The organism is Micromonospora sp. NBRC 110037 (assembly GCF_001652995.1).
In the GTDB taxonomy this organism is placed as follows: domain Bacteria; phylum Actinomycetota; class Actinomycetes; order Mycobacteriales; family Micromonosporaceae; genus Micromonospora; species Micromonospora chalcea.
The window spans coordinates 2,338,173-2,438,518 of the sequence record NZ_BBVA01000002.1; the positions used below are offsets into that span (position 1 = coordinate 2,338,173).

Below are 100,346 nucleotides of genomic sequence, written 5' to 3' on the forward strand. Positions count from 1 at the left end.
ACGCGAATGCTCCGCGCAACGTTGACGGCCGTCGGCGGCTCGTCGACGATGTCGAACTCGACCGATCGCTCACGTCGCGGCCGACAAACTCGCCGACTTGGACCGGACGGCGTGTCCATGGGCGTGACAATGACCAAGCCTTGGCGTCAGCCCTGACGGAGGGGGCGCAGGTGGCGGTCGGCCCACTCAGCGAACGGGGTCAGGGGGATGCCGAGGGCGCGCGCGAACTCCGGCCGGGCCGGCTGCCCGGCGACGTTCAAGAACTCGTGGGAGGTGGTGGCCCACGGCGGCATGCCGGCGGCAAGCGCTTCCGCCTCGGTCATGTCGGGAGCGGTGCCGTCGATGCCGAGCGACTCACCGATGATCTTCGCGATTTCCGTCATCGGCAGGTGGTCGCCGGCCAGTTCGAGTTCGACGCGGTGGAAGCGGTCGGGGTCGGCGACGGCAGCTGCGACCGCGCGACCAATGTCGTCGACGGCGACCAGCGACAGGTGGGTCTGCGGCCGGAGGACCGTCGCGAGCCCGCCCGCGATGCCCCGCGGCAGCAGGTAGGCCAGGTCGGGCAGGAAGTTCTCCATGAAGAAGCCCGGCTTGATCAGCGTCCACCGGTCGAAGCCGGCGGCCCGGACGCGTTCCTGCATGCCGGCCTTGGGCAGGAAGACGCGCTCCATCGCGGCCCAGCGCCCGTCGGTCCAGCCGGGGGCGTCCTCGTGCCGCCCGGCGCCGGACACCGAGGTGTGCACGAACTGCGGGACCTCCGCGGCCAGCGCGGCCTCGATCAGGTTGACGCCCTGGGCGAGTTCGCTCTCGAAGTCCCAGGTGTCGCCGCGCAGCTCCGGCATCTGTACGGAGAAGACGGCGCGGGCTCCCCGGGCGGCCGGGACCAGCGATGCGGGGTCGCGGAGATCGCCGGTGACCAGCTCGGCGCCGAGGGCGGCGACTTCGGCGGCCGTGGCGGCAGCAGGGTTACGGACCAGGGCGCGCACCGGGACGCCGGCGGCGAGCAGGGCGCGGGCGGTCGCCCCGCCCTGCTGGCCGGTAGCACCGGTGACCAGTACTGGTGCTCGATCAGACATGGACACTCCTCGACCCAAGAAACGGCGGGGCCCGCCGTTTATGCTTGCTAAGATACGGCGGACCCCGCCGCTTAGCAACGCCGAGGTGAGACATGCGAGCAGACGCACGCCGCAACTACGAACTTCTGCTCGCGGTGGCAGCGGAGGCGGTTGCCGAGCACGGGGCCGACGCGTCGCTGGAACAGATCGCCCGGACCGCCGGGGTGGGCTCCGGCACGGTCCGCCGCCACTTCCCGACCCGCCACGCCCTGCTCGAAGCCGTCTTCCGGGAGCGCATCGACGCCCTCTGCGCCCGCGCGGGCGAACTAGTGGGCAACCCGGACCCCGGGGCCGCGCTCGTCGAATTCCTGATCGAGATGACGCGGGCCGCCGCGACGATCCGGGGCCTGGCCGAGGCGCTGAACCGCGGCCGCGTCGAAAGCGTCCACTGCGCGTCCGACCAACTGTCCGAGGCGGGTGAGCCGCTGGTACGCCGGGCCGCCGAGGCCGGAGTGCTGGCGCCCGACGTCACCTTCGGCGACCTGTCGACACTGGTCACCGGGATCGCCCTGGCGACCGAGAACGACCGCGACCCCGGTACCACAGCGACCCGCCTGCTCTCGCTGGCCATGACCGGGTTCACGGTGACACCGCAGGAACCCGCACAGCACAGCCCGCTTCCGAATTCAGGTGCCTGACCACGCCCCCCGGGCCACGGCCTGATCGCAAGCCGTAGCTCGGGCCGGCTTCGCCGGACCAGATAGCGGTCCGAGCCACGGCTCGCGGGCCTACCCTGCGCCGTCGTGGCCGGCGAACCCCACCGCGCCTTCTACGGCAACCAGTTCAGTCTCACTGTGCCGACCCAGCCGACAAGGCCGAGGTCTACCGACAACTCGGTTTCCAGCCTGAAACGCAAACGGTGCGCGGTGCGCTCCCCGGCGTGCACAGCGTCGAAACCGAGATCGTCGCGCAGAGGATCAAGCGGGCGGGACCACTCGTCGCCTCCGGAGCCTGAGCGCGGCTTGCTTTCAAGCGCGCTCGAAGCTCTAGTGTCGGGGCCGTGACCACGACAGCCGAGACGAGAACATGGATCATCACGGGCGCGAGTTCCGGCCTCGGTCTGGGGCTCGCCGAGGCGGCACTCCAGGCTGGCGAGCATGTGATCGGGACCGCGCGACGGGCCGACCGCTTCGACGGGCTCAAGGCGCGGTACGGGGATGGGCTCCTCGCCGTCGCGCACGATGTGCGCGACACGGCCGGAGCGGCCGGTGTCGTGCAGCGGGCGCTGGAGGTGTTCGGGCGCGTCGACGTGCTCGTCAACAATGCAGGCGCCGGACAGGTCGGCGCCGCCGAAGAGATCACGGACGCTGCGCTGCGGGCCATGCTCGAGCAGCACCTGTTCGGCCCGGCCGCCTACGTGCGTGCCGTACTGCCCCACATGAGGGAACGTCGCTCTGGTGCGGTCGTGCAGATGAGCAGCCAGGGCGGGCGGATGTCGTTTCCCGCCGTCGGCAGCTACTCAGCCGGCAAGTTCGCGCTCGAGGGCTGGTCGGAGGCGCTGGCGGGCGAGGTCGCACCGTTCGGCATCCGCGTCCTCATCGTCGAGCCCAGTCGATTCCGCACCGCGTTCAACGCCGCGGACGTGCTCAACACAGCGCGGCAGAGCTCGATCTACGAGGGGGTCACCGGTGCCGTGCGCGCGAACATGGAGGGAGCCGACGGCATCCAGGAGGGCGACCCGGCACGAGCCGCCCGGGTGATCCGGAACATGCTCGACACACCCGACGCGCCGCTCCGGCTCCCGCTCGGCGCCGAGGCGGTTCGCAACCTCACCCGCGCCTACCGTGCAGCGCTCGACGACGTCGAGAAGTGGGCGTCGGTGAGCGAGTCGGCGGACTTCCCAGGTATGCCGCCCGCGGTTCGCCCGTTCTGATCGCCGTACGCTGATGGCCGAGACGGCATCCAGTTCGGCGTCGAGCGCTGACTCCGGAACGGCACATCCCGACTCCGGGAGTGCCCGCGACCTATTCGCCCAACTCTGAACGCCCGGCTCCGCCGACGTTGGGCCGCTTCCAGCATCCGGTCGAACCGGATGCCGAGTCGGTAGGTCACGATGGCGACGACGACACCAATACCGCGCCAAAACGGCCCACTACCAGCGAAGACTCCGACCTCACCAGGTGCGGCTGGAGTACCAAGCGCGGTTCAGCACCAGAACGCCTGACCCCGCAGTCGAGTGGCGATGATGTGCGTCAACCGCGCGGCGCTCGGTCCGCAGGATCGTCGCGACGCTGAGCTGCACGGCTCGGCTGGGCGGGGATGGTGCCGTCAGTACGAGTCGTGGCCGCCGCGGTCGCAGCCGCAGGCTTGGATTTGCGGCGGTGGAGCGTGAGAGTCATGACCAGCACGACCAGCGCTCCGACGATCAGCCCGAGGATCGCGCTGGCCACCGTGTTGACGAGCCAGCCGACGAGCCCGCCGAGCGCACCCGTGGAGTCGTGGGCGGCGACCTCCACGTGGTGCACGGCCTCGTACAGGAAGTGCAGGTTCAGCTCGTTCGTGCCTAGCAGCAGGATGTGCCCGCCCACCCACAGCATCGCCGCGGTGCCGACCACCGTCAGCACGGTGAGGACTACCGGCATCGCCCTCACCAGACCGCGGCCGAACGTGGCGACGGCCCCGGAACGTTGCGACAGGCGCAGCCCGGCGTCGTCCATCTTTACGATCAGGGCCACCACGCCGTACACCATGACGGTTATGACGACGGCGACGACAGCCAGGATCGCCAGGCGGGACCAGAACGCCTCATTGATCACCTCGTTAAGGCTGATGACCATGATCTCCGCCGAAAGGATCAGGTCGGTTCGTACCGCCCCGGACACCAGTGTCGTCTCGTCCTGCACCTTTTCCTCGCCCGCGCCGTGGGCATCGTGATGGGCGATCTTGGCCCACACCTTCTCCGCGCCTTCGTAACAGAGGTAGGCGCCGCCGAGCATGAGGATCGGAGTGAGCAGCCAGGGCACGAACTGACTGAGCAGCAGCATGGCCGGCAGGATGATGAAGAACTTGTTGCGCAGCGACCCCAGGGCAATGCGCTTGATAATCGGCAACTCGCGCTCGGCCGCCAGGCTCCGCACGTACTGCGGCGTGACGGCAGCATCGTCGACGACGACGCCCGCAGCCTTGGCGCCGGCCTTCGCGGCGCCCGCCCCGATGTCATCGATCGACGCGGCAGCGGCTCGGGCCAGCACCGCCACGTCATCCAGCAGGGCTACGAGTCCACCGGCCAAGGGAGGGTCCTTCCAGGGTTGCGCAGAGTTCGAACTGGCCCATTCTCGCTCAGGTCCTGTGCGCGGCAAGCCACCGCCCGGCCGTATATCGGGCGAGAGCTCGAGGTGAGCGTCTATCGCGCTCAGCCGACGACCCGCCACCACCGCGCCCGGGTCATCAACCTGGCGCCAGCTCAGGCCGAGCCCGTCCGCCGCGGTCGCCGTTAGCCAGGGTCGGCGTAGATGCGTTTCGGTCGCTGTCCGGGTCGGCCGCGGATGCCTTTGATCGGCGGGATCTCGTCGACCAGGGGCAGTAGACGGGCCGCCCTCGGCAGACAGCGACTGGAGCGACAATCCAGTTGCTGAGCAGCCTCGCGGCCTGGCGACACGAGGGGCGACGACAGGGCGTCACCAGATCCACGGCGCCACGGTCCCCCATCAACAGCGCACCCGTCAAAGTCCGGGGCGTCCACCCGGCCGCCGCAGTCGCGACGGTCGAGAACGGCCCACCCCCGTTCATCGTGACACGCTGCTCGCCGGCATGGGGGTTCGTGTCGGTGCGGCGACGGCATCTGGGCATACATGGTCGTCATCAGAGACGATCTGCAACTGGCGCCCAGGTAGCGAACGGCAGCCGGGCTGACGGATGCCGTTGGATTCGGTTCGTGTGTCAGGGGCTACGGCGCAGTGAGCGGAGCGCGGGAACCGCGTTGGTGGCGGCGAGCGCCCAGAGTACGAGCAGCGGCTGGAAGAGCAGGCGGACCGCCCGTGCCGCGTCGGTGTCCAGGCCGAATCCGTCACGCCCTTCGGTGAACTGAGCGATGTTGCCCGGGAAGACCGCGACGAAGAAGGCGGCTACGACCGCTCCGGTGAGGCCGCGTACGGGCTGTCTCCAAGCCGCGAGCAGGGCCAGCCCGAGACAGATCTCGACCACTCCGGAGGCGACGACGACGAGATCGGCGTCGAGCGGGAGCCAGGAGGGCACCTGCGCCAAGAACTCCTGGCGCGCGACTGTCAGGTGGGCGATGCCGGCACCGAGCAGCATCGCGCCCAACGCGACCTGGCCGACCGCGCCCGTCAACCGTCGGGCAAACGTGGAGGTCATGGCACCTCTCCAGTGGCGTGAACGAGGGACCGACGGCCGGCGCGCTGCGGGGGTGTCCCAATGGGTTTCGTCAAGCGGGGACCTCGACCTGGCGAGCCGTCGGGCTGGGGACATCCGACCATTGGCCGGCTTGATCGAGAAGCGGTCCGAGCTATGGCCGGGCTGAGAGTTCGAGCTTCGGGGCGACGATCTCGGCCAGCAGGTCGGCGCGTGTCGCGGAGGGGTCGCGGCGCCCGGCGTTGGCCTTGCCGCCGGGCGGGCGACGCTGGCCGACCGGGCCAACCAGTACTGGTTCGTCGAGGAGCGGATGCGGACGGAACGCCGAACCCGAGTGACGTTGGCGACCAGGCCATCCTCCCACCCGAAGGCGGGTGCTCACCGGGGGACCCGATCGCGAAGCCGCGCGACCAAATAGTCGACCATCTGGGCCGCATCACCCTCGAATTCGACGCCGTCGTCGTCACCGAAGATGACAAACCGTCCGGGACGGCGGACGAACACCGCGACGAGAATGCCGTCGCTGTATTCGTCGACAGACAACGCGAAACGGTGGCCCAGGCGAGGAAAGAATCGATTGAGGACGCTGTCACGCGAGGCCAGGAGAACAAGGCCCCGGAAGATGTGATCCTCTTCTTCAACCGAGGCAAGTAGCGCAGCCCATTGGTACTCGGCAGCAGTCCCTCTCTCATAGGCGAGTTGAAGCCCGGAGAACTTGATGAACGGATGGTCGGCGGCGAGATCCTCTAGACCTGAACCTTCTACCCAGCGCCGTGCCGCGTCGGCGACGTGGGAGATGTCGGAGGTTTGCCCGTGCGCCTGCTGCCGCTCCTTCCAGTTGAATGACAGCAAGTATGAGCCATCGTTATCGATCACGTTTACGAATCGTTCCCCAACTGAAAGGACGGCTACTGCAGTGCCGGCCGAAGCAATGCCCACCGTAAATTTCAGCGCAAGGGAGTGATCCAACTCGCCGCTAAGCGCACCAACCAGATTCTTCTCAGACATTGGCGCATCCGTTCCCATTCCAGTACGCCTCGCATGGCCGAAGTGACATTCGAACCGTTCAGGTACCAAGTTATCCGGCCAGCAAGATTCGGATTTCGGAAGGATTTGAGCATAATCTGTCTCATTTCCCAGTCCGTACCCGCGTTGCCCCTCCAGCCTCCCGGCCCGCTCCCACGCCTTGCCGCCGCCTCGAAGATCTCTCTGGGACCCCAACCCGCCTTCGCGTCGAGCCCACCTAGGTCGGCGGCGATGTTCATCCCATCATTACCGAGTGCATTCTGAACTTCGTTCACCCATTGCGGATTACCGTTCTCCCCGATGTTGGCGTATGCCTTGCCATTGAAATGGACTCCATTCAACTTCTCGGCGAGCGGGACTCCCAGCTCCGCTCTACCGAGAACAACCGTGTCTCCCACCTGCGGGTGGTATCCGGTGACAATGCCGGTATCTGCGCATGCGCATGTCGCATCATGCCGAGGGCGAGAGCCACCGCAATTGTGCACCAGGACTGGATCATTGAGCTCTTTTTCATCGTGATCAAGGGTGGTTGAGCAGGTAGGCGGGGGCGGCGTGTCGATTGTCCGGATAGGACGAAGCTCCCGGTAGGACAGCAGTCGACCAGACGCACTGTCCAGCACGGGAGCTTCGTTGCTGACCTATCCTGCCAGTATCCCGCTGTCCACGCGCAGCCTGACCCGCCTGACCGAGCTGATCCGCGACCGCCGACGTGCGCTCGGCGGCCGCTGGCGGAGGCTGCCTGCGCAGCAGCAGGCGCTGATGGCCCTGGCCCATCTGCGCAACGGCGACACCCTCACCCGCCTCGCGGCCGGCTTCGAGGTATCGGTGGCCACCGTGTGGCGGTACCTACGCGAGGCCGTCGACCTGCTCGCCGCCTGCGCCGACGACCTCACCGCCGCCATGCGTCGGGCTGCCCGGTTGGCGTACGCGATCCTCGACGGCACGCCGATTCCCATCGACCGGGTCGCTGACCAGCGGCCCTACTACTCCGGTAAGCACAAGCGCCACGGGGTGAACGTGCAGGTCCTGGCCGACCCGGCCGGGCGGTTGGTCTGGGCGTCGGCCGCGCTGCCCGACGCGGTCCACGACCTCACCGCCGCCCGCACCCACGGCCTGATCGACGCGCTGACCAGCGCAAACGTGCTGACCTTCGCAGACAAGGGCTATCAGGGAGCCGGCGGAAGCGTGCGCACGCCGTTCAAGCGCCACCGCTACCGACCGAAGCTGTCCCGCCGCCAGCGGGCCGTCAACCGTGGTCATACCCGGCTCCGCGCCCGCGGCGAACGAGCCATCGCCACGCTGAAGACCTGGAAGATCCTGACCAAGCTGCGTTGCTGTCCCCGCCGCGCTACGGCGATCGTGAAGGCCATCCTCGTCCTGCACCGCGCCGAGACCAACCGCTACACAGGATGAAAACGGCTCACTACATCGCCAAGCCGGTACAAGCCCCAGACGTGTCCGGCATCCTCGAACGGCTCGGCAGCCACCCGAGCAACCAAGGATCGTCGCCAGGAGAGAACGATGCACACCGATGACGAACTTGGTTGCCGCACCGCGTAAACGGGGGGTTTTCGGGGGGCGGTTCAAATCTCCATCGAAGAAAATCAAAGCCCTGACCAGCGTTCCCGCTGTTCAGGGCTTTTTCTTTGTCGGGACGGCCGGATTCGAACCGACGACCCCTTGACCCCCAGGACGACTCGCCGCACGTCCACGCACGTCACACACGCTGTCCCCAAGATCAGGCCGTGTAGTCGACGACATGCTGGCCACCATCGCGCATGCCGTGTGGTCCCCACCTGGTCCCTGGGCGTCGACACGGTTGCGACTGCACCAAGCGGTTTAGAAGTTCTCGACGCATTGGGATCCCGAGTTCTCGTCACGTGGCTTGACCTGCAGAGTGCCCGGTTAGTGCTTTCTCAACATCACCGTCTGGTGTATGCAGGTAGGATGGATGTCGATGTTGCGCAGACCGCTGCGGCGGTGATGCCATACGTCACCGCTGCGGTGACCGCTTACGGGATGAGCACTCTAGACAAGGTTCGCGACAGGGTGGTGGACGGAGCGTCCGACGCAACCGTGGGCGTAGGCCATCAACTGCTGAACCGCATCCTGGGCCGGGAACAGTCGCGGCAGGCAATCGAGGGCGCTGTCATCGACGTAGCGACCGGCGAGGAGGACGGCACCGTCGCACTCAAGCTGCAGATCCGAAAGGCGCTTGCGACCGACCCTGAGCTTGCCAGAGAGGTGGCAGCCATGCTGCCGGCCGGGTCGGTGCATATCGAGGCGTCCGGAGAACGATCGATCGCGATCCAGAACAATTTGGGCGTTGCCAGCACGGGCGAGAATGCGACGATCCAGCGGTGACCGATGCCATCGACCCTGGTCCGACCGCTGGAGGTACACGTTCCATTGCTATAGGGACGAACACAGGTACGGCGATCAGTGGCGATAACGCCAAGGTTCTCAATGTCTCTGCGGGTGCCTTGCGAGCGCCGGATAAGGTGCCGATGCCGGCACGGCTGGCCAGCCTTCCCCGTTCGCCAGCTGATCCGTTCGTGGGGCGCGAAGCTGACCTTCAGCTTCTAGATCAGGCGCTCCACCTGCAGGGTGCCAGCGTGGTGACCCAAGCGGTCTACGGTCTGGGTGGGGTGGGCAAGAGCGAGTTGGCGTTGCAGTATGCCGCTCGCCATGCAGAGGTGCACCCCCTGATCTGGTGGGCATCTGCCGAAGACTGCGAGTTACTGCATGGAGCGTTAGCCAATCTGGCTCGCAGGCTTGAGCCAGCCCATGCATTGTTGGGAACCACGACAGCCGACGCCGCCGAGTGGGCGACGCAATGGCTCCAATGCCATTCGGGCTGGCTTCTGATCCTGGACAATGTTGAAGACCATGCGACCGTGGCCGCGTTCCTTGGTCAGGTCGGCCGCCACGGTCGTGTAATAATGACCACACGGCGTGACATCAATTGGCGGGGATCAGCCAAACCGCTGTTACTGGACGTCCTTACCTCCGGCGCTTCCGTCGAACTGCTAATACGACTCGTGGGAAGCCCTGACGAAGCTGAAGCACTGGAATATCTTGCGGCGGAGCTTGGCTACCTGCCGCTTGCTTTGGAGCAGGCGGGCGCCTACATCGCGGAGCAGCGGATTACAGTAGCGAAATATCTGATGCTTCTAAGAGAGAAGCCTGCCGAAACGTTCCAGGGCGTGGACGAGGGTGGACAAGCGTCACGCACCATTGCCCGCGTCTGGGATATCACCCTGGAAGCCATCAGAGGCAAGGATCCGCGAGCCGAACTCCTTTTGCGGGTAATGGCGTATTTCGCCCCCGACAGCATTCCCCGTCGCCTTCTGGGTGCCGATGCGTCCGCCGCCGATTCAGTGGACAAGGCTCTTGGTATCCTCGCGTCCTACAGCATGATCACTCTCGATCAGCAACGCATCGTGATGCACCGGCTCGTGCAAGCCGTGCTGCGGGAGCAAGACAACGGCCTATACGGAGGGATCGACCACACCAAGACCCCGGCCGCAACCGCCACACGAATCCTTACCTCGGCCGCACCTGATGGCGACCCTCATACCAACATCGAGATATGGCCGGCTTGGCGGGAGTTGATGCCTCACATCGATGCGCTCACTCGTGCGATTAACGATGATCAGGCGACTGTAGAAACCGCAGCGCTACTGGCCAAATCGGCGTTCTTCGCCTCGACTCAAGGGGAGCACAACGTCGCTCTTCCACAAGAACGACGTGCACTGGCCATTGCCGAGGCTCGCCTTGGACCCCACCACCCCGTCGTGGGAACCACGCTGCTCAACCTCGGGCAGACATTGACCGCGCTGGGCAAGCCCGCGGAGGCGCTGCCGCTCCTGCAACGGGGCCTGGCGATCACTGAGGCTGTTCACGGTCCCGAACACCCGGACGTCGCCATCGGGCTGAGCCACCTCGCGCGGACGATGACCGAGCTTGGCAGAGCGGCGGAGGCGCTGCCGTTGCGACGGCGTGAGCTGGCGATTAGTGAGGCTGCCTTCGCTCCTGACCATCCCACTGTCGCCATTGCACTCAATAACCTCGCGGGAACCTTGGAGGCGCTGGGCAAGTCCGCGGAGGCACTGCCGCTGCGGGAGCGTGCCCTTGCGATCAGCGAGGCTGCCTTCGGTCCTGACCATCCCACCGTGGCCATCCGTCTGGGCAACCTGGCGGTAACGCTGACCACCTTGGGCAGGCCCGCTGACGCGTTGCCACTACATCGGCGTTCACTGGCGATCAGCGAGGCCGTTCTAGGAAGCGATCACCCTGAACTCGCCGCCCGACTGAACAACTTGGCACTGACCTTCGATGCGATGGGCAAGGCGGCAGAGGCGTTGCCGCTGAGGGAACGTGCGCTCACGATCAGCGAGGCCGCCTTCGGACCGGACCACCCCACCATCGGTGTCCGGCTCAACAACCTCGCGCAGACGTTGAACGATCTGGGCAAGCCGGCAGAGGCACTGCCACTGCAGCAGCGCGCCCTGGCCATCAGCGAGGCCGCCTTAGGCCCCAGCCATCCGACTATCGCTGTCTGGCTGGGTAACCTTGCGCAAACCGTCGACGCCTTGGGCAGGGCGGCGGAGGCGTTGCCGCTACGGGAGCGTGCGCTTGCAATTAGTGAGACTGCCCTCGGACCCGACCATCCCGACGTCGCCAAAGGGTTGCTCAATCTCGGTGGAACCTTGATCACGATGAGCCGGGCCTCCGAAGCACTGCCGCTGCTGCAGCGTGCACTGCCGATCATCGAGAGGGCCTTAGGCCCGAAACACCCAATCGTCGCCATCGCTCTAGGGAACCTTGCGCATGCATTTCAGGATCTGGGTCAGATCGGGGAGGCCCTACCGTTGCAAGAGCGTGCGCTGGCAATCAGCGAGGCTGCCCTCGGCTCGGACCATCCCCAGGTCGCCACCGGTCTGAACAACCTGGCGGGAACCTTGGCCGCGCTGGGCAAGGCCGTCGAGGCGCTACCGCTGCAGCAGCGTGCGCTTGCCATCAGCGAGGCAGCACTGGGCTCACACCACCCCGTTGTCGCTATCCGGCTAAACATCCTCGCGCAGACATTGGACGCGCTGGGGAGGCCGGCGGAGACACTGCCGATGCTCCAGCGCGCGCTCGCGATCAGCGAGGCGGCTCTAGGCCCCGACCACCCGGACATCGCCATCAGGCTAAGCAATCTTGCGCATATCTTGAAGGCGCTGGACAGGAAGTCGGAGGCGGTGCCGTTGCTACAGCGCGCGCTGGCCATCAGCGAGGCAGCTCAGGGCCCAGACCATCCTACAACTGCGGCGATACGCCGCACCCTTGGCCTTCAGAAGCAACGCTAGGGAACACCGTACCGCCTATGTTTTAGTTCGGGTGCCACTATGGAAAGGACTGCACCTCTCCGCCCGATTTCTAGGTGAATTCTGCCTTCTTCGCAGATAGCTCGGCCATGTCGAATCGATCCGCCTTGACCTCCGCCAAGTCATCGACGTGATCGAAGGTGAAATCACTCGCCGACATGCGGATATCGGTAGCAACTTCCGTCAAGGTATGCACCACGGCTGCAAGGTCATCGCGCCACAGGCACACATTCCCGGGCCGCCTTCGGTCCACCTCGGAGCCCGTCCGCTTGATCGCCACCCGCGCAGAGTACTACGGATCGCAAGCACGGCTGACTCACCGCCTCACCGAGGTCGAAGTGATGCCAAGCGATCATTAAGAATGGGACGTTACGGGCCAAACGAAATCACCTACTTGAGGGCGGAGATCTGGTACTCCACCGCAGCAGGGACGGAAGCAGTCACCTCCTCCAGAAGGTGTTCAATGGCATTGGCCTCCGCCGACTTGTCGATATCGATCATCTTCGACCATGCCGCGGGTTCGTACCGCGCAAGCGAGGATAGGGCAAGCAGCACCGCCCAAAGCGCCAGAAATGGATGTAGGCCACTCGACATTGAGCCGATCTTCGGAGTGACGAGGTAGTCATCGACCGCCCTGTAGCAAGCCACCCCTAGCTCAACCGTCGTCTTGTTATCTGCAAGCATCAGCGGCGGGGAGCCGGAGGCCCGACGCCACTCAAGGTCTAGGCGTAGCCCAGGGCCCACTTCGCTCCACCTAAGTTTCTTCATTGGTTGCTCTAGGCGTAGCATGCCGCCTCTAAGAGAGGGGTAGCCGTCCAGGTATTCCTTGACTTGCAGATGGTCCTCCCCATACAGATCGCGAACTCGTTTAGGAATCCAGCAGATCTCTGCCTGCGAGAAGGCTCCGGCATTGGGCCAATTACTCGGGAAGAGCAGCAGCACGGGCCGTGCAACCTCGCTCGTGAGCGGAACGAATGCAGTCTCGGGCAGTAACGGCCAAAGTTCGCTAAGCGGTGCGGGCTCACCGGCCACCAAGGATTCGAAGCCTAGCGCCGAGGCGACCGCGGGAAATAAGCCAGACCTGGCGGCGGTAACGCTGACATTCGCCGCGAGCGAAGCATCTGTCTTAGCCGAGAGGCCGTGTCCAGTCACCTTCCACGCCTGGTTACCGATCCGCGGAGAGGCAGCTACGATGGCGCGGCCAGCCTGGGACAAAGCATAGAAGAGCTGTACAGGTCGTGTGGCGTAGCCAGCCTCGGTAGCTGCCGCTAAGAACTGCTCACACTGTTCCAGCGCTGATTGGAAGGTAATACGTCGTCCCCCCTGCTTGGCATAGCCCGGAGGGTCGTACCTGAGAGCACGAAGCTTCCTTAAAGCTGTCCCCGCAACCGCCACTTCAGCCCTCCTTCGGCGTGACCTTGAATGCACTGTAGGGATCACACCGCCGCTGCAAGATTGTCGCAAGTGGTCGCGGTGCGAGCGCTGAATCGATCTACCGAGCCCTCACAGCGGGATCGGCAGTCGCAATGTCGATGTTCTAGGAAGTTACACAGGCCAAGGTGGACTCGGCGGCTCCGGCGATAGGGCTATGAGTGCGCCTGGGACGTCAGCTAGCCGGATTACCTGGCCGGGTCCGATGAAACGTCGCGCAACCAGTAGCCCTGCCTCGTGAGCCTCAGTGCCCGCGTGGCTTGCCGAGGCATCCGCGATCAGCCACGGCGTGAAATCGTGCTCGAAGGCGTCGACGGCCCCCTTCAAGACGCAGCTTTCGGTTGCGATTCCGCAGAAGTAGAACTCTTCCCATCCATGCTGCTTGAATAGAGCCACACCCTCCGGGGTGAAGGGACTATAGATCCTCTTGTCAAGCGTCGTACCGCGATCTACGTATGGGCGCAACTCTGGCACGAAATCAATGTCGGGTGACGACTGGAGCCGTTGCCAGCCAAAGAAGCGCTCAAAGGGGCTGCCAGGGTAGTTCAGGTATCGAGTGAAGAGCGTGTCGCCGCCGACGGCCTGCCAACGGCGTACCAGGTCGACAACGACGGGAACGATGTGCGCTGATTGATCTCGCACGAAGCCGTTTTGCATATCGGTCACGACAAGTACCGGGCGGCCTGATGTCATTGGCTCAACCTCGATCCGTCTCACGGAGGGTTTCGATGGCTTGGTCTAGGGCTGGCATTAGGTCACACGTCCGCAGAATCGCTCGACGCATGGCCTGATGCTGTCCAGGCTCCCGAAGTCGGGAAATAGTGAGTCGGGAGCGCACTCCCCGAAGGTAACTCCATCCATACTCAGGCGGTACCCGTGGGTCTCGACCCTGCTCTACCTGACGGGCGATTGCGTCGCTGTAGGCCCACATGGATTGGATCGCTAGCTCGCAGGAGATTACCTCATCCTCTGTCAAGGCACGCTCGGCTGAGATCGGGTAGTAAACGACTCCGGACCATGAGGCGTAACCCACCGAAATTCCCTGCAACCCGAACGACTCGATGCCTACGTGGTCGTACGACTCGGACAGCAACGACTGCTCGATCAGTTCGGCGTGCGCCAAGTGTTCGTCATCCATAGGGCGGTCGCGATGTAGCAACACCTTTGGCGTCGACATGATGCGTAGCGCAGTTCCTAGCAACTCTGCCGGCCATGCTGGCTCAACGACCCAATGAGCACCTAGCACATACACAGCAGACTCATCTTCGACTGGCGCTATAGGCGCGAGGTAGTCGATAGCCCAATTGATGTTGTCGCCGTACGACGCCACCCGCCACGCAGCTAACGCCGCGATCGTGGACAACTGCACAGGCTCGACAAGGTGAAAGACCACGGACCCGCACGGCCAGACGTACAGGGTGCAGTCGCCTTCAGGGTGCTCGACGGGTGCCGAGTAACACGTGTGCCACTCCCTCACCGCTGGCGCGCAGCCTGCGGCCTCCCGCAGTCGGGCAGCGCCGTCAGCGCCGACGAACGCCGTCACGAACTTGTGGGATCGCGCCGAGAAGTGCGGGCGTTCCTCAGCGCCGCTGGTCAGTTCGCCGAACAGATCTTGGGGCTTTGCGTCGTACGCCAGGCAGTAGAGCTGTCGGTAGATCGGGTCGGTGACCGCTACGCGCCCGGTCTCGTGGCGGTACATCGCTTTCTCGATGGCCTCGACCGTGGGCGTCTCGCGGATGCCGCGCTGTTGGCCTACGCGGTGCAGCTCTCGCGCGGCGCGCTTGCGCGACTCCCAGCCGGCGGCCTTGCGGCGGTTGACCAGCACGAGATTCGGCTTGTACTGCCGCGGGACCTCAGTGGACATAGGCCGTGTCCTTCGTGTCCGTGCGTATGACCTGCCCGGGCCGCTGCTCGGCGGGCAGTCTCATTGGCAGGCGAGCAAGGTGCCGCCACAAACGGGAGCCGAGGACAGGAGGCACCAGATGATCCGACCTAGCCGGTGGTGCCTTTACGAGGCCTCTCGGCCTGCCACTTCCGGATGGTCTCGGGCTGCCACGCCGGGGACCGGCCGAACATCCGGTCAGGCGCGGGAGCTTGCCCGCGTGAGACGTAAGAAGCCCAGGTTGCGCGACTGATCGGGGCACCTACCGAAGCCAGGTAGGTGCGTACGTGGTCCGTCGTCCACCAGTCGGCGGGCAGGTCAGCGTCAGTCATCAGTACAAGCCTACGCGGTACAGGCGCTTGCACGAATACAACGTGGGGTTGTAGCGTCACGAATACAACTCCACGTTGTACCGGCCGGATGCCGATGTCGAGCGGTGGTTGTCGGCCCGTCGCGTCTACCCGCAGGCGGCCTGATGACCACGCCTCAGCAACCGCCGATCGGCGTGCGCCTGGCCACCGATGTGGAACACCGGCCCGGCCGCGACCGGCCGTACCGGGCGCGGGTGCGGTGGACCGATCCGACCAGCAAGCGCCGGCTATCCAAGTCAACGACGGTCGCCACGCCGGAAGAAGCGCAAACCTGGCTCGACGGCATGGCCAGCGCCGCACAGGGTGGCGTCGACCCGCTCGCCGCTACCAAGCGCCTCGCCGAGTACGGCGAGAGCGTGATGACGCTGGCCCTACGCGGCTTGGAGCGCAAGACCCTTGATCCGTACCTGGCGGGTTGGCGAAAGCGGGTGGTGCCGACGCTCGGCCACATTCCCGTTCGGATGATTACCAATGGCGCGGTGGATCGGGCGGTGCACTCCTGGATAGCGGACGAACACAGCCGATCCACCGTGAAGAACAGTCTCGCCGTGCTGGTCCGCGTGATGGAGCAGGCGGTACGGGACGGCATCATCCAGCGGAATCCCGCACAGGTGACCGGGTGGCAGCGCGAGTACCAGCGGGCCGCCGACGAGCTGGACGATCCTCGCTCACTGGCACTGCCCGATTGGGAAACGCTGACCACTCTTGCCGCTGCACTGGTCGACCGCTCCGCGAATCACTTCACCGGATGGGCCGACGTGGTGATATTCGCCGCCTGTACCGCCGCCCGGATCGGCGAGGTTTCCGGCGTCCGCGCCGAGGACATCGACCGAGAAACGTGGATGTGGACGGTACGCCGCCAAACCACGCCCGGCCCCGGTGGTCTGATCGACAAGGGCACCAAGGGAAAACGCGCCCGGACCGTGCCGCTGATCGAAGAGGTACGACCGATCGTGGCTCACCGCCTGGACGCCGCGTCCAAACCGGAATCCCGGCTGTTCACCGGGCCGCGCGGTGGCCGAATCAGTACCGCCGTGCTGCGCGACGCGACGCATTGGGATGAGGTGGTCACGAAGCTCGGATACGAGCACCTACGCCGGCACGACCTGCGGCACACCGGCCTCACCTGGATGGCCGACGCTGGCGTACCAGTGCACGTCCTACGGAAAATTGCCGGACACGGATCGCTGACCACGACCCAGCGCTACCTACACCCCGACCGGCAGTCGATCACGGACGCCGGAGCGGCCCTCAGCGCCCACTTGAAGGCCCGCCGGTCCCCAGATGGTCCCCAGCTACGCGCCGTCTAGATCAGCAAATCCCCACTAGCCCAATACGAATTAGAGGCCGTTGACCAGGGTTTCACCCCGGTTGACGGCCTCTTTTCGTGCTGTCGGGACGGCCGGATTCGAACCGACGACCCCTTGACCCCCAGTTTTACAACGATTCTGTCACGCCATGCCAGAACAACTCGATACATCCGCATACCCGGACAGAACGACATCGTGCATCACGTCCTAATGCCATCCCATGTCAGCCACTCCCCCGCCGGCGGGCGTTCGCCGTTACCGGGTCCGTTACGGCGAACCGTCAAGGACCCGCCCTGCCGCCCCATCCAGATTGCACTGCTGAGGAGAAACACAGCCTGCAGAGCGTCCTAGGATAGGACTGCGGAGGCAGCCGGGCGCTCTTTGCGATCAGCAGATTCTCGATAGCTAAAACCCTGGCCGGGCGTAGCCGCCCAACGAGCTCCCGTCGCCCTAGCCGCAGCGTCGCCACCAGCGGCGCTTCCTGGGCGGCGCCCGACCGGAACACTGAACAAGGAGCAGAGACTCACGCTCGACACCACGTCACGGGATGCAACCCCGCTGTCGAGCCGACACCTTTCCACCCGGACGCCGACCGGCAGCAGTTTTCGTCGTACCTCCCCCTTAGACTCCGGATTCGGTCCGCATCCAAGGACGGGCGGACAGCAGCTACCGGGATCGCAGGAGCCGCTGGCATGAAACTCCCTATGGGTCGCGAGACACCTCGCGGAGCTAACGCATGTCCCAACTGCGGCAACCCGGTTCGTACGACCAGGGACGGCAATCCCCATCGCTGTCGTCGGGCCTCTTGCCGCCGTCTGCCACGGGCTGCGTGCATAGTTGAGGGCTGCGGGCGACCGCGCGAGTCTGCCACGCTCTGCACAGGACATAACAACCAGAAGAGTCGGGGCAGGCAACTCAGGGCGCTGCGTCCCAAGCGTTCGAGCGCATCTCTTTCCATACGGGACGCCGATGGGAGGAAATACTGCCAAGACTGCGATTCATGGCTAGAGGTGGCCATGTTTCGAACGACTGCGCAGTTCTCTGACGGCCTCGACCTGAGGTGTCGCCCCTGCAACGCCCTAATTAGTCGAATGAGAAACTATAGGATATCCGTCGCTCATTATAGGCAGATGCTTGCCGAACAGGGGGGCAAGTGTGCAATTTGCCAAGAGCCGCCGGAGCCCGGCCGGCTTCTCGTGGTGGACCATCGCCACTCATGCTGTCCGGAGAAAAGCAAGTCCTGCGGAGAATGCATCCGGGGGCTACTGTGCCAGACGTGCAACGCGGCAATCGGAATGTTTAACGAGAACGTGGAAACCCTTCGCCGGGCCGCGGCCTATGCACAGGGCACGCCGGCGACGAAGCTGGAAGCATTCTCATGAATAGGCCCGATTGCAAGCTCGACGGGTGCACCTCCCCTCAACGCAGTTTGGGTCTATGCCACAAGCATTACACGCGGTGGTATGCAATTGGCGACCCCCTTTGGGACGGAGATGATTGCACTAATTGCGGAAGGCGCCGGTCCCGCACGCCCGAAGGGGAACTGCGTCGCTGCCGGTTTTGTCCAGAGATCCGGCGGCCGACGTGCAGCTTTCCTGGGTGTGAAAAGCCCATGCGGTCAGCTGCTCTGTGCAACGGCCACTCCCAGCAGCAGCGTAAACGCGTTGCGGACGGACGAAAACTGGAATCACTGCGCCCCACTCGCCGCTCGAAGACGGCGGTCGGGTTGCGTGACGAGTTAGGGAGGAAACAATGCAGCGCCTGCGGAACGTGGAAACCCGAGACTGAATTTGGGCCGCAAAGGCTTGTTTCCGACGGGCTCGATCCTCGCTGCAAAAAGTGCGTCAATCGTCGGAACATCGAGCTCAAGTACAACATATCGGGCAGGAGATACGAGGCCTTGTTGGAGGCCCAAGATGGCGCCTGCGCAATCTGCCGCAAGCCACCCGACGGTCGAGACCTGGTCGTCGACCACGATCACGCCTGTTGCCCGTACAGGCCGAAAAAGGCCTGCGGACGGTGCGTGCGCGGTTTGCTCTGTTCAACCTGCAATTCGGGTTTGGGAATGCTCCGAGAAGACCCTCGCCTGATATACCGTGCGATTGCCTACCTCCAGTCCGATCAGCCTGCCTCGCTCGACGTAACTCTGCGCCGGCTCCCCTCGGGCAAGGCTAGTGCTTCCAGCATTACCTCCCCGAAAATGGCGAAGACTTCCAACTAGATAAGCTCGCCTGCCGGCTATCGCCCCAAAGCTAGTGTTGCGACTCATCGTGACGGGCCTGCGTTGGCACCCCACTTCGGCGCTTCGTTCGCTTCGCCTGGGCCAGCGCCTTCGCCCTAGCATGATCCGATGGACTGTCGGCATCGATAAGGGGGAACAACTGCTTCTCGTAGTCGAGAAGCGGTCGACCACCGTAAGTCGCCGCCGCCTCCCCACGCGGCTCGCTACGCCAGATCACTCCGAAAAAATCCGCATTCATATGGCGATACACCTTCACCACTTGCGGAGCCCCTCCGACCGTCGGATACTTCCTACTTCGAATCATGTCTCGTAGGACTTCAAAGGGCTCCATGTCTAGCGGGTCGTCCATCGTAAGGCCCAGCCTGGCACGGAGGAGGTTGAACTCGCGGAGAGCTTCTCCTGTTACATCGCCTCCAATTTGGAGCTGCACACTCGGTTGGTCCTCCCGGTACGGCTCTCTCTTGGAACGAACGTACCTTCTTTCCTTTCTACTGAAAACGTACTTCCAAATCTGGAACTGCTGGTATCGCCAAGACCAGCCTCCGAGAATGAACATCGTCGCGCTCTTTTCCAAGTGCGCCGATTCAAGTAGCGCCCTGTCGACCACCCTAATGTCCAGCATTTGGTTTAGGACATTTTCCACAATGTCCGCCAATTGCGTTATGTCGTATCGTCGACTGGTGACCGCAGGACTTGCCTCGACTGCTCGCTGAACTTGAAGCATTGCCGGATAGGCAATGTCAGTAATTCCAGCAAATGCCAGGACAGCATCCGAACGTGGGAGGGATAGGATCTTGGGGCAGCAGTCCCAGCGAGCGCCTCCCCCAGAGAGGCGACTGTCGCTTGCCATCACCATTTCTCGCACGTCGGGGGAGGAGTTCCGCACCCATGAAAAGACAAGCGTCATAGAGCGATCCTATTCCGTCGGCCGATGTTCGGGACTCCACTGGAGGTGGCGACCTGGCAGGGCTCCGTTTGCACTTGAGCCTGGCCCATCCTCAGACGAGCCGGTAGGCGTACTTGGTCGGAGTGAGCGCCTCGATGGCAATCATCCGTGGCCAGATGCAGCGGCCGACCCCGCCGAGGGCTTCGACGACTGGAGAGCGTCGAAGCTGGACGTCTGCAACGATGAGAGTGCGTGTCCGGCGTCGCAGCCGTCAGCCAGTTGGTTGTGGCATACTTCGTTTCGGGTGAGTACCAACTCCTCCCCAAGCGACTGAGTTCCCTTGACCTCGGTCATCAACGAGGAGCAGGGGAATCGGCAGTTGCCCGAATCGGCGAGGAGCGCCCGAGCGCCGCCGGTAGCACGATCATCGCGACGATCGCGACGACCTCGACCGCCAGCAGGCGATCCAGTCGGGTAAGGCCGGGAATGTCGGACGGCACGAGCACCTGCCGCAGTGGCAGCATGGCAAGCAGCGCGGCGGCGAGTTCCAGTGATGGCGAGGATCGCGGCGACTCGCGGCGACGGCGCCAGTTCTCGGCAGCGGCGGCAATCCCGAGCAGCAGCGGTGCCGCTGCGATGGAGTACACGGAGATGGTGTACTCCGTCGGTCGCCGGACGGAGCCCGAGAGGTCGGCGATCTGCGCGAAGCCCTCGCTCGGTCTGCTAATGGCGTACCCCGGTTCAACGGTCCAGTCCACGAGCTTGTCGCCTTGGGAGAGCGCGATTCCGAAGCTCAGCTGCTGCACTAGGCGGGCTGTGGCACCGTCGCCGACTCGGTATGAGATGCCCGCTGGCAACTCCAGGATGGCCGACGCGGTTGACAGGTCGTAGACGTCGTTGGGAAACGCCTGCGGAGCGGCACTCAGGTCAATCGAGGCCCTCATCTCGGTGTCGTCCTCGCTTCCAGAGATGGGGATCGACACATAGGTGGGCTCGGCGAAGAAGTCCGGGAAGATCGTCAGCCGCATGCGGGGATAGCTGGGGTCCGTGATCGGCCCGACCGGCAACCTGAACTGCTTGCCTTCACCATCCACTAGGCGATGGAAGAAGTCGTGCTGGTAGAACCGCGCTCGTATCGTGACATCCAGCTTGCGCTCGAGCGGGTTGATGGCAGTGACGTCGAGGACGATGTTCGCCAGCGGCTCGCTACGCGCCGCAGCCTCCTGCCGGATCCGTTCGTCCAGTTCGAACCACACCCAGGAGTCTCGGCTACCGACCCGAAAAGGCTCCCAGGGCAACACGAATGCGAGCGTGCCGCTGAGTACCGCGACCGTGGCGAGGATCAGCGCCCATGAGGGCCTCCGGGTGTCAGCTGCGCCAGGTGCTGCGGGCGCAAGTTCGCGACGTTGCCGCTGCGGTGGACTGCTGCGACGAATCCTGTCGTGCCGCTGGATCACCCGCTCTCTGGTGCTACCCATCGATCTCGCCAGCCGACGCGGGACGGGCTTCATGCCTACAGTGTGCGAACGGGTGTCAAGGCTGATCAGCTGCCGGCTGTTGGCGCAGGTCCTGAGACCCGACATCGCCCGCAGCCGGCCGGTGCTGCGAAATGGCTGCTCAGGCGGCGTAAACGGCGGTGGCGTCGTCGCTGCGCTTGTTGCGTGCCCATTTCATGCAGGACGGGTCGGCGGCCTCGATAGCGCGTACCCGGCGGATCAGCTCGGTCGGGCCGTTCTGCCCTAGGACGTCGAGCGCATCGGGCAAGTCGAGCAGACCGAACAGGGCCACCAGGCGGGCGGCTCCGTCGGTGAGCACGGGGACTCGTCGGACGGTGTCGAGCGGGACTTCGCCGGTAATGGCGTTCTGGGCCTCGAACGGATCCGCTGCTGCCACCCAGTACCCGCCGGGATGGCTACGGGCGGCCAGCTCGGCGTGCTTCATCCGCAGCAACGCGGCCTGCTTCTCGGCCGACCCGAACGGGTGCCGATCGGCTTCCTCGCGTTCGGCGCGAGCAGTCTTGTCCACACGGCCGTCGGTGATGACCTGGATGCCGTCGGCCGTGTCGATGAGCACTGTGACATCACCCAGCACCAGGTACTCCAACGCGGTGTCCTTGAGCCTGAGCATGGCCGTCGCCGCCGAAGGTGTACCAGGTCGGCTGAGGCCGCAGGTGTCCCGGTGCTGGTCGGCGGTGAACCGGATGCCGTACATCAGCGCATTGGCTAACCCGGAGTCACGGTCGGCGGCAAGGCCGGCGAGGACCGAGCCCAGCTTGGCGGCATACCAGGCGATGCCGTGAAATGCAGCCGGTGCCGGTGCGGGCGGTGGCACCATCGAGAACCACGCCGCCACCGCCGCATCCAGGCCGAACACGGAAGAGCTGGCGTACCTCCTCCTGCAGGGCCGGTTCCCGGTACGCGGCGGTGACGAGCGCGAGCAGCGCCGCCTCGGCGACCGAGGCCTCGACGCCGAAGCCGAGGTCCACCACGAACCTCGTGCCGGGCCGGGTCGGCCGAGGTCGACCACGGCTCGTCCTTGACGTAGTGCAGGATGCCGAGGTACCCCGTGCCGTCCGGAACTTTTGATGCAGTTGACTGTGTGCCGGGTGAGTGGCCACCTCGGTTTCGGCCGACAAGCGCTCACCAGCGAGCGGCCGCGTCAACATGTGCCCGGCCGTTGTCGGGGTTCCTGGCGAGCTCTTCCCATTTGACGAACTCTTCGTCGATTAGATTCCCGGCCGCGACGATGCGGTGTTGGATCGCGGTAAGGTGGTAGCGCGAGCGGCAATTGGCTGAGACTCCTCTTGCTGATGCTGGATCGCGACCCGTGCAAGGTGTTGGCGTTCAGCCATCCCTGCACGTCGGATCGGCCGAGGTACCAGGCCAGGTACTCCGGCGTGACCCCCGAACCCGGGCGCACCCGTATGCAGGTGTCGCCCATCAGCCAACCGGCTTCCTTAGCGGTGACGGTGCCGAACCGTTTCGTATCACCGACCCGGACCAGCAGGATGTCTCCGCGCCGCAGCTGGTAACGGTCCAGCCGCCGGACGGTCCAGTCGCCCACCCGCTTCTTCAGGTCTGGTGCGATGCCACCGTCGCGGATACCTCCGGCCATGACCACCGGAACACCGTCCGGCAGGTAGTCCGAGTCGCGCAACCGGGCAGTCGATGGGCCGGGTTGGATCTCACATCGCTGATCCAGTGGGCCTACCCACCAGTCGGCAGGCACTGCACCGATGAGGCTGTCCCTGGTCGTTTCCGCCCCGGGTGCCGGTCGGTAGTCGGGGCGGTCTCCGGTCGGGGCGGGTCCACGGCGGTCGGGGACTTCGGCCGACGCCCGTTGGTCGGGCAGCGCCGATGCCGCCGAATGTGGACGTCGAGGCTGATAGGTGTCGGGCTGGAGGGCGTACTTATGGTCGCGGACCTCGTCCCGAGTGACCGTGATCGCGGTGACCGGTGAACTCCCCTGGGACAAAGCAGCCGAGCCAGCCAGCCAGCGCCGGTAGGCATGGAGGATGGCGGTGCACCCGGCCTCGGTCAGCATCCGGTAGCTCCCGTCACCCCGCGTCGCCTTCCGGGCGTCGATCAGCAGGATGTCCTCGCGCGGCGGCTGACCGGGGTGCGCGAGGATCCACAACGTGACCGGAACCGCGGTCTCGCGGAACAGGTTCCTGGATAACGTGATCACGCACCGCACGAAACCGTGCTCGACCAAACCCCTGCGCACCGCTAACGCCTGGCCACTGAGACCGGAGGCGAAGGGGCTCGGCATGACCACCGCGGCCCGGCCCTGCGGCCCCAGCGCAACTGCCACCGCCTGCAACCAAGCCGAGGCGGTGTCATACGGCGCCGGCCGACCACACAACCACTCCCACCCGGTGCGCGATGCCGGAAGACTCCACTCCGCCTTACCGAACGGCGGATTGAGCAGCACCACGTCATAGCCGCCCGGCCCAGCGTCTACCTCGTTGGCGTGGGCTGGCGGCCCATCTCCCGGATCACATTGCAGGCCGTGGATCGTTGTGTTGAGGGTGGCCAACTGCCAGGTCCGTTCGGTCATCGCCCGACCGGTCAGCACAGTCGACGCGCCACCCACGGCCGGCTCACCGATGCTGGCTAGGTGCCGGCCGGCTTCCACCAGCAACGTTCCGGGGCCGCAGCACGGATCATGCACCCGCTGCCCTGGCCTGGGATCGACCAGGCTCACCATCAATCGGGCTAATGCGGCGGGTACCAGGTATTCGTCCGGGCTGCTGTGTCGGCGGCGGGCGAACTGGTCCAGCAGAACGTCGAACGTGTCGGCGGGCGGCGTCGGGGTCGCCGAAAGCTCCTTGACCAACGTCGATAGACAGCCCGGCCACCAGTCGGTCGGCAAACCGCGCAGCTTCTCGGTCGCCGCCGTTAGGTGTTGCGGAAGCCGCTGCGTCACCTCGATGACCTTGGCCTGGATGCCAGCGGGCGATGCTCGTTGCAGTTCATCCCAACCGGCGGGATCCACCTTCCGCACGCAGAGGAGCGACAACACGACCGTCTCGAACGTTATCGGGTCCGTGTCCGCCGGCAGCTGATCCGCCCAGGCCCGCAGCCGCTGCAGCGGCTCGCCCGGCCACCGGTTCGATCGAGCTCCGACATCGGGCGCGGCGGCTAGCCCGGCCGCGAAGCGGAAGCGCTGCCCGTAAGTCATGCCACGGGGATCGTCCGCGCGCCGGGCCTTCTGATGGATTTTGCGCCCGTCCAACCACTCGGCCACCGCATCGACCTGGTAACGCAGCCGGCGACCGTCCCTGATCGGCTGGGGGAAGGACTGGGGGTGTCGGCTGGCCCACAGGCTGACTGCTTGCTCCTCCACCCCAGCCGCCCGCGCCACCTCCGCGCGGGTCATCCACCGCCGGTCCGCGGCTGTTTTCCTGGCCTCCCCGGCGTCGAGGCTGGGTCGCCCGGTCATCGCCGGCCGGTGCGCCATGCGCGGATCAACTGGACCAGATGCCGCGTGCGCCGCTCACTCGTGATCACCCAACCGACGAACATCACCAGTACTCCGACAGCCATGAACAAATAGGGCCGTGGCCAGCCCTCGATCACCCCTGCCAGCCAGTCCACCATCGCTGACCTCCTCCCTGCTATCCACTGGGGTCGAAGGTAAGTCCACCTACGGCATCGCGGCGCGCGCGGATACAAGATTGGCCACTTTTGTTTCGGTAGCATTGGCGAACTGCGGCAGGCCAGTTGGGGCCGTTGTTTCTACCGACAAGGGCGTCCATGCAGGTCGCGGACCCTTGGCGTCCGGGCCCGACACTTGGTCTGATCGAGGGCCTCGTCCGCACCCATCCTCGATTCGTCAAAGGGCTTGATCCCTCGCTGCCCCTTTCAGAACGGGAAGGCCGGGTAGGTGGTCAGCCAGCCCTGGACCTCGTCCATGTCGTTGCCCTGCGGCGTCAGGGCCACCTCCGGCATCTTCAGGGGCAGCTTGGGCTTGCGGCCCGGCGAGTTGCTCGGTTACGAGCTGGCCGAATCCCTGGGGGTGGCGATCGGGGTGGTGGCCGCCGCGGTGGGTGATGCCGCCTGGCTACTCGCCGTTGCCGGCTGATCAGAGCCTCGCGCGAGCGCGGAGCCGACGGCGAGGTTGAGCAGCAGCGCACCCTCGGACAGCAGCCAGCGCACCTACGCTGATTGCACTTGCCCATCCGGCTCTGGCGTCCAGCCGAGCAGCGCGGCAAGATGCGCGGGTGGCCGTAAACTTCGTGCTGACCGAGGCGCGTGACGTGCCGCCCGGTGACCCGCTCGGGCGCACCTGGGTGGGGTGGAAGGCGACCGCGACCGACGATGAGTTGTGGGAAATCAACCGCGGCATCTGGACTCTCGGGAGCCGGGTCGACGGCGAGCGAATTGCGACCCTGTCGTTCGACGGCCGTGTGCAGGTCGTCGCGGAGATTGACGGCCGCACCCGCCACGATGTTGGCGGCGTGACGAAGTGGGCGCTGTTGGGCCGGGTGCTGCGCCCCGGCGACCCAGTCCATGATGCGCTGAAAGGCAGGCCGACGCCGCGGCACCGCAACCCGGTGAGCTACTTCGACACTACGGCGCTGGATTCACTCCCAGCGGCCGAACGGGCCGGCCTCGACCGGCGTGAGCGGGTCACGATGGTGGTGACGTGGAACCCCGAGCGGTGGAACCCGGACGGCTGGGCCGAGACCGTCTACCCGCGTGACGTCGAGGCGGTCGAGTCGGGGCGGATCCTGCGGCGGCAGTGGGCCACCGGGAACCGCAAGACCGGCATCGAACCTGGCGACCGCGTTTTCTTCTTGCGGCAGGGGCCCGAACCTCGCGGCATCATCGGCAGCGGCACCGCCACCAGCCGAATCTTCCCGGCCGAGCAGTGGGACGACAAGCGCGCCGACGAGGACGCCAACTACGTACTGATCGACTGGGACACGCTCCTGCTGCCGGAGGACGGGCTGCCGCACGCGTTCTTGGTCGGCCAGATCCCCGAGGGCGCCCCGTGGCGGCCGCAGAGCAGCGGGTGGGTCCTACCGCCGCGCGCCGCCGCGAAGCTCGAAAAGCTCTGGGCGGACCACCTCGGCCATCCGGTTCCCCTGCCGGCACGCGGTTCGCCTCGACAGGGCTGGCAGATGGATCCCGCGCGGCGCCGGAAGGTCGAAGACGCCGCCCAGCACCGGCTGATGGACTACTTCCGCGACCGTGGCTGGATCGTGCGGGACGTCCGGTTCGGCAATCCCTATGACGCCATCGCCACCAAAAACGGCCGGACGCTGTGGCTGGAGGCCAAGGGCACCGAGACCAAGGGTGCAGCCGTGATCGTCTCACGCCGCGAGGTGCAGTGGGCCCGGGAGCACGTCGGCGACTGCGTGCTCGGCATCCTGTCCGATGTCGTCTTCGGGCCAGACGGTGAAGTCGACTCGACGAGCGGAAGATTCCGGGTTTTCACCTGGAACCCGGACGGCGGCGCGCTCTCGGCCCGTGACTTCGACTTCACGCCGGCCGAGGCCGACCGACAGGGCTGATGCGGGTTGCCGGCAGCGGCTTGCGGTGATGGTGGCGCGCGCTCTTGTGATGCCCAACAGGCGGTTCGTTATGCGTTGGTTTCCTCGTCGTCGGTCCTGTAGTCGGGGTGTGTTAGGTCGGCGCGGATGGCCAGGTGCAGCGGCATGGGTGCAAGGGTGCGGTCGTCCCAGGTGATGGTGTGGTCGCACAGGCGGGCGGTGAGCAGGACGAGGGCGCGTTCGCTCCAGATGCCGGCCTGCGGGACGGCGATCTCGGTGCCGGTGTAGGCGTGCCAGTCATCCTTGAGCAGGTGCCTGAGGTTGTCGGGAAGAGTCCACGGGGTGTAGCGGGCTCCGATGCTGCCGCCTTTGGCGCGGTAAATCCGCGACGATTTGGGAAATAACCAGACGTTGCTGCTGGCCAGCTGATACACGTATCGGTCCGGGGCGGCTGGCTGGCGGGGGTCACCGGGCTGGTGGCCGCCGTGGCGGTGGACCGGCCGGGGCACCTCGCGGCTCGTGTTGCAGCGGACGATGGCGACGTCACGCTGAGCGGTAAGGCTGACCGCAGGCAGCGCGCCGACGGCGAACTGGTGGTTCTGCAGGCCGGGGTAGATGGACCTCAACGCCGCCGCGTCGATCATGATGACTACGGGGCCGGAAGGTAGCGCATCGAGGATCGACTCGACGTGGAGACGGGTCTGGACGGCCTTGGCGCCGCGGCGGCCGTGCTGGGCCGAGCCGATCGGTCCGGCGTGGAAATGCGCGATGCCGGCAGGTTGCGGTACCCAGCGGTTGGCGGTGTCGCTCCACATGCGTACCTGCCAGAATCGGTGCGGGTCCTGGTGGGCGTGGATGGCAGTTGCGGTGATCACGAGCTTCGGTGCCGTGCCGTCGACGGCGGAGTGCTGCAGGCGAGAGTGGAGCCCGACCAGGTGTACTGACGAATGGCCTGTGCCATCAAGGAAGTCCCGGAGAATATCGCGGGCCAGGTCCGGGTGCAGAACGCCGGTGGTACGCAGCAGCAGGTCAGCTGCTGCCGCCATGGCGGGATGGTCGGCCTTGGCGGTGGTCGCAGTCGTGGTCTTGACGGGCTGGCGCCGGGGCGCGTCAGTGGTGGTTGGTGGTGGGGGTGTGGCGAGGAACTGGGCGGTGATGTCGAGGCGGGACAGGAGACGGCGTACCGGGTTCTTGGCGTCGTCGGTGGCCTTGCCGGTCTTCGGGTCGTACTCGGTCTCGACCCATGCCACGACGGTGCCGGTCTCCTGTTTGGCGATCACCTCGATGTCGCTGGCCAGTGCGACGCGGTCGCGGTTGCCATGTTCGAGCAGTTCGGGGACGCGGTGGAAGGAGACGACGAGGCCGGGATGCACGTCGACGGCTTGATCGTCGAGGGCTGTTGCGGCTGCGGAAGCGACGGCGGCCAGTTGCGTGGCCATGCGGTGGCGGGCTGCGGACGTCGCGTACAGGCACAGCAGGCGGAGCCGGTGGGATCCGGCAGCCGCGACAGCGCCGGTGATGATGTCGGGTGTTACCAGCAGGGTGGTCTCGGTGCCCTTGTCCTTGGGGTCGGTGAGGACCTGCCGCCGGGGCGTCTTGACCTTGGTGTGCTTGTCCTTGGCCCACTCCAGCGGTTCGAGGTGTGGGCAGGTCCTGGCAATGTGTTCAGCCAGACGCAGCATGAGTCGCGCTCCGGGGCCTTTGCCGACGGGGTGGACTCGGGGTCCGGGGACCAGTGGCCGGGTGCGCCCGGGCCGTGGTGGGAGGTCTTGGTCGAGGTCGAGTCGCTCCATTCCGCACGCCTGCGCGATCGCGGCGGCGTGGTTGGCGGCTTCTGTGGTCCACCGGCCACCATCCGTCTTGGGTGGCACGTTCTTGACAGGTACCCGCAGGACCGGTAGTTCCGGCTTGTCGCGCTCGATCCAGGCGTTCTTGGATCCGCGCCACTGGTTGTTGATCCTGGATAGGTGGGCGTCGAAGACAACGGCGAGGTCCGGTACTCGGGGTAGCGTGATGATGCGGGCGGTGACGCGCAGCATGGCGTAGCCCGTGTAGTCGGCACCCCATTGGTTGCTGACGAGGTCGTCCCAGGCCAGCAGTGACCCGTCGGTGTCCATGCGGAGCGCGAGGTAGGGTCCGTTGTCGTCCAGGGCCAGCTTCCGTGAGCCGACCCGGGCCATGATCGCCCAGGTGGCGGAGTCGAAGAGCCAGCCGGGGGCGGTGGCGGTGCCGGACTCGGCGACGGTGATGTGGTCGCGGAATGCCCGGGTGGTGTCGGCCGACGGCAGCGCCGGGGCGAGGGTGTTGAGGTCCTCGCCCTTGCGGAGCTGCCGCTCGAAGGTACGCAGGCACGTGGTCAGGCGGAAGGGATTGATTGCGTCGCTGGTGAGGATCATGCCTTTGATACCGGCGGCGCGGTCATCGTCGGATAGCTGCCAGTCGTCGATGATGCGTACCGGCTGGCCGTGGACGGCGGCCAGTCCGGTGAGCAGTTGCCGGTATGGCGGGGTGGCGGGTGCGCCGCCTCGGCGCGGCGTGCGGGGCAGGCGCTGCCAGGCACCGGCGAAGTCGTCGCCCCACGGATAGACGGTGACCTGTCCGAGGAGGTCGGTGACGTGCTCGGCCGGGATGCGGTATCCGAGGGTGGCGAGCATGGCGTTCCTTTCCGTCAGGCGAGGAGCTTGGCTTCGTCGTCGGCGTAGCGGAAGAACTCGGCCAGCGTGGTGCCGTATAGCTGCTGCATTCGGGGTAGCTGGCCGGTCTGCTCCCAGTGGTCGCGTAGCCTGCGGACGAGCGTGCCGAACGTCGGCCCGCCGGCGGGGTCCAGCATGGCGCCGTCGGCGAGGTAGATCGTGGCTGGCGTGCCGCCGCGCCGGGCGCGTCCGACGAGCTGCACGATGCCGTTCATGATCTCTGCAGTGACCGAGAGCTGGACTCCACGGGGCATGGTACGGAAGTAGGGCAAGCTGGTGACGATCTGTTCGAAGTAGTGGCCGGCGGCCTGCTTACGGGCGTCGAGGACATCCGCGGGCCGGTGCTCCAGGTCGCGCAGTACGTCGTCGTTGGCATCTGGGGCGAGCGGGTGGGCGTTGACGTGAGCGATAAGCTCCGTGGGCTCGTCGATGATCGGCACCGGGCGTACCAGCAGCCAGATCGAGCCCAGCGCGGACCGGTCGCCGGCGCCGATGATGTTGACGCCGCGTTGGACCCGGGCCAGCGGGGCGATGAGGACGTCCACGCCCAGGCCGGGAGCCTCTTCGAGCCGGTCGGCGGCCAATTCTCGCCAGCCGGCCTGATCGGGCCGGTCGTCGCCGATATCGCCGATGTCTGGTGCGTCTTGAGGGCGGACCGCAAGGCATATGCGGCGGGGGTTGGCACCGGCCCGGACCAGACCTTCCGCGGCCGCCCGCGCCCCGTCGTAGGAGGTGGTGGCCAGCAGCACCAGGCGCCGGTCCGGTTCCTCATCCGCGAGGCGTCGCAGTTCCTGTTCCAGGCGGGTGCGCCACAGCAGTTCGGCGAGGCGGCGCAGTGCCTCCTGCCGCCGCGCTCCCTCGGTGCCCGACACCCGCAGCAGCGCGCGCTCGTCGCCGATTTGCTCGTTGACGTAGGCGGGCAGGATTTGGACACCTTGCGGGTCGTCGTCGGTGACCCACCAGTGTGGTTCGAGGTGGACGTGGTGGTGCGGCGCCTGCGGGAAGAACGCCGTGGCAGACAGTCCCAGCACTGCCCGGCGTGTCCCAGCTCGGCACAGGGCGGTGATGTCGGCGAGGGTGGTGGTGTAGACGTGCGGGTCTCCCCCGAACGCGGCCGCGTTGAGCCGGATGGGCAGGCGCCCGGTCGGGTCGACATGATGGCTGAATGCGAACAGCAGCCGGCCAAGCGGCCCGTTGGGCAGCGCCCGCCACCGGCTGTACGGGCCGAACGTCTCGGCGATCTCCCGTGCAGCTGGAACACCAGCGGCGGCCAGATGCGGGGCGTCGAAGACGAAGTGGCGAAGGTGCTGGCGCAACCGGTCCAAGATGGCCCGTTGCAGTAGCCGGTTGATGGCTTTTGCCCTGGCCTGCTCGTCGCGGATGAGCTCGGTCAGGAGCTCGTCGAGGCGTTCCCGGCTGTCCTGCAACCTGGTCGCGCCACTGCCGACCTCGGTCACGGTTGCCAGAATTTCCCGCACCGCGGCGAACTCGGCGGGCTCGTCCGCCTGCGGCGGTTCCTCCCCAGGGAACAGCGACCTGAACCCGCTGACCATTTCCGGTGTCAGCGGCTCGTGCTCGGCCAGGCCGTACAGCTGGGCGGTAAGGAGGCCGTCCCAGCGGCGGGGCACCAGCCAGTACCGGCCAGTCGCCGCTCCCGCGGTGCCCTCGACGCCGATGGTGCCGAAGTACAGCGCGGCGGTGTACAGCGAGGCCAGGAACTTCGAGTGGTGCACCATGTCCCGGACGCTGGACTCGACCTCCCGATTGATCCGGCCGGCCGCCCGCACGTACTCGGCCTCCAGTTCATGCAGCGGGGTACTGGTGCTGCCACGACGGTCCAAGACCAGCCCGCGAGCGGCCTGCGACACCACATTGTTCTGGAAGGCGTCAATCTCGTCTATCACGACCAGGTGGCTGCGTCGGAACACCAACTCCTCGACGGTCATCCGGTCGGTCAGCGCATGCTCATCGCGGACTGGAAGGTGCAACCGGCCGCTGTGGAAGTTGGCGTGACTGGTCACGATCACCGAGGCGTCGACCGCGGCGCGGGCGAGGCGGAACTTCCCGCACGTCGTCCGCCACGGGCAGGCCCGACGGGGCGCGGTCTCCTCCCCAGTTGGCTGCAGGCTGGTGCAGGGCTCCTCTCCAGGCGTCCAACCGTCGACTGATCCTTCGGTCTCCGCAGCCGCGGCCAGCGCGCACCCGTAGCCAAGCCGGTCCATCGTCCAATCGCCGTTAGGGTTCCAGGCCGGCCGCGTGCGGACCACCTTCCGGACGGCCTCGAACACCGCCGACGGCGACATCAACGCGGTAGCCGAGGCATCCACGCCCAGGGCGTCAAGGTCTTGTTCCACGGCCCGGGCGAGCTTGAGCACGTCCGCATTGGTTGGCACCACGATGGTGACGACCAGCTCGTGGGCGGCCATCCAACAGGCGACCACCTCCATGATCACGCTCTTGCCAATGCCGGTCGGCGCGTTGAGCAACCGGGTCTCGCCGGCAGGCAGTCCGAGAATCCCGTCGACTGACACCACTCCGTCGGCGGTCCGGAGCCGCTGGCACAGCTTCGTCACGTAGCGGGCGCGGTAGCCGGCACCACCACGGGCAGCGTCAATCTTGGCGGCTAGCTCGATGAGTTCGTGCGCGGAAATCAGGATCTCGTCCGCCGGCGGGGAGGTGCGCACGACGGGAGCCATCGGTTCCGCGGTGGAGGGATAGGCCGGCAGGACGTACCGCTGGTCCACCACCCGGGCCGCGCCACTACCGGCCGCGACCCGGACCGTGGTGTGGTACCGGCCGGGGCCAGCCACCGGAGTGTTCCCTCGGCCGACCGTGCTACGCCGCTCCAACTCGTGCAGCGCCTCGTCGACGAAGTCTCGCAGCGGCATCCCCGGCGCGCAGGCCACGGTCAGCGCGTCGTCCGCATCGGCCGTCAACCGGCAGGCGGGCAGGCCGTCCTGGTCCAGGCCCTGTCGCAGTGCCCGGCGCACCCATTCGCCGTCGGCGTACTCCGCCTGCCGCAGCCGCAGCAACCGCACGATCCGCTGCGTGTCATCGCCGCTTAAGGTGCGCCAAGCGGGCCACACATCGACGTGCCCGTCGAGCAAAAACGCCACGTCCCGGCTGGATACCAGCACCGTGCCCGCGTCCGCCTTGAGCGGGAAGTGCACCGCGGCCAGCCCGACCGCCGCGCGGAGCAGCAGCAGAATGTTCTGCTCCAGACCCTCGTCCTGCCGCTGCCGGGTCACGATGCACTCCGTTTCCGGCGCCGCAGCGCGCCCTTGATCTGGCTCACCAGCTGTCCTTCGGTGAGGATCGTGTAAGTGGGCAACGCCTCCCGTGCCGCGTGGACTTGGCCTGCGTGGGTGTCGGGCAGCACGATGTGCCGCACTGATGGTGAGTTCTCCCGGATGTGCCGCAGCAGTCCTTCCACGGTGGCGTGTTCCTTCACGTCGACGTCCCAGCGCCGGTCGCCCACCACGATGTCGAGGTCGTAGCGGTCGCAGTTCGGATACAACTGGACCGAAGCCCCGGCCTCAGTCAGCAGTCGAGCTAGCCGTAGCTCGGTGGCCCCCGGAACCACGATGAAACGCCACACCGGCTCCTCTAGCTGCACCGCACCGTCGGCGTCGTGCCGTTCCGGTAGCCCGCGCCCCACGCCGGCGGGCAGTCGCCGGTCCACAGCGATCAGCCCCGGAGCGCCCTTGTCCCGGTCGGTCACCTGGTACGTCGCTGTGTGGTAGGGGTACCGGCAGCGCACCATCTGTCCCCGCACGTCCATCGGCCATCCGCACACCCGGCAAGGCCACCACCACCGGCGTTCACCGCAGCGGTACGACTGTCCGTCGGTCACCGGCACGTAGTGGGCTACCCTGCGCGCCTGCCGCCGGTTGCACTCCTCCACCAGCAGTTGCTCCGGACCGGCGGGGCACTCGACCAGGAACTGCCGGGCCGTGCGGTACGCGGCCTCATCCGCGGTGCCGATGAGCCTCGCGAACAGCTCGTTCTCGAGGTCGTTGGCCCGCATCCACGACCACGACGGCAGCCAGTCCCGCCCCGGGTCGAGTCCGCTGATCACCTCACGGACATAGTCGGATCCGACCTCGTACGCGGCGTCGGCCAGCGCATCGCTGTCGTCGAGCAACACCACCTCGTCAACGCCGTCGCCGTAGCGGCCGTCGTCGCCATAAGGAATCGGGGGCAGCAGCGCGCCAAGCGGCCGGCGAAGGCAGCGCACCAGGTCCAGCGGTGCTACCGGCCCCTGACCGGGCCCCAGCTCGAACATCACGACACCGGTCATTCGCGCGACCTCATCGAACGCCCGCGGCTCGCGGTCGCGAACAGACCAGGCGTATGCCGCCCGCAGTGCGGCCGAGGTGATCCGGGCACGACGATCAAGCACGCTTGCGTCGGGCCCACCCCGTGTTGTCACTTTGGTTCCGCCCCCTCCTGGCGATCGGCCACAACAAGATTCACCTTCGGGCTTCGGTCACGACGCACACCGTGTCCGTCAACGCCAGTGATGGTCGCCGAACCAGCGGCCGCGCACTGCTGGGCGAATTCATCGCGCAACTGGTGCAGCGACGAGCGCGCGCCCAACAACCCGAAGAACTCATCGACCCCCCAGGTCGCCAACCAGCCGACCCGCGACATGTAGAACGCCACTTCGTCAAAGCGATACTCGTCGTCGTAGTCAAGCAGCACGTATCCCGCCAACTGCCAGATCGCCCTGTCCGTGAGGTTCTCGGGCCGGGAGGTCGACTTGATCTCCACCAGGCACCTATCGACAACCAGGTCTGCATCGGCACCACCAACATCTCCGCTGCCCGCGAACGTCGGCGCAGCCCGGCAGACCGCCACATCCGTAGCATCCCGCAGCCATCCGAGTGCACGCTCGGCCAGCTTGACCTGCACCTGCAGGTCCATAACCGCGTAGTCCGGAACGTACGCCAGCAAGGCGTCCAAGTCGCCGCCGCCGACGGTGCCAGCCAGAGGCGATCCAGGAGCGATGGCACCGTCGCGGAAGACCCGATCAAACCAAGCAAGGGCGAAACACATCCGGTTTAGGCGCGCCTCAACCTCCCGCTCCAGTAGCCAACGGCGCCCTCGCACGTAGGGCCCGCAGGTAAGCAGGTGCTCCACATACTCATCGACCAGCGCCTCACCGACGCGCCGCGACTCGGGCTCGCCGAGCGTGCCGGCCAACGCAGCGCCCGCGACGGCCGACGGCGGCGGCTGCGGCGCCACGAACGCGCAGCGAAGGCGGAAGTCCACCGCTACGCCCAGCAGATCCCACCGCACCACGGTCCGGCCGGCCGCCACCGGCCGCTGCACCCGCCGCACTGGAAACGCCGAGGCATACGACGCCCGAACCGCCGCCGTGCGCCGGAGGTGCGCAGCCAACCAGCGAGTCAACGGGTGATCATCATCAGGGATGACCGACGTCAGGCTCACGAATTTTGAGAATAGGCGCCGCCACCGACAATCTGGTTGAACCATGCTCGTCGAACCTTGCGTCTTCCGGCACATCCTGTCTGCCATCGACCCGCCCGACGGGGAGCGGGCCGTCGCCCGGCCCGCCACGGCCCGCGGACCTCGCTGCCTCCGCGCGTACGCTGGCGGGTCGGGCGGCGGTCTGCTCGGCTTGCCCGGGTCGATGGCAGACAGGATGCCCACCGCCACCACCCACGAAGCCGGCGGCCTCAGACGGCCCACCGGCCATCCTGGAGCCGGAGCGCCCCCGCCAGAGGCGCCGTAACCCGAGCCCGCGCGGCCCGCCAGCACGCTGACGCAGGCGGCACCCTCCCCTATTTCGCGCATGGTCATGCCCGTGACACCACATCATCGGCCTGATGGCGTACGTGTTGGAGACCCACCAGGCCCGTGCGTCCGCCGGCGGTCTATCTATTGATGCCCGCTGCGGTCACTCGGCTGCGCCGGTCTTGGCAGAGGCACGTTCGAAGAGGCGTTGGCGCTCAGCGGCCACGACCTCGCGGACGAGTTCAGCCTCGGACAAGTCCACCGCCTCGGGCGTGGAGTCGGCCATCTCGCTGACCCGGGCGAACTCATTGAAGATCCGCTTCTTACCGGCCAACAGTTCGGTGATCCGCTGGTCGACACTGTCCTCGGACAGCAGCCGGTGGACCTGCACCGACTGAACCTGCCCCATGCGGTGCGCGCGGGCGATGGCCTGTGCCTCGGTGGTGGGCTTGAGCTGAGGTTCACAGATGACGACGACGGATGCGGACTGGATGTTGAGCCCGACGCCGCCGGCCACGATCTGGGCAACGAGGACGGCGCCGTGTCTGGCGGACGAGAACTGGTCCACCATCTGCTGGCGCTGACCGGCTGGCACCGACCCCGTGAGTGGCCCGAAGACTGGCCCCGGCAACGACCGGGCAACGAGGCCGAGCACTTCCCTGAAGTGGGAAAACACGATGACTCGCCGTTCGTTCTCCTCCGCTTCGCGGACGATTTCGATCAGGCGCTGCATCTTCGTGGATTGGGCTCCCTGGAGCATCGCCGCTTGGCGCATCTCCATGAAGTTCCCGATCTCGACCGCCCCCCGATATCGGGAGCTGTCCGCCGTGGACATCGGGAGCCATTCCTCGACCTCGATCAGCTCAGGGAGTTCGGTCAGTACGTCTTCCTGGTTCCGGCGCAGGTAGGCTGGCGCGATCTGCCGCCGGAACGTCCTCGGCGACAGGTCGGTGGCGTCAACGGTGAGGTCGGGCCGTACGTAGGAGGCAAGGTTGCGGAACTCGTCGACCTTGTTCTCCAGTGGCGTGCCGGTGAGGAGGATCGCCCTGTCCGAGCGCGCGATGAGTTCCCTTGTCCTGGTCGTCCGCCGTGCCTGCGGGTTCTTGATGTAGTGGGCCTCGTCGACCACGACGCACGCCAGATCGCGGAGCTCCCGCAGCGCCGGCTCCCACCACGCCAGGGTCTCGTAGGTCGTGATGGCCACGCCGCCATCCCGCATCCAGCTACGGGCTGCCCGGTCGCGTTCCGGTCCGTGGACCCGATGCGGGCGCAGCTTCGACTTGCTGGTGACCTCGCGGACCCAGTTGGTCACCACCGCGGCCGGGCACACCACCAGGAAGTGCGTCTTACCTCTACTGCGCAGGTGTGCGAGGACCGCCATCGCCTCGACGGTCTTCCCGAGGCCCATCTCGTCCCCGACGATGACCTTGCGCTGCACCAGGGCGAAGCGGGCCGCAAAGCTCTGGTAGCCGCGCAGCGAGGCGGTCAGGTGTTCACCGTCGAGTGCCTGATCGCGTACCGCCTGGATGATCTCCTCCGGGAGATCGCCGTGCACCGCGTTCTCGTCCTCGGTGACGAACCCCAGCTCGGCGAGCATCGCGAAGTAGTCGGCGGGTCGAGCGAGGAAGTCTTCCCATGGGTCCGCACCGGCGCTCTTGCGACCGGATCCCGATGACATGCCCAGCAGTTCGGCTCGCCGTTTGACGATCTGGATGCTCTCGGAGAGCCCCGAGGCAGCGAGCTGCCTGGCCGGAATGACAAGCAGGTGACTGGTTTCGCCGTTGATCGCTGCCCGCAGCGGTGCGAGTTCGGATGCCCGTTCGAGGTCGGCGGCCGCTCCTCGGGTCTGCCGGCACGAGTCCCATTCGGCGAGGCAGCGCAGCAGTTGGGTGGTCTCTGAATGGCGGTGATTGATGTCGATGCGGACCGGCATCTCGTCGTACGTCGTCTGCCAGAGGGTTTGCGCTGCTCCGAGCATGCGCCGTGCTGAGGTCTCCCCGACGCCCGGCAGCGCCTGAAGGTCCAAGCCGACGTTCAACACGTCCTGCACCGTGCTGATCCCCGCCTCGCCGAGTGGCCCCAGCCGAAGTCGATCGCGGGTGGCGGTCTTCAACGCATCCACAGGCATCTCCTGCAGGATCCGTTGGACCTCGGCGCGTCTGACCTTCTCACCCGCCTTCTGTGCCGCCGATCGGTACGAGGCTTCGCCTGCGACAACCTTGTCGATGGCATCCAGCGCCTCGGGCAGTCCGTCGACGACCGAGCGGTCCAGGATCGCCGGAGCGGCCTGTCCGGTGACGAGGTCGAAGCGGAGGGCCGGGTCGAGCAGGGTCTCGAACTTGAGCCGTCGTGGGTCGGCGCGCGCGGTGAAGGCACCGAGCCACTCCAAGCGACGCGGCTGATCGTTTCGAAGGATCGCCGCGTGGTGATGGCGCAAAAACTCGGCAGCCGCGGCCGCCGATTGTTTCTTCGCCGACCCGGTGAAGAAACGACGTACGCCGAACATGGGGGCGATGTCGGCGATGGCACGGGGTGCGTCCGTGGTGAGCAGCTGCAGCAAGGAGCGGTCGTGGGCCGTCGGCACGGGAAGCGTGGCCCGCTCCCACAGGCGCCTGACGACCCCAATGTCACTCTTTCGGAGCGGGAGCACACGCCAGGCGGCTTGGCCGGCCCGGCCGACCATGACGCTCCGTGAGCGCAGGGCTCGCTCATCGCTGCTGGCGGCGTCCTGGACAGCCTGGTGCCAGTCCTGTACCTCCTCGGCACGGTGGCTCCATTGCGTGAAGTCCGCCATGAGGCGACGAATCTGTTCGCGCTCTGTCTTGTTCATGCTCACCGCAGAAATCGAGGGGTTTGCGGACGGATCGTAGTGCACCCCCCACTTGAACGGGACCTCCGGAGACAGTTGTCAGGAAAGCGACACCGACATACGCAACACCAGCTGGCGCAGCCTGCGCCCGCCTTGCGCTCGTCAGTAGTGTCGGTGCTCGTCGGTAGGCTCTGCTGGCTGTCGTTCTGGAGGTGGCTGGTGCGGCTCGAGGATCTTTCGTCGGGCGTTCGGGTGACTGGGGTGGTGCCGGGCGAGGCGGTCTCGGTTCTGGCAGCGCAGTGGCACGGCCGCGAGGCTGTGGAGCTGACCTACAAGACCCTCGATGGAGGCCTGCGTCAGCAGGTGCTCTTCCGGGCCGACGAGGCCAAACTGAGGCTCTCTGACGCGGGCAGCCGACCGTTCGACGCCGCCGCTGAGGAGTTCCGGCTGGTCGCCGAGGCGCAACGAATCTCTCTGGCTGGACTGTTCGACCCGATGCTGGCGGTTGCCACCAGCGACGTGCAGCCGCTGCCCCACCAGATCCGAGCCGTCTACGGCGAGATGCTCGACCGCATGCCGCTGCGGTTCCTGCTGGCTGACGACCCTGGCGCCGGCAAGACGATCATGGCTGGCCTGTACGTCAAGGAGCTCCTGCTCCGCGACGACGTGAAGCGCTGCCTGATCGTGGCTCCCGGTGGACTGGTCGACCAGTGGCAGGACGAGCTGTTCTTCAAGTTCGGTCTACGCTTCGACATCCTCACCACGGCCATGGTCGACGCCGCACTCGGGTCAAGCGTGTTCGAGCAGTATCCGCTACTCATCGCACGGATGGACCAACTCGCGCGCAACGAAGACCTGACCGCCCACCTCGACGACGCCGAGTTCGACCTCGTCGTCGTCGACGAGGCCCACCGGATGGGCGCGAACTACTTCGGCGGCAAGATCAATAAGACCCGCCGCTTCCAGCTCGGAGAAAAGCTGCGTGACCGCACCCGGCACCTGCTGCTGATGACCGCCACCCCGCACGCGGGCAAGGAGGAAGACTTCCAACTCTTCCTCACCCTGCTCGAGCGCGACGGCTTCGAGGGCAAGTTCAAGGCCGGCATACACAACCCGGACACCAGCGGGCTCATGCGACGCATGGTCAAGGAGGATCTACTCACCTTCGAGGGCAAACCGCTCTTCCCGGAACGCATTGCTCAGACCGTGCCCTACGAGCTCACCGCAGACGAGCAGGACCTCTACGAGCGCGTCACCGAGTACGTGCGCGAAGGGATGAACCGTGCCGCACGGCTGGACGACAAGCGTCGCAACACCGTCGGCTTCGCGCTCACGGTGCTGCAGCGACGCCTCGCCTCCAGCCCCGAGGCGATCTATCAGTCCCTGGTCCGACGCGCCGAACGACTCAAACGCCGCCGCGACGACCTGATCCACGGCCGCGGGGTCAGTGACGAGCCCGCCCCGATCAACCCACGCGACTGGGACAACGACGAGCACAGCGCCGAAGAGGTCGAGCAGCTCGAGGAGGAGCTGCTCGACGCCGCCACTGCGGCCCGCACCATCGAGGAACTCAACACCGAACTGGCCGACCTCGACAAGCTCATCCACGTCGCCCGCCGGGTCCGCAACCTCGACACCGACCGGAAGTGGGTCGAGCTGCGCAAGATCCTCGAAGACAACGATCTCATCCACCCTGGCGCCGAGAAGCCCCGCAAGCTGATCATCTTCACCGAGCACCGCGACACCCTCGACTACCTGGCCCGCAAGATCCGCTCGCTCTTCGGCAAGCCAGCCACTGTGCAAGCCATCCACGGCGGCGTCCGACGCGCCGACCGACGCGCCATCACCGAGGAGTTCACCAAGAGCCCGGCCTGCCAGATCCTCCTGGCCACCGACGCAGCCGGCGAAGGCCTCAACCTCCAAGCCGCCCACCTGATGGTCAACTACGACCTCCCGTGGAACCCCAACCGCATCGAGCAGCGATTCGGCCGCGTCCACCGCATCGGGCAGACCGAGGTGTGCCGCCTGTGGAACCTCGTCGCCGCCAACACCCGCGAGGGCGAAGTGTTCACCCGGCTGCTGCAGAAGGTCGAGGAGCAGCGCAAGGCCTACGGCGGCAAGGTTTTCGATGTCCTGGGGGCGGCCTTCGACGAGACCCCACTCCGAGAGCTGTTGATCGAGGCCATCCGATACGGCGATCTCCCCGAGACCCGAGCCAAGATGGAACAGGTCATCGACGCATCGGTCGCCCACGGTCTCAAGGAGCTTCTCGAGGAACGAGCACTCACCCACGACGCCATGTCCGACGCGGACCTGGCACAGATGCAGCGACTCATGGAGGAGGCTCGGGCCCGCCGGCTGCAGCCGCACTACATCGAATGGGCCTTCCGCCTCGCATTCCAGCGCCTCGGCGGCCGGCTCGCCAGACGTGAGCGTGGCCGTTACGAGATCACGCACGTCCCCGCGGCCGTCCGCGCCGTCACCAAGCATGGCCCCGTCGCCACCCGCTACGAGCGAGTCACCTTCGAGCTCGACCGCATCGACGTCGCCGACAAGCCGCGCGCCGATCTCCTCGCGCCCGGGCATCCGCTCCACGACGCCGTCGCTGAGCTCACCATCACCCAGCTCCGACCCACCCTCGAGCGCGGCACCGTCCTGGTCTCCCCAGAGGTCGAGGAGCCGACCCTGTTGGTCGGTGTCGTCGAGGAGGTCGTCGACGGCACCGAGGAGTCCATCGCGCGCCGGTTCGGCTACGCCTACGTCGACGCCACCGGCCAGGTCACGCCCGCCGGCCCGGCACCGTACCTCGACTGCGTGGCCGCTCCGAACACCCCATCCGTGGCTGCGGCCAAGAAGTTGGCCTGGCTTGGTGACGCCGAGTCCCGGGCCCGGACCTGGATCATCGGCCACCAGCTCAAGGACTACCTCGCCGAGGTCTCGCCCCGCCGGCTCGCCGAAGTTGAGCGCACCCGAATGCGGGTCGACCAGCGGTTGGCACACGAGTCGAATCGGCTGATCGGGGAGGCGATCGCTGCGCAGGAAAAGGAGCAGACCGGCACAAAGCCAAAGGAAAGCTCCGAGAGCCTTCTGCGCAAGGCACAGGAACTCCAAGCCCGCCGGGAAGCCCGCCTGGCGCTGCTGGGCCAGCAGGCACAGTTGGTCACCAAGCCGCCACGCATCATGACCGCCGCGCTCGTGCTGCCGTTGTCGATGGTCGAGGCCGAGATCCCCGCCGACGCTCCGGTCCACGCCAAGGAGACCAAGGCCGTCGAGCGGCGCGGCATCGAACTGGTGCTCGCCACCGAGCTTGCACTCGGCCGGAAGCCGCAGGAGCAGGCCTTCAACAACCCCGGCTACGACATCCTGTCCATCCCCACCGACGGCGGCCCCTCGATCCGAATTGAGGTCAAAGCACGCATCGAGGGCGCCGAGGACTTCTACGTCACCCACAACGAAATCGTCACCGGCAAAAACACCGTCCCCCACTACCGGCTCGCCCTAGTCACCGTCAGCAAGGCCGGCCCCGAACACGACCAGGTACGGTACGTCGCTGCCCCCTTCGCCAGCGTCGACTTCGGCGACCTCGCCGCCACCGGCGTCCGCGTCAACTGGCCGAAGACCTGGGCCGCCGGCACCCCGCCCTTCTGATCGACAGAGCTAGAGGAAGTTGATGAAGCGCAAGCTGATCGAGGTCGCTCTCCCCCTGGAAACGATCAACCGCGAGTCGGCCCGAGAGAAGTCGATCCGCCATGGCCACCCCTCCACCCTGCACCTTTGGTGGGCTCGGCGGCCGCTGGCCGCAGCGCGGGCGGTCCTGTTCGCTCAGCTCGTCGACGACCCGTCGTCGCGTCCGGACGAGTTCCCCACGGAGGAGGCGCAGCGCGCCGAGCGTGATCGGCTACACAAGATCATCGAACGCCTCGTGGTGTGGGAGAACATCCGTGACGAGGCCCTGCTCGCCGAGGCTCGCGTGGAGATCATGAAGTCCTGCGACGGCGATCCCCCGCCGATCCTCGACCCGTTCGCGGGCGGCGGGAGTATCCCGCTGGAAGCGCAGCGACTGGGCCTGGAAGCCCACGCCTCCGACCTCAATCCGGTGGCGGTTTTGATCAACAAGGCGCTCATCGAGATCCCGCCGAAGTTCCGCGATCGACCGCCCGTCTTCCCCGGCCTAGGGGAGTCCGAGATCCGGACCTGGAGGGGCACGGAGGGCCTGGCCGCGGACGTACGGGCCTACGGAACCTGGATGCGTGACGAAGCCGAGAAGCGCATCGGCCACCTGTACCCGGCGGCTGGTGGCCAAACGCCCATCGCCTGGATATGGGCTCGCACTGTCATTTGCCCCAATCCAGCTTGTGGAGCCGAAACGCCTCTTGTCAACTCCTTCACTATTTGTACTCGGAAGGGCAAGGAGGCAAGTGTGATTCCGTCGGTTGAATCCGATGGGATCCACTACTCGATTAACCAGGGCAAGTCTTCTGTAGCTGGCACTGTAAGTCGCACCGGCGCCCAATGCCTCGCATGTGACTCTGCCATCTCTCTTGAATACATCCGACTGCAGGGGCGAGACCACCGCTTGGGTCGACACCTGCTTTGCACGGTTGCCGAGGGCCATAGAAGCCGCAGCTATCTGCCAGCGACTCATGAAGCAAGCGGCGCTGCTGAGGTCGAAGCACCAGAAGATTTTCCCGTGGTCCCACTGCCCGAACGGGCCCTAGGTTTCCGAGTACAGGCGTATGGCTTCACAACACAGCAGGATTTCTACGCGCCTCGCCAGCAGCGACTGCTCACCGAGCTTGTGAAGCTGGCAGGCGAGGCGAGGCAGCAGGTAATCACCGACAGCGGCGACAAGGCATATGCTGACGCAATTGCTGTCTACCTGGCGCTGTTCATTGGGCGTGTTGCGAATCGATCGTCAAGCCAGAGCTTCTGGCATCCCGGTCGCGAAACCGTTGAACAGGTCTTTGCGCGCAACGCGATGCCAATGATCTGGGTCTACGCAGAGGCAAACCCCTTCTCCGACTCCACGGGAAACATCCTAGGCCAGCTTTCGTACTTGACAGAGGCCCTAGAACGCCTCCCTGCGACGTCGCCTGGGACAGTTTCGCAGCGTGATGCTATCGACCTGCCGAGCTCTCGGGTAGTTATCAGTACGGACCCGCCGTACTACGACAACGTGCCGTACAGCGATCTCTCCGATTTCTTCTATCTTTGGCACCGGCAAACGCTTAATTCAGTACTTCCTGACCTCTACGGGACTGTAGCAACCCCGAAGAGGCAGGAGCTGATTGCTGAACCAGCAAGACACGGAGGCGTTACTAACGCGTCGAAGTTCTTCGAGTCGAAGCTGCGTTGCTTTTTTGACTCGGCAATAACCGTTGAAGAAGACGATTACCCACTCACCGTATACTACGCGTTCAAACAATCCGACACCGATGACCAGGGCACAGCGTCGACAGGTTGGGAAACCATGCTGCAGGGCCTCGTGGACGCGGGGGGGCATGTGACTGCCACGTGGCCCATCCGGACTGAGCTCGGAGGAGGGTTGAGGGTGCTGGGTCGGAACGCACTGGCATCTTCTGTTGTACTGTCGGTCCGCCGCAGGCGGGATAAGGCGTTGACGACGGACCGCAAGGGATTCATCGCAGCGCTGAATGCGGAACTTCCCGACGCGCTACGGAAACTTCAGCAGGGCCGAATAGCGCCGGTGGACCTCCCGCAGGCGGCAATCGGACCAGGCATGGCAGTATTCAGCCATTACTCCAAAGTGCTAGAACCGGATGGGTCCCGAATGACCGTTCGTTCGGCACTCGCGCGAATCAACGAAATTTTGGACCAGGTGCTCAGTGAGCAGGAAGGGGACTTCGACTCCACGACACGGTTTGCGATCGCATGGTATCGCCAACACGGTTACAACACTGGGACGTTTGGTGACGCTGACAACCTGGCCCGTGCCCGCAACACGTCTGTGGAGCGGATGGACCGGGACGCGATCCTGACCAGCCGTGCCGGCAAGGTCGCGCTGATCAAGCCCGCCGATACCCCCGTTGACTACGACGTGGTCGCCGACGAGCACACCTCGACGTGGGAGGTGCTGCACCACACGATCCGGATTCTCGAGACCGCAGGGCTTCCCGCGGCGGGTGCGTTCCTCGCGACCGCTCAGAGCCGTCCGGACGGAGCCGTCGACCCCGATTTGGTCAAGGAGTTGGCGTTCCTGCTGTTCTCCATCGCCGAGAAGAACGGCTGGGCCAAGGACGCCATCAGCTTCAACGCCATCGCCCAGTCGTGGGGTGACGTCGTCGACGCCTCCAAGGCGGCCCCGGCGGCTCACGAGCAGGGCGAGTTCGACTTCTCCCCGGAGGATGACTGATGCCGCTGAAGGCGCACGAGCATCCGCTGAAGAAGATCTTCTCCGCTGACTTCGACTTCGCGATCCCGCACTACCAGCGGCCCTACGCGTGGGGCACCGAGCAGGCCCTGCAGCTCCTCGACGACCTTGAGGACGCCCTCGTTCGGGACGCAGCCGAGCCGTATTTTCTCGGTTCTCTGGTCCTGGTCAAGCCGGATGAGAACGCGTCGCGGGCGGACGTCATCGACGGTCAGCAGCGTTTGACGACGCTCAGCATCCTGCTCGCAGTCCTGCGAGATCTCGCCAAAAACGACGAGGTCGCTGTCGTTCTGCGCGACATGGTCCTGGAGCCAGGCGTGGCTCTCGACGGCATCAAGGCCAAGCCTCGCCTGCTGCTGCGCAATCAGGACTCCGGGTTCTTCACGACGTACGTGCAGACCCCCAACCGGCTGGACGACCTGCTGAAGCTCAGCGACCATGCGCTAGCGAACGACAGCCACCGAGCCATCCGGGACAACGCCAAGGTGTTGCAGGAACGACTGTCGTCCTGGACCGACGACAAGCGCAGTGCCCTCGCGGCCCTCGCCCGTAACCGGACCTTCCTGGTAGTTGTCAGCACGCCGGATCTGGCCAGCGCCCACCGCATCTTCAGCGTGATGAACGCCCGAGGTCTCGACCTCGAGCCCTCGGACATCTTCAAGTCCGAAGTGATCGGCTCTATCGACGCGGCGCAGCAGCAGGCGTACGCAAAGGCGTGGGAGACCGCGGAGCAAAACCTCGGGCGTACGACCTTCGCCGAACTGTTCCTGCACCTCCGAATGATCGTGGCGAAGGCACGAGGCCAGCGCGAGCTGCTGATCGAGTTTCCCCACCAGGTGCTCAACGCCTACACCAAGACCGGCAGGGCCGCGAGCTTCGTCGATGACATGCTCATGCCCTACGCCACGGCGTACACCCACCTGCTGAATCAGGACTACGACGACTATGACGCCGCCTGGTCCAAGGTCAACAACTGGCTGCGCCGCCTGGTCCAACTAGACAACAACGACTGGCGTCCGCCGGCATTGTGGGCACTGCGCAACCACGACGACGACCCTGCGTTTCTCGACGCCTTCCTGCGCCGGCTGGAACGGCTCGCAGCCAGCATGCTGCTGCGGCGCGTCTACACCACCCCTCGGGTGACCCGGTACATCGAGCTACTCAAGCAGCTAGACGCTGGCGCTGGTGTCAACGCGAAGGCCTTCGACCTCACTGCCGACGAGCGACAAGAGACGCGCGAACGCCTCGACGGGGAGCTGTACAAGGTGCAGCCCGTACGAAAGTACGTATTGCTGAGGCTCGACGAGCTACTGGCCAATGCCCCTGGTGTCTCCTACAAGCACAAGATCATTACCGTTGAGCATGTGCTTCCTCGGAACCCGCGGAACGACAGCCAGTGGGTCAAGGACTTCGCGGAGGATGAGCGCGCCTTCTGGACGCACCGCCTCGGGAACCTGCTGCTCCTCAACAGGAACAAGAACAGCCAGGCGCAGAACTACGACTTCGCGACAAAGAAGGAGAAATACTTCAGTCCCGCAGCCGGCGTCACTGGCTTTGCCTTGACAACCAGTGTGATCATGGAGCCGGTCTGGACTCCGGACGTGCTTGAACGGCGGCAGGCCGAGCTCACGGGAATTCTGGTCAAGGAGTGGGAGCTCAACTGACATGGCGATCTCGAACCGCGACCGCATCGGCCAGATGTTCGACGCGCTGTCTCCAGCGCTGAACGAGTTCATCACGAGAGTCGTGTCTCCCCAGCTACCGCAAGGCCACGACTGGACACAGCTGGTCGCGCTCAAGGACGCCAAGAACGGGGTCACGGGGAAGGCCTACTCGGTCACCGACCCGCAGCTCCAGCTGCGCATGCTGACCGAAAACATCCCCCACCAAGTCAAGCCCGGCTGGTTCCCCTTCGACGGCCAGCTGTCGAAGCTCCAGCAGTCCTACGCCAGCGAGTTGCGCGACGTGCGCAACGGCTGGGCGCACGGCGCCTCGTTCAGCAACGACGATGCCTACCGGGCGCTGGACACCGCGGAGCGGCTGTTGTCGGGCATCGGCGCCTCCGAGGCGGCCGCAGACGTCTCCAAGATCCGGCTGAACCTGCGCCGGGTCACTGCGGAGAAGGACGACCGCCGCACTCTTAAGGCGGCCGCCGAAACGGCCGACTCGACAGGGCTGCGGCCGTGGCGCGAGGTGCTGCGACCGCACGACGACGTGGCGACCGGCAACTTTCAGGCCTCGGAGTTCGCCGCTGACCTGTTCAAGGTCGCCGAGGGGCAGGCCGGCAACGATTACGCCGACCCGGTGCAGTTCTTCTCTCGTACCTACCTGACCGAGGGCCTACGCGACCTGGTCGACCGCGCGGTCCGGAGAATGACCGGGGACGACAACGCATCCCCGGTCATCAACCTGCAGACCAACTTCGGTGGCGGCAAGACACACTCGATGCTGGCGCTCTGGCACCTGGCCGGCGGCACGCCGCTCGGTTCGTTCCCACAGGACACCCAGGACCTGCTGGGACCGCTGGGCTACGACACGATCAAGGACGCCCATCGGGTCGCCATCGTCGGCAATCACTTCGCCCCCACTGGCGAGACCAAGCCGGACGGCACCGTGGTGCGGACGGTCTGGGGTGAGCTCGCCTGGCAGCTCGGCGGCGCTGAGGCGTACAAGATGGTCGCGGACTCCGACCGGGCCGGCACCAACCCTGGCCGGGCGCTGCACGACCTGCTCGCGGCGTACTCGCCGGCGGTGATCCTGATCGACGAGTGGGTGGCCTACGCCCGGCAACTGCCGGACCACCCTGAAGAGGCGACAGCCGCCGGCATCACGGGCGGCACCTTCGACACTCAGTTCACCTTCGCTCAGTCCCTGACCGAAGCGGCCAAGGCAACCAGCGGAGTGCTGCTGGCGATCTCGATCCCCGCGTCGGAGACAGGGAAGGACCCCAACGAGGTCGTTGCGGGTAACGCCGAGGAAGTCGGCGGCCGCCGTGGTCTTGAGGCGCTGCAGCGGCTCCAGAACGTCGTGCGCCGTGTCGCCGATCAGTGGCGACCGGCCTCATCCGACGAGGCCTACCACATCGTCCGGCAACGGCTCTTCGTCGCCCCCGATGCGAATGCGCTGGCCTCGATCGGTGCCACGGCACGAGCGTTCGTGGAGTTCTACCGCAAGCACAGCGACGAGTTCCCCCGCGAGGCGCGAGACTCGACGTACGAGGACCGGATCAAGCGAACCTACCCGATCCACCCGGAGCTGTTCGACCGGCTCTACGAGGACTGGTCGAGTCTCGAGCGCTTCCAGCGAACCCGCGGCGTGCTGCGCCTGATGAATACCGTCATCCACGCACTGTGGGTGGGGGAAGACACCGGCCCGCTGATCATGCCTGGGTCGATCCCGCTGGCAACCTCAGCGGTGAACTCCGAGCTCACGCAATATCTGCAGGACTCGTGGAAGGCGATCATCGACGCTGACGTCGACGGACCGAACTCCGAGCCGACCAAGATCGATAACGAGAAGCCGCTACTTCAGACGCGCCGGGTCACCAAGCGGCTGGCCCGGGCAATTTTCTTCGGCGCCGCCCCGACCATCGGCTCGGCACACAAGGGGCTGGAACGTCAGCGCGTCTTCCTCGGCACCGCGATCCCGGGTGATATCCCGGGCAACTTCCACTCCGCGCTCTCCGCTCTCGGGGATCGCGCGACCTACTTCTACTCCGGGTCGGGGAAGTACTGGTACGACCTCCAGGCCAATATCACGCGGCGGGCCAAGGACCAGGCCGAGCGGCTACACGTCGAAGAGGTATGGGCCGAGGTGCGCCGCAGGCTCACCGACCAGGCTCAGCGCCGTGGCGACTTCGCCGGCGTGCACATCTGTCCGGAGGACAACGGCGATATCCCGGACACCGACGAGGCGCGGCTGGTCATCCTGCACCCCAAGGTCACCCACAAGAAGGGGGACCAGGAGTCCAGCGCCACAAAGTTCGCCCGGTCCGCCACCGACCACCGTGGGACCGCCCACCGGTTGCACCGCAACATGCTGGTTTTCCTGGCGGCCGACGTGAACCGCATGGAGGAACTGGAATCAGCGGTACGGGACTACCTCGGGTGGTCGCACGTACTGGACAACGCCGACGAGCTCGATCTCACTCAGAACCAGAAGAACCAGGCGACGGACAAGAAGCGGCAGGCGCAGGACACTGTCAACTCTCGGCTGCTAGGCGCCTACCACTGGGCTCTCGTACCGGAGGCTCCCGACCCGGGATCACCCTTCGTCATAACCGCCACGAAGGCGGAGGGGCAGTCGACGTCGCTCGCGGAGCGTGTATCGAAGCGGCTCGGTGCCGATGGGGCGCTAGCCACCCAGCAGGCCGCCGCGGCAGTCTCGCTCTGGCTCAACCGACTGCCGAAGCTGTGGGAGAACGGCCACGTCAAGGTTGGCGATCTGTGGCGCCAGTACACGACGTACCCCTACATGCCACGGCTGCGGGATAGGTCTGTGCTGGCCCGTGGCATCGCGGACCAGCCGCTGTTGTGGCAGCAGGAGGGCTTTGCTCTTGCCCTTGAGTACGACGGCGAACGCTACAAGGGACTTATGTTGCCGTCCGACGGCAACTTCGGCCAGGCCACCGACTCCATGCTCTTGGTCAAGCCCGAGCTGGCGCTCGCACAGCGGCAGCAAGAGACGACCCCTGAACCCGGCCCTGAGCCTGGACCGGAGGCGAACCCAAGTACTGGGTCTGGCTCCGGTCCTGGTCCCCAGCCCGGTCCCGGTCCTGAGCCTGCCCCATCGCCGAAACCGACAATCGGCTACTTCTTCGGGAGCAAGACCCTCGACTCGACTCACTACGCCTTGGACTTCAAGAAGCTGATGGACGAGGTGATCCAGCACCTGACCTCCACGCCCGGGGTCAACCTGAAGGTCCGCGTCGAAATCGAAGCCGAGGCACCCCACGGGTTCTCGGAGTTTCAGATCCGCACGGTCTCGGAGAACAGCAACGCCCTCAAGTTCGACCAATCCGGCTTCGAGGAAGATCACTAAGCGTCGGCCCAGGAGCCCGCCGGCAGCAGCTGCTGCCGGCGGGCGCACATCTCGTTCGGATTGCCACGGCCTGCCACGCGTCTTGGCGGGCGCTGACAGGGTTCGGCATGATGCCTTCGTTTCGTCGGCATGAATTCGGGGCACGCGGACAGCGCGGTTGTCCGCATGCTGCGGCCCAACGTCGTGTCGTCCGCACCACGCCCTGCTGATCACGCCAGCTTGCGCCGTGGTGAACCGTGAGTGACCCTATGCGTGCGCGATGTCCACGCTGTCGTTACCGTTGCCATGGGCCAGCCCGAGGCCAATCTCGCAGGCGCGGCTCGGCGCCATGATCCGCTTCAGTGTCGACCTCGTGCGTCGCATCGAGACAGCGGACCGCTTCCCCTCCCGGGAATTCGTCGAGGCCTGCGACAAGGCGCTGGCAACCGACGGTGCCTTGATGCGGCTGCTGCCGCTGCCTGAGTTCCCCCCCACTTTGATGGAGCGGTGGTTACCTGCTGCCGGCTGGCGCAGGGGTGGCGATAGTTGGTTCGGCTGGTTGCGTCTGGCGGGTGTGCCAGGCGGTCTCGTACTCGTTCGGGCTGAGGTAGCCCAGTTCCGTCTGGATGCGTCGGGTGTTGTACCAGCCGTAATGGCAACCGAGGACGCCCGTACCAGCCGATGGCCGTCGAGCCGGGGAATCGAGAGCGGCGCCTCGTTGAGGATCGTGGCCGCTGCTGACGCCTGTAGAAGTGGCGGGGCGTTGACCCTGGATATCGAGAGGGGCGCGTGGCGGTCACGGCGATCGACGAGGATGATCGTTTTGTGGTTCGCCGGCGGGCTGAGCCTTGGTCAGTCGCAGGCCAGGAGCCTTGCGCGAGTTCGGGCGCCGCCGGTGGCGAGGCGAACGGCTCGTGAGATGTCGTGCGGCAAGCACTGTCCATTAGGGCGTCGCGCCTCGCTGTGGTCCATGACAGGGAGGAGCAACGGTGGTAGCGGTGGCGTGTGGCATCGACTGGGCTCAGGATCACCATGATGTAGCTGTCGTCGACGAGACGGGCGTCGTGGTGGCATCGGTCAGGATCAACGACGATGCCGCCGGCCTCAGTCAGGTTCTTGCGCTGCTGGCCGAGCATGATCCGACCGGCGGGAAACTGCCTGTAGCGATCGAGACGAGTCAGGGACTGCTGGTGGCTGGTCTCCGAGCCGCGGGTCGACAGGTGTTTGCGATCAATCCTTTGGCGGTGTCGCGGTATCGGGACCGGTATCGGGTCTCGCGCGGCAAGTCGGACGCGTTCGACGCGATGGTGCTGGCGAACATCCTGCGAACCGATGCGACCGCGCATCGGCCACTGCCCGCCGACAGTGAGTTGCTGCAGTCGCTGCGGGTTCTGACCCGGGCGCAGCAGGACGCTGCGTGGGACCAGGTCACGCTCACTAACCGGATCCGGACGCTGCTGCGGATGTTCTTTCCCGCCGCCCTGGCGGCGTTCGAGCGCGGCGGACGGCACCGGCTCGACTCACCGGCCGCGCGGGTGATCCTCGCCGCGGCGCCGACGCCTGCGGCCGCGGCTGCGCTGGCTCCCACCGAGCTCGCGGCGTTGCTGCGCTGCGCTGGCCGCCAACGCGGCATCGCCGCCGAGGCGGACAAGCTGCACGGCATCGTCCGTGGCGAGCAGATGCGTCAACCAGCAGCCGTTGAGCAGGCCATGGGCCTGCATCTTCAAGGACTGGTGCGGCAACTCGACGCGGTCTGCCAGACGTTGCAGCAGCTGGAGCAGCGCATCGACGAGGTGTTCACCGCCCACCCCGACGCGAAGATCGTCACCAGCATCCCCGGTCTCGGCGTGCAGCTCGGCGCTCGGCTGCTGGCCGAGATCGGCGACGACCGCGGCCGCTTCGCCGACGCCCGCGCGTTACGTGCTTTCGCCGGTGCCGCGCCTGTGACCCGTTCCTCGGGCAAGAGCAGTTTCGTGCACGCTCGCCGCGCCAAGAATGACCGGATCGCTGCTACCGGATACGTGTGGGCGCTGGCCGCGGTCCGGCATGACTCCCACTGGAACACCCGCTACCGATCCCGCCGCGCCTCCGGCGACAGGCACATCGCCGCCCTGCGTCGGCTGTTCCACCTCATGCTCGGCAAGCTGCACCATTGCCTGCGACACAACACCCTCTACGACTCCAGCAAGGCTTTCGCCGAACCCGCAACCTCAACTGCTTGACAGCCACCGTTGGTGAGATGTCTCGATGTAGGCGAAGATCGCGTTCTCGGTGTCAACGCCGGCTCAACCTTGGCTCTGGCACACATTTTGTGAGTCGCGCTCGGCGGTAGTTCGGGTTGGGTGCCGGAATGGAGATCATTCCGGCGTTGCTGCCGCACCTGACGGGCCTGCGGTTGGACGCGGTGGTGGTCCGGGGCGTCGGGGTCAGGATCGATGCGGCGACACAGACTGTGCGGGCGCGGTGTGGCACTTGCAGCACCTGGTCGACCACAAGGCATGGTCGCTATGTGCGGCGGCTGGCCGATGTCAGGTTGGGTGGTCACGAGGTGCTGGTCGCGTTGACGGTCCGCCGATTCACCTGCGTGAACGGCGAGTGCGGGCGGCGGACCTTCGTTGAGCAGGTCCCGGGCCTGACTCGTCGGCATGCCCGTCACACCGTCGTGGCGGCCGGTGACCTGGAGGCCGTCGCGGTGGCGCTGGGCGGTCGACCGGACAGCAGGTTGGCGCAGCGGTTGGCGGTGTCGGTCTCCCGGTCAACGTTGATCCGGATGATCCGGAGGATGCCCGACCCGCCGCCGGTGACGCCGACGGTGCTGGGCGTGGACGACTTTGCCCGCCGCCGTGGGCACCGCTACGCGACCGTGCTGCTCGACATGCATACCCGCCGACCGATCGACGTCCTGCCCGACCGCACCGCCGACACCCTCGCCGCCTGGCTGCACGACCATCCCGGTGTTCAGGTCATCTGCCGCGACCGAGGCGGCAGCTATGCCGACGGCGCCCGCAAGGGAGCACCTGGCGCGGTCCAGGTCGCCGACCGGTGGCACCTGCTGAAGAACCTCAGCGACACCGTCGAGAAAGTCATCCGCGGGCACCGCCGCTGCCTACGCGCCCACGCCGAACCAACATCTGCCCTGGTCACGCCGGCCGACGAGCCGGGCGAGGCGGGGCGTCGGGCGCCGAACACGCGCCAACGCCACGCGGCCGTGCACGCCCTGCGAGCCGAAGGGCTGTCGATCAGCGCGACCGCCCGCCGACTCGACATGAACGTCAGAACCGCCCGCAAGTACGCCCATGCCGCCACGGCCGAGGCGTTGATTGGCCCGAATGCCAGCAGCCGACCCAGCGTCCTCGCCCCGTTCCACTCCTACCTGCGGCAACGCCTCACCGACGGCGTTCATCAGACCGCTGACCTGCACGGCGAGATCCTGGCTCGCGGCTACCAAGGCAGCCTGCGGGTGCTGCGGGACTGGCTCACCATCAACCGCGCCCGGCCTGCCCCTGCGACCGTAGTCCTGGTGCCGTCGGCCCGGCGGATCACCGCCTGGATCATGCGACCCGGCCACAAACTCACCGACGACGAACGCGTCGATCTCGCCGACGCCCGCCGCCGCTGCCCGGACCTCGACACCGTCGTCGGCCTCGCCCGCGGGTTCGCCGCGCTGGTCCGCCACCAAGGCACCGGGCAGCACCTCGACGCCTGGATCGACCGCGCCCGCCGCGCCGGATACCCCGAGATCCGCGGCTTCGCCGCCGGTCTTGTCGGCGACCGCGACGCCGTCGTCGCCGGCCTCGCTCAGCCTTGGAGTTCAGGTCCGGTCGAGGGCCAGGTCAACCGCATCAAGACGATCAAGCGACAGATGTATGGCCGGGCGAACCTCGACCTCCTCCGCAAACGCGTCCTGACCAACTCGTGAGCCGCCATCAAGATCAATCACAGAATCTGCGCCAGAGCCAGTTTTCAGGCGGAGCCGACAGGGGCGGCTCCCCGCGCACGCGGGGGTAATCCCATCGTCGCCAGCCACCCCAAGGGCTACCTCATCTGCTCCCCGCGCACGCGGGGGTGATCCGACCCGCGCGGACGCGGTGGCGCTGCTCACCGACTGCTCCCCGCGCATGCGGGGGTGATCCCTTCGAGCGGGTCAGCCTCGACGAGGTGCCCGCATGCTCCCCGCGTACGCGGGGGTGATCCGGCGCTGGAGACGATCGACGGCCCGACGTACGCCTGCTCCCCGCGCGCGCAGGGGTGACCTCGGGAAGTTCGCCACCGCACCGGCGTGGTCGATCTGCTCCCCGCGCACGCAGCGGTGATCCCCAGGCCGAGACGGGGAACGCGGAGCGCCGCGACCGCTCCCCGCGCACGGAGGGCTAAATCGTTCACCTCGTCGAGTTCTGTTCCTCCAAGATGCAGGTATTACGACACCAACAAGTCCAATGTGTTCCGGAAGCTAGCGCTCAGGCTTTCAACGATCCGCTGCCCCTTGCCACTCGCTGCGAGTGAGGGACGTCCGATCACCCCGGACTCGGTGTAAGCGCCCATTCCAAGCGTGAGCAGGTGCGGATGCTCGGCGACGTGATCGCTTAGCTCGTAGCCGTCGCGCACGGTCTCCGGCGCCACGTGAAGCAGAATCGAGGTCTCAATCTCCCCGGCGTGCATGTCGTCATGCAGGGTGCTCGCGATGCCGGCATGCTGGCATGCAGCCTCCCAGGCTGTCCGATTCGGGAACAGCGCGAGCTGAGGTCCGGCGACGTTGGCCTGCTGCACGATGTTCGAGAGCACGTAGTTCCCGCCGTGACCGTTCACGATCACGAGGCGCTCCACGCCCGAGCGCTGAAGCGACTCCCTCACATCGGTGATGATCGCGTCTAGGGTGCGTGCGGAGATGCTCACCGTTCCGGGCCAGGCGGCGTGCTCGTGTGAGCAGGAGATTGTGATCGGTGGGAGTAGCAGCAGGTCGTAACGATCAGCCACGGCTGCGGCGATCGCGCTGGCGACGATCGTGTCGGTGGCCAGCGGGAGGTGGGAACCATGCTGCTCAAAGCTGCCGACTGGCAGAACGGCTACTGATGCGGCGTGGCGGCCGGCCTCCGTGGTCGTTGCTGTGGTCCATAGGTTCACTGGCCCATTCTGCCGACTACTTGATCCGCAAGGGCAAGTCGGTCGCGGAAACGCTGCGCCTCGTCCGTCACTCGTCGAGACCCGAGCTCGTGCTCCACACGACTCAGCGCCTTGATCAGACGCATAGATCCGGCATCGAGTGCGATAGTGAGCGCCTTCTCGCCCTGGTCAGCAGCTTCATCCGCTCGACCGAGGTTCGCGTAGCCGGTTGCGAGCCAGGCGCGGGCGAGCGCTTCGTCCTGCCGGTACGCGGATGGCCAGGCCCTCAGCACAGCTTCAAGAACAGCGATGGACTGCTTCGCCTGGCCCAGTATCAGATGACATTGCCCTTCGTACGCCAGCACGTAGGTGCGGGTGCAGTGCAGGCCGATGGTGTCTGGGTCGTCGAGGCCTTCGGCAGCTCCTACCAGTGAATGCGCCTTCTGCAGCGCGGATTGGCAGCGTGCTCGTTGTCCAGCGAGCGCGGCGGCCTGGGCGGTTCGGACGGCGCACAGCGCCCGATCACGGGCTGTCGACTCCTTCCTGGCATCGGCGAACTCGGCGAGGGCGATAGCTTGGGCGCTGTCCCCTCTCTCGACAGCGCGCTGCGCCTGCCGCATGAGGACGTAGGTCGCCATCCTGCCGTCAGCCGCTTCTCGGGCCATCGATAGTGACTGCCGCAACCAGTACGCCGCATCCTGGCTATCGCCGAGGTTGTCGGCGGTCCAACTGGCGAACTCCGCCCACCGCGACTCGACCCGCAGCAGCTCCCGCAGGGTTTGCCCGGCTGCGCCGGCGCGATGCCTTCGGATGATGTTCAGCTCACCCCGAACGACGTCGTGGAGCCGACGTGGGCCGAACGCGTCGTGGGAAGCGGCGAGGATGCGGAGCATGCTCATCCAGTGCGGCACGATGGCGGGGTCAACAGGACTCGTTGACGTCCTTGCCACCGCGGTGGCCGCAGCATGCGTGTCGACGGCTTCAAGCTCCGCTTCCTCAGGCATGGGGGGCAGAGCCTGCTGTTGGCGCATCGCCTGGTCATAGAGGCTGAGCAGTGAGCCGGCTGCCCCGAGGAGCTCATCGCAGCGCTGCCAGAACTCACGCGGCGCCCTCTGCCGGCCGGTCTCGACGTTCGCGATCGTGCTGCGGGCGTAGCCAGTCAGGGGTGCGAAAGAGTGCTGGTTGTAGCCGGCGGCGCGTCGAAGCTGCGCTAGCCGGACGCCCAGCGTCCGCCAACCGTCTACGTCGCCCATCGGCACCTGGCACCCTTCTCCTCGGCGGTCGCGAATGTCGGCAGCAAGCGACGCTGCTCCTCAATCGAGCTGGAACTCAACAGCCTGCCGGTAGCCTATGCGCTCCGGCCGCCAGCGAATGGCCCTTGATGTTCCCGCGCCCTCGTCCCCGGATGACGACAAGCAGCGTGCGCGTTGCTGGTCGGATCGTGACGGATTTCAGGGGATCCCGTCACTGGGGTTGTCGGTAAGAGGGTCGGCGGATTCCGACAATCCTCCGACATTCTGCCCGTCGCTCAACGTGCCGATCGGCACGGCGGCCAACCCTGAAGCGTCTCGCCGCAGGCGCTTTCGACTTCCAGGAGTAGGACCCTCCTGATCAGTTGACCGAGCATGTCAACGCAGTGTCGTAGATCCAATCCCGACCGTTCCCGACACCGGTCCACCTTTCGTTGGCTGGTCAGGCACCAGCAAGTGCAGGACCGGCGCCTCTCCGGCGCGCGAACGGTCCCTGCACCCATCAACCGGGGCGCGTAGTCGGAGCCGGGAGAGGCCCGGCCGCGCATCCCACGAGGAGGTGACGGGATGACGCGTATCAAATGGTTCGTCTCCGGGCAGGATCATCAGTCTTTCACGCCTTTCGGCATCGCCAGCACGGCGACGCTCGCCCGGCTTCGCGACGAGCCGGACCACGAATGCAGCAGGAGGCACCTGCCTCGGTCCGCGCTACGCGCCTCCGCCGCCTCGCTGCCCTGCCGCGACCCCGCCCCGTGACCGGCGCCGAGGAGAGCGACCGTCCCGTCGACCGCTTCGACGCGGCTCGCCGGACCGTGCTCGCCCACAAGGAGGGCGGCGCCTGCTTTCAGTGCCACGACGGCGTATGTCGCCAGAACGAGTGGGCGCTGGAGGAGCTGTCCCGTCATCCAGGTGGCCGTCGCCTCCTCGTACGGCTCCGACTTCTTCGATACGCAGACGACACGATTCAGGAAGGCCAGCCGCGGTGAATCCAGCCCTCGGCGCCGCTGACGAGCACGCCGCCTCGCATGTCCGTTCCGAGCCTGTCCCGGTCCCCCGTCCGGCGCCCGCCGGCGCCGCCTCCGAGCGGACCAGCCGGATCGCGGACGAGTTCTTCTTCATGTGCCACGACGACCGGACCGGCCGACCTCGGTTGTTCGACTCGGCGTTGGCGCACGGCCTGGCCGCTGGGCTGCTCGTCGAGCTCTACTACGGCGGGCGGATAACGTTCGAGCGCGGGCACGTGCGCGTCAAGGACATCCGGCCGCCGCAGGATTGGCTCCAGCACCTGGTCCTGGACCGGATTGCGGCCGAGCAGCAGCACACCGCGACCCGGGTGTGGCTCGCCTTCCTCGGCTCGTCCGCCTATGAGCAGGTCGCCCAGCGGATGTGGCAGTCGGGTCTGGTGCGACCGCAGCAGGCGGGCCCGTTCTGGCGGCAACGCACCCTGTACGTGCCGACCGACATCAACACCGCGGCCTGGTCGTGGGCGCGGCTGTCCCAGCACCTGCGCAACGGCCGGAGCCTGAACGGCGTGGACCTCGCCCTGGCCGGCCTGGCGCTGCACACCCAGCTGGACACGACGCTGCTCGACGGCGCCTCGCCGGCGGTGCGCTCGCATCTGCGGCGGTTGGTCGAGCAGTCGTGGCCGCCGTTGCGGGATCTGCTCGCCGATCTCGGCAGCGTCGTCGGCGGCGCGGTTCTGAGCCACCGCACCTCCTGACGGCACCCACCCCATCCACTCTTCGCGAAAGAGACCTGATGTCGCATTCGACTACTGACACTGTTTCCGAGGTTCTGGCGCGCGGCCGGCTCGGGATCCCCTCGGTGGTGTTCTTCGTCATCGCCGCCGCCGCGCCGCTGACGGTGGTCGCCGGCGGTGCGACCACCGGCTACGCGGTCACCGGCGTGGCGGGTATTCCGGTGGCGTACCTTGTCGTCGCCGCCGTGCTGGCGCTGTTCTCGGTCGGGTTCGTGGCCATGTCCCGGCGGATCGTCAACGCCGGCGCGTTCTACACCTACGTCACCCGAGGGCTCGGCCGTCCGGCCGGTGTCGGCGCGGCGATGGTCGCGCTGGTGGCGTACAACGCGATGCAGATCGGCCTGTACGGCGGGTTCGGCGCGGTCCTCGCGACGTTCCTGCGCGATCAGTACGGCCTGCACGTCACCTGGTGGGTGCCGGCGCTGATCGGGTGGGCTGTAGTCGCCGTGCTGGGCGTGCTGCGCATCGACCTCAACGGCAAGGTCCTGGCGGTCATGCTCGTCGCCGAGTGCGCGGTCGCGCTGGTCTTCGACGCGGTGATGGTCGGGCACCCCGCCGGCGGGACGGTCACCTTCGACACCCTCGCCCCGTCGCACATCCTCGCCGCGGGTATCGGCGCCGCACTGGTCACGGCCATCACGGGTTTCGTCGGCTTCGAGGGCACTGTGGTGTTCTCCGAGGAGACCCGCGACCCACGTCGGACGGTCGCCCGGGCCACCTACATCGCGGTGGCCGCCACCGGCCTGCTCTACGGCCTGTCCGCCTGGGCGATGTCCGTCGCCACCGGCCCGGACAGGATCGTCGATGCGGCCCGCGCCGACGGCACCGACCTCATCTTCAATCTCGTCTCACCGCACCTCGGGTCCAGCATCGTGACCGTCGGGCGGGTCCTGTTCATCACCAGCCTGTTCGCCGCGCTACTGAGCTTCCACCACACCGTCGCCCGGTATCTGTTCGCTCTCGGCCGGGAGCGGGTCCTGCCCGGCGTACTGGGCCGGACCAGCCGCCGCACCGGCGCCCCGAAGGTCGGGTCGATCCTGCAGAGCGTTCTCGCGGTGGTCGTCCTCATCGCCTACGCCACTGTCGGCGCGGACCCGATCGTGCACCTGTTCTTCTGGGTCACGGTGACCGGTGGCCTCGGCGTCCTGATCCTGATGACCGTCACCTCCGCCGCCGTGATCGGCTTCTTCGCCCGTATCGCCCACGGCGAAGGCTGGTGGCCGGCCTTCGTCGCGCCGCTGCTCGCCACGCTCACGCTGACCGGGTTTCTCGCCGCCACGCTACAGGAGTTCGACATCCTCCTCGGCGTCGACGCGCACTCACCGCTGCGCTGGCTCTTCCCGGCCGCCTACGCCATTGCCGCCCTCGCCGGCATCGCCTGGGCATTGGTCCTGCGCGCAACGCGGCCGCAGGTCTATGACGCCATCGGACTCGGCGCCGACAGCGCCACCGCGCCCCTGCGCCGCACCGACAGCTTCCGCCTGCCGGTCTGAACAAGGAGCTCACCATGACCGCCCCCAGCACCGGCGTGACCATCCGTCGCGCCACTCCCGCCGACACCGACCCCTTGGTCTCCGTACTCGTCGACGCGTTCTTCGACGGGCTGGTCGCCGACTGGCTGGTCCCTGACCACGACGACCGTCGCGCCGTCTACCGCCGGTACTTCACCCTCGTCCTGCGTCACGGGCTCGCTCACGGCCACGTCGACACCACCACCGACCGGTCCGCCGTCGCGATCTGGTACGCCCGGCCCGAACCTCCGCCCGCGGCGCCGCCGGAGCACCAGGCGGCGGTGGAAGCCGCCACCGGACCGTACGCGCCGAAGTTCACCCTCCTCGAGGCCATGTTCGACGTGTTCCACCCCCGCGAACCGCACCACTACCTCGCGTACGTGGCGGTCAGCCCCGACGAACAGCGCCGCGGCGTCGGAACCACCCTGCTCGACAGCTACCACCGCCGGCTCGACGCGCTGGGCCTGCCCGCCTACCTGGAGGCCAGCAACATGCGCAACCGCAGGCTGTACCTGCGGCTCGGCTACCGGGCTGGACCGCCGCTGATCCTGCCCATCAGCGGACCCACGATCTGGCGGATGTGGCGCGGGCCGGCCGGAGCCGCCGGCACGGCGGCGTTTCCCGACACCGAGCAACGACCAGCTCGGCGAGCCCGGCCGGCTGCCGCTTCCAGGGCCATATCAGCCCGTGGTGCCTGACCACGGTCGCTTCAAGCTCCGTCCGCATCGGGCGGTAGGGGTGACGCGTCACCGGGACGCGGCCACCCCGGCACCACCTCGGGTCACCACGGCCCGGGAGATCTCGAGATCGGAGGAAGACATGTCCACCAGCACCGCGGAGCAGACCACGGCCACCGACGGCAGGGACTTCGACCTGGACGTCAGCCTGCTGGAGGTGGCTGACGTCGCCGGCCTGGTCAACCTGACCGACGACGGCTGCGGCAGCACCTGCACCGCCTGCACCACAAACGTCGCCTGACCGACGAAACCTCCCCCGAAAGGCCGGCCGGCGCGGCAACACGCCCCCATTCTCCGCGCCGGCCGGCACCCCAACCGACATCCACCCGAGGTGCAGCGTGCGCTCTCCCACAGGCTCTCCGGCATACCGGTCGACCGGTGCCGCGCTCGTCCGCGCGGCCGCCCACCCCGACATCGACCTGCCGCCGTGGCCCGACCTGACCGAACCACGCGACGCCCTCGTCCCCGGCTGGGTGGCATGGCTGCGGCAGGTGTGGACGAACGAAACCATCGTCGACGCGATCAGCCACGCCAGCCCGGTACTCGCCGCGCAGGTCGCCAGGCTGTGCGCCGAAGAGGCCCTCACCGTCCGGGAGACCCGGCGGGTTATCCAGGCCGTCGCCCGCTACACGCAGCGCCTACGCGGCCGGCCGACCCCGTTCGGTCTCCTCGCCGGGGTGGCACCCGCCGTGTTCGGATCACGCTCGCCCACCCGATGGGGCACCGCACACCAGGCCGTCGCCCGGGCGGGCGCCGCCTGGCTCGCCGACGTGATCACCCACCTGGAACGATGCCCGGACCTGGTCGCCCGGCTCCCGGTGGTCGCGAACAACACCATGACGGTACGCGACGACCGGCTCGTCCTGCCCTACCAGCCGGACACCCGACCGCAGGGCACGACGGCTGTGGAGGTGTCGCTGCGGTACACCGCGCCGGTCCGCGCCGCGATCACCGCCGCCCACACCCCGATCCAGGTCGACGCACTGTCCGCGCAGCTGTGTGCCGCATTCCCGCGCGCTGCACCGGCGACCGTTAAGGGGATGCTCGCCGAGCTGATCACCCGCGGCGCGCTGATCACCAGCCTGCGCGCGCCCAGCACGGAACCCGACGCCCTGGCGTACCTGCTGCTCCAGCTCGACGACGTCGATGCCGGCGGCATCGCGGCGGTCGCCGACCTGGTACGCGCCCTGCGCGACATCCACACCGCGCTACGACGCCACCGCACCGCCCACGGCGCAGACGGTCGCGAGGCCCGCGCCCAGGTGACCTCCCGGATGCGTGCTCTCGGCATCTCCGTCCACGAGCCTCTCGCGGTGGATCTCCGGCTGGACGCGTCGGTCACGCTGCCGGACCAGGTGGCGCGGGAGGTGGAACGCGCCGCCCTGGCGTTGACCCGGCTCAGCGCCCACCCCTACGGCACCGCGGCGTGGCGCGCCTACCACCAGCGCTTCTACGAACGGTACGGGATCGGCTCGCTGGTGCCGGTACGCGACGTCGTCGACCCGGACAGCGGCATCGGCTTCCCCGACGGATACCCCGGCACCCCAGCAGACCAGCCACGAACACCCCTGTCCCGCCGCGACGAGCTGCTCCTCGCCCTCGCCCAGCGCGCCGCCCTGGACGGCGCGGACGAGGTGCTGCTCGACGAGGAGCTGATCGCACAACTGGAGCTGGGACCGCCACGGCTGCGGCTGCCGGCACACCTGGAGACGAGCGTCCGCGTGCACGCCGCCGGCGAAGCCGCCCTGGCGCGCGGCAGGTTCACCGTCGAGGTCACCTCCGTGTCGCGGGGCGCCGGCGGACTCACCGGCCGGTTCCTCAGCGTGCTGCGGGCGGTCGACGCGGCGAAGCTGGCCGCCGGCCTGACCGACCTGCCCACCGCCGATCGCGGCACGGTGCCCGCCCAGATGTCGTTCCCGCCGCTGGATCCCGCGACCGCCCACGTCACCCGCGCCACGCAGATCCTGCCCACTGTCATCAGCCTGGCCGAGCACCGGCGCCCGAACCGGTCGGTACTCGCCGTCGACGACCTGGCGGTCGGCTGCGACGGCCGACGCATGTACCTCGCTGCACCCGACCACGGCCACCGCATCGAAGCCGTCGGCATGCACGCGCTCAACCTGCGCACCCACACCCCACCACTGGCCCGGTTCCTCATCGAACTCGGCCGCGCCCAGTGCGCCCAGGTCACCGCTTTCGACTGGGGCGCCGCCGCCCGGGCCAAGCTGCCGTTCCATCCCCGCATCCGCTACGGGCGCGCGATCCTCGCCCCCGCCACCTGGCGGCTGGAAGCTACCGAGCTGCCCGACCGGCGGCAGCCCTGGTACGCCTGGGACGACGCCCTCGACCAGTGGCGGGCCCGCAGGCGCCTGCCCCGGCTGGTGCAGCTGGTCGAAGCCGACCGGCGTCTGCCGCTGGACCTCGACGAGTCCGCGCACCGCGTCCTGCTGCGCACCCACCTGCTCACCGCACCGCGAGCGGTCCTCGTGGAAGCACCCACCCCGCAGGAACTCGGCTGGTGCCGCGGCCGTCCGCATGAGGTCATCCTGACGCTGCACGCCACTGAGCGACCACCCTGGCCGCCCCTGCCCACACCGACGCCGGCCCGCGTCATCGGACGAGACCAGTGCCTAAGCCCTGCCGCTTCTCCGCTGCTGCTCGCGAAACTCTACGGAGACATCCGCCGACAAGACCTCCTCCTCGCCGAGCACCTGCCCCGACTGCTCACTGAGTGGGAGGTGCCGCCGGACTGGTGGTTCCTCCGGTTCCGCGACCCGGACCAGCATCTCCGCCTCCGCATCGCCCTGCCCGACCCGTCGGCATTCGGACCGGCCGCCGGACGTGTCAGCGCATGGGCCGACGATCTACGCCGACGTGGCCTGCTGCGGGAGGTCCAGTACGCCGCGTCCTACCCCGAGACCGGGCGGTGGGGATCCGGTGCGGCCATGCAGGCCGCCGAGGCGGTCTTCATCGCCGACTCCCATGCCGTCCTCACGCAGCTACGCCAGCCCGTCCGCCCGCGCCGACAGGCACTCGTCGCCGCGCAGATCGCCGCTATCGCCGTTGCCTACACCGGCAACGTCGACGCCGGCATGCGCTGGCTCATCGACCACGTACCCCCGACCGCGCCGCAGCCGGTCGAGCGGCCGCTGTTCCACGAAGCCGTACGACTCGCCCACCCCGGCGACGACTGGGCCGCACTGCGCGCTGTCCCCGGCGCCACCGCCATCGTCGACGCCTGGAAGAACCGCGACATCGCCCTCGCCGTCTACCGGACCCACCTACCCGGACCGCACACCGACGGCATCAACAGCGACGACGTCCTCGGCTCCCTCATGCACGCCCACTACATCCGCGCGGTCGGCATCGACTTCGACGACGAGGACCGGTGCCGCTACCTCGCCCGCGCCGCCGCCCTGGCCTACTTCGCCCGGAGCCGGCCATGACCCTTCCATATGAGAGCCACGGCCTCGCTGTCGCAGTCGCCGATCTGCTCGCCCATCCCGACGACCCACGGCTGCCGATCCGGCAACCCTGGTGGCAGCAGTCACTCGCCCTCGGCGTACCCGGCATCGCCCTGCTGCACGTCGAACTGGCAGCGGCAGGGCTAAGACCCTGGCAACGCGCCCACCACTGGCTCACCGCCGCTACCAGCCGACCGGTAACGGCGGGCCCCGACAGCCACCCATTCCACGGCGCACCCGCGCTCGCCCACGTCCTCGCCTGCGCCGCCACCCACCGGCCCGGCGCGTACGCCCGCGCGCTCGACGACCTCGACCGGACGATAGCCGCGGACGCCCGGCGCCGCGTGAGCGCCGCGCACGCCCGCATCGACGTCGGGGAACTACCAGCGCTCGCCGAGTTCGACGCCATCCGAGGATTGGCCGGGGTCGGGGCGTACCTGCTCCGCCGAGCACCCGACGGCGAGGAACTGCCCGCGGTGCTCGGGTATCTGGTCCGGCTGACGCAGCCCCTACCCGTCGGCAGCGAGGTGTTACCAGGCTGGTGGACCGGCAGCGGGCCCTCCGGCCGCGCCCACTCCCGCTTCCCCGGCGGACACGGCAACAACGGCACGGCCCACGGCATCGCCGGACCCTTGGCGCTACTGGCGCTCGCGGCCCTGCACGGCATTGTCGTCGACGGTCAGACCGCTGCCATCGCAACGATCTGCACCTGGCTCGACCGATGGTGCCACGACTCCAAGCCCGGTCCCCTCTGGCCGTACTGGATCACCAGACGGCAACTCCGGGCGGACCGCGCCGAGGTCCACCGCGTGCAGCGGCCGTCCTGGTGCTACGGCACCGCCGGCCTGGCGCGCGCCCAGCAACTCGCCGCCCTGGCCCTGAACGATCACGTCCGCCGCGCCACGGCCGAAGGCACACTCGTACGCGCTCTCGCTGACCCGTGCCAGCTCGCGGCGACCACCGACCCGTCGCTCTGCCACGGCCACGCCGGCCTGGCCCACATCGCGCACCGGATGGCCGCCGACGCCCTGCCCGACACCGCCGGGACCCTCGGCGTGCTGGTCCCTCGGCTTCTCGGCGCGCTCGACCCGGACGGCGCCGGGCCCCGGCGTGCCGCAGCTGACCTGGCCGCCGCGAGCCCTGGCCTGCTCGAAGGCGCCGCCGGCGTCGCGCTGGCGGCCCTCAGCTGCAGCAGCGCGGGCGCGTCAACCAGCTCCTGGGACGCCTGCCTGCTCACCGCCCCGCCTGCCCATCCCCTGACGTGAGGACGTCGAATGCCAACACCCGCCTGGCGGCAGTACACCGTCGAGTTCCCCGACCCCACCGCAGCCGAGGACGTCGCCGCCTCCGTCCTGGCCCCGGCGCTGGCCGCCGCGCAGGACGAGAGCGTGCTGCACGGGTGGTGGTACGTCCGGAAGTACCCCACCTGGCGGTGGCGCTACCTTGCCGACGACCCGACCTCCCACCGCGTCGAGGACCTGCTGGAGACACTCGCGGGCCAGGATCGAATCACCAACTGGACCCGAGGCGTCTACGAACCGGAGACCCTGGCCTTCGGCGGGTCGGCCGGCATGCAGGTAGCCCACGAGCTGTTTCATCAGGACAGCCGGCACCTGCTACTCGACCTGCCTCCCGCCACCCCGCTGGGAAGGCGCGAGCTCGCCGTGCTGCTGTGCAGCGTCCTGATGCGCGCCGCCGGTCTGGACTGGTACGAGCAGGGCGACACCTGGGCGAAGGTCGCCGACCTCCGGCCCTCCCCCGGCCTCGCAGTGCCAGAGCGGGCCGCCGAACTGGCCCGAGCGATCAACCGGCTCATGACCGTCGACGCCCACAGCCTCGCGAAGACAGGCGGACCACTCGTGGGCCTCGGCCCATGGCTCGACGCCTTCGCAACCGCCGGCCAGGCGCTCGCCGACCTCGCCCGGCACGGCCGCCTCCGACGGGGGCTACGCGCCGTCATCGCACACCACGTCATCTTCCACGCCAACCGATCTGGCCTGTCCGTTCAGGACCAGTCCACCCTCGCCGCGCTCGCGGTCCGCAACGTCTTCCACCACACCACGAGGAGCACCGTGTCGATCGCAGAACCCACGCCCACGAGCACTAGCGTCGATCGAGTGACCAGCGACCCCGCCGACCTGCGCGCCGCACTCACCGACGCACTGCGCGCCGAGAACATCATCCGCACGCCCGGCGTCGAGGCCGCCATCCGCGCCACCCCGCGCCACCTGTTCCTGCCCGGCGTACCGCTGGAGCAGGCCTACGCCGATGCTCCCATCTACACCAAGACCGACGGCCGAGGCGCCTCCATCAGCGCCGCCTCACAGCCACGAATCGTGGCAATGATGCTCGAACAACTCGACGTACGACCCGGCCACCGGGTCATGGAAGCCGGCGCCGGCACCGGCTACAACGCCGCCCTGCTCGCCGCCCTCACCGGCGACAACGGACGCGTCGTCACCCTCGACGTCGACGAGGACCTCGTCGACGGGGCCCGCAAGCACCTGGCCACGGCCGGCGTCACGAACGTGGACGTCATCCTCGGCGACGGAGCGCTCGGCTGCCCCGACGGCGCACCCTACGACCGGATCATCGCCACCGTCGGCGCCTACGAAACCCCGACAGCGTGGCTGGAGCAGCTCGCCCCGAATGGGCGACTCGTCGTACCGCTGCGCCTGCGTGGCGCCGCCTCCCGCTCGATCATCCTCCAGCGGCACGACGGCGGATGGCGCGACCAGGGCAGCGAGCTGGCCGTCTTCATGCCGCTGCGCGGCATCGGCGACGACGCCCGCCGGCAGGTACCGATCACACCGGAGCAGGACGTGATCCTCCAGGTGCACAAGGAACAGGACGTCGACGCCGCGGCACTGGCCGGCGTGCTTCACACCGAGCGGCGCAAGATCTGGACAGACGTGTTCTTCCCACCGATGGTGCCCTACGAGTGGATGGACCTCTGGCTGGCCTGCCGCCTCGACAACGCCATCATGCGCATGAACGTCCAACCCGCAGCCATCGAACGCGGCACCGTCACCCCGATGTTCCCCTGGGGCGCGATGGCCACCACCCGCGGCGCCGACCTCGCCTACCTCACCATCAGGCCCACCCCGACCAGACCCGACGGCACCAGACTGTACGAGGTCGGCGTCATCGGTCATGGCCCGGACGGCGCCGACCTCGCACACCAGGTCAGCGAGGAGATCCGCACCTGGAACGCCACCTACCGCTCCCGGAACGTCCGCTTCGAAATCCCCGACGCTCCCGCCGAGGCGGACCCGTCGGTCGGACGCTTCGTCCTTCCGCGGCCGCACCACCCGCTCACCGTCATCTGGCAGTGACCGTGGAGCTGGACAGCGCGGTGCTGCGGCGCTTCCCGCTGGTCGCGCGGCCACGGCCCATCGCTGGGCCGCTGGTTGAGCGGGTCGACAATCTGTGCGCACTGGCCGAACGCGCCGTGCGAGAGCACGACCGAGCTGCGGCGTCGGCCGCCTACAACCAGGCTGCTCTGCTCGCGTCAGACTGCGGCCAGCCGGACCTGGCCCGCAGGTGGTGCCACGAGCACGCCGACGCGTACCTGCAAGCCGTACCTCTGGACGCGCGGGCGGCGCGGTATGCGCTGGAGCCCTTGGTCAACCTCGCCCGGCTGCACGTTCGCGACCGCGACGGCGACGCCGCTCTTTGCCTCCTCACGAGCCTCTTCGAGGCGGTGTCGTCACGGACGGACACGGTGATCGACGGCCAGGCGCTGCCGGCGAGTCAGCTGACTCGCAGCGAGGACGAACACCATGAGGTGAAGCAGTGGCTGTGGAGCGTGCTCGTGGCGGAGGGCGCCCGTGCGCTGGCTGGTGCCGGCCGGTGGAGCGAGGCGTACGCGCACCTTGAGCGGCACCGTGGCATCGGCCAGCGGATGCTCGACGGACGTCAGGTGGCGGTCATTGCCCATGTCACGGCGGGTGATCCGGAGTCGGCCCGGGCGCTGGTGGCCGGAACCGCTCGGGGTGAGCCGTGGGAGGAGGTGGTCACCGGCTGCTTGGCCCACCTGTGCGACAGGTCTTCGCGTGCGAACTTGGACCTCGCGTTGGAGGGCTACCTCGGTCTACGGCCGGCGCAGGGCCTAGCTGTCTTCGAAACTCGGCTGGGCTTGACGCTCGTTGACGCGTCGACCGGAGCGGATCAGCGAATCTTGCCCAAGCTTGTTTCGGAAGTGGTTGCCAGAGCGGTCGGCTCCGGTGACGCCTGCGCTGCCCGCGAAGTTCTCCTCCACGAAGGTCTCATGGCGGCCCTTGACGGCTGGCACACCACCCAACTCAGGACCACCGTATCGGCCAGCGGGTTGATCTTGGTCTCACTTCCGGTCTGGTCGCGGGAACGCATCGACGGCGTCCTCGGCGCTTGTCGCGCTGCGATCGCTGAGGCCTGGTGAGCGCCTCGAATCGAGCGCCTGCGATCAACGAACCGGATTCCTTGCGACCCCTCCAGGGATGATGGCGACCGCCGTGCCCATGGACGGCGGGCTGAACGTCAATATCGCGTTGCGATCCCTTCAGGGTGATGAGCAACGCTGGGCTAGCCTGCTCTCCGGGTGCCGGCTCCTGTTGGGGTCATTCCAGAGGTGACGAGCGACGGCGTACCAGCCCGGCTTGGAGCGCAAGACCCTTGATCCGTACTTGGCGGGTTGGCGCAAGCGGGTGGTACCGACGCTCGGTCACATTCCCGTTCGGATGATTACCAATGGCGCGGTGGATCGGGCGGTGCACTCGTGGATCGCCGACGAGTACAGCCGATCGACGGTGAAGAACAGTCTCGCCGTGCTGGTCCGGGTGATGGAACAGGCGGTACGGGACGGCATCATCCAGCGGAATCCCGCCCAGGTGACCGGTTGGCAGCGCGAGTACCAGCGGGCCGCCGACGAGCTGGACGATCCTCGCTCACTGGCACCGCCCGATTGGGAAACGCTGACCACTCTTGCCGCTGCACTGGTCGACCGCTCCGCGAATCACTTCACCGGATGGGCCGACGTGGTGATATTCGCCGCCTGTACCGCCGCCCGGATCGGCGAGGTTTCCGGCGTCCGCGCCGAGGACATCGACCGGGAAACGTGGATGTGGACGGTCCGTCGCCAAACCACGCCCGGTCCCGGTGGTCTCATTGACAAGGGCACCAAGGGAAAGCGCGCCGCGCGGTGCCGCTGATTGAGGAGGTCCGGCCGATCGTGGCTCACCGCCTGGACGTCGCGACCAAGCCCGACTCCCGGCTGTTCACCGGGCCACGCGGTGGCCGGGTCAGCACCGCCGTACTACGCGACGCGACGCATTGGGATGAGGTCGTTACCGCACTCGGATACGAACACCTACGCCGCCACGACCTGCGGCACACCGGCCTTACCTGGATGGCCGACGCAGGCGTGCCGGTACACGTCCTAAGAAAGATCGCCGGACACGGGTCACTGACCACAACCCAGCGGTACCTACATCCGGACCAACGGTCAATCAGAGAAGCGGGTATAGCGCTCAGCGCCCATCTCAAGGTCCATCGGTTCCCGAAACCATTCGAATCACGCGCCGTTTAGTAATGACGATTGGCTGTGCGGAGCGTCCGGACGCTCCGCACAGCCGAGCAGCCTCAGCGAAGCTCGTAGGACCGGATGAGATGAGGGCGCTCGCTCAGTAGCGCTTCCAGGCGCGCATCGTTCCACACTTCAATACTGGGTCGACCGCCTCGCGCATTGTGCCGCTCAATCCACGCAACAGCATCAGTCGTAAAGCGCCCGCTGGTCGCAATCACAAGTACATCGAACGGAGGATCCTGCCAGTGCCCGATACTCACAATTGCTGAACTAACATCGACATCACGAACGGGCCGCGAGAGCCAGTGCTTGCACTGAATCGCTACCCTTTGTGAGCTGTGACCACTTAGAGGATCTCGTCGCAGGCGCGTTGCACTTACGTCTCGACCGTGGTCAGGGGCGTTGGTGTGCATTAGCCAGTCGACGTTCTCATAACCATCCGTCTCGACTACCAGCTGAAAAATTAGCCGCTCAAAAGCTCCAGAGTCAACATTCGACCAAGCAAGTTCTAAGCCAGGACGCCTGACCGGAAGGTCGATCGGCGAGTACGCCATTGGATCATCGAGATCTAGCGACCGCACAAAAAGGAGGTGAGACAGAGTGGACAGGGGAAGGCGTGAATCTCTCCGGTAAACGGAAACCTGCCACCCTTGAGCATACGCCCGGTCAACATCGGCCGAGATTCTCGTTACCGCACTATTGGCTGCTTGCTTCGCAGGCACTTTCTCTCTCACGCGGTAGGCCGCGCTTTCTTTCGCTGCCCGCCAGATAAAGTAGAACACTTGGCCGATTGAATACCACTTAAGAGCCCGGCGGAACACGTCGTCCGTTTTCTGTCCTGGCGCAAACTCCAAGCCGTGACGCTTAAGCATGTTAACGAGGTATGCCTTGCACTCCGCGACGGCAACGTCCAGCCAGAAACTCGGGAACTGTTCGACCCAGCGATCCGGCCACGAGCTACGCGAAGAAATCTTCCCGAAACTCTTAAGGTAGTCGTCCACACGATCATCTAGGGACCCCCTACCAGTCAGGTAGTAGGCACCGTGCGTGGGATAGAAGGAATCACTAAGGCTGCCGTCGTCGTTCCAGACAAACGATTCGGGCGACGAGGAAGGATGTAACTGCACCAGCCCCGAGTCTCGCAATAGGCTGAGCAACTTTACATCGTACTCAGTAGTTGGGGTGAAACGGTCAGTGCGTTGCGCAATTGGTGCGGTCACTCCGCGAGACAACTCTTCCGCATCTTCCAGCAAGGCAGCCAACGCGAAAGCCTCCTGCATGTCGAGATCCTCGGCACGAGGGGTCGACTCGTCCTCCACTACAGGAAAGTGATCACGTATGACTGCCGCCCTCGCGGCATCTGCTCGTTTGCGCTGTTCAGCCTGCCGCTGCTGTTCAGCCTCCACGCATGTCTGACATCGGCGATCGACGTACCGAGCACTGGACGTCCATTGCGCCCGGGACCGGAAAATGAAGCCTTCGCCACATTCGCTACAGCAAAGCTCGGCCGAGCGGGCATAGCAAGCCTCGGACACAACCTTGCTGACCTTGTACGAAGGGTAGCCAAAGGTGTCAGCAAGATCCTTCACAGCGTGGGCAAACGAGCCGTCTTCGCGCGTTGCCCAGTACGCCGAGCAGATTTCACTCAGATGCTGATGCTCTGGATCGATCTCAACCTCGAACCCCGGCACAAGCCCTCCACCCCGCTGGGGCTTCCGTTTGGCCCTTCGGGGCCAGCAACGGTCCCAGACGGTCCCCAGCCTCGACCGAGGGCAGGCCCACGGCTTAGCGAGAACCTGCCGCTGACCTGCGGCTACATACCGTCGGGACGGCCGGATTCGAACCGACGACCCCTTGACCCCCAGTCAAGTGCGCTACCAAGCTGCGCCACGTCCCGATGCCCCCGCCGGGTCTCCCCTGCGGCAGCCGGTACAGCTTAGCGCAGGATCTTCGCACCGTGCGCAGAGGCCCCTCCCGCGCCGCGCGCCACACCCCCTAGAGCATCCTAGGAGGGTGTGGCGCGACAACACCAAGAGCGCCAAGTAGAGCGTCAGCCGTGGGCCTTGCCCCGGCCGCCGGGGCCGAGCTTCTTGCGCGGGCGTACCGAGATCTCGATCGGGCTGCCCTCGAAGCCGAACTCCTCGCGGAGCTTGCGCTCGACGAAGCGCTGGTAGCCAGCGTCGAGCGGGCCGGTGGTGAACAGCACGAAGCGCGGCGGCGCCGCCCCGGCCTGGGTGGCGAACAGGATGCGCGGGGCGCGTCCGCCGCGTACCGGGTGCGGGGTGGCCTGGACCAGCGCGGTGAGCCACTGGTTGAGCTGCGCGGTCGGGATGCGCGTCTCCCAGCTCGCGAGGGCCTTGCGCAGCGCGGGTGCGAGCTTGTCGACGGCGCGGCCGGTCTTGGCAGACAGGTTCAGCCGGATCGCCCAGGGGATGCGCCGCAGCTCGCGGTCGATCTCCTTGTCCAGGTAGTAGCGGCGGTCGCCGTCGACCAGGTCCCACTTGTTGAACGCGATGACCAGCGCCCGGCCGGACTCGACCACCATGGTGAGGATCCGCTGGTCCTGCTCGCTGATCACCTCGCTGGAGTCGATCAGCACCACGGCGACCTCGGCCGCCTCGATCGCCGAGGCGGTACGCAGGCTGGCGTAGTACTCGGTGCCGCTGGCCTTGCCGACGCGCTTGCGCAGACCGGCGGTGTCGACCAGCTGCCAGGTCTCGCCGCCGATCTCGACCAGGCTGTCGACCGGGTCCACTGTGGTGCCGGCGACCGAGTCGACCACCGCCCGCTCCTCGCCGGAGAAGCGGTTGAGCAGGCTGGACTTGCCGACGTTGGGGCGGCCGACCAGCGCCACCCGGCGTGGGCCGCGCGGCCGGTTCTCCACGATCGCGGGCGCCTCGGGCAGCGCGTCGAGGATGGCGTCGAGCAGGTCGCCGGAGCCGCGGCCGTGCAGCGCCGAGATCGGGAACGGCTCACCGAGGCCGAGCGACCACAGCGAGGTCGCCTCCATCTCGATGGTGGTGTTGTCGGCCTTGTTGGCGATGAGGATCACCGGCTTGGCGCTGCGGCGCAGCATCTTCACCGCGGCCTCGTCCACGTCGGTGGCGCCGACCATGGCGTCCACCACGAACAGCACCACGTCGGCGGTCGCCACCGCGGTCTCGGCCTGGGCGGCGATGGCCGCGGCCCGGTCCTTGGCGTCGGGCTCCCAGCCGCCGGTGTCCACCACCGTGAACGCCCGGCCGTTCCACTGCGCGTCGTAGGGCACGCGGTCCCGGGTCACGCCGGGGATGTCCTCCACGACCGCCTGCCGGCGGCCGATGATGCGGTTGACGAGCGTGGACTTGCCCACGTTGGGGCGGCCGACCACGGCCACCACGGGCTGCGGGCCGGCCGGCTCACCGGAGTCGACCTCCGGCTCGCGCAGCTCCACCCAGCCTTCGAAATCCTGGCTCACGCGGCACCCCGCTCCGTGAGCATCTCGCGCAGGCGGGCCACTACCTCGTCGATGCCCAGCTCGGTGGTGTCCAGCACCACCGCGTCGGGGGCCTGCTGCAGCGGGTTGACCTTGCGGGTCGAGTCGAGGCGGTCCCGGCGGGCCAGGTCCGCGGCGGTCGCCGCGACGTCGGCGGCGTCCTCGGCGCTGCGCCGCTTCGCGCGCGCCGCCTCGGAGGCGGTCAGGTACACCTTCAGCTCCGCGTCCGGTGCGACCACCGAGCCGATGTCCCGGCCTTCGACCACGATCCGGCCCGCGTCGGCGATCACCCGCCGCTGCCGGTCCACCAGCAGCTCGCGTACGGCGGCGACGGCGGCCACCGCGGACACGGCGGCGGTCACCTCGGCGCCGCGGATGGCGGTGGACACGTCGGTGCCGTCGACCGTCACGGCGTACCCCTGGGGGTCGGTGCCGATGCGCAGGTCGGCCTCGGCGGCGACCTTGGCCACCGACTCGGTGTCGGTGAGTTCCACGCCGGAGCGCAGGACTGCCCAGGTCAGCGCCCGGTACATGGCGCCGGTGTCGAGGTAGCGGGCGCCGAGGCCCGCGGCCAGCCGCCGCGACACGGTGGACTTCCCCGAACCGGACGGCCCGTCCACAGCGACCACACATCGCCCGGCCGGTACGTTCTCCTCCACCGTTGTCCTCCTCAGCCCGTACCTCGCGGGTCGCCCGGATTCCCGGGCGCCGTTGAGCGGATGGTTCTGTCGTCAATCATGCCCGCGCCGCGCGGGCGTCCCGCCGGGCGGCACGCGCCGGCCCGCGGACCGCGTCGAAGCCTACCGGCAGCCGTACCCCGATCGGCGGGTCAGTCACCCACGGCCTTGAACAGGGCGGCGACCTCCGCGTTCGTCAGCCGCCGCAGCCGCCCGGTGCGCAGGTCGCCGAGCTTGATCGGACCGATCGAGGTACGGATCAGGCGGGACACCGGGTGTCCCACCTCGGCCATCAGGCGCCGGACGATGTGTTTGCGCCCCTCGTGCAGGGTCAGCTCCACCTGGGCGGTTTTGCCGAGCGTGTCGACCAGCTTGAACCCGTCGACCTTCACCGGCCCGTCCTCCAGCTCGACGCCGGCGGCGAGGCGCTTGCCCAGGTTGCGCGGGATCGGCCCGGCCACCTCGGCGAGGTAGGTCTTGAGCACCTCGTACGACGGGTGCATGAGCTTGTGCGCGAGGGTGCCGTCGTTGGTGAGCAGGAGCAGGCCCTCGCTGTCGGCGTCCAGTCGCCCGACGTGGTAGACCCGCTGCTCCAGCCGCGCGCCGATGAAGTCGGCCAGCTCGGTGCGGCCCTTCTCGTCAGCCATGGTGGTGACCACGCCGCGCGGCTTGTTCATCGCCACGTAGACCAGGCGGACGTCGGCCTGGAGCCGCTCCCCGTCGACGACGATCACGTCGCGGGCCGGGTCGGCCTTGTCGCCGAGCTGCGCCACCCGCCCGTTCACGGTGACCCGGCGCCGGAAGATCAGGTCTTCACAGGCGCGCCGGGAACCCACCCCCGCGGCGGCGAGCACCTTCTGCAGGCGCTCGGCGCCCTCGTACACGGGGGCGTCGGGCTTCGGGGCACGGTCATCGCGTCGCATCGGCAAGCTCTTCTACGTCGTCGGGAAGGAACGGGGCCAGCGGCGGCAGGTCGTCCACCGAGTTCAGCCCCAGCTTCTCCAGGAACATGGTGGTGGTCCGGTAGAGGTAGGCGCCGCTGTCCGCTTCGGTGCCGCACTCCTCGACCAGGCCGCGACCCACCAGGGTACGGAGCACCCCGTCGCAGTTGACACCCCGGATGGCCGAGATGCGCGAACGGGTCACCGGCTGCCGGTAGGCGACCACGGCGAGGGTCTCCAGCGCGGCCTGGGTCAGCCGCACGGACTGCCCGTCCAGTACGAACCGCTCGACGTAGGTGGCGTATTCCGGCCGGGTGTAGAGACGCCAGCCACCCGCCGCCCGGCGCAGGTCGAACCCGTGCCCGGCGGCGGTGTATCCGGCGGCGATCTCGTCGAGCATCGCGCCGACCCGTTCCGGGGACTGCTCCAGGACCTCGGCCAGGACCAGCTCGCTGACCGGCTGGTCCACCACGAGCAGGATCGCCTCCAGGGCGCCGCGCAGCTCCGCGTCGTCCAGGACCGGCGCGGGCACCGGTTCCGGCGCGGCCCGCCGCCGTCCCCGCTTGGCGGGTACGCCCTCAGCACCCGCTCCCCCACCCGCCCCCGGCGCCGCGTCCCGCGCGGGCAGGCCGACGTCTCCCCCGGCGTCGTCCGTCCCGGCCTCTCCCGAGATTTTGGTACGGTCCCGCCCTCCGAGGGGCGTCCCCGTACCAAGATCCCCCTGAACCGTGGCGATCTTGGAAGGAATGGGCCCCTCTGAGGGCCCTTCGCTTCCAAGATCCGCCGAGGAATCCGGTGTCGCGTCGAGATCTGCTTCCCGGGAATCGGTGGTGTCCGGGATGTCGGGGTCCGGGTGCTCGGCCGGTGCGTCGGAATCGTCCGGGGCTGGCCGGGGCGGGGCGGGACGCTCCCACGGGGGCACCCATGCGGCGGCCTGGTCGGCCAGGGAGTCGCGGCGTTCCTGGTCGCTCATCCGTTCACTCCTGCGTCGGTGCGTGTTCGTCCGCCGTCTCGCTGGGCACTGCGGCGTCGGATGCGGCATCTGCGGCGACGTCGCCCGGCACGGCGGCGTCGCTCACCCCGGCGCCGACGTCGGCCGGAGCAGCCGCGGCGTCGGCCGGTGCGGCGGGGACGGACGTGGTCGTGGGTTCGGGGCTGCCGGCGTACTCGTCGACGGTCAGCTCGGCCTCGCCGTCGACCGGGCCGGTCCAGCGAACGGTCAGCTCCTCCAGCGCCTGCTCCTGCACGAACGCCACGAGGCCCTGCCGGTACAGCTCCAGCAGCGCCAGGAACCGGGCCACCACCTCGAGCGTCATCTCACAGTCTGCGCAGAGCAGCGAGAACGTGGCGATCCCGGCGCGGCGCAGCCGGTCGGCGATGATGCCGGCGTGTTCGCGGACGCTGACCCGGACCATGTGCACGTGCGCGATGGACACCTCGGGCACCGGTTTCGGGCTCATCGCCTTGACCGCGAGCTTGCGCAGCCGCTCGGGACCGATGCCGAGCACCAGGTCGGGCAGCGCCTCGGCGTACCGGGGTTCGAGCGTGACCGCCCTCGGGTAGCGCCGTCCGCCGACCGCCTCCAGCTCGGCGATGTGCGCGGCGGCCTCCTTGTACGCCTTGTACTGCAGCAGCCGCGCGAACAGCAGGTCCCGCGCCTCCAGCAGCGCCAGGTCCTCCTCGTCCTCCACCTCGGCGGAGGGCAGCAGCCGGGCCGCCTTGAGGTCGAGCAGGGTGGCGGCGACGAGCAGGAACTCGCTGGTCTCGTCCAGGTCCCACTGGTCGCCCATCGCCCGCAGGTACGCGATGAACTCGTCGGTGACCTTGTGCAGCGCCACCTCGGTGACGTCCAGCTTGTGCTTGCTGATCAGCTGGAGCAGCAGGTCGAACGGGCCGGTGAAGTTGTCCAGCCGGACGGTGAAGCCACTGGCCTGCTCGCCGGTGCCCGCGTCGGCGGGCACCACACCGTCGACCTCGGCGGCCAGCTCCGCGGCTACGGCGGGGTCGCCGGCGCCGTGTGGCGGGTCGAGGGGCGGTGCGGTCACCGGGAAACCGTAGACGACGCGGCGGGCGGCCGGCGTGCGCCCTACCGGTCCGCCTGGGCGGCGATGACCTCCCGGGCCAGCTGCCGGTAGTTGCGGGCGCCGGAGGAGGCCGGGTCGAGGGTGGTGATCGGGGCGCCGGCCACGGTGGACTCGGGGAACTTCACCGTCTTGGTGATGACGGTCTGGTAGACCTTGTCGCCGAACGCCTCGACCACCCGCTGCAGCACCTGGCGGCAGTGGGTGGTGCGGCTGTCGTACATGGTGGCGAGGATGCCTTCGAGCTCCAGGTCGAAGTTGAGCCGCTCGCGCACCTTGTCGATGGTGTCCAGCAGCAGCGCGACACCGCGCAGGCTGAAGAACTCGCACTCCAGCGGGATGAGCACGCCGTGCGCGACGGTGAGCGCGTTGATCGCCAGCAGGCCCAGTGAGGGCTGGCAGTCGATCAGGATGAAGTCGTACTCCTTGCGGATGGTGCGCAGCACCCGCGCCAGGGCCATCTCCCGGGCGACCTCGTTGACGAGCTGGATCTCGGCGGCGGAGAGGTCGATGTTGGCGGGTAGCAGGTGCAGCCCGGCCACGTCGGTCTTGATCAGGACGTCCTCGGCGATGACGTCGTCCTGCATCAGCAGGTTGTAGACCGACAGGTCCAGGTTGTGCGGGTTGACGCCCAGCCCGACGGAGAGGGCGCCCTGCGGGTCGAAGTCGACGAGCAGCACCTTGCGGCCGTACTCGGCCAGGGCCGCGCCCAGGTTGATGGTCGTCGTGGTCTTGCCGACGCCGCCCTTCTGGTTGGCCATCGCGATGATCCGCGCCGGGCCGTGCCGGTCGGTCGGCATGGGTTCGGGGATCGGCTTGCGCATGGTGTACGCGGCCGGGTCGGCGGGGCCGAGATCGGCGCCGAGCGTCGCCTGCTGCTCACGGAGCTCCGACGTCCAGGTCTCGGCACGGTCACCGTTTCCTGCCATGTCCTCGTTGCCCCCTCCCGACGACCACCCGGCGTCGGAGCCGTCCGACGTCCCTCGCGGCGCCGCTGCGCACCCCCGGTCCGTCGCACCTGGAGGCCCGCGCCGATGCCGACTGTACGCCACCGGCCAGCAGCGCGTTCGGTAGCGGGTCGGCGTGTCGGCGGCCCGTCGGCCAGGGCCGGCCACGTCGGCGCTCAGCGGGCGCGCGGATGCGCTGTCGCGTACACCTCGCGCAGTCGTTCCACGGTGACCAGTGTGTAGACCTGGGTGGTGGTCACCGACGCGTGGCCGAGCAGTTCCTGCACCACGCGTACGTCCGCGCCGCCGTCGAGCAGGTGCGTGGCGTACGAGTGGCGCAGCGTGTGCGGGGAGACCGCGTCGGGGCCGTCGACCGGCAGGCCGGCCCGGGCGGCGGCGGCGCGCAGCACGGCCCAGGCGCCCTGCCGGGTGAGCGGGCCGCCGCGGGCGTTGACGAACACCGCGTGGGTGCCGCGTCCGGCCGCGAGCAGCGCCGGGCGGCCCCGGACCAGCCAGGCGCGCAGCGCGTCGGCCGCGTACCCGCCGACCGGGACCAGCCGGGTCCGGCCGCCCTTGCCGCGCAGCAGCACGGTTCCGGCGTCCAGGTCGAGGTCGTCGACGGCGGCGCCGACCGCCTCGGAGATGCGCGCGCCGGTGCCGTACAGGAATTCCAGCAGCGCCCGGTCGCGCAGCGCGCGGGCGGCGGCGTCGCCGGTGCCGTCGGCCGGGCCGGCGGCCTCCAGCAGCCGCAGGACCGCGTCGACGGGCAGCGCCCGGGGCAGGCGGCGCGGCGGCGCGGGCGGGCGGACGTCGCGGCTGGGGTCGGCGCCGGTGAGCCCTTCGCGCAGCGCGAAGCGGTGCAGGCCGCGTACCGCGCTGGCGGCGCGGGCGGCGGAGGAGACGGCGAGCGGCGGGTGGTCGTCGTCGCCGGCGCGCAGCCGGGCCAGGTGGGCCTCGACCTGCGCGGGCCCGGCGGCGGCCAGGTCGTCCACCCCGGCGGCGGCCAGGGTGGCGAGGTAGCGGTCCAGGTCCCGGCGGTACGAGGCGAGCGTGTTCGCGGACAGCCCGCGCTCGACGGTGAGGTGGTCCAGGTACGTCCGGACCGCGCGGCGCAGGGCCGGCGCGGGTTCCGCGCCGGCCGCGCGCACGGCGGCGTCGGTCAGCTCAGCACCTCGTCCAGCGGCAGCACGTCCATGCCGTGCGCCTCGGCGACCGGGCCGTAGACGACCTTGCCGGCGTGGGTGTTCAGGCCCAGCGCCAGCGCCGGGTCGTTGCGCAGCGCCGCCTGCCAGCCCTGGTTGGCCAGTTCCAGGGCGTACGGCAGGGTGACGTTGGTCAGCGCGTAGGTGCTGGTGTTCGGCACCGCGCCGGGCATGTTCGCCACGCAGTAGAAGATCGAGTCGTGGACCTTGTAGACCGGGTCGGCGTGCGTGGTCGGGCGCGAGTCCTCGAAGCAGCCGCCCTGGTCGATGGCGATGTCGACGAGCACGCTGCCCGGCTTCATCCGGGAGACCAGCTCGTTGGAGATGAGCTTCGGGGCCTTCGCGCCGGGCACCAGCACCGCGCCGATGACCAGGTCCGCGTCGAGCACTGCCCGCTCGATCTCGTACGCGTTTGAGGCGACGGTCTGCAGGTGGCCCCGGTAGATGGCGTCGGCGGAGCGCAGCCGGGCCACGTTCTTGTCCAGCAGCAGCACCTCGGACTGCAGGCCCAGCGCGATGGCGGCGGCGTTGAGGCCGGACACGCCCGCGCCGATGACCACGGTCTTTGCGGCGTACACGCCGGAGACGCCGCCGGGCAGCACGCCCCGCCCGCCGCCGGTGCGCATCATGTAGAAGGCGCCCACCTGGGGGGCGAGCCGGCCGGCCACCTCGGACATCGGGGCGAGCAGCGGCAGCGACCGGTCGGGCAGCTCGACCGTCTCGTACGCGATGCCGGTGACCTTGCGGTCGACCAGCGCGTCGGTGCACTCGCGGGAGGCGGCCAGGTGCAGGTACGTGAAGAGCACCTGTCCCTCGCGCATCCGGTGGTACTCCTCGGCGATCGGCTCCTTCACCTTGAGGACCAGCTCGGCGGTGTCCCACACCTCGTCGGCGGTGGCCAGGATCTTCGCACCGGCGGCGGCGAACTCGTCGTCGGTGATGCTGGAGCCGACGCCGGCGCCGGCCTCGACGAAGACCTCGTGGCCGTGGCGGGTGAACTCGTTGACGCCCGCGGGCGTGATCGCCACCCGGTACTCGTGGTTCTTGACCTCGCGGGGGATTCCGACCTTCACGATGCAGACACCTTCCTCCGGGGCTGCTCACCCCCGACTGCGCGGCGCCGCGCCGGCTCCGTTGCCGGCGCGGTACACCGGTCCCGCCGGCGGCAGTCTAGAGCCGTGGGAAGCCCACGGACGGCGACACTGTGACATCCGGTGCCCGCTGGTGCTGACGGTGTGTCAGGCATGGGCCAGGCTGGCCGGTGGAGACGTCATCAGCCGACAGGACAGAGTTCGGTAAATATCCTTCCACGACCGGGGTGCCGGGGCCGACAGGACGCGAGTCGATCACTATTGTGTCCGCTCATGACCACTCCTTACCAGCAGTACCCGCAGGGCGTCTCGGACAAGAGCAAGGTCGTCGCGGGTGTGCTCCAGATCCTCCTCGGCGGCTTCGGCATCGGCCGGTTCTACATGGGCGACACCAAGACCGGTGTCATCCAGCTCATCGTCACGCTCGTGACGTGCGGCATCGGCGCGATCTGGGGCCTCGTCGACGGCATCCTGATCCTCGTCAACGGCGGTGTCGACGGGCAGGGCCGCCCGCTGCGCGACTGACCACCGCAACGGAAAGGGGCCGCCCGGCGCACAGCGCCGCGCGGCCCCTTCGTCGTCGGTTCCCGATCAGCGCGGCAGCGGCGCCTCCGGCCGGCGCAGCTCGGTGAAGCCGGTCTCCCGGGCGCGGGCCGCGGCGAGCAGCCCGGCCACGCAGGACGCGTTGGTGATCTCACCGGCCAGCACCATCCGCACCGCCTCGTCCAGGTCCACGCGGACCACCTGGAGGTCGGCCTCCTCGTCGTGCCGGTCGTGCCGCTGCTCCGCCGGCACCTCGGCCAGCTCGCGGGCCAGGAACACCCGGACCATCTCGTCGGAGAAGCCGGGCGAGCTGTGCAGGTCCACGAGCACGTCCACGCGCGCCGCGGTCAGGTCGGCCTCCTCGGCCAGCTCCCGCAGCGCCGCGGCGGCCAGGTCCTCGCCGCCGACGTCCATCAGCCCGGCGGGCAGCTCCCACAGGTGCCGGCCGACCGGGTGCCGGTACTGGCGGATCAGCACCACCTGACCGGCGTCGTCGAGCGCCACCACGGCGACCGCGCCGACGTGCCGCACGTAGTCCCGGGTCGCCTCGCCGCCACCGGGCATGGTGACGTCGTCGCTGACCACCGAGAAGATCCGGCCGGACCAGATCTGGCGGCGCGCGGTCACCTCGTACCGGTGCTCGACGCCGCTCACTTGGCCTGGGCCTTGGCGCCGCCGCCGCGGCCGGCCTTCTTCGCCGCGCCGTCCAGGTCCACCGGCAGCTGGTCGGCCTGCGAGTACGCCACGGCGGCGCCGACGAACGCGGCGAACAGCGGGTGCGGGCGGGTGGGGCGGCTCTTGAGCTCCGGGTGCGCCTGGGTGGCCACGAAGAACGGGTGCAGGTTGCGGTCCAGCTCGACGAACTCCACGAGCCGCCCGTCCGGCGAGGTGCCGGAGATCGTCAGCCCCGCCTTGGTGAGCTGCTCCCGGTAGGCGTTGTTCACCTCGTACCGGTGGCGGTGCCGCTCGCTGACCTCGGTGCTGCCGTACGCCTCGGCGACGATCGACCCCTCGGCGAGCTTCGCCGGGTACGCCCCGAGCCGCATGGTGCCGCCGAGGTCGCCGCGGCCGGCCACGATGTCCTCCTGGTCGGCCATGGTGGCGATGACCGGGTGCACGGCCTCCTCGTCGAACTCCAGGGAGTTCGCCCCGTCCAGGTTGGCCAGGTGGCGGGCCACCTCGATGGTCATGCACTGCAGGCCGAGGCAGAGGCCGAGCAGGGGGATGCCGTTCTCCCGCGCGTACCGGGCGGTGCCGACCTTGCCCTCGATGCCGCGTACGCCGAAGCCGCCGGGGATGACGATGCCGTCGACGCCGGACAGCGCGGCGGCCGCGCCGGCCGCCGTCACGCAGTCGTCGCTGGGCACCCACTTGAGCTTCACCCGGGCGCGGTGGCCGAACCCGGCCGCCCGGATCGCCTCGCTCACCGACAGGTACGCGTCGGGCAGGTCGACGTACTTGCCGACGAGCGCGACGGTGATCGTGTGCCGCGGCTGGTGCACCCGCTCCAGCAGGTCGTCCCAGCGGGTCCAGTCGACGTCGCGGAACGACAGGCCGAGCCGGCGCACCACGTACGCGTCGAGGCCCTCCCGGTGCAGCACCTTCGGGATGTCGTAAATGCTCGGCGCGTCCGGGGCGGCGGTGACCGCCTCCCGGTCGACGTCGCAGTACAGCGACAGCTTCTCCTTGACCTTGTCCGGGATCTCCCGGTCGCAGCGCAGCACCAGCGCGTCGGGCTGGATGCCGATGCTGCGCAGCTGCGCCACCGAGTGCTGGGTCGGCTTGGTCTTCAGCTCGCCCGACGGCGCCAGGTACGGCACCAGCGACACGTGCAGGTAGAAGCAGTTGTCCCGGCCCAGGTCGTGGCGGATCTGCCGGATCGACTCCAGGAACGGCAGCGACTCGATGTCGCCGACCGTGCCGCCGACCTCGGTGATCACCACGTCGGGCACCTGGCCGTCGGCGTCCGGGTCGGCCATGCCGCGGATGCGGGCCTTGATCTCGTTGGTGATGTGCGGGATGACCTGCACCGTGTCGCCGAGGTACTCCCCGCGCCGCTCCTTGGCGATCACCGCCGAGTAGATCTGGCCGGTGGTGACGTTCGCCTTGCCGGAGAGGTCCCGGTCGAGGAACCGCTCGTAGTGCCCGACGTCGAGGTCGGTCTCGGCGCCGTCCTCGGTGACGAAGACCTCGCCGTGCTGGAACGGGTTCATCGTGCCGGGGTCGACGTTCAGGTACGGGTCGAGCTTCTGCATCACCACGCGCAGTCCGCGCGCGGTCAGCAGACTGCCGAGGCTGGAGGCGGTGAGGCCCTTACCCAGCGAGGAGGCGACGCCCCCGGTGACGAAAATGTGCCTGGTCGTCCGTGCTGTAGGGGCCAAGGCCTGCTCCCGTGTCGTCCGTAGCGGTCGTGCGAACCGCCGTGCCGATCAGACAAGTGATCACGCGATCCACGGGATTCCACGGTAACACCATCCGGACCGTGAGCCGGCGTCGCACCCGCTGTCGGCGCACGTGAGGCCCGTGCCGGCCCTCGTGCGGCGCTCTTCCGGCCCGGGTCCGGCTCTTGATCGACACCACTTCGCCGATGTGGTGCCTTCCGCAGGGCCTTGACCCCGCCACCTCCCCGATCTGGCGAGGGCGCGCGCGGGGGGCGGCACGCCCGCGGGGCAGCGCGGGCCGGGTCAGCCGGCGGGGACCTCCGAGGAGGCCGGGGTCGGCTGTGCGGGGACCCGCGCCCCGGCGCCGGGCGATGCGTTCGGCGTTTCCGTGCCGGCCGGGCCCTGCCGACCCGGTCCGGCCGGCTCCCCGGCCTCCCCCGGCGCGCCCACACCGTCACCGGCCGGACCGTCGCCCGCCGACCCACCATCACCAGCACCGTCACCGGCCGACGGAGCACCGTCAGGCGGGCCGTCGCCAGCGGGGCCGCCTCGGGAAGGGCTGTCCGGGCCGCCCGGTGGTACCGCGTCCGTCTCGCCGCCAGGGCGGCCGCTGTCGGGCAGCGTACGGTCGGTGGAGTGGTCGAGCACCCGCAGCGCCGACAGCGCCGCCATAGGCACCACGAGCGCCGCCGCCGCGCCGGCCACGTCCAGCGCCGAGCCGCCCAGCACGCCGCCCAGCCCGACGGCCACGCCGGTGCCGGCCATCGCGGCCCGGATCGCCGGGTAGATGCCGAACAGCCGCATCAGGCCGCCCCACGGCTGCAGCAGCGCCAGCCAGACCAGCGCCGCCCCGGCCAGGGCCAGCACGGTGAGCGGGCTGTTCACCAGCGTCTGGATGTTGGAGTCGCCGGAGCGGTGCACGGTGAGCCCGCCGGTGCCGTCGCCGAGCGCGGCCAGGAACCGGCCCAGGCTTCCCCGCTCGTCGGCGGGACGGCCCAGGTCGACCAGGGCGAAGCCGATGGTGACCGCGAGCGCGGCCATGGTGGCCCAGGCCAGCCGGCTCACGGTGAGCCAGCCGCCGGTGCAGATGGCGGCGGCGACGCTGACGCCGGCGGTGAGCGCGATCGCGCCGATCGAGTCGGCGCCCAGGTACGGGCTGCCCACGATCACCACTGCCAGTCCGCCGACGGCCACCATCACCATCGGCCGCCAGCCCTTGCGGAACCGCTGGGCGAGCCAGCCGCCGCACAGCAGTGATCCGGCGACGAACACGCCCAGCCCGACGGTGCCGAGCCCGGCGTACCGGCCGCCCTCCAGCGCGGAGTAACCGACCACGCCGTTGAGCTGCAGCCGGGAGCCGGTGAGCACGTCCACGCCGACCACGAGCGTGGCCAGCCCGGCGACCGCGCCGAGCGGGCCGAGCGTGCGCTCGTGCCCGGGGCTGAACCGGACCAGGGCGGTGCCGCCGACGACGAGCAGCGCGGTCACCGAGGCGTACCACACGCCGGCGTGGCTGCCGCGCCACCAGGGCACGGCGTCGGCCAGCAGCGCCGCGGGCACGGCCAGCGCGGCGGCGATGAGCAGCAGCTCCACCACGGCGACGACGCGCCGGGACACCGGTTCCGGTCCGTGCGGGCCGGCGAGGCGGCGGGCCCGGCGTAGCAGCGGCAGCACCGCTACCGCGAGGGCCAGCTGGGCGGCGGCGAGCAGCGTGAAGAACCAGCCGGCGACGCGCCGCTGGGCGGCGGCCTCCCGGTCCGCGTCGGCCGACGCCTCGATCGCGGCCCGCAGGTCGTCGGGCCGGTCGTCGGCGGTGACCGCGGGACGGCCGACGAAGGCCCGTTCCGGGGCCGGCCGGTCGAGCACGGCGAGCACGGTCGGGGCCAGGTCGACCAGTTGCAGGTAGCCGGAGCGGGCGGTGCTCGGCGAGGTCAGCCAGCCGCCCGTCCAGCCGGGGCCGTCGGCGATCGCGACGTGCAGCCGCGCCGGGTTGTCGGTGTCGGAGACGCCCGCGACCAGCACCAGTGAGCGCGGCGGCCGGGCGGCGAGGACCCGGGCCAGCCGGGCGTCGGCCTGCCGCGCCTGGGCGGCCCGTACGGCCGGGTCGTCGTCGTCGACGGTGCCGGCGTCGACGATGCTCAGCACGCAGGAGCCGAGCAGTTCCGCCGGGTTCTCGGGCAGCGTGGGCGCGTACCTGTCGACCCGGCCGAACGGACGGGCGGCGGCCACGGCGGCGCCCGGCCCCACCGCCACCGAGCAGCGCACCGACTCGGCCAGCGCGCCGGGCTTGGCGCCCCAGGCGAGCTGTTCCTGGTTGTGCGCCACGACGCTGGGCTGGTCGGGCAGGTTCGCGCCGATGCCGTCGGGCCGTTCCACAGTCACGCCGGCCGCCGGGCAGCCACCGCCCGGACGGGCGCCCGGCCAGGCGGCGAAGTTCCCGGCGCCGAGGGTGAGCCAGCCGTCGACGGGGCAGGTGGGCCGGTGCGCGGACCGCACCGACAGGGAGCCGATCGCGCCCTGCTCGGCCATCCGCCACAGCGTCGGCGTGTTCTCCGGGTCGACGTCGTCCCAGCGCAGGCCGGCCGCGCCGACGAGGACCACGAAGTCGGCGCCGGGCCGGTCCGCGCCGCGGTCCGGCCGGGCGGCCAGCGCGGTGATGCCCAGCGCCACCACGACCAGGGTGAGCAGGACCGGGGTCAGTCGGCGCAGCATCAGCGGTTCCCGGCGGAGTGCTGCGGTGTCAGCTCGGCGTAGAGGTCGGCGAGCGCGGCCACGGTGTCCGCCTCGGTGGGCCAGGTCGCGGCCCGGGCCAGGCCGCGCCGGCCCACCTCGGCCCGGCGTACGGGGTCGTCGAGCAGGTCGCGCACCGCCGCGTCGACGGCGTCCACGTCCCCGGGCGGCACCAGCACGGCCCCGTCGCCGACGAGCTCCGGCAGCCCGCCGACGGCGGTCGCGACGAGCGGTACGCCGGCCCGCAGCGCCTCCTGGGCGAACAGCTGCCGGGCCTCCCAGTCGCTGGTCACCACGGCGAGGTCGGCGCCGGCCAGCAGGTCCGCCACGTCGGTGCGGTGCCCGAGCAGCGTCACCGGCGCGCGGGCGGCCGAGATCCGGGCGGCCAGCGGCAGGTACGCGGGTCCGCTGCCGGCGATCACCACGACCGGGGCGGGGGTACGGGTGCGCCAGCGGGCGGCGGCGTCGATGAGCACGTCGTACCGTTTCTGCGGGTGCAGCCGGCCCACCGAGAGGATCAGCGGGCGGTCGGCGGTCACGCCGAACTCGGCGCGGACGGCGGCGCGGCGGCGGCCCGGCGGCGGCAGCGTGGGCGCGGCGACCGGGGCCAGGCGCGCGTCGGCGGCGCCCAGCGCGGCGGCGCGGTCGACCAGGTCGGCGGAGGCGCCCAGCGCGACCCGCACGGACCGGGCGACGATCCGCTCGACCAGCCGGGACGCCGCGCCGCGCAGCCCTTTCGCGAGGACCGCGTTGTGCCAGGTGACCACGAGCGGCGCGGTGGGGCGGGCGAGCGCCGCGACCAGGCCGGCGCGCAGCCCGTGCGCGTGCACCACGTCGACGGGTGTGTCCGCGAGCGCCCGGCGCAGCGCGGTGACCGCGCGCGCGTCGCCCGGCGTGGGGCTGGCCGGGATCTCCACCGGGGTGAACCGGGCGCCGACGCCGGTGAAGCCGAACTGCTCCTCGGTGGCGGCCGGTCCGCACACCAGCACCGACGCTCCGGCCTCGGTGAGTCCCCCGGCGATCGAGCGCACGTGCTGCCCGACCCCGCCGGTACTGGAGGCGAGCACGAGGGCCACCGACCCGGGCCAGCGCGGTGCGGGCGAGGCGTCCGTCATGAGGAAACGGTCTCCTTTCCGTCGCCCCGCTCGCCGGGGTGCTGCTGCGCCGGCGGGCCGTCGTCCCCGCCGGCCGGGCGTCGCCGGCGCAGCCGGCGGGTCACGGTCGCGAGCAGCGGCCGCAGGTCGCGGGCGTCGGTCAGCCAGGCGACGGCGAGGAACAGGACACCGACCACGACCCCGGACAGCATGCCCTGCGCGAGGGCCTGCGGTGTCGTCGGGGTGCCGTCACCGAGCCCGGCGAGTCCCGCCGCGACGGCCGCCCCGCCCGCTCCGGCGACCACGGCGGCGAGCAGTCCGGCGGCGCCGGCCCGGCCGATCCCGGCGAGCGCCCCGCCGCCGGCGGCACGCCGGACCGCGACGATCAGCAGCGCGCCGAGCAGCACCATGCCGACCGACGTCGCCAGCGTCACCGCGAGGACCCGGTCGGCCAGCGGCAGCGCCTGGGCGAACAGGAGGGCGAACGCGGGCACGCTGAGCCATCCGAGCGCGGTCGCGACGGTGGCCGCGCGGGTCTCGCCGCGGGCGTACAGGGCGCGGGTGAGGACCGCGAACAGGCCGTAGCCGAGCAGGCCGGGCGCGAACCCGGCGATCCCGACCGCGGCGGTACGCGCGTCCAGGGGGTCGGCGAAGAAGAAGTGCCCGACCGGGATCGCGGTGCCGACGAGCGCGGCGGCGCCGAGCAGGCTGAACAGCACCACGCCGCGTACCGCCGGGGCGAGCGTGTCCCGGTAGGCGCGCTCGTCGCCGGTGGCCCGGGCCGCGACGAGCGTCGGGTACGCGGCCACCGCCAGCGGAACCGCCAGCACCGCCCAGGGCAGGAAGTAGACGGTCTGGGCGAGGTTGTAGACGCCGACGTCGGCGGTCCGGCCGTAGGTGACCTGGTTGAGCGCTACCACCAGGGCGATCTGCTGGGCGGCGACGGTGACCACCCCGGCGACGGCCAGGCCGCCGACCCGGGCCCGGGCGTCGGCCGGGAACCGGTAGCCCGGCCGGATCCGGAGCTTCAGCCGGCGCAGCGGGATCAGCAGCGACAGCGAGAGCACCACCACGCCGAGTGTGGTGCCGGCGGACAGCAGCAGCTCGCCGCCGCGCCCGGCCTCGCCGATCGTGGCCAGCCGCCCCTCGGTCGCGGTGAAGGCGAGGTAGACGCCGATCACGCTGATGCTCGACAGCAGCGGCGCGATCACCGGCCAGGCGAACCGGCGGTGCGCCTGGAGCACCCCGGTGAGCACGATGCCCACGCCGTAGAGCGGCAGCTGCGGCGCGAAGACGCGCAGCATCCGGGCCCCGGACGCCTGCTGCGCCTCGCTGAGACCGTCTCCGATCAGGCCCGGCAGCGGGTCGGCGAAGATCGCCACCAGGACCGCCAGCGGCACCAGCAGCGTCAGCGTCCAGGTCAGCAGCGCGCCGGTGGTGGCGGCCACCGCACGCCGGTCACCGGCCTCGACCGCGCCGGCCAGCAACGGTACGACGAGACTGGCCAGCGCCCCGCCCGCGACGATCTCGAAGATGAAGTTCGGGACGTAGTTGGCCACCAGGTAGGCGCCGCCGAGGTCGCTGGTGGACAGCGTCCAGGTGAACACGGCGGTGCGGCCGAAGCCGGCGAGCCGGCTGACCACGGTGAGCACGGCGATGAGGGCGGCCGCCCCGGCGACGCGGCCGGCGGCGGCGAGAGGTGCCGGTTTCGTCACGTCAGTCGGGCAGCCGGCCCAGTTCGTCGAGGTGCCGCAGCCCCGGCGTGGACGCGATGACCTGGGTGAAGCTGACCTTCTCGCTGGCGGCGGTGAGCGCGGCGAGCACGGCCAGCACGCCGGCGCGGCCCAGCGGCCCGGTACGCGCGGCCAGGCTCACGCCGAGCAGCGCACCGAGCGCGTTCGCGCCGCTGTCCCCGACCATCACCCGTTCGCCCAGGTCGTCCCCGACCAGCGCGGCCGACGCGCCCACCGCGCCCGCCGCGATGCCGCCGTGCGGGCCGGTGGTCAGCGGCACGCCGAGCAGCATGCCGGACTTCAGCGCCCGGCCGGGCCGCAGGTCGAGCAGGTTGACCAGGTTGGCGGTGCCGGCCACCACGCCGGCGCCGAGCAGCACGTCGAGCCCGCGGCCAACCGCCCCGGCCCGCTGGCGGCGCGGGTGCGCGGCGACCCGCCGGTCGGCGGCGAGCAGCGCCGCGGCGGCGAGCCCGGCCACACCGACCCCGGCGACCTTCACCAGCCCGGCGGTGACCTGGCCCTCGCGCAGCGCGGCGAGGTGCCCGGCGAAGCCCTTGGCGGCCTTCTGCTCAGGGCGTGCGCCGACCACGTCGTCGTAGAGGCCGACAGCGCCCGCGCCCAGCCCGGCGACGAGCGCGGCGGCGCCGGCCGGTGCGCTGCCGGCGCCCAGCGCGCCGCCGGTCGCCGCGCCCACGGCGAGGGCCGGACCGGCGGCCAGGGTCACCGTGCGGCCCCGGTAGTTGGTGCGCTCCAGCGCCGGCCCGCCCGGCGACGTGCGCGTCTGGCGCAGCGTGTAGCGGGCGGCCAGCACCCCCGCGCCCACGGCGAGCAGCCGACCCAGTCTCACGGGACCTCCTCGATCCGGACTTCGAACGCGACGCGGCACGGACCGGGCGGCCCGAGCGGTCACCGGGGCAGTGTAGGCACCCGGGAGGCGGCGTTGTCGCCCACGCCGTACTGGCCGGTCTTCTTCTCGGTGAGCTGCTGCGCCAAGGCGAGGCTGGTGGCCAGCTGCCCCTGCACGGTGCTGGCGTTGTCGACGGTGGAGATGGTCTGCGACAGCACCGGGTCGCCGCGGACCACGGAGACCAGGTTCCCGCCGGTCGAGCCCATGCCGGCGACCACCAGCGCGCCGGCCCGGTCGAACTCCACGGCGATCTTCACCACCGACTCGTCCTTCTTGGCCGAGTCCTTGTCCACGTACGGCTGGCCGGTGACCATCACGACCGCCTCGGCGGCGGTGGAGATCTTGTCCGCCGGGGTGAGGTAGCCGGCGGTGGCGTACTGCTCCAGCACCGTGCGCCGGTCGGTCTCGCTGGCCGCCGGGGTGCCCGCGGGACGGTCGACCAGGACGTTCGCCAGCAGCGCGCTCGAGGTCTCCACGCCGTGCCCGTTGCCGGGCAGGTTGATGGCGGGGGACGTGTTCGGCCGGGCGGTGACCGCCAGTTCCAGCAGGTTGTTGTTGCTGTCCGGGTTGACGAACTTGTCCTGCACGTCGATGCGGCCGGTGACGTCCGCGCCGGCGGTCTGCAGCATCTTCACCACGCCCTCGGCCTGGTCGCGGCCGCTGGGCAGGGTGAGCACCAGCACCCGGCGGCCGGTCAGCTTGCCGGGCAGGACGAGCTGGGCCACCTCGGCGGCGAAGTCCTCCTCGGTCTCCAGCTGCTTCTGCATGCTGTTGACCGACTGGCGCATCAGCGAGTTGTCCTTGCGCAGGCCGTTGACGTTCTCCCGGAGCGAGTCGGCGACCGGCCCGTTGAGGGCGGCCGTGCCGACCACCAGGCCGATCGCCAGCGCCAGGAACACCGCGGTCAGGGACACCACATGGTAGCGAAAGTTGATCACGCTTGCAGCCTCTTGATCGTCGGGGGAGCTAGAAGAGCTGGCCGAGCTGGAACACGAAATTGTCCCACCATTCGGAGACCACGCCCAAATACGCCTTCCCGACGGTGGAGACCGCCACCGCGGAGGCCATCGCGGCCACCGCCGACAGGACCAGCAACAGCAGCGACGAACCGGAGATGCTCTGCCGGTAGAGCCGGCTGACGCCCTTGGCGTCGACCAGCTTGCCGCCCACCTTCAGCCGGGTCAGGAACGTCGACGCCATGCCGCCGCGCCCCTTGTCCAGGAACTCCACCAGGGTGGCGTGGGTGCCGACGGCCACCAGCAGCGACGCGCCCTTCTCGTCGGCCAGCAGCATGGCGAGATCCTCGCTGGTGGCCGCCGCCGGGAACGTGATCGCCGGTACGCCGAGCCCGTTGACCCGGGCCAGGCCGGGCGCCCGCCCGTCCGGGTAGGCGTGCACGATCACCTCGGCGCCGCAGCGCAGCACGTCGTCGGTGACCGAGTCCATGTCCCCGATGATCATGTCCGGGGTGTAGCCCGCCTCGACCAGCGCGTCGGCCCCGCCGTCGACGCCGATCAGCACCGGCTTGAACTCCCGGATGTACGGGCGCAGCACGTCCAGGTCGGCCTTGTAGTCGTAGCCGCGCACCACGATCAGGCAGTGCCGGCCCTGGATCTGGGTCTGGATCTCCGGCACGCCGACGCCGTCGAGCAGCAGGTCACGTTCCTGCCGCAGGTAGTCCATCGTGTTGGCGGCGAACGCCTCCAACTGCACCGACAGGCCCTCCCGGGCGTCGGCCATCGACTTGGCCACGGTCTCGGCGTCCTGCAACGTGCCGTGCGCGACCGGCTCCTCGCCGACGAACACGGTGTTGCCCTCGATGCGGACCCGGTCACCCTCGCGGACCTGCTCGAAGACGCTCTCGCCGAGATCGTCCAGCAGCGGGATGCCGGCCGAGATCAGCACCTCCGGGCCGAGGTTGGGATAGCGGCCGGAGACCGACGGCTTGGCGTTGAGCACCGCCGCCACACCCACCGCGACGAGCGAGTCGGCCGCCACCCGGTCCAGGTCGACGTGGTCGATGACCGCGATGTCGCCGGGGCGCAGCCGCCCGACCAGCCGTTTCGTCCGGCGGTCGAGGCGCGCGGTGCCGACGATGGAGCCCGGCTCCGGGTTCCGGCTCCGGCGCAGTATGGGTAGACGCATCGTGACCATCCTGGCATGTGAGGCAGGTTTTGCTGTCGCGACATGCCTGAGCAGGGCCGCCTACCCAGGGAAGCACACCGGAACCCGCGCCGGTGTGCTTGCGCTCACAATCGGGGTATCACGGACGCCTTTCCTTGGCCGCCACGGCCAGGAGCTCCTCGGCATGGGCGATACCCAGATCCGAGTCCGGCAAACCGGCGAGCATCCGGGCCAGTTCCCGGGCGCGCTCGGTGTCCTCCACCACGCGCACCCCGCTCGTGGTGACCGCTCCCCCGGTGTCCTTGGCCACCACCAGGTGCCGGTCGGCGAACGCGGCGACCTGCGGCAGGTGGGTGACCACGAGCACCTGATGACTGCGGGCCAGCCGGGCCAGCCGGCGGCCGATCTCCACCGCGGCCTGACCGCCGACACCCGCGTCGACCTCGTCGAACACCAGCGTGGGCGGGCCGCCGGAACCGGCGAAGACCACCTCGATGGCGAGCATCACCCGGGACAGCTCGCCGCCGGAGGCGCCCTTCTGCAACGGCAGCGCCGGCGCGCCCGGGTGGGCCAGCAGCCGCAGCTCCACCTCGTCGGCGCCGTCCGCGCCGACGCCGGTCTCGACACCGTTGACCGGCAGGCTCGGCTCGGACCGGCCCACCGGACGGGGCAGCACCGCCACCTCGATCCGGGCGTGCGGCATGGCCAGCCCGGCCAGCTCGACGGTGACCTCCTCGGCGAAGCGGACCGCGGCCTCCCGCCGGGACGCCGACACCCGGCCGGCGAGGTCGGCCACCTCACCGGCGAGCCGGGTGGCCTCGCGGTCCAGCTCGTCCAGCAGCTCGTCGGAGGTGTCCAGATCGGACAGCCGCGTGCGGGCCCGCTCGGCCCACGCCACCACGCCGTCGACGTCGTCGGCGTACTTGCGGGTGAGCCCGCGCAACGCGGCCCGCCGCTCGTAGACGGTCTGCAGGCGGGCCGGGTCGGCGTCCAGCGCGGCCAGGTAGGTGGACAGCTCCGCGGCCACGTCGGTGACCAGCGTGGCGGCCTCCTCCAGCCGGGCCGCCAGCTCGCCCAGCGCCGGGTCGGTGCCGGCCTGCGCCTCCAGCGTGCGCCGCGCGGTGCCCAGCAGCGCCGTCGCGTCCGGCGCGTCGTCGGCCGCCTCGACGCCGCCGGCCACGCACTGCTGCGCCACCTGCGCGGCGGTACGCAGCCCCTCGGCGTGCTCCAGCCGCTGCGCCTCCGCCTTCAGCTCGTCGTCCTCCCCCGGCTGCGGATCGACCCGGGTGATCTCGTCCAGGCCCAGCCGCAGCAGGTCGGCCTCCTGGTTGCGTTCGCGCGCGTTGCGCCGCCGGTCGGCCAGGTCGTCGACGACGGTGCGCCACCTGGCGTACGTCTCGCGCAGCGCGTCGAGCAGCTTCTCGTGCTCGGGCCCGGCGAACCGGTCGAGCGAGGCGCGCTGCTCGGCCGGGCGCAGCAGCCGCAGCTGGTCGGACTGGCCGTGCACGGCCAGCACCTGCTCGCCGACCTCACCGAGCGTGGACACCGGCATGGCCCGCCCGCCCAGGTGCGCGCGGGAACGCCCCTCGATGGTCACGGTGCGGCTGAGCAGCAGCGAGCCGTCCTCGTCGGGCTCACCACCGGCGTCGAGGATGCGGGCGTGCACCGACTCGGCCACCCGCCCACCGAGGCGCAGCCGGCCCTCCACCACGGCGCGGCCCGGCTGGGCGCGCACCCGGCCGGCGTCGGCGCGGCCGCCGAAGAGCAGGCCGAGGCCGGTCACCACCATGGTCTTGCCGGCGCCGGTCTCGCCGGTGATGACGTTCATCCCCGCGGCCAGCGGCAGCGTGGTGTCCTCGATGACGCCCAGTCCGGTGATGCGCAGCTCTTCCAGCACAGCACCCGACAGTAGCCCCGCCGTGTGACAGTTGACCAGCCGGCAGGTCGAGCCGCGGGCACCCGACCCCGGACGAGGAGGAGCTCCACCGCAGCCCGGTACGGGCGGACACGGCCCGGGCCGGTGAGTTCGCGCAGCGGCTGGGCCGCCGACCGGCCGTGGTGGACGGTCGCACCGCGACCTGCCCACTGGTGCACGGCGGCCGGCCGACCTGATGGCCGCCGTACCGGCGACCTGTCGCCAGGTGGACACGAGCGCAGCGCGGTAGAGGGCCGGGACGCCGGAGATCGCGTCGCCCAGCTCGCGCGCCGCCGCTTCCTCCGGCGGCGGCTGCACGACCTGTCCGCCCGACCGGGGTCGACACCCGATCGGGCGCGGCGCGCCGGTCCGCCCGCCGCGGCCGGCTACGACACTCCGGCGTCCCGACCGTCGCGGCCCCGACCACCCCCTGGCCGAGCCCGCGACATCCGGGCCGCGCATCCGGAAGCGGCGGGCCTCACCGCCGCACCCGGACTCACCTCATCGCGGCCCGTACGCCCACCGTAACGTGCGCGGCGGCCCGGACCGGTGGTCCGAACGGAGGTTTCCGCTGATCCGTCGGTCAGCGACGGTTGCCCCGCCAGCCCTGGACGGGCAGGTCGAACTTGGCCACCAGCCGGTCGGTGAACGGACGCGCCCGCAACCGAACGATGCGCACCGGCAACGTGCCCCGGCGCACCGTGACCCGGGCGCCCGGCGGCAGGTCGTAGACACGCCGGCCGTCGCAGCAGAGCACCGCGAGGGTGGTGAACGGGTCGACGGTGATGACGAACGTCGACGTCGGCGCGGTCACCAGCGGGCGGCTGAACAGCGCGTGCGCGCTGATCGGCACCAGCAGCAGCGCCTCCACCTCGGGCCAGACCACCGGCCCGCCGCCGGAGAACGCGTACGCGGTGGAGCCGGTCGGGGTCGCGCAGATCACGCCGTCGCAGCCGTACCGGGACAGCGGCCGGCCGTCCACGTCGACGAGCAGCTCCAGCATCTGGGCGCGCTCGCCCTTCTCCACGCTGATCTCGTTCAGCGCCCACGACTCGATGGTCGGCCCGCCGTCGAACTCGGCGGTGACGTCCAGCGTGAGCCGTTCGTCCACGCTGTAGTTACGCTCGACCACGTCACGTACCGCGGTGTCCAGGTCGTCGATCTCCGCCTCGGCGAGGAAGCCGACCTTGCCCAGGTTGATGCCCAGCAACGGGACCTTCGTCGGACGGGCCAGCTCGGCCGCGCGCAGGAACGTGCCGTCCCCGCCCAGCGCGAAGACGATCTCGGCGCCCTCGGCCGCCTCCGGGCCGGTCACCGGCACCACACCGGGCAGGTCCAGGTCGTCGGCCTCCTCGGCCACCACCCGCACCTCGAAACCGGCGGCGATCAGGTCGGCGGCCACCGCCCGGGCGTGCTCGGTGCTGCGTCGACGGCCGGTGTGCGTCACCAGCAGCGCGGTGCGGCTCACCCGGACACCTCCTCGGTCGTGGCCGCCGTGGTGGCGGCGCCCTGCGGGCCGGCGGCCACCACCGCGCGGACCCGCTCCGGGTCCGCGGCGGGCGCGTCCCCGCGCAACCATACGAAGAACTCGACGTTGCCGCTCGGCCCGGGCAGCGGGCTGGCCGCCACTCCGGCGAGGCCGAGGCCGAGCCCGGCGGCCGCGGCGGCCACGTCGAGCACCGCCTCGGCGCGCAGCGCCGGATCGCGGACCACGCCGCCGGCGCCGACGCGCTCCTTGCCGACCTCGAACTGCGGCTTGACCATCAGCGCCAGGTCGCCGCCGGGGCCGGTGCACGCGGCCAGCGCCGGCAGCACCAGACGCAGCGAGATGAACGACAGGTCGGCCACCGTCAGGTCGACCGGACCGCCGATCGCCTCCGGCGTGAGCGTACGCACGTTCGTACGCTCGAACACCCGCACCCGCTCGTCGGTGCGCAGCGACCAGGCGAGCTGCCCGTAGCCGACGTCCACGGCGACCACCTCGGCCGCGCCGCCGCGCAGCAGCACGTCGGTGAACCCGCCCGTCGACGCGCCCGCGTCCAGGCAGCGCCGGCCGGTGATGGTCAGCCCGCCGGGGGCGAACGCGGCGAGCGCGCCGGCCAGCTTGTGGCCGCCCCGGGAGACGTACTCGTCGGCCGGGTCCTCTCCGGTCACCAGCAGCGGATCGGCCGGATCGACCATCGCCGCGGGCTTGCGTGCCCGCACTCCGCGCAGCTGGACGCGACCGGCCTCCACGAGCGCGGCGGCCTGTTCCCGGGAGCGGGCCAGCCCGCGCCGGACCAGTTCGGCGTCCAGCCGGGTACGACGAGCCATCAGGTGTGTCTCCGCCTCTGCTCAGGCCTGGTCGATGGTGGCGAGGGTCTCGCGCAGCGTCTCGTACGCCGCCTCGTACTGGGCGATCTGGTCGGCCGGGGCGAGCGCCTCGGCGTTGGCCATGCCGAGCACCGCGGCGTCCACCGCCGGATGCCGCGCCTCGCCGACCTCCTCGGCCGGCGCGGGGCGTACCCCCGGGGGTGGTCCGGGCCGCGGGCCCGGCGGCGGACCGGGCCGCGGCGCGGTCACGAGCCGGCCGCCCGGCGGCCGGTGGCCTTCCTCGCCGGCCGGGCGGGCGCGGCGGGCGAGCCGTCGGCGGGGGTACGGGCCATGGTGGCGGGCGGCTTCTTCGCGATCGCCTTCTTGGCCACCGTCTTCTTCGCCACCGCCTTCGTCGGCGCCGTTGCCGCGGACTCGGCGGTCGGCGGCGCGGTCGCGCCGGACGGCGCGGTGGCGGTCCCGGCCGGTGCGGCGGCGGGCTCGGACGATCCGGCGGGCGGCGTCTCGCCGGGCCCGAGGTTGCCGCGCGCCTCGCGCAGCTGCCGCTCCAGGTCGTGCACCCGGCGGGTCAGCTCGGCGACCTCGTCGGCGGTGGCCAGCCCGACCGCGCCCAGCGCCCGGTCCACCTCGAAGCGGACCAGCTTGGTCAGCGACTCCCGGTTCGCCAGGCCGGTGGCCACCAGCTCCTCGGCGAGCGTCTGGATCTGGGCGGCGGTCGCGCCACCCTGACCGACGACGCGCATGACCGCGTCCTGTGCCTTCTTCCGGGGCGCCTCCGTCAGGCCCATGGCCAGCTCGAGGTAGGCGCGCCACGCGTCCTGCATGCCTGAGTCCTTCCGCGGGGCGAGGTGTGCAGGTGCCACGCTACCGGGCACCCCGGACGCCCCATTGCGGTACGGTGCCGGGAAACGGCGTGGTTCGTGGTGAGGAGACGATGTGGCCAGCGTGGACGAGTGCCGGCAGGCGTTGCAGGACCTGGCCGCGCGGCTGGACCGCAACGCCGAGGCGCAGGGACGCATCGACCTGGACCGCACGCTGGCCTGCCGGATCACCGATCTCGGCACCGCGTTCCACGGGCGGCTGGAGGGCGGGCGGCTGGTCGACCTGGCCGACGGCGACGACCCGAAGGCGAAGATCGCGCTGAGCACCGGCAGTGACGACCTGGTCGCGCTGGTGAACGGCCGGCTCGACGTGATGTCGGCGGTCGCGTCCCGGCGGGTCTCGATCAAGGCGAACCCGTTCGACCTGATGAAGCTCCGCAAGCTGCTCTAGCCGGTCCACCGCGACCGCGCCGCCGTCGGGGTGCTTCGCCGCTCAGCCGTCGAGGCCGAACGCGGCGAGCGCCTCCGCCGCCGCCGGGGACTGCGCCCGCACGCGCGGCCCGGCCGACGCCGACCAGGCCACCGCGCAGAGCGCGGCGAGCGCCTCCAGCGGCGGTCCCGCGCCGTCGAGCACGAGGTCCGCGCCGGCTTCCGCCACCGACCAGCCGCCGGCGGTCGCCCGGCCCGGCACCGCCACCACCGCGTCCGGGTCGAAGAGCCCCGCCAGGTCGAACGAGACGTACGCGGGGCGGCGCTCCTCGGGCGCGGCCAGCAGCTCGGCGGCGTCGCTGACCCCGGTGAGCACCAGCAGGCTGTCCAGCCCGGCCCGGCGGGCGCCCTCGATGTCGGTGTCCAGCCGGTCCCCCACCACGAGCGTGCGCCCGGCCCCGGCCCGGCGCGCGGCGGTGGTGAACAGCGCCGGCTCCGGCTTGCCCACCACCACGTCGGGGTCGCGGCCCAGCGCGGTACGCAGCACCGCGACCAGCGAGCCGTTGCCCGGCAGCGGGCCGCGCGGGCTGGGCAGGGTGCGGTCGGTGTTCGTGGCGTACCAGGGCGCGCCCGCGCGTACCGCCAGGGACGCCTCGGCCAGGTCGGACCAGCCGACCTGCGGGCCGTAGCCCTGGGCCACGGCGGCGGGCTCCTCGTCGACGGTGGACACCGGCCGCAGGCCGACCGCGCGCAGCTCGGCCCGCAGCGCCTCCGCGCCGACCACGAGTACCGGCGCGCCCTCGGGCAGCCGGTCCCGGAGCAGCTCGGCGGTGGCCGCCGCGGAGGTGAGCACCTCCGCCGGCTGCGCCGGGACGCCCATGCCGGTGAGCAGGTCGGCGACCTCGCTGGAGCGCCGGGAGGCGTTGTTCGTCGCGTACGCGACGGCGCGCCCCTCGGCGTGCAGCCGGCCGACCGCCTCGACCGCGCCCGGGATGGGCCGGTCGATCAGGTAGATGACGCCGTCCAGGTCGAAGACGACAAGCGAGTACGCGTCGACCAGCCGGCCGGCCGCTCCGGCGCGGACGGGTCGCCCCTGGTCCGCGCCGGTAGCGGTGTCCCCGCCGTACCCGGTCACCGGCGCTCCGCCGCCTCGCCCTCGCCGGACGCGGCGTCGCCCGGTGCGGGCCGGTCGGCGTCGGCCTTGTCGGCCGGGGTGACGTCGGTGGCGTCCGCAGCCGCGACGGTGCTGCCCGGCGTGGCGGTGTCCGCGGTCGACGTGGCGGTGTCCTCGGACGTCGTGGCGGCGGTCGGGGCGCCGGTGGCGAGCGAGCCGGCCTCGGCGTCGGTCAGCTCGTCGTCGGTCAGGTCGCCCGCGTCACGGTCCCGGTAGCCGGCCCGTGCCGCGTCGCCGCCGGTGCCCGACACGACGTCGTCGCTAAGCCGCGCGTCGTCCTCACGGTCGTCGTCATCGTCATCATCGTCGTCATCGTCGTCGTCATCGTCGTCGTCATCGTCGTCGTCATCGTCGTCGTCATCGTCGTGGTCATCGTCGTGGTCATCGTCATCGTCGTCGTCGTCGGCCGACGCCTCGGACGTGTCCGCGTCGTCCTCGGGCTCGTCGTCGCCCTCGATGACCACGCCGTCCAGCTCCAGCAGCCGCTCGGCGGCGTCGGTCTCCCCCTCGGAGTCGACGTCGGCGGCCCGGGAGAACCACTCCCGCGCCTCCTCGCGCCGGTCCACCGCCAGCAGCGCGTCCGCGTACGCGTAACGCAGTCGCGCCGCCCACGGCTCGGTCGAGTCGCCGGTCAGTTCGCGGACCTGCAGCATCGCCACGGCCGCGTCCTTCTGCCCGAGGTCGCCGCGCGCGCCGGCGGCCACGATGAGCAGTTCGATCGCGACGGCCTGGTCGAGCTTGTCCCGGTCGGCGCCGCGGAACAGGTCGATCGCCCGCTCCGGCCGGCCCAGCGCCCGCTCGCAGTCGGCCAGCACGGCCAGGTGGCTCTGCAGACCGCTCATCCGGTGGTACGTCCGCAGCTCGGCGATGGCCGTCTGCCACTCACCGGCGTGGTACGCGGCCAGTCCGACGGCCTCCCGCACGGCGGCGATCCGCGACGCGAGCCGGCGGGCCGCCATGGCGTGCGCCAGCGCCAGCGTCGGGTCCTCGTCGATCAGCAGCCCGGTCGCGACCAGGTGCCGGGCAACCGTCTCCGCAACCGGCTTGGCGAGGGAGAGCAGTTCCGCCCGGACGGCCGAGTCGAGGTCGCTCGCGACGACCTCGTCCGGCAACTCCGGCGCCTCACCGGTACGCCCTTCGCCGCGCTCGTCCCGGCGCTCCCGCTGCGGACCGAAGTTGCCACGGCGGTCGTCGCCGCCCGGCCGGTCACCGTAGCCACGGCGCTCACCGTCCCGCTCGCCCCGGAAGCCGCCCGGCCGACGGTCGTCACGACGGTCGTCGCGGCGGAAGCCACCCTCACGGCGCTCGCCACCGCGGAAGCCGCCCTCGCGGCGCTCGCCACCGGCGTAGCTCTCCCGACGGTCGCCACCCTGGTGGCCGCCTTCGCGGCGGTCGCCACCGCGGAAGCCGCCCTCACGACGCTCGCCGCCCTCACGACGGTCCCCGCCCCGGAAGCCACCCTCACGACGGTCACCACCGCGGAAACCGCCCTCGCGGTCGCCACCGCGGAAGCCACCCTCACGACGCTCGCCGCCCTCACGACGGTCACCACCACGGAAGCCACCCTCACGGTCGCCACCACGGAAACCGCCCTCACGGCGCTCACCACCGCGGAAGCCGCCTTCACGACGCTCGCCGCCCCGGAAACCGCCCTCACGGTCGCCACCGCGGAAACCACCCTCACGACGCTCTCCGCCGCGGAAGCCGCCGTCACGGTCACCGCCCCGGAAGCCACCCTCACGGCGCTCTCCGCCGCGGAAACCACCCTCACGGCCACCGCTCCGGAAGCCACCCTCACGACGGTCACCACCGCGGAAACCGCCCTCGCGGTCGCCACCGCGGAAGCCACCCTCACGACGCTCGCCACCGCGGAAACCGCCTTCCCGACGGTCACCGCCGGCGAAGCCACCCTCACGGCGCTCTCCGCCGCGGAAGCCGCCGTCACGGTCGCCGCCCCGGAAGCCGCCTTCACGACGGTCACCACCGCGGAAACCGCCGTCACGACGGTCACCGCCGGCGAAGCCACCCTCACGGCGGTCACCGCCGCGGTAGCCGCCGTCGCGGGTGCCGGCCTCACGGCGGTCGCCGCCCCGGAAGCCGCCCTCGCGACGCTCGCCGCCCCGGAAGCCGCCGTCACGGGCACCACCTTCACGGCGGTCGCCACCGCGGAAGCCGCCCTCGCGATCGCCACTGCGGAAGCCACCCTCACGGCGGTCGCCGCCACGGGCGCCACTGTCACGGTCGCCGCCCCGGAACCCGCCTTCGCGACGGTCGCCGCCCGGACGGCTTCCGCTCCGGAAGCCACCCTCACGGTCGCCACCACGGAAACCGCCCTCGCGACGCTCGCCACCGCCGAACCCGCCTTCACGACGGTCGCCACCGCGGAAGCCGCCCTCGCGATCGCCACTGCGGAAGCCACCCTCACGGCGGTCACCACCACGGAAGCCACCCTCACGGCGGTCACCACCACGGAAGCCACCCTCGCGACGGTCGCCACCACGGGCGCCACTGTCACGGTCACCACCGCGGAAGCCGCCCGGGCGGTCGTCGCGGCCACCCCGGTACGAGGGACGGTCATCGCGACGGCCGTCGCGGCCGGCGTCACCACGCCCCTGGCCACGGTCGGCGCGATCCTCGTAACGACGGGGGCGGTCCCCGCCCTGGGGTCCTGAGCTCACAGGTACATCCTTCCTGATGGCGTTTCCGCCGAGAACGCTAACGCAGTCGAGGGCCGCCCCTGCTGGGGCGGCCCTCGACTGGAAGATT

Annotated in this window: 71 protein-coding genes, 1 tRNA gene and 4 pseudogenes; 29 read left to right on the top strand and 47 right to left on the bottom strand. The window is 69.2% G+C overall.

Annotated features, from left to right (window positions below; genetic code table 11):
- Positions 1-146: 146 nt before the first annotated feature.
- Complete coding sequence (locus A4R25_RS09600) at positions 147-1,076, bottom strand: NmrA family NAD(P)-binding protein (RefSeq protein WP_064446365.1); 930 nt, start codon at positions 1,074-1,076, stop codon at positions 147-149.
- A 92-nt stretch (positions 1,077-1,168) separates the two neighbouring features.
- Between A4R25_RS09600 and A4R25_RS09605 the strand changes: the two genes are divergently transcribed.
- Complete coding sequence (locus A4R25_RS09605; protein ID WP_064446366.1) at positions 1,169-1,753, top strand: TetR/AcrR family transcriptional regulator; 585 nt, start codon at positions 1,169-1,171, stop codon at positions 1,751-1,753.
- A 362-nt stretch (positions 1,754-2,115) separates the two neighbouring features.
- Complete coding sequence (locus tag A4R25_RS09610) at positions 2,116-2,988, top strand: SDR family NAD(P)-dependent oxidoreductase (RefSeq protein ID WP_064446367.1); 873 nt, start codon at positions 2,116-2,118, stop codon at positions 2,986-2,988.
- A 319-nt stretch (positions 2,989-3,307) separates the two neighbouring features.
- Here the strand turns inward: A4R25_RS09610 and A4R25_RS09615 are convergent, their stop codons facing one another.
- The 4 genes and pseudogenes from A4R25_RS09615 to A4R25_RS09625 all read right to left on the bottom strand — a co-directional run bounded on the left by A4R25_RS09615 (position 3,308) and on the right by A4R25_RS09625 (position 6,434).
- Positions 3,308-4,345, bottom strand: coding sequence for a DUF808 domain-containing protein (locus A4R25_RS09615; RefSeq protein ID WP_064446368.1), 1,038 nt, complete (start codon positions 4,343-4,345; stop codon positions 3,308-3,310).
- Between the two features lie 206 nt (positions 4,346-4,551).
- A pseudogene (locus tag A4R25_RS31045) lies at positions 4,552-4,644 on the bottom strand (IS5/IS1182 family transposase); the annotation flags it as partial.
- A gap of 350 nt (positions 4,645-4,994) precedes the next feature.
- On the bottom strand, positions 4,995-5,429 hold the full coding sequence (locus A4R25_RS09620) for a hypothetical protein (RefSeq protein WP_043324855.1): 435 nt from the start codon (positions 5,427-5,429) through the stop codon (positions 4,995-4,997).
- Positions 5,430-5,804: 375 nt separating this feature from the next.
- Positions 5,805-6,434, bottom strand: a complete 630-nt coding sequence (locus A4R25_RS09625) for a hypothetical protein (protein ID WP_157539000.1) — start codon at positions 6,432-6,434, stop codon at positions 5,805-5,807.
- A gap of 648 nt (positions 6,435-7,082) precedes the next feature.
- Here A4R25_RS09625 and A4R25_RS09635 point away from each other — a divergent pair.
- The 3 genes from A4R25_RS09635 to fxsT all read left to right on the top strand — a co-directional run bounded on the left by A4R25_RS09635 (position 7,083) and on the right by fxsT (position 11,806).
- The gene (locus tag A4R25_RS09635) at positions 7,083-7,865 is read left to right on the top strand and encodes an IS5/IS1182 family transposase (protein WP_064446371.1); all 783 of its coding nucleotides are present in this window, start codon (positions 7,083-7,085) and stop codon (positions 7,863-7,865) included.
- Between the two features lie 534 nt (positions 7,866-8,399).
- A complete protein-coding gene (locus A4R25_RS09640) occupies positions 8,400-8,816 on the top strand; it encodes a hypothetical protein (protein WP_064446372.1) in 417 nt (138 codons plus the stop codon).
- A complete protein-coding gene (gene fxsT, locus A4R25_RS09645; RefSeq protein WP_157539002.1) occupies positions 8,813-11,806 on the top strand; it encodes an FxSxx-COOH system tetratricopeptide repeat protein in 2,994 nt (997 codons plus the stop codon). Before A4R25_RS09640 ends, fxsT begins: the two co-directional genes overlap by 4 nt.
- 70 nt (positions 11,807-11,876) lie before the next feature.
- Here fxsT and A4R25_RS31050 read toward each other — a convergent pair whose 3' ends face one another.
- The 4 genes from A4R25_RS31050 to A4R25_RS09655 form a co-directional block, all read right to left on the bottom strand.
- Positions 11,877-12,104: a hypothetical protein gene (locus tag A4R25_RS31050; protein ID WP_157539004.1), complete on the bottom strand. Its 228-nt coding sequence runs from the start codon at positions 12,102-12,104 to the stop codon at positions 11,877-11,879.
- Between the two features lie 110 nt (positions 12,105-12,214).
- Entirely contained in the window at positions 12,215-13,264 is a 1,050-nt protein-coding gene (locus tag A4R25_RS32200; RefSeq protein ID WP_373887994.1) for a YaaC family protein, read from the bottom strand.
- Between the two features lie 105 nt (positions 13,265-13,369).
- Positions 13,370-13,948, bottom strand: coding sequence for a cysteine hydrolase (locus tag A4R25_RS30525; protein WP_082930952.1), 579 nt, complete (start codon positions 13,946-13,948; stop codon positions 13,370-13,372).
- Positions 13,949-13,952: 4 nt separating this feature from the next.
- Positions 13,953-15,119 (bottom strand): hypothetical protein, encoded by a 1,167-nt coding sequence (locus A4R25_RS09655; RefSeq protein ID WP_064446375.1) that lies wholly within the window; start codon positions 15,117-15,119, stop codon positions 13,953-13,955.
- Positions 15,120-15,612: 493 nt separating this feature from the next.
- Here A4R25_RS09655 and A4R25_RS09660 point away from each other — a divergent pair, with 493 nt between their 5' ends.
- The 3 genes from A4R25_RS09660 (at position 15,613) to A4R25_RS32210 (ending at position 19,039) form a co-directional block, all read left to right on the top strand.
- On the top strand, positions 15,613-16,818 hold the full coding sequence (locus tag A4R25_RS09660) for a site-specific integrase (RefSeq protein ID WP_064446376.1): 1,206 nt from the start codon (positions 15,613-15,615) through the stop codon (positions 16,816-16,818).
- A gap of 1,091 nt (positions 16,819-17,909) precedes the next feature.
- Positions 17,910-18,200, top strand: a complete 291-nt coding sequence (locus A4R25_RS32205) for an endonuclease VII domain-containing protein (protein ID WP_082930976.1) — start codon at positions 17,910-17,912, stop codon at positions 18,198-18,200.
- 230 nt (positions 18,201-18,430) lie between these two features.
- Positions 18,431-19,039 (top strand): endonuclease VII domain-containing protein, encoded by a 609-nt coding sequence (locus tag A4R25_RS32210; protein ID WP_082930953.1) that lies wholly within the window; start codon positions 18,431-18,433, stop codon positions 19,037-19,039.
- Positions 19,040-19,070: 31 nt separating this feature from the next.
- On the opposite strand, the gene A4R25_RS31060 is transcribed toward A4R25_RS32210, so the two are convergent.
- The 5 genes from A4R25_RS31060 to A4R25_RS31435 form a co-directional block, all read right to left on the bottom strand.
- Entirely contained in the window at positions 19,071-19,967 is an 897-nt protein-coding gene (locus tag A4R25_RS31060; protein ID WP_157539006.1) for a hypothetical protein, read from the bottom strand.
- Positions 19,968-20,299: 332 nt separating this feature from the next.
- Positions 20,300-21,202, bottom strand: coding sequence for a hypothetical protein (locus tag A4R25_RS09665; protein ID WP_030502759.1), 903 nt, complete (start codon positions 21,200-21,202; stop codon positions 20,300-20,302).
- Positions 21,203-21,563: 361 nt separating this feature from the next.
- On the bottom strand, positions 21,564-22,319 hold the full coding sequence (locus A4R25_RS09670; RefSeq protein WP_152332256.1) for a hypothetical protein: 756 nt from the start codon (positions 22,317-22,319) through the stop codon (positions 21,564-21,566).
- Between the two features lie 285 nt (positions 22,320-22,604).
- A complete protein-coding gene (locus tag A4R25_RS09675; RefSeq protein WP_157539008.1) occupies positions 22,605-24,890 on the bottom strand; it encodes an N-6 DNA methylase in 2,286 nt (761 codons plus the stop codon).
- Positions 24,887-25,048, bottom strand: a complete 162-nt coding sequence (locus A4R25_RS31435; protein WP_192902264.1) for a hypothetical protein — start codon at positions 25,046-25,048, stop codon at positions 24,887-24,889. The genes A4R25_RS09675 and A4R25_RS31435 overlap by 4 nt, the downstream gene beginning before the upstream one ends.
- A gap of 286 nt (positions 25,049-25,334) precedes the next feature.
- On the opposite strand from A4R25_RS31435, the gene A4R25_RS31065 reads away from it, so the two are divergent.
- Together A4R25_RS31065 and A4R25_RS09680 are read left to right on the top strand one after the other, a co-directional pair.
- Complete coding sequence (locus A4R25_RS31065) at positions 25,335-25,532, top strand: hypothetical protein (protein WP_030502757.1); 198 nt, start codon at positions 25,335-25,337, stop codon at positions 25,530-25,532.
- Between the two features lie 139 nt (positions 25,533-25,671).
- Positions 25,672-26,967: a protein NO VEIN domain-containing protein gene (locus A4R25_RS09680; protein ID WP_064446378.1), complete on the top strand. Its 1,296-nt coding sequence runs from the start codon at positions 25,672-25,674 to the stop codon at positions 26,965-26,967.
- Between the two features lie 68 nt (positions 26,968-27,035).
- On the opposite strand, the gene A4R25_RS31070 is transcribed toward A4R25_RS09680, so the two are convergent.
- The 5 genes from A4R25_RS31070 to A4R25_RS09705 all read right to left on the bottom strand — a co-directional run bounded on the left by A4R25_RS31070 (position 27,036) and on the right by A4R25_RS09705 (position 38,229).
- A complete protein-coding gene (locus tag A4R25_RS31070; protein WP_064446379.1) occupies positions 27,036-29,600 on the bottom strand; it encodes an RNaseH domain-containing protein in 2,565 nt (854 codons plus the stop codon).
- 14 nt (positions 29,601-29,614) lie between these two features.
- Entirely contained in the window at positions 29,615-32,887 is a 3,273-nt protein-coding gene (locus A4R25_RS09690; RefSeq protein WP_197494864.1) for a hypothetical protein, read from the bottom strand.
- Positions 32,884-34,071: a hypothetical protein gene (locus A4R25_RS09695; RefSeq protein ID WP_064446380.1), complete on the bottom strand. Its 1,188-nt coding sequence runs from the start codon at positions 34,069-34,071 to the stop codon at positions 32,884-32,886. The genes A4R25_RS09690 and A4R25_RS09695 overlap by 4 nt, the downstream gene beginning before the upstream one ends.
- A complete protein-coding gene (locus A4R25_RS09700) occupies positions 34,068-35,093 on the bottom strand; it encodes a hypothetical protein (RefSeq protein ID WP_157539010.1) in 1,026 nt (341 codons plus the stop codon). Before A4R25_RS09700 ends, A4R25_RS09695 begins: the two co-directional genes overlap by 4 nt.
- 469 nt (positions 35,094-35,562) lie before the next feature.
- Positions 35,563-38,229 carry a DEAD/DEAH box helicase gene (locus A4R25_RS09705; protein WP_064446547.1) on the bottom strand — a complete coding sequence of 889 codons (2,667 nt, stop codon included), beginning with the start codon at positions 38,227-38,229 and terminating at the stop codon, positions 35,563-35,565.
- A 198-nt stretch (positions 38,230-38,427) separates the two neighbouring features.
- Between A4R25_RS09705 and A4R25_RS09710 the strand changes: the two genes are divergently transcribed.
- The 5 genes and pseudogenes from A4R25_RS09710 to A4R25_RS32135 form a co-directional block, all read left to right on the top strand.
- Positions 38,428-41,856, top strand: a complete 3,429-nt coding sequence (locus tag A4R25_RS09710) for a helicase-related protein (protein WP_064446548.1) — start codon at positions 38,428-38,430, stop codon at positions 41,854-41,856.
- 22 nt (positions 41,857-41,878) lie between these two features.
- Positions 41,879-44,581: a DUF1156 domain-containing protein gene (locus A4R25_RS09715; RefSeq protein ID WP_064446382.1), complete on the top strand. Its 2,703-nt coding sequence runs from the start codon at positions 41,879-41,881 to the stop codon at positions 44,579-44,581.
- Entirely contained in the window at positions 44,581-46,263 is a 1,683-nt protein-coding gene (locus A4R25_RS09720; protein ID WP_064446383.1) for a DUF262 domain-containing protein, read from the top strand. Before A4R25_RS09715 ends, A4R25_RS09720 begins: the two co-directional genes overlap by 1 nt.
- A gap of 1 nt (position 46,264) precedes the next feature.
- Positions 46,265-49,639 (top strand): Swt1 family HEPN domain-containing protein, encoded by a 3,375-nt coding sequence (locus A4R25_RS09725; RefSeq protein ID WP_197494866.1) that lies wholly within the window; start codon positions 46,265-46,267, stop codon positions 49,637-49,639.
- 304 nt (positions 49,640-49,943) lie between these two features.
- Positions 49,944-50,096 (top strand): annotated as a pseudogene (locus A4R25_RS32135) (helix-turn-helix domain-containing protein); the annotation flags it as partial.
- Between the two features lie 33 nt (positions 50,097-50,129).
- Here the strand turns inward: A4R25_RS32135 and A4R25_RS32215 are convergent.
- Complete coding sequence (locus A4R25_RS32215) at positions 50,130-50,393, bottom strand: IS3 family transposase (protein WP_373888003.1); 264 nt, start codon at positions 50,391-50,393, stop codon at positions 50,130-50,132.
- A gap of 214 nt (positions 50,394-50,607) precedes the next feature.
- Here A4R25_RS32215 and A4R25_RS09730 point away from each other — a divergent pair, with 214 nt between their 5' ends.
- Positions 50,608-51,840, top strand: a complete 1,233-nt coding sequence (locus A4R25_RS09730; RefSeq protein ID WP_064446384.1) for an IS110 family transposase — start codon at positions 50,608-50,610, stop codon at positions 51,838-51,840.
- 128 nt (positions 51,841-51,968) lie between these two features.
- Positions 51,969-53,537, top strand: coding sequence for an ISL3 family transposase (locus tag A4R25_RS09735; RefSeq protein WP_064446385.1), 1,569 nt, complete (start codon positions 51,969-51,971; stop codon positions 53,535-53,537).
- A gap of 497 nt (positions 53,538-54,034) precedes the next feature.
- Here A4R25_RS09735 and A4R25_RS09740 read toward each other — a convergent pair whose 3' ends face one another.
- Positions 54,035-54,739 carry a creatininase family protein gene (locus A4R25_RS09740; protein WP_030502743.1) on the bottom strand — a complete coding sequence of 235 codons (705 nt, stop codon included), beginning with the start codon at positions 54,737-54,739 and terminating at the stop codon, positions 54,035-54,037.
- Positions 54,736-55,971: a helix-turn-helix transcriptional regulator gene (locus A4R25_RS09745; RefSeq protein WP_157539011.1), complete on the bottom strand. Its 1,236-nt coding sequence runs from the start codon at positions 55,969-55,971 to the stop codon at positions 54,736-54,738. Before A4R25_RS09745 ends, A4R25_RS09740 begins: the two co-directional genes overlap by 4 nt.
- 979 nt (positions 55,972-56,950) lie before the next feature.
- Between A4R25_RS09745 and A4R25_RS09755 the strand changes: the two genes are divergently transcribed.
- The 9 genes and pseudogenes from A4R25_RS09755 to A4R25_RS32140 all read left to right on the top strand — a co-directional run.
- Positions 56,951-57,688, top strand: coding sequence for a GPP34 family phosphoprotein (locus A4R25_RS09755; protein ID WP_030502740.1), 738 nt, complete (start codon positions 56,951-56,953; stop codon positions 57,686-57,688).
- Positions 57,689-57,726: 38 nt separating this feature from the next.
- Positions 57,727-59,220 (top strand): APC family permease, encoded by a 1,494-nt coding sequence (locus A4R25_RS09760; RefSeq protein ID WP_064446387.1) that lies wholly within the window; start codon positions 57,727-57,729, stop codon positions 59,218-59,220.
- A 14-nt stretch (positions 59,221-59,234) separates the two neighbouring features.
- Positions 59,235-59,936, top strand: a complete 702-nt coding sequence (locus A4R25_RS09765; protein WP_064446388.1) for an N-acetyltransferase — start codon at positions 59,235-59,237, stop codon at positions 59,934-59,936.
- A 121-nt stretch (positions 59,937-60,057) separates the two neighbouring features.
- Positions 60,058-60,216, top strand: a complete 159-nt coding sequence (locus A4R25_RS30565) for an FxLD family lanthipeptide (RefSeq protein ID WP_082930958.1) — start codon at positions 60,058-60,060, stop codon at positions 60,214-60,216.
- A 97-nt stretch (positions 60,217-60,313) separates the two neighbouring features.
- The gene (locus tag A4R25_RS09770; protein ID WP_197494867.1) at positions 60,314-63,421 is read left to right on the top strand and encodes a lantibiotic dehydratase; all 3,108 of its coding nucleotides are present in this window, start codon (positions 60,314-60,316) and stop codon (positions 63,419-63,421) included.
- Complete coding sequence (locus A4R25_RS09775; RefSeq protein ID WP_064446551.1) at positions 63,418-64,704, top strand: lanthionine synthetase C family protein; 1,287 nt, start codon at positions 63,418-63,420, stop codon at positions 64,702-64,704. The genes A4R25_RS09770 and A4R25_RS09775 overlap by 4 nt, the downstream gene beginning before the upstream one ends.
- Positions 64,705-64,713: 9 nt before the next feature.
- The gene (gene fxlM / locus A4R25_RS09780; RefSeq protein WP_064446389.1) at positions 64,714-66,774 is read left to right on the top strand and encodes a methyltransferase, FxLD system; all 2,061 of its coding nucleotides are present in this window, start codon (positions 64,714-64,716) and stop codon (positions 66,772-66,774) included.
- The gene (locus A4R25_RS09785) at positions 66,771-67,859 is read left to right on the top strand and encodes a hypothetical protein (RefSeq protein ID WP_082930959.1); all 1,089 of its coding nucleotides are present in this window, start codon (positions 66,771-66,773) and stop codon (positions 67,857-67,859) included. The genes fxlM and A4R25_RS09785 overlap by 4 nt, the downstream gene beginning before the upstream one ends.
- Before the next feature lie 214 nt (positions 67,860-68,073).
- Positions 68,074-69,005, top strand: a pseudogene (locus A4R25_RS32140) (tyrosine-type recombinase/integrase); the annotation flags it as partial.
- Positions 69,006-69,058: 53 nt separating this feature from the next.
- Here A4R25_RS32140 and A4R25_RS30570 read toward each other — a convergent pair.
- The 10 genes from A4R25_RS30570 to ald form a co-directional block, all read right to left on the bottom strand.
- Positions 69,059-70,693, bottom strand: a complete 1,635-nt coding sequence (locus tag A4R25_RS30570) for a restriction endonuclease (RefSeq protein WP_157539013.1) — start codon at positions 70,691-70,693, stop codon at positions 69,059-69,061.
- A 132-nt stretch (positions 70,694-70,825) separates the two neighbouring features.
- Positions 70,826-70,899: transfer RNA gene (locus A4R25_RS09795), tRNA-Pro, on the bottom strand.
- A gap of 153 nt (positions 70,900-71,052) precedes the next feature.
- Positions 71,053-72,435: a ribosome biogenesis GTPase Der gene (der, locus tag A4R25_RS09800; protein WP_176722856.1), complete on the bottom strand. Its 1,383-nt coding sequence runs from the start codon at positions 72,433-72,435 to the stop codon at positions 71,053-71,055.
- 20 nt (positions 72,436-72,455) lie between these two features.
- The gene (gene cmk, locus A4R25_RS09805) at positions 72,456-73,136 is read right to left on the bottom strand and encodes a (d)CMP kinase (protein ID WP_064446391.1); all 681 of its coding nucleotides are present in this window, start codon (positions 73,134-73,136) and stop codon (positions 72,456-72,458) included.
- A 170-nt stretch (positions 73,137-73,306) separates the two neighbouring features.
- Positions 73,307-74,077, bottom strand: coding sequence for a pseudouridine synthase (locus tag A4R25_RS09810; protein WP_043324891.1), 771 nt, complete (start codon positions 74,075-74,077; stop codon positions 73,307-73,309).
- The gene (scpB, locus tag A4R25_RS30575) at positions 74,064-75,068 is read right to left on the bottom strand and encodes an SMC-Scp complex subunit ScpB (protein ID WP_082930961.1); all 1,005 of its coding nucleotides are present in this window, start codon (positions 75,066-75,068) and stop codon (positions 74,064-74,066) included. The genes A4R25_RS09810 and scpB overlap by 14 nt, the downstream gene beginning before the upstream one ends.
- Before the next feature lie 4 nt (positions 75,069-75,072).
- Positions 75,073-76,140 carry a ScpA family protein gene (locus A4R25_RS09820; RefSeq protein WP_043324893.1) on the bottom strand — a complete coding sequence of 356 codons (1,068 nt, stop codon included), beginning with the start codon at positions 76,138-76,140 and terminating at the stop codon, positions 75,073-75,075.
- Between the two features lie 41 nt (positions 76,141-76,181).
- Positions 76,182-77,105 (bottom strand): ParA family protein, encoded by a 924-nt coding sequence (locus A4R25_RS09825; protein ID WP_064446393.1) that lies wholly within the window; start codon positions 77,103-77,105, stop codon positions 76,182-76,184.
- A gap of 194 nt (positions 77,106-77,299) precedes the next feature.
- Positions 77,300-78,271 carry a tyrosine recombinase gene (locus tag A4R25_RS09830; protein WP_064446394.1) on the bottom strand — a complete coding sequence of 324 codons (972 nt, stop codon included), beginning with the start codon at positions 78,269-78,271 and terminating at the stop codon, positions 77,300-77,302.
- Between the two features lie 11 nt (positions 78,272-78,282).
- Positions 78,283-79,398: an alanine dehydrogenase gene (gene ald, locus A4R25_RS09835; RefSeq protein WP_064446395.1), complete on the bottom strand. Its 1,116-nt coding sequence runs from the start codon at positions 79,396-79,398 to the stop codon at positions 78,283-78,285.
- A gap of 171 nt (positions 79,399-79,569) precedes the next feature.
- Between ald and A4R25_RS09840 the strand changes: the two genes are divergently transcribed.
- Positions 79,570-79,941 carry a TM2 domain-containing protein gene (locus tag A4R25_RS09840; protein ID WP_082930962.1) on the top strand — a complete coding sequence of 124 codons (372 nt, stop codon included), beginning with the start codon at positions 79,570-79,572 and terminating at the stop codon, positions 79,939-79,941.
- Positions 79,942-80,007: 66 nt separating this feature from the next.
- On the opposite strand, the gene A4R25_RS09845 is transcribed toward A4R25_RS09840, so the two are convergent.
- The 13 genes from A4R25_RS09845 to A4R25_RS09905 all read right to left on the bottom strand — a co-directional run bounded on the left by A4R25_RS09845 (position 80,008) and on the right by A4R25_RS09905 (position 95,980).
- Complete coding sequence (locus tag A4R25_RS09845; RefSeq protein ID WP_064446396.1) at positions 80,008-80,613, bottom strand: NUDIX hydrolase; 606 nt, start codon at positions 80,611-80,613, stop codon at positions 80,008-80,010.
- Entirely contained in the window at positions 80,610-82,340 is a 1,731-nt protein-coding gene (locus A4R25_RS09850; RefSeq protein WP_064446397.1) for a CTP synthase, read from the bottom strand. Before A4R25_RS09850 ends, A4R25_RS09845 begins: the two co-directional genes overlap by 4 nt.
- Before the next feature lie 303 nt (positions 82,341-82,643).
- Positions 82,644-85,052: a hypothetical protein gene (locus A4R25_RS09855; protein WP_064446398.1), complete on the bottom strand. Its 2,409-nt coding sequence runs from the start codon at positions 85,050-85,052 to the stop codon at positions 82,644-82,646.
- Positions 85,052-86,185, bottom strand: a complete 1,134-nt coding sequence (locus A4R25_RS09860) for a glycosyltransferase family 4 protein (RefSeq protein WP_064446399.1) — start codon at positions 86,183-86,185, stop codon at positions 85,052-85,054. Before A4R25_RS09860 ends, A4R25_RS09855 begins: the two co-directional genes overlap by 1 nt.
- On the bottom strand, positions 86,182-87,879 hold the full coding sequence (murJ, locus tag A4R25_RS09865) for a murein biosynthesis integral membrane protein MurJ (protein ID WP_064446400.1): 1,698 nt from the start codon (positions 87,877-87,879) through the stop codon (positions 86,182-86,184). The genes A4R25_RS09860 and murJ overlap by 4 nt, the downstream gene beginning before the upstream one ends.
- A 1-nt stretch (position 87,880) precedes the next feature.
- Positions 87,881-88,744 carry a hypothetical protein gene (locus tag A4R25_RS09870; RefSeq protein ID WP_064446401.1) on the bottom strand — a complete coding sequence of 288 codons (864 nt, stop codon included), beginning with the start codon at positions 88,742-88,744 and terminating at the stop codon, positions 87,881-87,883.
- 59 nt (positions 88,745-88,803) lie between these two features.
- Positions 88,804-89,742, bottom strand: a complete 939-nt coding sequence (locus A4R25_RS09875; protein WP_064446402.1) for a copper transporter — start codon at positions 89,740-89,742, stop codon at positions 88,804-88,806.
- A 28-nt stretch (positions 89,743-89,770) separates the two neighbouring features.
- The gene (steA, locus tag A4R25_RS09880) at positions 89,771-90,949 is read right to left on the bottom strand and encodes a putative cytokinetic ring protein SteA (RefSeq protein ID WP_030502674.1); all 1,179 of its coding nucleotides are present in this window, start codon (positions 90,947-90,949) and stop codon (positions 89,771-89,773) included.
- A gap of 118 nt (positions 90,950-91,067) precedes the next feature.
- Entirely contained in the window at positions 91,068-92,825 is a 1,758-nt protein-coding gene (recN, locus tag A4R25_RS09885) for a DNA repair protein RecN (protein WP_064446403.1), read from the bottom strand.
- A gap of 601 nt (positions 92,826-93,426) precedes the next feature.
- Complete coding sequence (locus A4R25_RS09890; protein WP_064446404.1) at positions 93,427-94,311, bottom strand: NAD kinase; 885 nt, start codon at positions 94,309-94,311, stop codon at positions 93,427-93,429.
- Positions 94,308-95,156 carry a TlyA family RNA methyltransferase gene (locus A4R25_RS09895; RefSeq protein WP_064446405.1) on the bottom strand — a complete coding sequence of 283 codons (849 nt, stop codon included), beginning with the start codon at positions 95,154-95,156 and terminating at the stop codon, positions 94,308-94,310. The genes A4R25_RS09890 and A4R25_RS09895 overlap by 4 nt, the downstream gene beginning before the upstream one ends.
- Before the next feature lie 21 nt (positions 95,157-95,177).
- Positions 95,178-95,405: a hypothetical protein gene (locus A4R25_RS09900; protein ID WP_030502668.1), complete on the bottom strand. Its 228-nt coding sequence runs from the start codon at positions 95,403-95,405 to the stop codon at positions 95,178-95,180.
- Positions 95,402-95,980 carry a phasin family protein gene (locus tag A4R25_RS09905; RefSeq protein ID WP_064446406.1) on the bottom strand — a complete coding sequence of 193 codons (579 nt, stop codon included), beginning with the start codon at positions 95,978-95,980 and terminating at the stop codon, positions 95,402-95,404. Before A4R25_RS09905 ends, A4R25_RS09900 begins: the two co-directional genes overlap by 4 nt.
- 112 nt (positions 95,981-96,092) lie before the next feature.
- On the opposite strand from A4R25_RS09905, the gene A4R25_RS09910 reads away from it, so the two are divergent.
- Positions 96,093-96,428, top strand: a complete 336-nt coding sequence (locus A4R25_RS09910) for an SCP2 sterol-binding domain-containing protein (RefSeq protein WP_043324901.1) — start codon at positions 96,093-96,095, stop codon at positions 96,426-96,428.
- A 42-nt stretch (positions 96,429-96,470) separates the two neighbouring features.
- Here the strand turns inward: A4R25_RS09910 and A4R25_RS09915 are convergent, their stop codons facing one another.
- Both A4R25_RS09915 and A4R25_RS31440 read right to left on the bottom strand, forming a co-directional pair.
- Entirely contained in the window at positions 96,471-97,466 is a 996-nt protein-coding gene (locus A4R25_RS09915) for an HAD-IIA family hydrolase (protein WP_176722855.1), read from the bottom strand.
- Between the two features lie 544 nt (positions 97,467-98,010).
- Positions 98,011-98,596: pseudogene (locus A4R25_RS31440) on the bottom strand (Replicase polyprotein 1ab); the annotation flags it as partial.
- On the opposite strand from A4R25_RS31440, the gene A4R25_RS09925 reads away from it, so the two are divergent.
- Positions 98,597-100,252 carry a hypothetical protein gene (locus A4R25_RS09925; RefSeq protein WP_064446407.1) on the top strand — a complete coding sequence of 552 codons (1,656 nt, stop codon included), beginning with the start codon at positions 98,597-98,599 and terminating at the stop codon, positions 100,250-100,252.
- Positions 100,253-100,346 lie beyond the last annotated feature (94 nt).

Coding starts and splice junctions, on each gene's coding strand:
- steA (WP_030502674.1), bottom strand. CDS start 90,949: ATGCGTCTACCCATACTGCGCCGGAGCCGGAACCCGGAGCCGGGCTCC.
- A4R25_RS09825 (WP_064446393.1), bottom strand. CDS start 77,105: ATGGCAGGAAACGGTGACCGTGCCGAGACCTGGACGTCGGAGCTCCGT.
- A4R25_RS09860 (WP_064446399.1), bottom strand. CDS start 86,185: ATGACGGACGCCTCGCCCGCACCGCGCTGGCCCGGGTCGGTGGCCCTC.
- A4R25_RS09760 (WP_064446387.1), top strand. CDS start 57,727: ATGTCGCATTCGACTACTGACACTGTTTCCGAGGTTCTGGCGCGCGGC.
- A4R25_RS09725 (WP_197494866.1), top strand. CDS start 46,265: ATGGCGATCTCGAACCGCGACCGCATCGGCCAGATGTTCGACGCGCTG.
- A4R25_RS09810 (WP_043324891.1), bottom strand. CDS start 74,077: ATGCGACGCGATGACCGTGCCCCGAAGCCCGACGCCCCCGTGTACGAG.
- A4R25_RS09625 (WP_157539000.1), bottom strand. CDS start 6,434: ATGTCTGAGAAGAATCTGGTTGGTGCGCTTAGCGGCGAGTTGGATCAC.
- A4R25_RS09600 (WP_064446365.1), bottom strand. CDS start 1,076: ATGTCTGATCGAGCACCAGTACTGGTCACCGGTGCTACCGGCCAGCAG.
- A4R25_RS09640 (WP_064446372.1), top strand. CDS start 8,400: ATGGATGTCGATGTTGCGCAGACCGCTGCGGCGGTGATGCCATACGTC.
- A4R25_RS31060 (WP_157539006.1), bottom strand. CDS start 19,967: ATGACGCTTGTCTTTTCATGGGTGCGGAACTCCTCCCCCGACGTGCGA.
- A4R25_RS09620 (WP_043324855.1), bottom strand. CDS start 5,429: ATGACCTCCACGTTTGCCCGACGGTTGACGGGCGCGGTCGGCCAGGTC.
- A4R25_RS09715 (WP_064446382.1), top strand. CDS start 41,879: ATGAAGCGCAAGCTGATCGAGGTCGCTCTCCCCCTGGAAACGATCAAC.
- A4R25_RS09855 (WP_064446398.1), bottom strand. CDS start 85,052: ATGCTGCGCCGACTGACCCCGGTCCTGCTCACCCTGGTCGTGGTGGCG.
- A4R25_RS32210 (WP_082930953.1), top strand. CDS start 18,431: ATGCGGTCAGCTGCTCTGTGCAACGGCCACTCCCAGCAGCAGCGTAAA.
- A4R25_RS09675 (WP_157539008.1), bottom strand. CDS start 24,890: ATGACCGGGCGACCCAGCCTCGACGCCGGGGAGGCCAGGAAAACAGCC.
- A4R25_RS09605 (WP_064446366.1), top strand. CDS start 1,169: ATGCGAGCAGACGCACGCCGCAACTACGAACTTCTGCTCGCGGTGGCA.
- A4R25_RS31435 (WP_192902264.1), bottom strand. CDS start 25,048: ATGGTGGACTGGCTGGCAGGGGTGATCGAGGGCTGGCCACGGCCCTAT.
- A4R25_RS09765 (WP_064446388.1), top strand. CDS start 59,235: ATGACCGCCCCCAGCACCGGCGTGACCATCCGTCGCGCCACTCCCGCC.
- A4R25_RS09895 (WP_064446405.1), bottom strand. CDS start 95,156: ATGGCTCGTCGTACCCGGCTGGACGCCGAACTGGTCCGGCGCGGGCTG.
- A4R25_RS09840 (WP_082930962.1), top strand. CDS start 79,570: ATGGGCCAGGCTGGCCGGTGGAGACGTCATCAGCCGACAGGACAGAGT.
- A4R25_RS31070 (WP_064446379.1), bottom strand. CDS start 29,600: ATGCTCGCCACCCTCGGATACCGCATCCCGGCCGAGCACGTCACCGAC.
- A4R25_RS09705 (WP_064446547.1), bottom strand. CDS start 38,229: ATGAACAAGACAGAGCGCGAACAGATTCGTCGCCTCATGGCGGACTTC.
- scpB (WP_082930961.1), bottom strand. CDS start 75,068: ATGAGCGACCAGGAACGCCGCGACTCCCTGGCCGACCAGGCCGCCGCA.
- A4R25_RS32205 (WP_082930976.1), top strand. CDS start 17,910: ATGAGAAACTATAGGATATCCGTCGCTCATTATAGGCAGATGCTTGCC.
- A4R25_RS09775 (WP_064446551.1), top strand. CDS start 63,418: ATGACCCTTCCATATGAGAGCCACGGCCTCGCTGTCGCAGTCGCCGAT.
- A4R25_RS30525 (WP_082930952.1), bottom strand. CDS start 13,948: ATGACATCAGGCCGCCCGGTACTTGTCGTGACCGATATGCAAAACGGC.
- A4R25_RS09735 (WP_064446385.1), top strand. CDS start 51,969: ATGGAGATCATTCCGGCGTTGCTGCCGCACCTGACGGGCCTGCGGTTG.
- A4R25_RS30565 (WP_082930958.1), top strand. CDS start 60,058: ATGTCCACCAGCACCGCGGAGCAGACCACGGCCACCGACGGCAGGGAC.
- A4R25_RS09905 (WP_064446406.1), bottom strand. CDS start 95,980: ATGCAGGACGCGTGGCGCGCCTACCTCGAGCTGGCCATGGGCCTGACG.
- A4R25_RS09655 (WP_064446375.1), bottom strand. CDS start 15,119: ATGTCCACTGAGGTCCCGCGGCAGTACAAGCCGAATCTCGTGCTGGTC.
- A4R25_RS09660 (WP_064446376.1), top strand. CDS start 15,613: ATGACCACGCCTCAGCAACCGCCGATCGGCGTGCGCCTGGCCACCGAT.
- fxlM (WP_064446389.1), top strand. CDS start 64,714: ATGCCAACACCCGCCTGGCGGCAGTACACCGTCGAGTTCCCCGACCCC.
- A4R25_RS09745 (WP_157539011.1), bottom strand. CDS start 55,971: ATGGGCGACGTAGACGGTTGGCGGACGCTGGGCGTCCGGCTAGCGCAG.
- A4R25_RS09720 (WP_064446383.1), top strand. CDS start 44,581: ATGCCGCTGAAGGCGCACGAGCATCCGCTGAAGAAGATCTTCTCCGCT.